General features: G+C 67.1%; 96 protein-coding genes and 2 tRNA genes (2 of these 98 cut by a window edge). 49 read left to right on the forward strand and 49 right to left on the reverse strand.

What is annotated here, in order from left to right; genetic code table 11:
• Window positions 1–88, forward strand: the 3' portion of a protein-coding gene (locus CK625_RS04955) for a very short patch repair endonuclease (RefSeq protein WP_275250547.1). The gene continues 311 nt to the left of window position 1, outside the view; the window shows 88 of its 399 coding nt (coding positions 312–399); the start codon falls outside the window, past its left edge; it ends in the stop codon at window positions 86–88.
• A 63-nt stretch (window positions 89–151) separates the two neighbouring features.
• Here the strand turns inward: CK625_RS04955 and CK625_RS04960 are convergent, their stop codons facing one another.
• From CK625_RS04960 to CK625_RS04975, 4 genes are all read right to left on the reverse strand, one after another.
• Window positions 152–1534 (reverse strand): DNA cytosine methyltransferase, encoded by a 1383-nt coding sequence (locus CK625_RS04960; RefSeq protein WP_095539198.1) that lies wholly within the window; start codon window positions 1532–1534, stop codon window positions 152–154.
• The gene (locus tag CK625_RS04965; protein ID WP_095539199.1) at window positions 1531–3633 is read right to left on the reverse strand and encodes an ATP-binding protein; all 2103 of its coding nucleotides are present in this window, start codon (window positions 3631–3633) and stop codon (window positions 1531–1533) included. The genes CK625_RS04960 and CK625_RS04965 overlap by 4 nt, the downstream gene beginning before the upstream one ends.
• Before the next feature lie 174 nt (window positions 3634–3807).
• Window positions 3808–4011, reverse strand: coding sequence for a hypothetical protein (locus CK625_RS04970; RefSeq protein WP_095539200.1), 204 nt, complete (start codon window positions 4009–4011; stop codon window positions 3808–3810).
• Window positions 4012–4140: 129 nt separating this feature from the next.
• On the reverse strand, window positions 4141–10791 hold the full coding sequence (locus CK625_RS04975) for a DUF3320 domain-containing protein (protein WP_095539201.1): 6651 nt from the start codon (window positions 10789–10791) through the stop codon (window positions 4141–4143).
• A gap of 215 nt (window positions 10792–11006) precedes the next feature.
• Between CK625_RS04975 and CK625_RS04980 the strand changes: the two genes are divergently transcribed.
• From CK625_RS04980 to CK625_RS14265, 3 genes are all read left to right on the forward strand, one after another.
• Window positions 11007–11947, forward strand: a protein-coding gene (locus CK625_RS04980) for an IS630 family transposase (protein WP_420894298.1) whose coding sequence is annotated in 2 segments (ribosomal slippage) — window positions 11007–11090 and window positions 11093–11947 — 939 coding nt in all. Because the reading frame shifts where the segments join, the coding sequence is not laid out codon by codon here.
• 95 nt (window positions 11948–12042) lie between these two features.
• Window positions 12043–12336, forward strand: coding sequence for a CopG family ribbon-helix-helix protein (locus tag CK625_RS13620; RefSeq protein ID WP_143326184.1), 294 nt, complete (start codon window positions 12043–12045; stop codon window positions 12334–12336).
• Window positions 12324–12617 (forward strand): type II toxin-antitoxin system RelE/ParE family toxin, encoded by a 294-nt coding sequence (locus tag CK625_RS14265; RefSeq protein ID WP_095539203.1) that lies wholly within the window; start codon window positions 12324–12326, stop codon window positions 12615–12617. Before CK625_RS13620 ends, CK625_RS14265 begins: the two co-directional genes overlap by 13 nt.
• A gap of 58 nt (window positions 12618–12675) precedes the next feature.
• Here CK625_RS14265 and CK625_RS04990 read toward each other — a convergent pair whose 3' ends face one another.
• From CK625_RS04990 to CK625_RS05010, 5 genes are all read right to left on the reverse strand, one after another.
• A complete protein-coding gene (locus tag CK625_RS04990; protein ID WP_095539204.1) occupies window positions 12676–13587 on the reverse strand; it encodes a hypothetical protein in 912 nt (303 codons plus the stop codon).
• Complete coding sequence (locus tag CK625_RS04995) at window positions 13584–14459, reverse strand: hypothetical protein (RefSeq protein ID WP_095539205.1); 876 nt, start codon at window positions 14457–14459, stop codon at window positions 13584–13586. The genes CK625_RS04990 and CK625_RS04995 overlap by 4 nt, the downstream gene beginning before the upstream one ends.
• Window positions 14456–15361 (reverse strand): ATP-binding cassette domain-containing protein, encoded by a 906-nt coding sequence (locus CK625_RS05000; protein WP_238945527.1) that lies wholly within the window; start codon window positions 15359–15361, stop codon window positions 14456–14458. The genes CK625_RS04995 and CK625_RS05000 overlap by 4 nt, the downstream gene beginning before the upstream one ends.
• A 94-nt stretch (window positions 15362–15455) precedes the next feature.
• A complete protein-coding gene (locus CK625_RS05005) occupies window positions 15456–16760 on the reverse strand; it encodes a YbfB/YjiJ family MFS transporter (RefSeq protein WP_095539206.1) in 1305 nt (434 codons plus the stop codon).
• A 36-nt stretch (window positions 16761–16796) separates the two neighbouring features.
• Window positions 16797–20459: an indolepyruvate ferredoxin oxidoreductase family protein gene (locus tag CK625_RS05010; protein WP_095539207.1), complete on the reverse strand. Its 3663-nt coding sequence runs from the start codon at window positions 20457–20459 to the stop codon at window positions 16797–16799.
• Window positions 20460–20713: 254 nt separating this feature from the next.
• On the opposite strand from CK625_RS05010, the gene argB reads away from it, so the two are divergent.
• Both argB and CK625_RS05020 read left to right on the forward strand, forming a co-directional pair.
• Window positions 20714–21604, forward strand: a complete 891-nt coding sequence (gene argB, locus CK625_RS05015; protein WP_095539208.1) for an acetylglutamate kinase — start codon at window positions 20714–20716, stop codon at window positions 21602–21604.
• Between the two features lie 84 nt (window positions 21605–21688).
• A complete protein-coding gene (locus CK625_RS05020) occupies window positions 21689–21946 on the forward strand; it encodes a DUF2789 family protein (RefSeq protein ID WP_095539410.1) in 258 nt (85 codons plus the stop codon).
• Between the two features lie 34 nt (window positions 21947–21980).
• Here the strand turns inward: CK625_RS05020 and CK625_RS05025 are convergent, their stop codons facing one another.
• Genes CK625_RS05025 through CK625_RS05035 form a run of 3 tightly spaced genes read right to left on the reverse strand, consistent with a single transcriptional unit; the run spans window position 21981 to window position 26723 of the window.
• Complete coding sequence (locus CK625_RS05025) at window positions 21981–23417, reverse strand: efflux transporter outer membrane subunit (RefSeq protein WP_095539209.1); 1437 nt, start codon at window positions 23415–23417, stop codon at window positions 21981–21983.
• Window positions 23418–23472: 55 nt separating this feature from the next.
• Window positions 23473–25509: a MacB family efflux pump subunit gene (locus CK625_RS05030; protein ID WP_238945528.1), complete on the reverse strand. Its 2037-nt coding sequence runs from the start codon at window positions 25507–25509 to the stop codon at window positions 23473–23475.
• Between the two features lie 14 nt (window positions 25510–25523).
• A complete protein-coding gene (locus CK625_RS05035; RefSeq protein ID WP_095539412.1) occupies window positions 25524–26723 on the reverse strand; it encodes an efflux RND transporter periplasmic adaptor subunit in 1200 nt (399 codons plus the stop codon).
• A 346-nt stretch (window positions 26724–27069) separates the two neighbouring features.
• On the opposite strand from CK625_RS05035, the gene CK625_RS05040 reads away from it, so the two are divergent.
• Window positions 27070–27567, forward strand: coding sequence for a universal stress protein (locus tag CK625_RS05040; protein WP_095539413.1), 498 nt, complete (start codon window positions 27070–27072; stop codon window positions 27565–27567).
• Between the two features lie 265 nt (window positions 27568–27832).
• On the opposite strand, the gene CK625_RS05045 is transcribed toward CK625_RS05040, so the two are convergent.
• Window positions 27833–28774 carry a DUF808 domain-containing protein gene (locus tag CK625_RS05045; protein WP_095539210.1) on the reverse strand — a complete coding sequence of 314 codons (942 nt, stop codon included), beginning with the start codon at window positions 28772–28774 and terminating at the stop codon, window positions 27833–27835.
• Between the two features lie 85 nt (window positions 28775–28859).
• Between CK625_RS05045 and CK625_RS05050 the strand changes: the two genes are divergently transcribed.
• Window positions 28860–29423, forward strand: a complete 564-nt coding sequence (locus tag CK625_RS05050) for a cob(I)yrinic acid a,c-diamide adenosyltransferase (protein ID WP_095539211.1) — start codon at window positions 28860–28862, stop codon at window positions 29421–29423.
• A gap of 46 nt (window positions 29424–29469) precedes the next feature.
• On the opposite strand, the gene CK625_RS05055 is transcribed toward CK625_RS05050, so the two are convergent.
• The 3 genes from CK625_RS05055 to metK form a co-directional block, all read right to left on the reverse strand.
• Entirely contained in the window at window positions 29470–29889 is a 420-nt protein-coding gene (locus CK625_RS05055; protein WP_095539212.1) for a hotdog fold thioesterase, read from the reverse strand.
• Window positions 29890–30013: 124 nt separating this feature from the next.
• Window positions 30014–30781, reverse strand: a complete 768-nt coding sequence (locus CK625_RS05060) for a DUF6683 family protein (protein ID WP_095539213.1) — start codon at window positions 30779–30781, stop codon at window positions 30014–30016.
• A 431-nt stretch (window positions 30782–31212) separates the two neighbouring features.
• Complete coding sequence (gene metK, locus CK625_RS05065) at window positions 31213–32400, reverse strand: methionine adenosyltransferase (protein WP_095539214.1); 1188 nt, start codon at window positions 32398–32400, stop codon at window positions 31213–31215.
• 178 nt (window positions 32401–32578) lie between these two features.
• On the opposite strand from metK, the gene CK625_RS05070 reads away from it, so the two are divergent.
• Window positions 32579–33469 (forward strand): lysophospholipid acyltransferase family protein, encoded by an 891-nt coding sequence (locus tag CK625_RS05070; protein ID WP_095539215.1) that lies wholly within the window; start codon window positions 32579–32581, stop codon window positions 33467–33469.
• Between the two features lie 31 nt (window positions 33470–33500).
• Window positions 33501–34385, forward strand: coding sequence for a lysophospholipid acyltransferase family protein (locus CK625_RS05075; protein ID WP_172424664.1), 885 nt, complete (start codon window positions 33501–33503; stop codon window positions 34383–34385).
• Window positions 34386–34421: 36 nt separating this feature from the next.
• On the opposite strand, the gene thiL is transcribed toward CK625_RS05075, so the two are convergent.
• On the reverse strand, window positions 34422–35432 hold the full coding sequence (gene thiL, locus CK625_RS05080) for a thiamine-phosphate kinase (RefSeq protein WP_095539216.1): 1011 nt from the start codon (window positions 35430–35432) through the stop codon (window positions 34422–34424).
• 26 nt (window positions 35433–35458) lie between these two features.
• On the reverse strand, window positions 35459–35890 hold the full coding sequence (apaG, locus tag CK625_RS05085; RefSeq protein ID WP_095539217.1) for a Co2+/Mg2+ efflux protein ApaG: 432 nt from the start codon (window positions 35888–35890) through the stop codon (window positions 35459–35461).
• A gap of 92 nt (window positions 35891–35982) precedes the next feature.
• On the opposite strand from apaG, the gene rpe reads away from it, so the two are divergent.
• Both rpe and CK625_RS05095 read left to right on the forward strand, forming a co-directional pair.
• Window positions 35983–36675, forward strand: a complete 693-nt coding sequence (gene rpe / locus CK625_RS05090; RefSeq protein ID WP_095539218.1) for a ribulose-phosphate 3-epimerase — start codon at window positions 35983–35985, stop codon at window positions 36673–36675.
• Between the two features lie 63 nt (window positions 36676–36738).
• Window positions 36739–36828: transfer RNA gene (locus CK625_RS05095), tRNA-Ser, on the forward strand.
• Between the two features lie 98 nt (window positions 36829–36926).
• On the opposite strand, the gene trpD is transcribed toward CK625_RS05095, so the two are convergent.
• On the reverse strand, window positions 36927–37967 hold the full coding sequence (gene trpD / locus CK625_RS05100) for an anthranilate phosphoribosyltransferase (RefSeq protein WP_095539219.1): 1041 nt from the start codon (window positions 37965–37967) through the stop codon (window positions 36927–36929).
• Window positions 37968–38070: 103 nt separating this feature from the next.
• Here trpD and CK625_RS05105 point away from each other — a divergent pair, with 103 nt between their 5' ends.
• The 5 genes from CK625_RS05105 (at window position 38071) to trmB (ending at window position 44072) form a co-directional block, all read left to right on the forward strand.
• Window positions 38071–39789 (forward strand): M48 family metalloprotease, encoded by a 1719-nt coding sequence (locus tag CK625_RS05105; RefSeq protein ID WP_095539220.1) that lies wholly within the window; start codon window positions 38071–38073, stop codon window positions 39787–39789.
• Between the two features lie 227 nt (window positions 39790–40016).
• Window positions 40017–41090 (forward strand): glycosyltransferase, encoded by a 1074-nt coding sequence (locus tag CK625_RS05110; RefSeq protein ID WP_095539221.1) that lies wholly within the window; start codon window positions 40017–40019, stop codon window positions 41088–41090.
• A 43-nt stretch (window positions 41091–41133) separates the two neighbouring features.
• A complete protein-coding gene (radA, locus tag CK625_RS05115) occupies window positions 41134–42522 on the forward strand; it encodes a DNA repair protein RadA (protein ID WP_095539222.1) in 1389 nt (462 codons plus the stop codon).
• Window positions 42523–42724: 202 nt separating this feature from the next.
• The gene (locus CK625_RS05120; RefSeq protein ID WP_095539415.1) at window positions 42725–43117 is read left to right on the forward strand and encodes a ComEA family DNA-binding protein; all 393 of its coding nucleotides are present in this window, start codon (window positions 42725–42727) and stop codon (window positions 43115–43117) included.
• 175 nt (window positions 43118–43292) lie between these two features.
• Window positions 43293–44072 (forward strand): tRNA (guanosine(46)-N7)-methyltransferase TrmB, encoded by a 780-nt coding sequence (gene trmB, locus CK625_RS05125; RefSeq protein ID WP_095539223.1) that lies wholly within the window; start codon window positions 43293–43295, stop codon window positions 44070–44072.
• A gap of 37 nt (window positions 44073–44109) precedes the next feature.
• Here the strand turns inward: trmB and CK625_RS05130 are convergent, their stop codons facing one another.
• The 6 genes from CK625_RS05130 to CK625_RS05150 all read right to left on the reverse strand — a co-directional run bounded on the left by CK625_RS05130 (window position 44110) and on the right by CK625_RS05150 (window position 51190).
• Window positions 44110–44523: a hypothetical protein gene (locus CK625_RS05130; protein ID WP_095539224.1), complete on the reverse strand. Its 414-nt coding sequence runs from the start codon at window positions 44521–44523 to the stop codon at window positions 44110–44112.
• Between the two features lie 235 nt (window positions 44524–44758).
• Complete coding sequence (gene lpdA / locus CK625_RS05135) at window positions 44759–46189, reverse strand: dihydrolipoyl dehydrogenase (protein ID WP_095539225.1); 1431 nt, start codon at window positions 46187–46189, stop codon at window positions 44759–44761.
• Complete coding sequence (locus tag CK625_RS13885; RefSeq protein WP_172424460.1) at window positions 46186–46341, reverse strand: hypothetical protein; 156 nt, start codon at window positions 46339–46341, stop codon at window positions 46186–46188. Before CK625_RS13885 ends, lpdA begins: the two co-directional genes overlap by 4 nt.
• Before the next feature lie 56 nt (window positions 46342–46397).
• Entirely contained in the window at window positions 46398–46934 is a 537-nt protein-coding gene (locus CK625_RS05140; RefSeq protein WP_095539226.1) for a zeta toxin family protein, read from the reverse strand.
• A gap of 40 nt (window positions 46935–46974) precedes the next feature.
• Window positions 46975–48201, reverse strand: coding sequence for a 2-oxoglutarate dehydrogenase complex dihydrolipoyllysine-residue succinyltransferase (odhB, locus tag CK625_RS05145; protein WP_095539227.1), 1227 nt, complete (start codon window positions 48199–48201; stop codon window positions 46975–46977).
• Between the two features lie 106 nt (window positions 48202–48307).
• Complete coding sequence (locus CK625_RS05150; RefSeq protein ID WP_095539228.1) at window positions 48308–51190, reverse strand: 2-oxoglutarate dehydrogenase E1 component; 2883 nt, start codon at window positions 51188–51190, stop codon at window positions 48308–48310.
• Between the two features lie 359 nt (window positions 51191–51549).
• Between CK625_RS05150 and CK625_RS05155 the strand changes: the two genes are divergently transcribed.
• Together CK625_RS05155 and CK625_RS05160 are read left to right on the forward strand one after the other, a co-directional pair.
• Window positions 51550–52614: an AI-2E family transporter gene (locus CK625_RS05155; RefSeq protein ID WP_095539229.1), complete on the forward strand. Its 1065-nt coding sequence runs from the start codon at window positions 51550–51552 to the stop codon at window positions 52612–52614.
• A gap of 30 nt (window positions 52615–52644) precedes the next feature.
• Window positions 52645–53136 carry a DUF4304 domain-containing protein gene (locus CK625_RS05160; RefSeq protein ID WP_095539230.1) on the forward strand — a complete coding sequence of 164 codons (492 nt, stop codon included), beginning with the start codon at window positions 52645–52647 and terminating at the stop codon, window positions 53134–53136.
• A 2-nt stretch (window positions 53137–53138) separates the two neighbouring features.
• On the opposite strand, the gene CK625_RS05165 is transcribed toward CK625_RS05160, so the two are convergent.
• Entirely contained in the window at window positions 53139–56159 is a 3021-nt protein-coding gene (locus CK625_RS05165) for a DUF2339 domain-containing protein (RefSeq protein ID WP_095539231.1), read from the reverse strand.
• A 119-nt stretch (window positions 56160–56278) separates the two neighbouring features.
• On the opposite strand from CK625_RS05165, the gene CK625_RS05170 reads away from it, so the two are divergent.
• From CK625_RS05170 to CK625_RS05185, 4 genes are all read left to right on the forward strand, one after another.
• A complete protein-coding gene (locus CK625_RS05170; RefSeq protein ID WP_095539232.1) occupies window positions 56279–57151 on the forward strand; it encodes an alpha/beta hydrolase in 873 nt (290 codons plus the stop codon).
• Window positions 57152–57280: 129 nt separating this feature from the next.
• A tRNA-Gly gene (locus tag CK625_RS05175) sits at window positions 57281–57356 on the forward strand.
• Window positions 57357–57640: 284 nt separating this feature from the next.
• Window positions 57641–60589: a valine--tRNA ligase gene (locus CK625_RS05180; RefSeq protein WP_095539233.1), complete on the forward strand. Its 2949-nt coding sequence runs from the start codon at window positions 57641–57643 to the stop codon at window positions 60587–60589.
• Window positions 60590–60817: 228 nt separating this feature from the next.
• The gene (locus tag CK625_RS05185) at window positions 60818–61258 is read left to right on the forward strand and encodes a putative toxin-antitoxin system toxin component, PIN family (RefSeq protein WP_095539234.1); all 441 of its coding nucleotides are present in this window, start codon (window positions 60818–60820) and stop codon (window positions 61256–61258) included.
• A gap of 13 nt (window positions 61259–61271) precedes the next feature.
• Here CK625_RS05185 and CK625_RS05190 read toward each other — a convergent pair whose 3' ends face one another.
• From CK625_RS05190 to CK625_RS05200, 3 genes are read right to left on the reverse strand one after another with little or no spacing between them, the layout of a single operon-like run.
• Complete coding sequence (locus CK625_RS05190; RefSeq protein WP_095539235.1) at window positions 61272–62807, reverse strand: TIGR04222 domain-containing membrane protein; 1536 nt, start codon at window positions 62805–62807, stop codon at window positions 61272–61274.
• A gap of 50 nt (window positions 62808–62857) precedes the next feature.
• Entirely contained in the window at window positions 62858–63193 is a 336-nt protein-coding gene (locus CK625_RS05195; RefSeq protein WP_095539236.1) for a helix-turn-helix domain-containing protein, read from the reverse strand.
• The gene (locus CK625_RS05200; RefSeq protein WP_095539237.1) at window positions 63144–63560 is read right to left on the reverse strand and encodes a type II toxin-antitoxin system RelE/ParE family toxin; all 417 of its coding nucleotides are present in this window, start codon (window positions 63558–63560) and stop codon (window positions 63144–63146) included. The genes CK625_RS05195 and CK625_RS05200 overlap by 50 nt, the downstream gene beginning before the upstream one ends.
• Before the next feature lie 139 nt (window positions 63561–63699).
• Here CK625_RS05200 and CK625_RS05205 point away from each other — a divergent pair, with 139 nt between their 5' ends.
• The 7 genes from CK625_RS05205 to CK625_RS05235 all read left to right on the forward strand — a co-directional run bounded on the left by CK625_RS05205 (window position 63700) and on the right by CK625_RS05235 (window position 72641).
• Window positions 63700–64191, forward strand: coding sequence for an NUDIX hydrolase (locus CK625_RS05205; protein WP_095539238.1), 492 nt, complete (start codon window positions 63700–63702; stop codon window positions 64189–64191).
• A 59-nt stretch (window positions 64192–64250) separates the two neighbouring features.
• Window positions 64251–65654 carry an aminopeptidase P N-terminal domain-containing protein gene (locus tag CK625_RS05210; protein WP_095539239.1) on the forward strand — a complete coding sequence of 468 codons (1404 nt, stop codon included), beginning with the start codon at window positions 64251–64253 and terminating at the stop codon, window positions 65652–65654.
• A 107-nt stretch (window positions 65655–65761) separates the two neighbouring features.
• Window positions 65762–67069, forward strand: a complete 1308-nt coding sequence (gene hemL, locus CK625_RS05215; RefSeq protein WP_095556062.1) for a glutamate-1-semialdehyde 2,1-aminomutase — start codon at window positions 65762–65764, stop codon at window positions 67067–67069.
• A 177-nt stretch (window positions 67070–67246) separates the two neighbouring features.
• On the forward strand, window positions 67247–67666 hold the full coding sequence (locus CK625_RS05220) for a PaaI family thioesterase (protein WP_095539241.1): 420 nt from the start codon (window positions 67247–67249) through the stop codon (window positions 67664–67666).
• Window positions 67663–68082, forward strand: coding sequence for a PaaI family thioesterase (locus CK625_RS05225; protein WP_095539242.1), 420 nt, complete (start codon window positions 67663–67665; stop codon window positions 68080–68082). The genes CK625_RS05220 and CK625_RS05225 overlap by 4 nt, the downstream gene beginning before the upstream one ends.
• A gap of 217 nt (window positions 68083–68299) precedes the next feature.
• The gene (locus CK625_RS05230) at window positions 68300–68497 is read left to right on the forward strand and encodes a CsbD family protein (RefSeq protein ID WP_095539243.1); all 198 of its coding nucleotides are present in this window, start codon (window positions 68300–68302) and stop codon (window positions 68495–68497) included.
• A 343-nt stretch (window positions 68498–68840) separates the two neighbouring features.
• Entirely contained in the window at window positions 68841–72641 is a 3801-nt protein-coding gene (locus CK625_RS05235) for a hydantoinase B/oxoprolinase family protein (protein WP_095539244.1), read from the forward strand.
• A 21-nt stretch (window positions 72642–72662) separates the two neighbouring features.
• Here the strand turns inward: CK625_RS05235 and CK625_RS05240 are convergent, their stop codons facing one another.
• Window positions 72663–73808, reverse strand: coding sequence for a 2Fe-2S iron-sulfur cluster-binding protein (locus CK625_RS05240; protein WP_095539245.1), 1146 nt, complete (start codon window positions 73806–73808; stop codon window positions 72663–72665).
• Window positions 73809–73967: 159 nt separating this feature from the next.
• On the opposite strand from CK625_RS05240, the gene CK625_RS05245 reads away from it, so the two are divergent.
• Window positions 73968–74726: a hypothetical protein gene (locus CK625_RS05245; RefSeq protein WP_095539246.1), complete on the forward strand. Its 759-nt coding sequence runs from the start codon at window positions 73968–73970 to the stop codon at window positions 74724–74726.
• Between the two features lie 7 nt (window positions 74727–74733).
• Here the strand turns inward: CK625_RS05245 and creC are convergent, their stop codons facing one another.
• The 3 genes from creC to CK625_RS05260 are packed head-to-tail and all read right to left on the reverse strand — an operon-like array spanning window position 74734 to window position 77435.
• Window positions 74734–76215, reverse strand: a complete 1482-nt coding sequence (creC, locus tag CK625_RS05250) for a two-component system sensor histidine kinase CreC (protein WP_095539247.1) — start codon at window positions 76213–76215, stop codon at window positions 74734–74736.
• The gene (gene creB / locus CK625_RS05255; RefSeq protein WP_095539248.1) at window positions 76212–76970 is read right to left on the reverse strand and encodes a two-component system response regulator CreB; all 759 of its coding nucleotides are present in this window, start codon (window positions 76968–76970) and stop codon (window positions 76212–76214) included. Before creB ends, creC begins: the two co-directional genes overlap by 4 nt.
• Before the next feature lie 39 nt (window positions 76971–77009).
• The gene (locus CK625_RS05260; protein WP_238944857.1) at window positions 77010–77435 is read right to left on the reverse strand and encodes a barstar family protein; all 426 of its coding nucleotides are present in this window, start codon (window positions 77433–77435) and stop codon (window positions 77010–77012) included.
• A gap of 304 nt (window positions 77436–77739) precedes the next feature.
• Between CK625_RS05260 and CK625_RS05265 the strand changes: the two genes are divergently transcribed.
• Window positions 77740–78855, forward strand: coding sequence for a homocysteine S-methyltransferase family protein (locus CK625_RS05265; protein ID WP_095539416.1), 1116 nt, complete (start codon window positions 77740–77742; stop codon window positions 78853–78855).
• 100 nt (window positions 78856–78955) lie between these two features.
• On the forward strand, window positions 78956–79390 hold the full coding sequence (locus tag CK625_RS05270; RefSeq protein WP_095539250.1) for a CopD family protein: 435 nt from the start codon (window positions 78956–78958) through the stop codon (window positions 79388–79390).
• A 39-nt stretch (window positions 79391–79429) separates the two neighbouring features.
• On the opposite strand, the gene recD is transcribed toward CK625_RS05270, so the two are convergent.
• The 3 genes from recD to CK625_RS05285 all read right to left on the reverse strand — a co-directional run bounded on the left by recD (window position 79430) and on the right by CK625_RS05285 (window position 83116).
• The gene (gene recD, locus CK625_RS05275; RefSeq protein ID WP_095539251.1) at window positions 79430–81691 is read right to left on the reverse strand and encodes an exodeoxyribonuclease V subunit alpha; all 2262 of its coding nucleotides are present in this window, start codon (window positions 81689–81691) and stop codon (window positions 79430–79432) included.
• A gap of 40 nt (window positions 81692–81731) precedes the next feature.
• The gene (locus CK625_RS05280) at window positions 81732–82253 is read right to left on the reverse strand and encodes an HD domain-containing protein (protein ID WP_238945530.1); all 522 of its coding nucleotides are present in this window, start codon (window positions 82251–82253) and stop codon (window positions 81732–81734) included.
• A gap of 98 nt (window positions 82254–82351) precedes the next feature.
• On the reverse strand, window positions 82352–83116 hold the full coding sequence (locus tag CK625_RS05285) for a GntR family transcriptional regulator (RefSeq protein WP_238945531.1): 765 nt from the start codon (window positions 83114–83116) through the stop codon (window positions 82352–82354).
• 125 nt (window positions 83117–83241) lie between these two features.
• Here CK625_RS05285 and CK625_RS05290 point away from each other — a divergent pair, with 125 nt between their 5' ends.
• The 7 genes from CK625_RS05290 to CK625_RS05320 are packed head-to-tail and all read left to right on the forward strand — an operon-like array spanning window position 83242 to window position 90155.
• Window positions 83242–84003: an SDR family NAD(P)-dependent oxidoreductase gene (locus CK625_RS05290; protein ID WP_095539253.1), complete on the forward strand. Its 762-nt coding sequence runs from the start codon at window positions 83242–83244 to the stop codon at window positions 84001–84003.
• A gap of 2 nt (window positions 84004–84005) precedes the next feature.
• On the forward strand, window positions 84006–84533 hold the full coding sequence (locus CK625_RS05295) for a TRAP transporter small permease (protein ID WP_095539254.1): 528 nt from the start codon (window positions 84006–84008) through the stop codon (window positions 84531–84533).
• Between the two features lie 9 nt (window positions 84534–84542).
• Window positions 84543–85865, forward strand: coding sequence for a TRAP transporter large permease (locus tag CK625_RS05300; RefSeq protein ID WP_238945532.1), 1323 nt, complete (start codon window positions 84543–84545; stop codon window positions 85863–85865).
• Between the two features lie 28 nt (window positions 85866–85893).
• Entirely contained in the window at window positions 85894–87036 is a 1143-nt protein-coding gene (locus CK625_RS05305) for a C4-dicarboxylate TRAP transporter substrate-binding protein (RefSeq protein ID WP_095539256.1), read from the forward strand.
• A 9-nt stretch (window positions 87037–87045) separates the two neighbouring features.
• Complete coding sequence (locus CK625_RS05310) at window positions 87046–87795, forward strand: SDR family NAD(P)-dependent oxidoreductase (RefSeq protein WP_095539257.1); 750 nt, start codon at window positions 87046–87048, stop codon at window positions 87793–87795.
• Window positions 87792–89507 carry an FAD-dependent oxidoreductase gene (locus CK625_RS05315; RefSeq protein WP_095539258.1) on the forward strand — a complete coding sequence of 572 codons (1716 nt, stop codon included), beginning with the start codon at window positions 87792–87794 and terminating at the stop codon, window positions 89505–89507. The genes CK625_RS05310 and CK625_RS05315 overlap by 4 nt, the downstream gene beginning before the upstream one ends.
• 30 nt (window positions 89508–89537) lie before the next feature.
• Window positions 89538–90155, forward strand: a complete 618-nt coding sequence (locus CK625_RS05320) for a glutathione S-transferase family protein (RefSeq protein ID WP_095539259.1) — start codon at window positions 89538–89540, stop codon at window positions 90153–90155.
• Window positions 90156–90172: 17 nt separating this feature from the next.
• On the opposite strand, the gene CK625_RS05325 is transcribed toward CK625_RS05320, so the two are convergent.
• Window positions 90173–90610, reverse strand: coding sequence for an Lrp/AsnC family transcriptional regulator (locus CK625_RS05325; RefSeq protein ID WP_095539260.1), 438 nt, complete (start codon window positions 90608–90610; stop codon window positions 90173–90175).
• A gap of 158 nt (window positions 90611–90768) precedes the next feature.
• On the opposite strand from CK625_RS05325, the gene CK625_RS05330 reads away from it, so the two are divergent.
• Window positions 90769–91716 carry a DMT family transporter gene (locus CK625_RS05330; RefSeq protein ID WP_095539261.1) on the forward strand — a complete coding sequence of 316 codons (948 nt, stop codon included), beginning with the start codon at window positions 90769–90771 and terminating at the stop codon, window positions 91714–91716.
• Here CK625_RS05330 and yjgA read toward each other — a convergent pair.
• Window positions 91689–92354 (reverse strand): ribosome biogenesis factor YjgA, encoded by a 666-nt coding sequence (gene yjgA / locus CK625_RS05335; protein WP_095539262.1) that lies wholly within the window; start codon window positions 92352–92354, stop codon window positions 91689–91691. The genes CK625_RS05330 and yjgA overlap by 28 nt on opposite strands.
• Window positions 92355–92462: 108 nt before the next feature.
• On the opposite strand from yjgA, the gene pmbA reads away from it, so the two are divergent.
• Complete coding sequence (gene pmbA, locus CK625_RS05340; protein ID WP_238945533.1) at window positions 92463–93878, forward strand: metalloprotease PmbA; 1416 nt, start codon at window positions 92463–92465, stop codon at window positions 93876–93878.
• A 39-nt stretch (window positions 93879–93917) separates the two neighbouring features.
• On the opposite strand, the gene lnt is transcribed toward pmbA, so the two are convergent.
• From lnt to CK625_RS05365, 5 genes are all read right to left on the reverse strand, one after another.
• A complete protein-coding gene (gene lnt, locus CK625_RS05345; RefSeq protein ID WP_095539264.1) occupies window positions 93918–95552 on the reverse strand; it encodes an apolipoprotein N-acyltransferase in 1635 nt (544 codons plus the stop codon).
• Between the two features lie 233 nt (window positions 95553–95785).
• Window positions 95786–96655, reverse strand: coding sequence for an HlyC/CorC family transporter (locus CK625_RS05350; protein ID WP_095539265.1), 870 nt, complete (start codon window positions 96653–96655; stop codon window positions 95786–95788).
• Between the two features lie 202 nt (window positions 96656–96857).
• Entirely contained in the window at window positions 96858–97598 is a 741-nt protein-coding gene (locus CK625_RS05355) for a GNAT family N-acetyltransferase (RefSeq protein ID WP_095539266.1), read from the reverse strand.
• 578 nt (window positions 97599–98176) lie between these two features.
• Entirely contained in the window at window positions 98177–99016 is an 840-nt protein-coding gene (locus CK625_RS05360; protein ID WP_095539267.1) for a class I SAM-dependent methyltransferase, read from the reverse strand.
• 132 nt (window positions 99017–99148) lie between these two features.
• A complete protein-coding gene (locus tag CK625_RS05365) occupies window positions 99149–100468 on the reverse strand; it encodes a branched-chain amino acid ABC transporter substrate-binding protein (RefSeq protein ID WP_095539268.1) in 1320 nt (439 codons plus the stop codon).
• A 436-nt stretch (window positions 100469–100904) separates the two neighbouring features.
• On the opposite strand from CK625_RS05365, the gene CK625_RS05370 reads away from it, so the two are divergent.
• The 6 genes from CK625_RS05370 (at window position 100905) to CK625_RS05395 (ending at window position 106914) form a co-directional block, all read left to right on the forward strand.
• Window positions 100905–101126 carry a zinc-finger domain-containing protein gene (locus tag CK625_RS05370; protein ID WP_095539269.1) on the forward strand — a complete coding sequence of 74 codons (222 nt, stop codon included), beginning with the start codon at window positions 100905–100907 and terminating at the stop codon, window positions 101124–101126.
• Window positions 101127–101261: 135 nt separating this feature from the next.
• Window positions 101262–102584, forward strand: coding sequence for an O-antigen ligase family protein (locus tag CK625_RS05375; protein ID WP_095539270.1), 1323 nt, complete (start codon window positions 101262–101264; stop codon window positions 102582–102584).
• Window positions 102581–103720 carry a glycosyltransferase gene (locus CK625_RS05380; protein WP_238945534.1) on the forward strand — a complete coding sequence of 380 codons (1140 nt, stop codon included), beginning with the start codon at window positions 102581–102583 and terminating at the stop codon, window positions 103718–103720. Before CK625_RS05375 ends, CK625_RS05380 begins: the two co-directional genes overlap by 4 nt.
• A complete protein-coding gene (locus CK625_RS05385; RefSeq protein ID WP_095539271.1) occupies window positions 103717–104772 on the forward strand; it encodes a glycosyltransferase family 2 protein in 1056 nt (351 codons plus the stop codon). Before CK625_RS05380 ends, CK625_RS05385 begins: the two co-directional genes overlap by 4 nt.
• Window positions 104769–105845, forward strand: coding sequence for a glycosyltransferase family 32 protein (locus CK625_RS05390; RefSeq protein WP_095539272.1), 1077 nt, complete (start codon window positions 104769–104771; stop codon window positions 105843–105845). Before CK625_RS05385 ends, CK625_RS05390 begins: the two co-directional genes overlap by 4 nt.
• Window positions 105835–106914 carry a glycosyltransferase family 32 protein gene (locus tag CK625_RS05395; RefSeq protein WP_172425093.1) on the forward strand — a complete coding sequence of 360 codons (1080 nt, stop codon included), beginning with the start codon at window positions 105835–105837 and terminating at the stop codon, window positions 106912–106914. Before CK625_RS05390 ends, CK625_RS05395 begins: the two co-directional genes overlap by 11 nt.
• Window positions 106915–107102: 188 nt before the next feature.
• Here CK625_RS05395 and CK625_RS05400 read toward each other — a convergent pair whose 3' ends face one another.
• Window positions 107103–107993, reverse strand: coding sequence for a fructose bisphosphate aldolase (locus CK625_RS05400; protein WP_095539274.1), 891 nt, complete (start codon window positions 107991–107993; stop codon window positions 107103–107105).
• Between the two features lie 282 nt (window positions 107994–108275).
• Window positions 108276–109166, reverse strand: coding sequence for an META and DUF4377 domain-containing protein (locus tag CK625_RS05405; RefSeq protein ID WP_172425094.1), 891 nt, complete (start codon window positions 109164–109166; stop codon window positions 108276–108278).
• Between the two features lie 202 nt (window positions 109167–109368).
• Here CK625_RS05405 and trpC point away from each other — a divergent pair, with 202 nt between their 5' ends.
• Window positions 109369–110175 carry an indole-3-glycerol phosphate synthase TrpC gene (gene trpC, locus CK625_RS05410; RefSeq protein WP_095539276.1) on the forward strand — a complete coding sequence of 269 codons (807 nt, stop codon included), beginning with the start codon at window positions 109369–109371 and terminating at the stop codon, window positions 110173–110175.
• A gap of 36 nt (window positions 110176–110211) precedes the next feature.
• Here trpC and hprK read toward each other — a convergent pair whose 3' ends face one another.
• The 4 genes from hprK to CK625_RS05430 form a co-directional block, all read right to left on the reverse strand.
• On the reverse strand, window positions 110212–111198 hold the full coding sequence (gene hprK / locus CK625_RS05415; protein ID WP_095539277.1) for an HPr(Ser) kinase/phosphatase: 987 nt from the start codon (window positions 111196–111198) through the stop codon (window positions 110212–110214).
• Between the two features lie 15 nt (window positions 111199–111213).
• Window positions 111214–111693, reverse strand: a complete 480-nt coding sequence (locus CK625_RS05420; protein ID WP_095539278.1) for a PTS sugar transporter subunit IIA — start codon at window positions 111691–111693, stop codon at window positions 111214–111216.
• 231 nt (window positions 111694–111924) lie between these two features.
• Window positions 111925–112260, reverse strand: a complete 336-nt coding sequence (gene hpf, locus CK625_RS05425; RefSeq protein WP_095539279.1) for a ribosome hibernation-promoting factor, HPF/YfiA family — start codon at window positions 112258–112260, stop codon at window positions 111925–111927.
• 300 nt (window positions 112261–112560) lie between these two features.
• Window positions 112561–113715: the 3' portion of an acyl-CoA dehydrogenase gene (locus CK625_RS05430; protein WP_095539280.1), read on the reverse strand. 636 nt of this gene lie beyond the right edge of the window; the window shows 1155 of its 1791 coding nt (coding positions 637–1791); the start codon falls outside the window, past its right edge; it ends in the stop codon at window positions 112561–112563.

Consider the following 113715-nt stretch of genomic DNA (forward strand, 5'->3'; position numbering starts at 1 on the left):
CTGGGAAGTTCTAATTATTTGGGAGTGTGAGACACGGGACCCCCTTTGTCTTGAAGCACTTTTAAGGGATTTTTTTGATAATCATTAAACGAACACCCGGAAGTTAAATCAACAAGCCATTCAATCTTATACCTTTACTCGAGAATTTACTTTACCTTATCACTTTCCTTGAGTAGTCAAAATATTTTCTTGGGTCTTTACGCCCGTCTTTTTGGGCTGCTAGAGAAAGCTTTGCCCATCCCTTGATGATGCGATCGTCACTGAAGGCCATGGAAGCACGATTCCACTTGCGTTTCAAGATGCCACACAGCACTTCGCCATGCAACTTAGTAAATGCGGGTGGAACAGCTTCGCCTATCATTTCACGCACATTCGTGTGGCCAAGTTTCTTGAGAGTATCACCCCACTTAAAATCGATCGGGAAAGTTTGCAGGAGCGCGCATTCCAGCGGGCTGAGCAACCGGTTTTGCGTTGGATGGATCGTGTAGTCGCTGCCGATGTGCCCGCTCGCCGTAGTAACGGTAGCTGCCGGACGATCGGCATGCATGCGACGGTAGCTGCTCTTGAATCCTTTGACCAATCTGTAACTACCATCATTCTCTTGCACGATGGGACGAAGAAGTGGCTCCGAACATTTCGGACAGGTGACGGACTCAGGCAAGACCTTGACCGGCCCACAGTGACGGCAGATGTCGTTGTCCCATGCGCTGCGGCCCGATCCACTGGGAATAGCCGCCACCATGGCATAGGTGCGCTTATCCCAAACAGGCACGGAGTGAAAGCCTCCATACTCCTGCGCATTGGCGGTTTCAGGCTTTGCCGCATCCAAAGCTGGTAGCGCGAAAGCTGCGAGTGCATCTGCCAGTGAAATCGGGGAGGCATTACCGACATCGGGAGCATGCGTAGCACATGGAAATGGCGCCCGACCAATGCTCAATAGGGATTTCAGATCTGGCAGATCCTTACGCACGAAAGTTAGGAATGCTCTGTGCCGCGACTGCGGTACGCCAAAGTCGCATAAGTCCGCAACCAACGGGAACGCAACATAATGCTTAGCCAGCGAAGAGATGAGGTAGTTTGCTGCCGAGACTGGCTTCTTGTCTTTTGGGTGATGCACCTTGCGCGTGAAAAATGCCGGAACGTTCTCGACCACTATGAGAGACGGCATCAGCTTCAGTGCAACCTTGGCGATTATCGTCACCAGAAGGTTGCGCGCGTCCTTCGAGCCTGCGTCAGCGTCATCGTGACTGCCCTTCCCCGAGCGGGCAGAACTCATGCCCTGGCAAGGTGGACAAGCGCAAAGCAGGGCCGGATGCACTTGTCCTGCACGTGCGCGGTATTTCTTAATAACAGTCTGCCACGTTTTGCGCAGGTCACCTGGGACGCCTTCAGCACCAGGGTGATTGAGTAGGCAGACATCAAGACGGCGGGGGTCCAGTTCGGCCATCACGTCAAAGCGAAAGCCCGCCTCACGATAGCCGATGTCGCCGGCACCGCAGTTGGAAAACAGGCTCACGGCGCGCAATTTGCTCATGCCTGCTTCCCCTGCCGCTTCTCAGCGCCAAGGTCATGCACCTCCAAGAACTGCTCGTGCACTTTCTTTGCACGGCTCAAGAAGTCCTGCCAAGACATGCGATTGATCTTTTTCTCCTTCGTTAAACCGAGATACGCGTGTCGTTTGCTACTGTCCTTCAAGCTCTCGCCGTCGGCGACCAAGTCAATTTGCCAGCCCCTGTAAAACTCTGCCACCGTTTCCCTGTTTTCCTGAAAGAATGCGTCGAATGCGTCAACGTAGTTGACCAATCGAGCAAAGTCGGAGTCGTCAAATTTGTGGTCCGCTTTCTTGATTTCGACTATGTGCAAGAGGCCGTCAATGCTTACCAGCGTGAAGTCAGGGCGCTTGGCCTCTTGGTCAATTGCCAGAACTACGTCAGTTTTGTGAGTGCGCTTCCAGAATTGCTCGAACGCATGCTTGAAATTCTTCAAACTCTGGTTCTTCGTGATCACGATCCACGACGGCTCAATGAGCCAGGGTGCCTGCGCGATGAGTTTCTGGAATTGGTTTTCGTCCGTCGACTCGTCGATGATCTGTTGCAGGTCCTGGATCACCCGCACGCGCTGGGCTGCGATCTGAGCATAGGAGGCCAGCTCAGCGATCTGAGCTTTGTCGAAGATGTCCAGCATCTGCTCAATCGACGCTTCGCCCTTAGTCACATGATTAGTGAAGTCGTGGAATGCCTCCATCAGTGCCTGATGCGGAGCGACCGACAGGATGATCTGAGAAAGGTCTTCGACGTACACATCGTCGCTCAATTCATCCTCGGCGGCGAAGCCGCCGAACTTCTTCGCCAAGTCAACGGCAACGCGAGCGACCTGCTTGTCCCCAAATCGCTGACGCGCTTTGTCTTCAATGCCAGACTTGCGAAGGAACTCGTCGCGTACACGCACTCGGCGCGGTTCACGCGAGATGCGGGCGATCTTTTTGATGAGCTCCGCACCCCAGCGTCGCAGCAATTCGCCGTAGTCGGATGACCACAATATGTCTTGGCGGTCGGTCCTTACGAGGTCGTCACCGTTGTCGAGATCCAGCCACTCCGCTTCAACTTGACCGACCAAGTAGGAGCGCATCGCGAACTCTCCGGTGAAACCGGCAGGCTGATTGAAGTCCCGTGTTACGCCCACAATCTTGCCACGGGCATAGATACGAACTCCCATCATCTCTTCGTTCTTGTAGGCCTCCTTGGCCATGCCTAACCAGCCCGACACTGGTAATGTGGTGCCGTCGTCAGCGATGACGGGGTCTTCCTTGGTTAGGTCGACTCTCGAGCCCGGCAATAACGGTATGTCCAAGGGGGTTACCTCAAGCGGCTTGGCTTCATTGGCAGTCGTGTCGACAACCATGATTTTGAAGTCCGGCTTAGCAAACGTGAATCGTACCGCTAATTGGCGCAAGAAAGTCTCCTTGTCGGGAACACGCTTGGCCAGAAAGGAGGTTAATCTGATACGAGTCCCTGACGTTGGGCTCCAGCCACGGTCTTCGCTGCCAACCTCAAGGGGTACGGCCTCGTCGTCGTCGGTGACGATCTTGTCGAAGTCCATGAAGAAGTGCGTGATGGCGTAGCCGTCCTTGGTCTTGGGGCCCCCGGCAGACCAAACTTCAATGCGGCGGCAAATCCCAAAAGGCGCCAACTTGCCGATGCCCTTGCGACCCATTACTGGCCGCTTTTTCTCGCGCGACCTGCTCCCGTCCTCGTTTTTGCGCGTACGGCGGTCGGCTCCGACGCGCAGGTAAAAATCAATCGCCTCCTCTGGTGTCATGCCGTGACCGTCGTCCTCAACATCAATCACGTAACCGAGGTCTCGCAGCTTTCCGCCGGCCTGAGAGGCTAATTGAAGGTTGAGCGGAAGACGCACGGTGACAGCTTCTGCGTCGGCGTCGTATCCATTGGCGATTAGCTCAGCGACCACCGCACTCACTTTGTCGTATAGCTTGACACCCAGCTTGTCAACAGTGAGACGCGAGATGCGCAAATGGTAGGGAGATGTTCTGGAGTCTGTTTTATCTTCGGTGACAGCTTGTTCATTAAGCTTGTTGTTTCTTACTGCTTCTGCATTTTGCAAGGTTGCAGCCATAGCATCTCCAATTTGAAGTAGTCTGAATGAAGGCCGTAATTTTCTCATTTGCCACGCACGTGTGTGGGCCGCGAGGTACTGTCTCATCCTCTTCAATGGGACAGGAAGATGTCCTGTGAGGAGAGTGAGCGTCTTTTCTGTAAACAAGCCATTGAATTTTTATTTAACAGTGATTCATTCATAACCGTTTCCAAGCTCCACCACCGACAACGGCGCACTCCCCTCCGCCTTGTTATTGATGGTCACGTAAGCGTTTTGCCCCGCGCCGCAGGTGCCGGTGATGATACGGGCGAGGTGGGCGCGGGTTTTGGGGTCGGGGTCTTGCAGGCGGTTGAGCGGGGCGTATTGCGCCTTGGTGTTGTCGGGTCGGGATGCCACTGAAACTGCTGCTTGGCTGCGTCGAGATTGGCTGTGGCGAGAAGCAATCCAGGGCGCAGCGATACGAAGCGGTTTTTCCACACCGACGCGGTGAAACAGATCAGCGATCTGGACGGGGCTGGCATCACCTCACGGCTTGGGCGATACGGCCTGCAAGGCCAGCGTCAAGCGTGCTCGGCTGGCGGCGCCCAGCTTTTGCAGGCCCAGTGCGTGCGCCATTGCGGTGTATCTCGATTCGCCTTGGGCGCCGCGTGCGATCACGGCGCGGGCCAGTGAAGCCAGTTCTTGCAGGCTGATCTCGTCGGCTGCGCGCACGCTGTCTTCTTCGGCGGGCGCCCGGAAAGGCGCTTCCGCTGCGGGGTCCAGATGGTCGGGCCAGTAGAAGGTGCCGACTTCTTCATCGCTTGTCCGGTGGCGGGCGCGCGCGATTTGGAAAACGCGCTCCCGGATGCGGCCGCCGGTGCGCAGCCAGCCGTGGGCGCGGGCGATGCGGCGAGCCAGCAGGGTGTCGAGCACCGGCCCTTCATGCTCGATGACGTGGGCGATCATGGCCGACAGGGTGTCGTTGTATTCACTGTCGAAAAAGCGTTCGGGATCGGCACCAGCGACGGCTTCAGCGGGATGAGTGACCCGATAACGCGCGGTTTGCGCTGGCGTTATTGATTCGGCCTCGGCATTGGCTTCGGCTGCTGCTGCTGCGCCGATCTGGCGGGCAAAGACTTCCTCGGCCTGCGGTGCGGTCACGGTGGCGGGGGCTTGCGCTGCGTTCGGGGTCGCCTCGGTTGGGAGCGGCGCTTTCTCGTCTGGCGTCGCCACCGGGGCCATGGCCTGTGCGATGGCCGCTTGCGCCAGGCGTTCGGCTTCGGCTTCGCGTTCGGCCTGTTGGGCGCGCCGCTCGCGCTGGGCCGCGAGCACGGCTTGCAGCCGGGCATCCAGTCTGTCGAGGGTGCCAGCGGGGTCGATCCACCAGTCGGTGGACCAGACGCGCAGGATTTCCCAGCCCAAACCGCGCAGGACCTGCTCACGCAGTTTGTCGCGATCGCGCGCCGTGGCGCTGCGGTGGTAAGTGGCGCCGTCGCATTCCACGCCGGCCAGGTAACGGCCAGGTGCGTCGGGATCGACGATGCCCAGATCAATGCGGAACGAAGATGCGCCAATCTGCGGCTGGACTTGCCAGCCGCGCTGGGCCAGGGCCGTGGCTACGGCCTGTTCAAAGGGGCTGTCGAAGCCGCCAAGGCTGCCGCTGTTTGCGGTCGCCAGCGCACGAGCGCCGTATTCGGCGAATTCCAGGAAGTGCTTGAGATCGCGTACGCCGATGGCCTGGGTGCGTGCCAGATCCATCTGCTCGGCGCGGAAGCTGGCGAACACGCGCAGCTCGTGCCGTGCGCGGGTGATGGCGACGTTGAGCCGCCGCTCGCCGCCCTGGCGGTTGAGTGGGCCGAAGTGCATGGCCAGTTGGCCGGCGGGGTCCGGGCCATAGGTGATGGAGAAGTAGATGAGGTCGCGCTCATCGCCTTGCACGCTTTCCAGGTTCTTGACGAACAGGGGTTCCAGTTCGCTCTCGGCGAAGTAGGGCTCCAGTCGCGGGTCTTTCCGCCGGGCTTCGTCGAGCATGTCCTCGATCAGTTTCTGCTGTTCGGCGTTGAACGTGACCACCCCGATCGTGAGGCCGCTTTCGCGGAATCCGGGCGTGGTCAGGCGGGCGACGATGTCCGCAACCAGCGCCTTGGCTTCGGCCGGGTTGGTTCGCGCGCCGCCTTTTTGGTAGGCGCCGGTGACCCGTTGCAGGCTGACAGCGCGATCATGGGTGACGGGGGAAGGAAAGGTGACCAGCTCCCCCCCGTAGTAGGCGTGGTTGGAGAACGCGATCAGGCTTTCATGGCGGCTGCGGTAGTGCCAGTTCAGGTCGCGGGTTGGCAGGTTGGCGCCAATGCACTCGTCGAGGATGCTCTCCAGATCCGCCTCGACGTCGCCGTCGTCAAGGCCGGATTCGGCGCGGTCGAAGAACGAGGTGGGCGGCAACTGTTTGGGGTCGCCGACCATCACCACCTGACGGCCGCGGGCGATGGCGCCGATCGCGTCCCAGACCGGGATCTGCGAGGCTTCGTCGAAGATCACCAGATCGAAGGCGTTGGCCCCTGCCTGGAGGTACTGGGCAATGGACAGCGGGCTCATCAGCAAGCAGGGCGTGAGTCTGGTCAGGGCTTCGGGAATCTGGGCCAGCAACTCCCGCAAAGGCAGATGCGCGCGCTTCTTGCCAATCTCGCGCCGCAAAACGCCCCATTCGGAGTTGCGGCTGACGTTGTCCGGCGAGGGCAGTTCGGCGCACAGGCGGGCGCGCAGCCAGTCCCGGGTCAGGGCGGTGAAGCGCTCGTCGAGCGCGCGGAAGTCACGGATGCGCTGTTCGTGTTCGGCGCTGACGAACCCGCGGATGACCGGCTCGTGATCGACCACGGCGTTGAGCCACCAGCGGGCGTAGTTGGTTTCAAAGGTGCGGCGGGCCTGGCCGGGCTGGACATGGCCTTGTTCGATCCCCTGCACCAGCGCGGCCAGTCCCAATGCCAGTGCTTCACTGCGCGCCTGACGCCAGGCGCACCAGCTGCGCAGGCTGTGTTCTGCGCGCAGGATGGATTGGCTTTGCTCGATAAGTCCGTCGAATGACAGGGCGTGCCAGCGTATCTGGGCGGTCTCGGCAAGGCCGCCGATGGCCGCGAACGCCTCCTGCCGGGCAAGCAGCTGCGTCCGGCACTCCACATACCGCGCACCAGCCAGCGCGATGCGCCCGCCTGGCGCCAGCAAGGCATTGGCATCGCCCAACAGGGCATGCAGCGGCGCCTTGCAGGCGGCAATCTGTTCGGGCGTGGCGGCCAGGCGCGCCAGCGCGGCGGCCAGATCCTCGTGGAGCTGGCTGGCCTGTGCAAGTTCGTCCAGATGGGTGCCCAGCCCTTTCCACAGGCCGGCGGTGGATTCACGCAAGTCGTCCAGGGCAGCCAGTGCCTGTTCGGTTTCGGCGCGTTGGCAAAGCGTCTGGTGATCGCGCGCGAGGGTGGAGCCGCAAGCGCCTTCTTCGACCCAGGCATGGGTTGCATCCAGAGGGCCTTGCTGGAGGTGTTTGCGCCGGTCGCTCAAGAAATCCAATGCGGCGCGCAGGTGATCGGTTTGCGTGGCGTGGCCGGCCCACAGGCCGTCGGTCGCCGTTTCCAGCGCGGCATGGGCGGCAATGGCCTGCTCTAATTGGCGCAGTCGGCGCGCCCGCTGCAAATCGGCTTGCAGGGCTGCCCCGCATTGGCCGTCCGCGATGGCGTCGAAGCCGTCGTCTTCCCACGCTCGGCCTTCGCGCACGGCGGCCAGGGCGATCTGCCAGCGCAGGGCCGTGCGCATCTTGTCTTGCTGGGTATCCAGCCCGGCCCAAACGCAGGCGCATTCCTGCGCGGGGGTCATGGCTTGCACCTGTTGGCGCAAGGCGCGGATGGCGTTCCAATGCTGTAGATCGTTGCGGACGTCGGGCTGCGCTTGCCCCTTGATGGCGCCAGACAGTTGCGCCGTGACCTTGCGTTTGCCCAGCCAGGACTTGGGCCAGAACGCCTGCTCGGCCTGCTCCCAGCGGCGCTGTAGCTCGGCGACGTCGAGCTGTTCGATCGATGCCTCATACGGAGCCGACAGCGCTGCGTGGTGTTGCGTGATCCGGGCCAGCAGCTCCAGCCCCTGTTGCATTTGCACGACCGTGCGAGCTGCCCAAGGCTCGCCGAGCTGGGCATGGATCTGCCGGTGCTCGGTAAGCGCTGCCAGGCCGTCGGTGCAGGCGGCCACGACGGAGGCGGGCCACAGCTCAGAGAGCTGTGCATTCAGCTCGGCATGGCGGCGCAGCAGTGCGGCGCCCTTTTGCAGACCTTGGCACAGCGCATGTGCATCGGGGCGCAGGACGAAGCGCCAGTCGTGCCCGGCTGCCGATGGCAGGCGTTGGGCCAGGATCAGCAGCGCTTCGCAGGTCTGGGCCGTCAGCGCTGGCGCAGGCAGCCCGATGGCCTGGACGAATGCCTCGGCGGATTCGATCGTCGCCTGGGCGGCGGGAAGAACCTCGCGCGCGGCGGTGAGCAGTTGTTGCTGCCAGGTGGGCGACCAGTCGCCCTGGCCGATGAGGGCCAAGGGGTGTTGCGCCAGCGTGGCATGGCCGATGGCTTGCGCATTGACTTCCAGCCGGTCCACGGCGTGGCACAACTGCTCGATGCCGGCATGATCGTGCTGATCGGCCGTGGGCCAAGCCATTTCGAGCGCCGGGACATCGTGTCCGGTGCTGACCGTGCCGATCGCGTCGAACAGGCTCAAACCATTTCGGCGGCGCCGATGCAGGCATTCGACGTAGATGTTCAGCGCATCGCGCAACTGCTTGAGCTTGTCGGCTTCTGCGCGCCACTGTTCGGCGTCGGCCTGGCCGCTGCTGGACCAGGCTGATTGCAGCTGGGCCAGCACGTCGCGCTTGCGGGCCTTGCTGGAATGCAGCTCCAGGCAGAACTCGCCCAGGCCGATTTCGCGCAAGCGCCGGTAGACCACGTCCAGCGCCGCAATCTTTTCGGACACGAAGAGCACGCGCCGTCCCTGCGCCAGGGATTGGGCGATCAGGTTGGCGATGGTCTGGCTTTTGCCGGTGCCGGGCGGGCCGATCAGGACGAAGTCCTTGCCCTGCGAGGCCGCCAGCACGGCCGACAACTGTGAGGAGTCGGCCGGCAAGGGGCAGAACACCTGCTTGGGGTCGAAGTGCCGGTCCAGTTCGCGCACCTGCGGGAACGGCGCGCCAGGCGGGTAAGGGTCGCGCGGGGTGTCCAGCAGGTGGCGCACGACCGGGTTTTCGCGCAACTGCTCGCTGCGCTCGGCCAGGTCTTTCCACATCAGGTACTTGGCAAACGAGAACATGGACAAGACCACGTCCTCGGTCACTTCCCAACCCTTGATGTCCTTGATGGCGTGGCCAACGGCTTTCCAGACCGCAGCGACATCCAGCCCGTTCTCGTCTCGCGGCAACTCGCCTTCGAGGCTACCTAGGTTCAGTTCAAAGTCCTGGCGCAGCATCTCGATCAGGGTCGGATTGAAGCGGGGCTCATCGTCATGCAGGCTGAGCGTGAAGCCCGAGCGGGCGCTTTGGCGTTGCAGGCTGACCGGCACCAAGATCAAGGGGGCGCGATAGCGCTGACCGTCGCGGTCCTCGCGCGTCCAGGACAAAAAGCCCAGGGCGAGATAAAGCGTGTTGGCGCCGCCTTCCTGCAAATTCGTGCGGGCGCTGCGAAATAGCTCGGTCAGCCGTGTGTCGAGTTCGGCTTCGGCAACGCCGATGAAAACCTCGCGTTTTTGCAAGGCTTCCAGCGCATGCGCGCGGCGCAGGTTTTCGCGCTCGCGGGATTCGTAGATGGCCTGATCGCGCGGATCGGCGCCGTCCATCAGATCCGGGCGCGGCCGCAGCTTCAGCGGTTGGCCGCTGGCCAGCAGGTCTTCCAGCGCGCCGGGGTCTGGCGCCTCCAGCTTGAGCGCTTTCTTGCCGCCCTTGAAGTTCAGCAGATTGTTGCGAAGCGAAAGGTCCAGCAGCTTGCGTTGCCAGCGCAGCAGCCGGTCCTGCGGGTCGAGCAGGCTGGCATCTTCCGCATGGGCCGGCGCACTGTCGGGCAGCTCAGGCGCGTCTTCAAACATTGGCAAGGCAGGCGTGGGCGAGGCTGACACTTCAGCGTCCGACGCTGCCGCTGCCGCCGCTTCCGCGCTGGCCAATGGCTTGATGCGCTGTAGCCGCGCCCGGCGAATGTCCACGGCCAGCCGGAACGCCGCATCCTGGGATTCGTCCACCTGCTGCGCGCCGCGTTCGGTGGCATAGCTGAAGGGGACAGCGGGGCGCTGCGTGATCAGGGTGGTTTCAAACAGCACCAGCTCCTTGAGCCTGAGGCGCTTGCGCAAGGCGGTCACGTCGTCAACGACGGTGGTGGAGAATTCCTCGGCTTGCAGCCAGACGCCGGCAAAGGCATGGCCTTCGGTGAAGACCAGCAGCGGATTCAGTCCTGCCTGCTCAAGCGCAGCGCAGAACAGCAGCGCGAGGTCGAAACAGGTGCCAAGGCCGGAGCTTTCGATCTGGCTGGGGCTGCGCACCTTCTGGCCGGACTGTTCGAAACTGGCGGGCGGCAAGGCATAGTCCAACTGCATGCCAGCCGTGGCCCCCCAGAGGGCCGAAGCCAGCTCCCAGGCGCGCTTGGCGCCGCCGGCATAGCCGTCCAGCGCAGGGTTGCGGCCGTGCTGGCGCAGCACCTCGGCGCTGCGCTTGAGCAGCCGATCCACCGCCGGGTCGTTGGGCTGCACAAACGCGGCAACCAGGTCAGGCAGATGCGAGAGGCCGCCCCATTGGTTGCGCGGCAGCAATTCCAGACGGCTCTCGTGCCGTGCAAGAGCCGGGGCGGACGCTTGCGCGCCCACGGCGCACAGTGTCAGCGAAACCGTGGCCGTCTCTGCTTCCGTCAGCCGTGCCAGTAGTCCGCCGTCCAGGCTCAGGTCCAAATCGCGGATTGGATAGCGCGAATGCGCCGCCAGCGCATCGATCCGCCAACGACGTGGCTTCAAAAAGGGCGGCTCGGAAGTCAGGATGAGTTCGATCTGCTCATGCGTCTGGTCGGTTTCGTTGATCAGCGAGAGATCCCGGATCAACGGGACTGCATTCTGAAAATCCGCCAGATTCAATTTGGCGATCAGGGTCACGTCGATCTTCAACTCTGCCGCGATGTCCGAACTTTCCGGTTGTACCTGATCCATGGAATCCCCTTAAGCGCCTGTCGTAACACGAATTACGACATGTTACGTCATTGGCGGGTATTGGCTATGGTTGCCAAAAGCGTCAACGTGCAATGCTCAAACTGAAATGGGTCACTTCACACAAGGAAGACAAATGAAAGGCATGGATCGGTCGTTAGAGCAAATTTGATTGAGAAGATTACATAACGGGTTTTTTCTTTCAGCTGGAGCCTGAAATGCGAGCCTATTCGCAAGACCTTCGAGACCGAGTGCTGGGAGCGCTGGATCGTGGAGAGCGCCCCAGCGCCATTGCCCGTCGACTTATGAAGTCAGCCGCATGTGGGTATATCGGGTGCGTGATCGCTTCGAGAAAGAAGGCGAGCGCAGCAGCAGGCAGCAAGGCGGCAAGCGCATCTCCCGACTGGCGCCAATGGAGGGCACGATCCGCGACTGGATCAAGGCCGAGCCCGATCTGAGCTTGGTGCAAATGTGCGAGCGTTTGGGTGAGCATGGCATCAGCATCAAATGCTCGGCGCTGTGGCACCAGCTCAACAAATGGCGGCTGAGCTTCAAAAAAACGCTGCACGCCAGCGAGCAGGAACGTGAAGACGTGCAGCAAGCACGGGCGAGCTGGATACGGCAGCAGGCCCGGCTCGATGCCCGGCATCTGGTGTTTCTGGACGAGACCTGGAGCAGCACCTGCATGACGCCGCTGCGCGGACGTGCTCCGCGCGGTCAGCGTTGCGTGGCCAGCGCCCCGCATGGGCACTGGAAAACCAGCACCTTCATTGCCGCCCTGCGCTGTGATGCGCTGACGGCCCCTATGGTGACCGATGGCCCCATCAATGGCGCCTTGTTTCTGGAGTGGGTCAAAACCTTTCTGTGCCCGACGCTGCGCCCTGGCGACATCGTCATTGCCGACAACCTCTCCAGTCACAAAGTGGCGGGCGTGCGAGAAGCCATCGAAGGTGTTGGCGCCAGCATTCGCTATCTGCCGCCGTACTCGCCGGATCTGAACCCCATTGAAAAGCTGTTTGCCAAGTTCAAGGCCCTGCTGCGCAGGGCGGGTGAGCGCACGGTGGATGCGCTGTGGCAGCGCATGGGGCAACTGGTTGATCTGTTCTCGGCGCAAGAGTGCGCCAATTACTTCAGATCAGCTGGGTATGTAATGAATTAAATCAAAAACTTTCTGGGAGGCGATTTCGTTATGCAAAATCTTGCTCCTCAGTAGTCTCTAGATATACTGGGCACTACTTTTCTGAAGGTATGCCTATGACTGCAACCACCACACCTATGTCGCTCAAGCTCCCCAGCGACGCCCGCGAACGACTTCGCGCCATTGCCACACAAAAAAAGCGCCCAGCCCATGCGCTGGTACGCGAAGTAGTAATGAAGTACATCGAATTTGAAGAGGAGCAGGCACGGCACAACCGTGAAGCCGATGAGGCGTGGAGGCACTACCAAGACACGGGCATCTACTACGACGGTGAAGACTGCATTGCTTGGCTGCGCTCCCTGTCTACTGCAACCCCGCTCCCTCAGCCTCAAGCCCGATGCGAAAAATAAGACTCACGGAGGCAGCGCAGAAAGATCTTGAGCGGGTCGTGGAATTTCTTGCAACGAGAAGCCCACAAGCCGCAGCGAGGGCACAGCTTGCTCTTGCTGACCAGCTTGAAAAAATTAAGGAGAACCCTACTATCTACCGCCCTGTGCCATCGATGCCGAGACAGCGAGAGGCAGTGCTCGCGTTCGGCTCATACGGCTATGTCATCCGCTACTTGTTCGATAGTGACTCCGACATGGTGTATGTCTTGCGTGTATGGCATCAACTGGAAGACAGGGAGTGATATCACAAGCCTTGTGGTCACCTGGGTCGCCCCAGTCCGCCACAAAGCACAAGCTGTGCTACGGCCCTACCGGCGCAGGCGGGGCGCACAGGGGCAGGCTGTCGCTGACGAAGCAGTCCGGGCAGGGCTGCTGCAGTGCCTGCCGCTGCTCGGGGGTGAGGGGCTGCAGTTGCAGCAGGGGCAGCACGGTACTGAGCTGGTGGCTGTCCAGCCGGCTGTCTTCGCTGGCGTGCAGTTGCAGTTGCTGCAGTTGCCCGCCATGTTGGAGTTCAACGCGGCCGCCGGCGTTGACGATGCACAGCCGCTCGACCTGCTGGGCATTGACCACGACCTCGCCGGAGGCGTCTGCATGCTGGCTGCAGCGGGCCTGGGCTGCGGCGGGCATGGGCGCGGGCTCGGCCGGTTGGGCGGCTTCGGGGGCGGCGCTGGGGGTGGTGTTGGGGGCAGGGTTGGCTGGGCCGGCCTCGGGCTGGGCGTCTTCGGGGCGGCATGGGATGTGCGAGACCAGCTGCAGCTGCCCGACCTGGCCGCGCTGCCAGTGGATGCCCTGGGCCTCGACATGCAGGGCGGGCATTGGCACCTCGGTGCGGAGAGTCAGGTCGGCGCCGCGCAGGCGGCGGATGTGGGCGGGCAGGTGCAGCTTCAGAATGCCGACAGGTTGACCGGCCATGGGGCTGTGCGCCTGCAGATAGAGGCGCTCGCCCTGGCGCCAGCTGCGCAGTTGCACGGCGCGGCCAATGAGGCGGGCGTAGGCGCCAGGCCCTTTGCCGAAGCTGACTTCGGTTTGTCTCGCCCAGGCAGGCTGGGTGTGTGCGCCCAGCAGTACCACTTCATTCGCGCCATCGAGCAGGGCCTCGTCCAGCAATTGCCGCGAGGATTCATGCGCCGCGAACTGGCCCGACAGCAGCATGGCGCCCCAGAACAGGCCCAGCGCCAGCAAAAACAGGCCGATGGAGATGCTGCGCCTCATGCCAGCTCCCGCTCATGCAGCGCGCGCCAGGCCGCCAGCCACAGCAGGGCCGGCGTGCCCAGCCAGAACAGGGCCACAACCAGCTGCTGCAGCGCGCTGGCCTGCTGCGCCTGCAGGCTGCCGGGCAGCAGCTGGGCCAGCTCCAGCCGGCTCAACTGCACGCCGTCGCCCACGGCATCGAGCAGCCCGGTGGCCATGAACAGCGCCAAGCCCAGCAACACCGTCTTGATGGCGGGCGCGCGGCGAAACCACAGGCTGCCCAGCACGGCAAAGCCGCACAGGCCGGCAAACATCAGCGCCACGCCCAGGCGGTCGGCCACGGCGTCGTACAGGCCCGCACGATCCGGGTGGGGCGCCATGCGCAATGGGTGAAACAGCGCCCATTGCTGCGGCCTGGGCATGGTGAGGGAGCCGCGCTGCGCCTCGCTCAGCGACTGAAAGTGCGCCACGGCCAGCTGGTATTCCAGCGCTGCGCCCAGGCCGTTGAGCGCGCCAATGACCAAGGTATAGGCCAGCGGATAGGCCAGCAGCAGCGTCAGCGCCGCCAGCAGCCATTTCTCGAACACCGAGGCCGGTCGCATCAGCAGCAGCAAGGCGGCGCCAGGCTGGCGCAGGCCCTGGAAGTACAGCCCGGCAAACACCGGCCCGGACAGCAGCAACCCGGCGGCGTAAAGCTCAGCCTGGCCACTGGTCTGCAAGGCGTTGTGGCTGTAGCTGTTGCCCACCGCCAGGGCCAGCAGCAGCGCATACAGCAAGGCCCCGGCCAGCGCGAAGCCGGCCCAGCCGCGCCAGCGCTCGGCCCATTGCACACGCGCCAGCCGCACAAAGCGCGGCAGGCTGAAGAAGGGCGATGGCGCAGCAGGCGCGTTCATGGTGCATCCTCCTGGGCGGGGGGCGCTTGCAGCGCCGCCAGCACGCCCGCTTCGTTCAGGCTGATGGCCTTGTAAAGCAGCTCCAGCGGCACGGGCGCGGCCGGCTCGCCAGGCCGGCGCGCGGCCAGCCAGACGGTGTGCCCGCCCATGGCCTCCTGGTGGATGGGCGGCGGCCCCGGCGGCAGCGCCTGCCCTGCCGGCGCCAGGCCCAGACGCAGCCGCTGGCCCAGCTCGGCCATGCTGGCGTCGAGCAGCAAGCGCCCCTGGCCCAGAAACCAGATGTGCTGCAGCACCTGCTCCAGATCGTGCGCCTGGTGGGTGCTGACCAGCACCGTGCGCCCGGCCTGCTCGGGCTGCATCAACAGCTCTTTGAAGCGGCTGCGGCCGAGGATGTCCAGCCCGTTGGTAGGCTCATCCAGCAGCAGCAGCGGTGTGCGCACGGCCAGCGCAAAGGCCAGCGCGGCCTTTTTCTTTTGCCCCAGGCTCATGCCGCCAAAGCGCTGCGCGCCGGGCACCTGCAATGCCTGCAGGCAGTGCGCGAACAGCGCCGCGTCAAACTGCGGGTAAAAGCCGCCGTGCGTGCGCTGCAGCTGCTGCGGCGTGAGATCGGGCAGGTGAAACTCCTCGGGCAGGATGTAGACCTGCTGCAGGAACTGCGGCCGACGCTGGCGCGGCACCTGGCCCAGCACGCGAATCTGACCGGCCTGCGGCCCCAGCAGCCCGGCCAGCAATTTCAGCAGCGTGGATTTGCCACTGCCGTTGTGCCCGAACAACCCATACACGCCGGGCCGGTCGATCTGCGCCTGCAGGCCATCGAACAGCGCGCGCGGCCCATAGCCAAAGCGCAGCCCTTGCATTTGCAGCAAGGCGGCAGCGGCTGGGCGATCCGGGGTGGTAGGCATGGTGGGCACGGCAGGTGTGGCGGGCATGGCAGGCGCATCATAAAGAAAATGGCGCGGGCCCAGCCCCTGCATACCCCAGCCCAAGCCGCAGCCGTCACCGTGGGGCATGCAGGCGGCGGCGCTCCAAGGCCAGCATCAGGCCGTACAGCAGTGCGCCGGCCAGCAGGCCGGCGGCGGCCACCCACAGCGCCAGGGCGAAGCCTTGCTGTTGCGATGCAGCGCCGTGCAGCAGCCGCACCACCAGCGGCGGGCCGGCGATTTGCCCCAGGCCGTACAGGGCCGTCAGGCTGCCCATGAAGGCCGTGGCCTGGGCCGGGCGCAGGCGACGCGCTTCCTGCATGCCAAACAGGGTGATGGCGGTAAAGGGCAGGCCCAGCAGCGCGCTGCCCAGCACGAAGCCCGTGGCGTTGGGCAGCAGCAGGGGCAGTACCACGCCGGCGGCCTGCAGCAGATGGCACAGCAGCAGCAGCCAGCGCCGATCCACCCGCGCCGGGATCAGGCCGGTGCTGGCCGCGCCCAGGGCCACGCAGGCGCCAAAGATGGGCCAGAACCAGGCAATCCAGCGCGAGCCGGGGATCACGCCTTGGGCGATGACGGGCAGGTAGGTGGCGGTGATGATGTAGCCAAAGCCGGCCAGGCCGTAGGCCAGCGCCAGCAGCAGGGGCTGGGCCGTCCACGCGGCGGGCTGGGCCGATGCGCTTGCCGGGGCCGATGGGGCTGTGGATGGGGCGGGCGTAACAGCAGGTGCAGGTGCTGAGGCGGCATCAGCGTCAGCGGCGCTGGCTGCGCGCTGCAAGGCCCCGCTGCGCCAGACCACGCGCAGCACCCAGGCGGCCATGGCCGCAGCCGCCAGGGCCTGCACGGCCCAGGTCAGCAGCGCCGGCCTGGCTTGCAGCGCCCAGGCCATCAGGCCCGAGGCCAGGATGCCGATGCCAGGCCCGCTGTAAACGATGCCGCCGAGCTGCCCGGCCCGGCGCATGGCCAGTTGCTCCAGGCACCAGCCGGAGGTGTGCACGAAGGCCACGGCCGAGGCCGCCCCGGCCAGCAGCCGCACGCCGGGCCAGAGCCAGGCCAGCGGCAGCGCCATGAGCAGCAGCAAGACGGCCGTGGCCGCCAGGCCCGCCAGCAGCAGCCAGGGGCCCCAGGCCCGCAGGCGCTGCGGCTGGCGCAGCAGCCAGGGCAAGGCCATGCAGGCCAGCGCGCCCAGCAGATAGCCCAGGTAGTTCAGGGTCGCCAGCCAGCTGCCCTGGCGCAGATCAATCAGGCCATCGCGCACCATCAGCGGCAGCATGGGGGTGAAGGCAAAGCGCCCCAGGCCCATGGCGATGGCCAGCGCCAACAGGCCGGCCAAGGCCACGGCCAGCGCGCCGGGGCGTGTGGCGGCGGTGTGTTCACTCATCGGTTCATCGGTTCATCGGTTCATCGGTTCATCGGTTCATGCGCGCAGGCGCTCTGGCTCTGCCGCTGCGCCCTGGGCCTGGGCGTCCCACTCGTGCCAGAGCTGCTGCCAGCGCTGGCGCGCCTTGTGCACGGCGGCGTGCTTGACGTGGCCGAAGCCGCGAATCTCCTCGGGCACGCTGGCGATCTGACGCGCCAGCGCCCAGCGCGGCGCATCGGCCGGCAGCCCTTGCAGGCCTTGGCGCAGGCGCTCAAGCATGGCGCGGTACTCCTCGATCAGCGCGCGCTCCATGCGGCGTTCCTCGGTCTTGCCGAAGATGTCCCAGACCGTGCCGCGCAACGCCTTGCCGCGCGCCAGCAGCGCCAGGGCCCAGTGCATCCAGGGGCCGAACTGGGTCTTGATGGGCTGGCCCTGGGCGTTCTTGCGCGCCAGCAGCGGCGGCGCCAGGTGGTATTGCAGGCGGTAGTCGCCTTCGAACTGGGCCTGCAGCTGGGCGCGGAACTGGCCGTCGGTGTACAGCCGCGCCACCTCGTATTCGTCCTTGTAGGCCATGAGCTTGAACAGGTTGCGCGCCACAGCCTCGGCCAGCGCCGTCTGGCCGGTGGCGGCCTCGACGTCCTGCATGTGCTGCACTTGCGCCGCGTAGCGCTGCGCATAGGCGGCATTCTGGTAGGCGATGAGGTGCTGCACGCGCAGCGCCACCAGGCTGGCCAGGTCTTCGGGGCCGGGCCTGGGCTGGCGCACCAGCTCGATGACTTGCGCCGGGGGCGCGGCCAGGGCCTGCATGGCCGCCGGATCGGCCGCGGCGCGGCGGCCCCACTCGAAGGCCTGCTGGTTTTTCTGCACCTGCACGCCGTTGAGCTCGATGGCGCGCAGCAGCGCCGCGCGCGACAGCGGGATGCGCCCTTGCTGCCAGGCAAAGCCCAGCAGCAGCGGGTTGGTGAAGATGCTGTCGCCCAGCAGGCGCGTGGCCAGGGCCTGGGCGTCGAGCGCGCCCAGGCCCTGCGGGCCCACGGCGCGCTGCAGCGCCGCCTCGGCCGAGGCGGCGGGAAAGCGCCAGTTCGGATCGTGCACGAACAGCGCGGTGGGCGTGCCGTGCAGGTTCAGCGCCACGTAGGTGCGGCCCTCTTGCATGGTGGCCAGGGTGGCGGCGCTGGTGGCGACGATGGCGTCGCAGCCGATGACCAGATCGGCCTTGGCGGCATCGACCTTGGTGCTGAACAGCGCCTCGGGCCGCGCGGCGATCTGGATGTGGCTCCAGGTCGAGCCGCCCTTTTGCGCCAGCCCGCCGGCATCCTGGGTGATGACGCCCTTGCCTTCCAGGTGCGCGGCCATGCCCAGCAGCTGGCCGATGGTGATGACGCCGGTGCCGCCCACGCCGGCCACGACGATGCCCCAGGCGCTCTCGATCTGGGGCAGCGCCGGCTCGGGCAGCGGTGGCAGATCCTCAGGCGCAGGCAGGGCCGGCCGGACTGCGCCAGCGGCGTTGGCAGCGGCGGCGGCAGCAGCGCCCGTGGCGCGCTTGAGCTGGCCGCCGTGCACCGTGACCATGCTGGGGCAAAAGCCCTTGAGGCAGGAGAAATCCTTGTTGCAGGTGCTTTGGTTGATGCGGCGCTTGCGCCCCAGCGGCGTGGCCAGCGGCTCGACCGAGAGGCAGTTCGACTGCAGCGAGCAATCGCCGCAGCCCTCGCAGACCAGCTCGTTGATGAACACGCGCTGCGGCGGCTCGGCCAGCTTGCCGCGCTTGCGGCGGCGGCGTTTTTCGGTGGCGCAGGTCTGGTCGTAGATCAGCACCGTCGTGCCCTTGACCTCGCGCAGCGCGCGCTGCACGGCATCGAGCTCGTCGCGGTGGTGCAGCTGCACGCCCGGCGCCAGCGGCGCGCCCTGGTACTTGGCCGGCTCGTCGGTGACGATGACCACCTGGGCCGCGCCCTCGGCGATGACGCTGGCCATGATCTGCAGCACCGAATGGCCCTCGGGGCGCTCGCCCACCTGCTGGCCGCCGGTCATGGCCACGGCGTCGTTGTAGAGGATTTTGTAGGTGATGTTCACCCCGGCGGCAATGCTCTGGCGGATGGCCAGCAGCCCGCTGTGAAAGTAGGTGCCATCGCCCAGGTTGGCAAAGACGTGCGCCTCGTTGGTGAAGGGCTGCTGGCCCACCCAGGTCACGCCCTCGCCGCCCATTTGCGTGAAGGTGGCCGTGCGCCGGTCGGGCATCCAGTTGGCCATGTAGTGGCAGCCGATGCCGGCCAGCGCGCGCGAGCCTTCGGGCACGCGGGTGCTGGTGTTGTGCGGGCAGCCGCTGCAAAACCAGGGGATGCGCTCGCCGGTCTTGACCTCCAGCGCCGCCAGCGCCTGCTCGCGCGCATCCAGCGCGGCCAGGCGCTGCTGCAGGTGCGCGCGCCAGTCCTCGGGCACGCCCAGCGCCAGCAGGCGCCGCGCAATGGCGCGCGCCACCAGCGCCGGGTTCAGGTCGGCATGGGCGCGCAGCAGCGTGCTGCGCGCCGGGTTGGGCTGGGCCCATTCGCCGCCCAGCTCGGCGCTGGCGTCCTCGCCGGCGTCGAACTTGCCCAGCACGCGCGGGCGCTGCGCCGCGCTCCAGTGGTAGAGCTGCTCCTTGAGCTGGTATTCGATGAGCTGGCGCTTTTCCTCGACCACCAGCACCTCCTGCAGGCCGCGCGCAAAATCCTGCGTGGCCTGCGGCTCCAGCGGCCAGACCACGCCCACCTTGTGCACGCGGATGCCCAGGCGCTGGCAGGCGGCCTCGTCCAGGCCCAGGTCCTGCAGCGCCTGGCGCGTGTCGTTGTAGGCCTTGCCGCTGGCGATCAGGCCAAAGCGGTCCTGCGCGCCGGCGATGACGTTGTGGTTCAGGCCGTTGGCGCGGATGTAGGCCAGCGCCGCATACCACTTGGTGTTCATGAGCCGCTCTTCCTGCGCCAGCGGCGCGTCGGGCCAGCGGATGTGCACGCCGCCGGGCGGCATCTCGAAATCGCCGGGCAGCGCAATCTGCACGCGCTGCGCGTCGATGCAGACCGAGGCCGAGGACTCGACCACCTCCTGGATGGTCTTCATGCCCGACCAGAGGCCGGCGTAGCGGCTCAGCGCCAGCGCGTGCAGGCCCATGTCCAGGATGTCCTGCACGCTGCTGGGGAAGAACACCGGCAGGCCGCAGGCCTTGAAGATGTGATCGCTCTGGTGCGCGGCGGTGGAGCTTTTGGCCACGTGGTCGTCGCCCGCCAGCGCCAGCACGCCGCCGTGGCGCGCCGTGCCGGCCATGTTGGCGTGCTTGAACACGTCCGAGCAGCGATCCACGCCCGGGCCCTTGCCGTACCAGATGCCGAATACGCCGTCGTACTTCTTGTGCTCGGGCTGCAAGTCCAGCTGCTGCGTGCCCCAGACGGCGGTGGCGGCCAATTCCTCATTGACGCCGGGCTGGAACACGATGTGCTGGCGCGCCAGGTGCGCGCGCGCGCCCTGCAGCGCCTGGTCGTAACCGCCCAGCGGGCTGCCACGGTAGCCGCTGATGAAACCGGCCGTGTTCAGCCCGGCGGCGGCATCGCGCGCGCGCTGCAGCATCGGCAGGCGCACCAGCGCCTGCACGCCGCTCATGAAGGCCGTGCCGTGCTCCAGCGTGTATTTGTCGTCGATGGAAACCTGCCGCAGCGCAGCCTGCAGCGCCGGGGAAATGGGGGCGTTCATCGTCGTATCTCCTGTTGGTATTGGGCCTGTCATCACCATCCTCGCGCCGCCCTCATCCCCAGGATCGGGCGCTGTTGGCGGCGATTGTGATGACAGGCCCTTGTTGTCGTGATCGCGGGCGCACAGTGTACGGGCCATGGCCCGCAGGCTTGATCCCTTGGGGCACAATGCGGGCAAGGTCTGCGCAGCCCGCTGCCGAGCTTTTCCATGGCGGGGCTGCGCTGCTTTGTGTTCACTTCCCCCCTCTTGCCACCATGACCGACGCCACCGCCATCGCCCCGCACGACAAGGCCCGCATCCTCGCGCAGGCCCTGCCCTACATCCGCAAGTTCCACGGCAAGACCATGGTCATCAAATACGGCGGCAACGCCATGACCGAGCCGCAGCTGCAGGCAGCCTTTGCCGAAGACGTGGTGCTGCTCAAGCTGGTGGGCATCAACCCCGTGGTGGTGCACGGCGGCGGCCCGCAGATCGAGTCGGCCCTCAAGCGCCTGGGCAAGACCGGCCATTTCATCCAGGGCATGCGCGTGACCGATGCCGAGACCATGGAAGTCGTCGAATGGGTGCTGGCCGGCGAGGTGCAGCAAGACATCGTCGGCCTGATCAACCAGGCCGGCGGCAAGGCCGTGGGCCTGACCGGGCGCGACGGCGCCTTCATCCGCGCGCAAAAGCTGCGCATGGCCGACCACAAGGACCCGAGCATCCTGCACGACGTGGGCCAGGTCGGCGAGATCCTCAGCATCGACCCCAGCGTGGTCAAGGCGCTGCAGGACGATGCCTTCATCCCCGTCATCAGCCCCATCGGCTACGGCGACCAGAACGAGAGCTACAACATCAACGCAGACCTGGTGGCCAGCAAGCTGGCCGAGGTGCTCAAGGCCGAGAAGCTGATGCTGCTGACCAATACGCCGGGCGTGCTCGACCAGCAAGGCAAGCTGCTGACCAATCTCTCGGCGCGCGAGATCGACGCGCTGTTTGCCGACGGCACCATCTCCGGCGGCATGCTGCCCAAGATCGCCGGCGCGCTCGATGCAGCCAAGAGCGGCGTGAACTCCGTGCACATCGTCGATGGCCGCGTGCCGCACGCCATGCTGCTGGAGATCCTCACCGACACGCCCTACGGCACCATGATCCGCGCCCATTGAGAGGCGCCCGAGCGAGCGCGGCCCGCGAACGCCAAACGCCGAGTAACTGGCGATCCCCACGCCACACAGAACCAGGAGCCCTTGATGCCCATCCACAGCCCCGAATTCATTGAGCGCTGCGCCAGCTTCAGCGATTTGTTCGAGCAGCTCGGCCTGCCCAGCTCCCCCGTGCAGATCGCCGACTTCATCACCGAGCACCACCCGCTGCCCGATGAGGTGCTGCTGGCCGATGCGCCGTTCTGGAGCACGGCGCAGGCGCAGTTCCTGCGAGAGCAAAAGCAGCTCGACGAGCCGCCCTGGGCGATCCTGATCGACCAATTGAGCGCCGCGCTGCGCGACTAGAGCGTGTTATGCACTTTGCGCTCCCCCGCCCCCATCAAGGCTCGCGCGGCGCGCCGCCCAGAGCCTTGTACAGCGTCAGCAGGTTATTGAGCTGGGCCTGGCGGTTGGCCGAGAGGGCCAGTTCGGCGCTGCGGCGCGCCTCTTGCGCGTCCAGCCAGACTTGCAGCGCCACCGCGCCGTTGCGGTAGCGCGCCTCGCTGAGCGACTCGACCTGCAGCGCCGCATCGCGCTGCTGCTGCAGCCAATGGCGCTGCTGCTGCAACTGCTGGCGCGCGGCCAGCGCGTCCTCCACCTCCTGCAGGGCCTGCAGCAAAGTCTTTTGGAAGCCCACGGCCGCAGCTTCATAGTTGGCGTGCGCCACCTCGCTGTTCAGGCGCATTTCGCGCTGGCGCAAAAACGGCAGCGCCAGGCTGGCGCCCAGCGTGCCCACCGGGTTGGACAGCCACTGGCCCAGCGACTGGGCGCTGCTGCCCAGACCGGCCGTCAGGCTGATGCTGGGGTAGTAGCTGGCGCGCAGCGCGTCGCCATCGGCCAGCGTGGCGCGCAGCCGGGCCTCGGCGGCCTGCACGTCAGGGCGGCGCGCCAGCACCTGGACCGGCAGCTGCAGCGGCAGCTCGGGCAGCTCGCCTGCGGGCAGGGCCTGGGGCTCGCCATCGGGCAGCAGCGCAGCCAGGGCATCGCCCGTGGGCGGCTGGCCCAGCAGCACGGCCAGCGCATGGCGCGTGCTGGCGCGCGCCTGCTGCAAGGCCGCCAGTGCGGCCTGCTGCGCGGCCACGCTGCGCGCGGCCTGCTGGCGCTCCAGGCCGGAGACGCCGCCAGCCTCATACTGCGCCTGCACCAGCGCCTGGGTGCGCCGGGCGTACTCCAGGCTGCGCGCGCTGCTGGCAATCTGCTCGTTCTGGTGCGCCAGCTGCCAGTACAGCGTGGCCACGCTGGCCACCAGCACCAGGGCCGTGCTGCGCCGATCCTGCTGCGTGGCGCTGTGGCGCCACTGCGCCGCATCGCGCTGGCTGGCCAGCTTGCCCCACCAATCCAGCTCATAGCTCAGGTTCAGGCCCAGGCTGTGGCTTTGGCCGCTGCGCGCGGCGTCGAAGTCGCGGCTGGCGCCGACTGAGGCGCTGGCGCCCAGGCTGGGGCGGGCCTTGTCCTGCGCCAGCCCCAGGGCCAGTTGGGCTTGGCGGATGTTCCAGGCCGCCAGCGCCATGTCGGGGCTGTGCTGCAGGGCCTGGGCAATCAAATGGTTGAGCTGCGCATCGCCCAGCGCTGTCCACCACTGTGCGGCCTGGGCCGGCTCGACCGCGGCATCAGCCGGCGCAGCTGCGCGCTGGCCGCTCCAGTTGCCAGGCACGGCCAGCGGCGGCGGGGTGTAGGCCGTTTGCAGATTGGCGCAGCCTGCCAGCGTCAGCGCCAGAGCGCAGGCCGCGCCCAGCACAGCGCGGCGGCGGCGGGGACGAGACAGGGGGAAGTTCATCACACACATGTCCTTGCGATTCACGTTGCGACTCCTTGCACAGTGTGAACAACCCCTAGTTGCGCGACAGCGCGTCGATGGGGTTGAGGCGCGCCGCGCTGCGCGCCGGCAGAAAGCCAAACACGATGCCGATCAGCGATGAGCAGGCAAAGGCCCAGACCATGGCCTGCACCGAGAAGACCAGCTGAAAGTCGCGGATCAAGCGCGCGAACAGCTCGCCAAAGGCCAGCGCGCAGCCAATGCCCAGCAGGCCGCCGAGCACGCACACCAGCACGGCCTCGATCAGGAATTGCTGCTGGATGTCGCTCTGGCGCGCGCCCACGGCCATGCGCACGCCGATCTCGCTGGTGCGCTCGGTGACCGAGACCAGCATGATGTTCATCACGCCGATGCCGCCCACCAGCAACGAGATCACGGCGATCGAGGCCACCAGCAAGGTCATGGTGCGCGTGGTGCTCTCGATGGTCTGGCGGATGGTGTCGGAGTTCATCAGGAAGAAGTCCTGGCGGCCGTGGCGCTGCGTGAGCAGTTGCGTGATGCCGGCCTCGGCCGCCTGCGAGGAGGCATCGTCGCGCACGCGCACGGTGATGGTGTTGACGTGGCTTTGCCCCGAGATGCGCCCCATGACCGTGGTGTAGGGCACGTAGACGGTGACGCTGCCCGAGTCCGGGTTGAAGCCCGCCGCCTGCGGCTGCAGCACGCCCACGATGCGCACCGGCACGCGGCCCAGCAGCAGCACCTGGCCGATGGGGTCGCGACCATCGGCAAAAAAAGTCTTGCGCGTGTTGTCGTCGATCACCGCCTCCTGCGTGCGCGCATGCACGGCCTCGCGCCCAAACCAGCGTCCGGCCGCCAGCCGCAAGCCGCGCACCTGGAAGAACTGCTCGCCCACGCCGCGCACCTGGCCGCTGGACTCGACGTTGCCATGGCGCACGGTGGCCGCGCTGTTGACGCTGGGCGTGACGCTGTCCACATAGCCTTGCTGCGCCAGCGCATCGGCATCGGCCGCCACCAGCGTGCGGATGCGGCTGGCCTGGCGATCGCCAAAGCCGCTGCCAGGGCGGATGTCGATGGTGTTGGTGCCGATGGAGGCGATGTTCTGCAGCACGGCGCGGCGCGAGCCCTCGCCCAGCGCCACCACCGAGACCACCGAGGCAATGCCGATGATGATGCCCAGCATGGTCAAAAAGGTGCGCAGCCGGTGCGCATTCATGGCCCGCAGTGCCATGTGCAGGGCTTCGCCCAGGCGGCCCAGCGCGGCCAGCGGCGCCGGGCGCGCTGCAGCGCGGGCCGTGGCAGGGGCAGCGGGGGCGGCCGCAGCTTCGCCCTCGCCCTCGCCCTGCCCCGCTGCGCCGCTGCGTTGCGGCGCATTGGGCCGGTCGCTGACGATTTGCCCGTCGTGGATTTCGATGATGCGCTGCGCGTGGCGCGCCACCTGCATGTCGTGCGTGACGATGATGATGGTGTGGCCCTCATCGTGCAGCTGCGCCAGGATGCGCATGACCTCCTCGCCCGAGGCCGAGTCCAGCGCGCCGGTGGGCTCGTCGGCCAGGATCACCTGGCCGCCATTCATCAGCGCCCGCGCAATGGACACGCGCTGCTGCTGCCCGCCCGAGAGCTTGCCCGGCGGGTGCGCCGTGCGCTGGCCCAGGCCCAGGCGTTCGAGCAGCTGGTGCGCGCGCGCCTGGCGCTGCGCCGCCGGGGCGCCGGCGTAAATGGCCGGCACCTGCACGTTGTCCAGCGCGTTCAAATCGCCCAGCAGGTGGTAGCGCTGGAAGATGAAGCCGAAGTATTCGCGCCGCAGCTGCGCCAGCGCATCGGCATCGAGCTGCGCCGTCTCGCGCCCGTTGATGCGGTACACGCCGCGCGTGGGCTGGTCCAGGCAGCCCAGGATGTTCATCAGCGTGGACTTGCCCGAGCCGGACTGGCCGACGATGGCCACCATCTCCCCGGCGCGGATGTCCAGGTCGATGTCCTTGAGCACGGCGATCGTGCCCTCCCCGGCGGGGAATTCGCGCCGCAGCTGGCGCAGTTGCAGCAAGGGCGCGCCGGCGCTGGGCGCGGCCTGGGGGCGCGGGTTGGCAGCGTGCACCGGGCCAGCCCTCCTCACAGGCGCATGCCGCGCGGGCCGCTGGGGCGCATGGCCGCCGAGGGGCCCGAGGCATCGGCCACCACCACGCGCTCGCCCTCCTGCAGGCCGGCGGTGATCTCGGCCGTGATCTGGTTGTTCAGCCCGACCTGCACGCGCCGCGGGCTGCTTTTGCCATCGGCGCCGACCACGCGCACCGCATAGCTGCCATCGGCCGCGCGCTCGCCCAGCGCCGCAGCCGGCACGGTCAGCACGTCCTGCACCGCCGCCTGCACGATGTAGACCTGCGCCGTCATGGCAATGCGCAGGCGGTGCTCGGGGTTGGGCACGTCAAACAGGCCGTTGTAGTAGATGGCCGCCGTCGTGCTGGCATTGCTGGCGCTGGCGGCGGTGCTGGCGCTGCTGATCGACTCGGGCGCGGGCTCGACGGTGCGCAGCGTGGCCTCGTAGCGGCGGTCGGGCTCGCCCAGGATGGTGAAGTACACCGGCTGGCCGGGCCGCACGCGCGTGACGTCGGCCTCGGAAATCTCGGCCTTGATGGTCATGGTGTCCAGCTGCGCGAGCACGACGATGGTCGGCGCCGACTGGTTGGCGTTGACGGTCTGCCCCTCCTTGGTGACGATGGCCACGACCTGGCCATCCATGGGCGCGACGATGCGGGTGTAGCCCAGGTTCAGCCGCGCGGTGTCGGCGCTGATCTCGGCCTGGGCCACGCGCGCCTTTTGCGACTCGATGTTGGCCTGCGCCACTTTGTAGGCCAGCTCGGCCGCTTCCAGGTCGGCGTGCGAATTGGCATCGGCCGCGCGCAGGCGGCGCTGGCGCTCGTAGGTGGACTTGGCCTGCACCAGCGTGGCGCGCTGCGCGGCCAGATCGGCGCGCGCCGTGGTCAGGGCCGCCTCGGCATTGCGCAAGGCGTTTTGCTGCGTCAGCGAGTCGATCTCGGCAATCAACTCACCGGCCTTGACGTTCTGCCCCAGCTGCACCGCCAGGTGCTTGACCTGGCCAGAGACCTGCGCGCCCACATTCACCTGCTGCAAGGCTTCGAGCTTGCCCGAGGCCAGCACCGTCTGCTCGATGCTGCCGCGCGCCACCGCCGCGGTGACGTACTGCGGGGCGGCGCTGGCCGCCAGCCGCTGCTGGCGCACGGCCCAGCCCAGCCCTACCAGTAGTAGCAGCATCAGCAGCCACAGCCACCAGCGCCTGTTCTTTTTTTGCATGGTCGTGGTTTCAATCGTGGCAGCGGCGGCCGTGCAGGCGCAGCCGCCGCTGTGTTCTTGGACGTTTTGGGGATTTTTGCTGCTTGCCCTGCGCAGCGGCGCCATTGTGGCGCGCCCACGGCGCACGGCATTTGAGCGCCGGGTAAACCGCAGGTAAAGCGCCCAGGGCGGCTCGGCCCTGCGCGAGAGACTTGTTCAGCGTTGCCCTAACCCCAATGCCGCCCTTGGTCAAAGCGCCACACCATGCCGCGCGCCATTACCATGCCGCAGGCCGGCGCGCCCGTCCGAAGATCCAGGCCAGTGCAGCCTTTTCCATCAACGATTTGTGGAGACCACCGCCATGTCCCTGTACCCCCACATCATGGTGCCCATCGACGGCACGGACACATCGCTGTGCGCCATAGCCCACGCCAAGGCCATTGCCAAGGCCTTCGGCAGCACGGTGCTGGTGCTGTACGTGGTGGACCCTTACCCATTCACCGGCATCGGCACGGATCTGGCCTATGGCCAGGCGCAGTACGTGGCCGAATCCAGCGAGCAAGGCCAGCAGGCCCTGCAGCAGGCGCGCGCCGAACTCGAAGCCGAAGGCCTGGCCGTGCAGACCCTGTCGCTGGAAGGCTCGATCGTGCAAAACACCATCTCCGATGTCGTCAAGGAGCGCGGCATCTCGCTGATCATCATGGCCTCGCACGGGCGCTCCGGGCTGGAGAAATTCCTGCTGGGCAGCACCACCGACCGCGTGCTCGGCTCGGTGCAAGTGCCGGTGATGGTGGTGCGCAAGAGCGCCGATGAGCCAACCGCCCCAGCCAGCGAGGCAGCGCCCGTGCCCATGCCGCCTTGTTAGGAACTTCCCCCCCGCGAGAGCGCAAAGTGCACAACATGCTCTGCTCACCCCGGCAACCGCGCCGGGGCGTTGAGCGGACTTTCAAGGCCATCCCTGTCAAGGTCTGGGCGCGCTGCCCAAATTGCAGGCAGCCCAGCCCCCGCCATAGGGCCATCCCAAAACCGCCGACATCTTGTCCACAGCCTTATCCCCGGTCGATGGGGATGAACTGCAGGCCATTGTCCGGCGCAAGCCAGGCGCAGCCGCCAAGCCTTTGAGCCGGCGCTCAGCGCCCGCGGCCCAGCAGGCGCTTGACGCCCATCACCACCGCCACGATCAGCAGGCCGGCCACCAGGCCCACCAGGCCATTGCCCAGGGTGTTGACCCACAGGCTTTCGGGGTTGCCCGTCCACTGCTGCGCCAGGCGCTCGATGGCGTGGTGCACAGACTTCAGGCCATGCACGAGAATGCCGCCGCCGACCAGGAACATGGCCGCCATGCCGACGGCGGAGAGGGTTTTCATCAGCCAGGGCGCGGCCCAGAGAATGGCCTTGCCCAGCGCCTGGCGCCAGGCTTGGCGCCGGCTGGCCAGCCACAGCCCCAGGTCATCGAGCTTGACGATGCCCGCCACCAGCCCATAGACCAGCACCGTCATGGCCAGCGCCAGCACCGACAGCACCAGGGCCTGCTCGGCAAAGGCCCGGCCTTCGACCACGCCCAGCACGATGGCCACGATCTCGGCCGAGAGAATGAAATCCGTGCGGATCGCGCCCTTGATCTTGGCCGCCTCGTCCAAGGGCGGCTCGGCTTGACCCTGGGCATGCGCGTCGGCGTCGCGGTGCAGCCAGCGGTGCAGGATTTTCTCCGCCCCCTCGAAACACAGAAAAGCGCCGCCGAGCATCAGCAGCGGCGTGATCAGCTGCGGCAAAAAGGCGCTGATGAGCAGCGCCGCCGGCACCAGAATCAGCTTGTTGATCAGCGAGCCCTTGGCCACGGCCCAGACCACTGGCAGCTCGCGCTCGGAGGCCACGCCCGTGACCTGCTGTGCATTCAGCGCCAGATCGTCGCCCAGCACGCCGGCGGACTTCTGCGCCGCCACCTTGGTGAGCACGGCCACGTCATCGGCCATGGCCGCGCCCTTGCGCGCCGCCACCTTGGTCATCACAGCCACGTCGTCCAGCACCGTGGCAATGTCGTCGAGCAAGGCCAGCAATCCCGCAAACGCCATGAAACCCCTCCCCAAAAGCCCGCGCGCATTGGCGCAGGCGGCGTGAAAAACCCGTTATGGTAGCGGTTTGATCAGGAGAGAGCGCATGGGCAACCGATTGAGCACCATCACCACCCGCACCGGCGACGACGGCAGCACCGGCCTGGGCGACAACACCCGCCTGTCCAAGGCCAGCGCGCGCATCCATGCCATTGGCGAGGTGGACGAGCTCAACTGCCACATCGGCCTGCTGCTGTGTGAGGAGCTACCCGACGACGTGCGCCAGCTGCTGCAGGCCGTGCAGCATCAGCTGTTCAATCTGGGCGGTGAGCTGTCCATGCCGGGCTACCAGCTGCTGCAGGACGAGGCGCTGGCCGCGCTGGATGCGGCCTTGCCGCAGTACAACGCCCAGCTGCCGCGCCTGAAGGAATTCATCCTGCCAGCAGGCAGCCGCGCTGCTGCCCAGGCCCATGTATGCCGCACCGTGGCGCGCCGCGCCGAACGCGCCGTGGTGGCGCTGGAAGCAGGCGGCGAGACGCTCAACCCCGGCCCGCGGCGCTATCTGAACCGGCTCTCCGATCTGCTGTTCGTGCTGGCTCGCCACCTCAACCACAACCATGGCGCGGGCGAGGTGTATTGGCAAAGCCAGCGCCTGCAACAGCAGTCCTGAAGAACGGTCTGCACGAATCGCAGCGCCTGGCGCTGCGATGCCAAGCTCAGCGATTCAGGATCGCCATGGTCAGGCGTGAGATGCAGGCCATCTTGCCGGCCTCATCGACGATCTCGATGTGCCAGACGTGGGTGCTGCGGCCAATGTGGATGGGTCGCGCCGTGCCGGTGACCCAGCCCGAGGTGACGGCCCGCAGGTGGTTGGCATTGATCTCCAGCCCCACCACGTTGCAGCCCTCGGGCGAGGCGTAGTAAGCGGCCTGCGAGCCCAGGGTCTCAGCCAGCACCACGCTGCAGCCGCCATGCAGCAGGCCAAAGGGCTGCTTGGTGCGCTCGTCCACGGGCATGCGCGCCTGGATGAAGTCATCGCCCAGCGCCAGCACCTCGATGCCCAGATGGGACACGGCCGTATGGGCGGCGGATTGGTTGAGCAGTTCGACGGAGATGGGCTTTTTCCAGATCGGCATGGCACAGGGTCAGGGCGGGCAAAAAACGGGGCGATTCTAGGGCCTGGCTAAGGCCTGTGATGCGTCTTGCGCCCCGCGCGCAGCCGCCCGCCTGACCGCGCCGTGCGCTTTCATGGCGCTGGCTTCATGGCTGCGTGACAAAGCCCTGATCGCTCAATTTCATCTGCTCGACATCGAGGCCAAAGCTTTTGAGCGCCTGGCGCGCATCGTCGCTCACGGCCTGGACGGAGTAGCCCTGCGCGCCCTGCTTGGCCTGCTCGTAGCCGTGCTGGGCCAGGGTGGCAAACCAGTACAGCGCCTCGGCCACGCGCTGTTTTTGCGCATCGTTCATGCTCTGGATGTCGGCCACGCCTGCCATGCGCTGCTGGATTTGCCGGTGCACGGCGGCGTTTTGCGCATCCGTGGTGTTGGCGCCCTGCACGATGCCGTAGTGCACCATCAGCCAGGTGGTCAGCGCGGTGCCCAGGTCGTGCATGGCGTAGCCCTGCTTTTTCAGCTCGGGCTCCAGCAAGGCCACCAGGTCGATCTTGCCGAAGGCGTCGCGCAGCGCCTGCTCGCCCTGCGCATCCAGTGCGCCACGGCTTTTGCCCAGATTCACCAAATGGCCGATGACCTCATCGCGCACCTGCGCGCTCAATGCCGGCGTGTAGGTGTAGCCCGTGTTGCTGGCCGGTGCCGCCGCCGGCGGGGGCGTGGGCGACGAGAGCGCGCCGCCCACGGCGCGCAAGGCGTCCTGCGCAGCGGCGTCGAATACGCCCGCAAAGCCCCAGCTGGCGGCGGGCTGGGCCAGCCCCACGGCCAGCGCCAGCGCGCCCAGGGCGCGGCGCTTGTTGGCCCAGAAAGAGCGCGCCTGAACGGCCAGGCGCCCCCACGTCGTGCATTGGATCGGCATCAATCAATCTCCCTTGGTGCGGCATGGCGTTGCAATGGTTTGTCCCGAGGCTGCCGCCGCCATGCCCTGGCGCCCCCGGCCCCCGGAAGCCGGGGCCTGCGCAGTATAGGGACGGCGGCCGGCGTCGCCGAAGCGGGCCATGCTTCCAAATGCAACGCGGCCACGGCCGCCTGGCCTTGCCCGGCCCCTGCGCCGCCCCTGGCAGGCACAGGCGCAGCCGCGCCGCAGCAAGAGGGCCGCGCCATGCCCGCCTACAACGCCCCGGCATCGCACTGCGCCAATGCCTGACCAGCAGGCGCGCAACATTTGCTTTCACTTGAACGCTTGAGCGCCTGCGCTGCCATAGCCACGAAAAAGAGCACAGCGCGCATGGACGCCGTGCTCCTGATCAAGTTTGGGCTCAGAGGCCTTGTTCTTCGGTGTGCGCCCGATCAGTCTTTCAGGCCAGCGGCGGCGCGCAGGGCCTGGGCCTTGTCGGTGGCCTCCCAGGTGAACTCCGGCTCGTCGCGGCCGAAGTGGCCGTAGGCGGCGGTTTTCTCGTAGATGGGGCGGCGCAAATCGAGCATTTCGATGATGCCGCGCGGGCGCAGGTCGAAGTGCTCTTGCACCAGACGGGCGATTTGCTCGTCCGGGATCACGCCCGTGCCTTCGGTGTAGACCGTGACGTTGATGGGCTTGGCCACGCCGATGGCGTAAGACACCTGGATTTGCGCCTGGCGCGCCAGCCCGGCGGCAACGATGTTCTTGGCCACGTAGCGCGCGGCGTAGGCGGCAGAGCGGTCCACCTTGGTGGGGTCCTTGCCGCTGAAGGCGCCGCCGCCGTGCGGGCAGGCGCCGCCGTAGGTATCGACGATGATCTTGCGACCCGTCAGCCCGCAATCGCCCTGCGGCCCGCCGATGACAAAGCGGCCCGTGGGGTTGACCAGGTATTTCGTGTCCTTGAGCCACTCCTTGGGCAGCACGGGCTTGATGATTTCCTCGATCACGGCCTCGATGAAGCTGTCCTTGAGCTTGGTGGCCGTCTCGCTCTGGTCGGGGCTGTGCTGGGTGGAGAGCACCACGGTGTCGATGCTGTGGGGCTTGCCGTCCACATAGCGCATGGTCACCTGGCTCTTGGCGTCGGGGCGCAAGAAGGGCAGGCGGCCATCGCGGCGCAGCTGGCTTTGGCGCTCGACCAGGCGGTGCGCGTAGTAGATGGGCGCGGGCATAAGCTCGGGCGTTTCATCGCAGGCGTAGCCAAACATCAGGCCCTGGTCGCCCGCGCCGATGTTGAGTTCGTCGTCGCTGGCCTTGTCCACACCCTGGGCGATTTCCTGGCTTTGCTTGTCGTAGGCCACCAGCACGGCGCAGCCTTTGTAGTCGATGCCGTACTCGGTGTTGTCGTAGCCGATGCGCTTGATGGTGTCGCGCGCGATCTGGATGTAATCGACGCTGGCGCCGGAGGTGATTTCGCCGGCCAGCACCACCAGGCCGGTGTTGGTCAGCGTCTCGGCGGCCACGCGGCTCATGGGATCCTGGGCGAGCAGCGCATCTAAAATAGCGTCCGAAATCTGGTCGGCGACCTTATCGGGATGGCCTTCAGAGACCGATTCCGAAGTAAACAGAAAATCGTTGGCCATAAAAAAACTCCTTTCGTTGGCAGTGGTTCTGATAGGCGTTTGCCTGAAACCACCCTCGGCAAAGGAGTCCGGGCGAACGCTTTAGCAGCATTGTTTTCAGTCGCCCTGCAAGTTGCTCTTTAACTCAGCGACCGATCCCAAAAAGGGATCCAAGCAGGCGATTGTAGCCCCGTCTTTCATGTTCTTTCTCCTGCGCACGCTCTCCTGGCTGCCCGCCCGCCTTTTGCAGGCCCTGGGCTGGCTGCTGGGCTGGCTGGTCTTTCTGGCTTCGCCAACGTACCGGCGGCGTTTCATCGACAACGCCGCGCAGGCTGGCTACCGCTTCGCCCAGGTGCGCGCCGCCGTCGGCCATGCCGGGCGCATGGTGGCCGAGCTGCCCAAGGTCTGGCACGGCCCGCCTGTGCCCGTGGCCCTCGATGCGCAGGCCCAGCGCCTGCTCGACGAGATCTGGCCCATGCCGCAGGGCGTGTTGTTCATCACCCCACACATGGGCTGCTTCGAGCTGTCCTCACAGACCGTGGCGCAATACTGGGCGCAGCGCTGGGGCACGGCGCGCGGGCCGCTGACGGTGCTGTACCGCCCGGCGCGCCAGGCCTTTCTGGCGCGCATGCTGCAGACCGTGCGCAATCGCCACGGCCAGCAGGCCGTGCCCACCGACATGAGTGGCGTGCGCGCGCTGCTGCGCCGCCTGCGCCAGGGCGGTGCCGTCGGCCTGCTGCCCGATCAGGTGCCGCCCTGGGGCATGGGCGAATGGGCCGATGTGTTCGGCAAGCCGGCCTACACCATGACCATGGCCGCGCGCCTGATCCAGCAGACCAGGCCCATCGTGGTCATCGCGCGTTGCGAGCGCCTGCCCTGGGGCGCAGGCTACCGCCTGTACCTGGAGCCGCTGGATTTGGACGCCAGCGCCAGCCAGGCCGCGCTGGTGCAGCAGATCAACCGCGCCGTCGAGGCGCAGATCCGCGCCTGCCCCGAGCAGTACATGTGGGGCTATGCCCGCTACAAGGCCCCGCGCGGCATGCCCGCCGATGCCGTGCAGCCCCAATCGCTGGAGGATTTGCAAGCGTGAGCGCCCGCCCATCTCGCCAGGGGCTGTGCTGATGCGCTGGCTCCATGCCTTGAGCGGCCATGCCGTCATCGCCCTGATGCACGTGCTCTCGCGCCTGCCCCTGCCGGTGCTGCGCGCCATGGGCCATGGCCTGGGCCGCATGCTGTACTGGCTGGCCAGGCCGCGCCGCCGGGTGACGCTGACCAATCTGCGGCTGTGCTTTCCCGAGCAAAGCGAAGCCACCCGGCGCCAGTGGGCCAAGGAGTGCTTCGTGTACTTCTGCCAGACTTGGCTGGACCGCAGCTGGCTGTGGCTGGCCCCGCCCGAGCGGCTGCGCCAGCGCATCCGGCTCGTGGGCGCCGTGCACGAGCTGGACGACCCGCGCCCGCTGATCCTGCTGGCGCCACACTTCTATGGCCTGGATGCGGCGGGCATGGCCGTCGCGCTGGGTAGTACCCGGCTGGCCGCCAGCATCTACACCAAGCAGCCCAATGCCGTGCTCGATGCCTGGATCAAGCAGCGCCGCGCCCGCTTCGGCCAGGTGCTGCTGCTCAACCGCGCGCAAGGGCTGCGCCCCATCGTGCAAACCCTGCGCCAGGGCGGCTGCCTGTTTTTGCTGCCGGACATGAACTTCGGCCCGCGCGAATCCATTTTTGTGCCCTTTTTCGGTGTGCCTGCGGCCACCGTGGCCTCGCTGTCGCGCTTTGCCCGCATCGGGCAATCGCGCGTTGTGCCGCTGCTGGCGCGCGTCACCCCCGGCGGCTATGAGATCGAGATGCTGCCGCACTGGCAGGACTTCCCGACCGATGACGCCGTGGCCGACACCGTGCGCATGAACCGCGAGGTCGAGGCCTGGATACGCACCATGCCCTCGCAGTACTTCTGGGTGCACAAGCGCTTCAAGTCGCGGCCGCCGGGCGAGCCGCCGATCTATTGAATGGAATGCAGGCGCGGCAAATTTCAGGGCAGGCGATCAAGGGCTGCCCGCGAAATGGTCGAACGATGCGGCCGTCACGGCCATGGGCTGGCCCTGGCCGTCGAGCACCTGCAGGGCCGGGCCCGCTTCAGGGCGCGGCGTGATCTGGCCGATGCGCTGCACGCCCATGCCCAGCTCCTGCCCCAGCTCGCTCAGGTAAGAGCGAAACCCCGGGTGGGCGGTGAACAGCAGCTCGTAGTCGTCGCCGCCGGCCAGCGCGAACGCAATCCTTTGCGCCTCGGGCCAGGCGGCCAGCTCCGGCGCGGCCCACAGCCTGGGCGCCGTCTCCAGCAGGCTGGCGCCACGGATGCAGGCGCCAACCCCCGAGGCCGCCAGCAAATGCTGCGCATCGCCGTACAGGCCATCGCTCAAGTCCATCGCGCTGCTGGCCACGCCACGCAAATGCCGCGCCAGCTCCAGCCGCGGGCTGGGGGCCTCCAGGCGCTGCAGCAAATGCGCCCGCAGCGCCGCATTGCCACACTGCCAATGGCCCTGCAGCAGTTGCAGGGCGGCGCGCGCCTCGCCAATGGCGCCGCTGACGTACACATCGTGCCCAACGCGCGCGCCGCTGCGCAGCAAGGCCTGCCCCGGCGGCACCTGGCCAAAGGCGGTGATGGTGATGGACAGGGGCCCACGCGTGGTATCGCCGCCCACCAGCGGGCAATCGCACTGCTGCGCCAGGGCCAGCAGGCCCTGCGCAAAGGCCTGCAGCCAGGCCTCGTCCACAGCCGGCAAGGTCAGCGCCAGCGTAAAGCCCAGCGGCGTGGCCGCACAGGCGGCCAGATCGCTCAGGTTCACGGCCAGGGCCTTGTGCCCCAGCCGCGCGGCATCGGTATCGGCAAAAAAGTGCCGCCCAGCCACCAGCGTATCGCTGGAGACCAGCAGCTGCGCCCCCGCCGCCGGCTGCAGCAGCGCGCAGTCATCGCCAATGCCCGCCAGCACGGCCGGCGTATGCAGCGCCTGCGCCGGCTGCCGGAAATAGCGCGCAATCAGATCGAACTCGCCCATGGCCGCCCCCGCCCGCACGGCCCGCCTCAATGCAGCAGGCGCGACTTGCGCGCCGGCGCCATGATCACCAAATCCTTGGCCACCGCGCCGGCCGGCGCACCGGCATCGAGCGCGAACTCGGCAATCGGGCACTCGAACACCTGGCCTTGCTCGTCCACGCACAGATAGTGGCCTCGCATGCTGCCCTGGGGCGTTGCCAGCTGGCACATGCTGGTGTATTCGAAAGACTGGCCGGGCTCCAGAAACGGCTGGCCGCCGACCACGCCCAGGCCGCGCACCTGCTCGACCTGGCCATGCCCATTGCGAATCCACCAATGCCGGGCAATCAACTGCCCGGCGCGCGCACCATGGTTGTGAATCCGAATCGTGTAGGCAAAGCGGTACACGGCCTGCGCCGGATCGGACTCGCGCGGCAAATACTCGCAGCGCACCTGAACGTCAAAAAAGTTTTCCTGCATGGGCCGCGATGGTAGCGCCTTGGTGCCAAAACGCATCCCCTGCCCCCAATGGCCCGGCCAGGGCGCAGCGCAATCTTTGCGACAATCGGCGCATGAACTGCACCGCCAGCCCCACCCACCGCATTGCCCCCTCCATCCTCTCGGCCGACTTCGCCCGCCTGGGCGAGGAAGTGCGCGACGTCATCGCCGCCGGCGCCGACTGGATCCACTTTGACGTGATGGACAACCATTACGTGCCCAACCTCACCTTCGGCCCAATGATCTGCCAGGCGCTGCGCCCGCACGCCAAGCAGGCCGACGGCACGCCCGTGCCCATCGACGTGCACCTGATGATCGCCCCGGTCGACGCCCTGGCCGCGGAGTTCGCCGCCGCCGGCGCCGACTACATCAGCTTTCACCCCGAGGCCAGCGAGCACGTGCACCGCAGCATCCAGGCCATCCGCGCCAAGGGCTGCAAAGCCGGGCTGGTGTTCAACCCGGCCACGCCGCTGGACGTGCTCGACTGGGTCATCGACGATCTGGACCTGATCCTCATCATGAGCGTCAACCCCGGCTTTGGCGGCCAGAGCTTCATCGACTCGGCCCTGCGCAAGCTCGAACAGGCGCGCCGGCGCATCGACGCCTGCGGCAAGGACATCCGCCTGGAAATCGACGGCGGCGTCAAGCCCGAGAACATCCGCCGCATCGCCGACGCCGGCGCCGACACCTTCGTGGCCGGCAGCGCCATCTTCAATGCCCCCAGCTATGCGGACGTGATCGCACGCATGCGCCAGGCGCTGGCTTGAAAGCCGCTGCAGCGGCATTCCTCTGCTAGAATCGCGCGCTTGCGCCGCATGCAACCAGTTCCAGGAGAGGTGGCAGAGTGGTCGAATGTACCTGACTCGAAATCAGGCGTAGGTGCAAGCCTACCGAGGGTTCGAATCCCTCCCTCTCCGCCAAAAACAAAGCCAAGTGATTGATTTCACTTGGCTTTTTTCTTTGGCGCGCAGCTTGATGGTGACGGGGCGGCCTGCCCAGGCTTGCCCCCACGGGGCGCTCAGGCCGCAGTCTGCGCCAGCTCCTGGGTGGTGCGCACGAACTCCTGCAGCTTGCGCTGGGCGTTGCCGCTGTCGATGGCCTGGCGGGCCAGGTCGATGCCCTGGGCGATGTCGCCGGCCACGTTGGCGGCATACAGCGCTGCGGCGGTGTTGAGCAGCACGATGTCGCGCGCCGGGCCGCTCTGGCCTTGCAGCACCTCGCACAGCATGCGCTGCGATTGCTCGGGGGTGTCGGCGCGCAGGGCGCGGGTGCTGGCCATGGGCAGGCCGAAGTCCTCGGGGTGGATTTCGTATTCGCGCACCTGGCCGTCCTTGAGCTCGCCGACCATGGTGGCCGCGCCCAGGCTGATTTCGTCCAGCCCGTCCTTGCCGTAGACGACCAGCGCGTGCTCGGCGCCCAGGCGCTGCAGCGTGCGCACCTGGATGCCCACCAGGTCGGCGTGGAACACGCCCATCAGGATGTTGGGCGCGCCAGCCGGGTTGGTCAGCGGCCCAAGGATGTTGAAGATGCTGCGCACGCCCATTTCCCGGCGGATCTGGGCCACGTTCTTCATGGCCGGGTGGTGGTTGGGGGCGAACATGAAGCCGATGCCGGTGCGCTCGATCGAGGCGGCGATTTGCGCCGGGCCAAGCTGGATGTTGGCGCCCAGGGCTTCCATCACGTCGGCGCTGCCGCTTTTGCTGGAGACGCTGCGCCCGCCGTGCTTGCTGATCTTGGCGCCGGCGGCGGCGGCCACGAACAGGCTGCAGGTGGAGATGTTGAAGGTGTGCGCCCCATCGCCGCCAGTGCCCACGATGTCCACCAGGTGCCGGGTGTCCTTGACCTGCACCTTGAGCGAGAGCTCGCGCATGACGGAGGCCGCGGCCGTGATCTCGCCAATGGTTTCCTTCTTCACGCGCAGGCCGGTGATGATGGCCGCTGTCATCAGCGGCGAGATCTCGCCCTGCATGATCAGCCGCATCAGGTGCAGCATTTCGTCGTGAAAGATCTCACGGTGCTCGATCGTGCGTTGCAGGGCTTCCTGGGGCGTGATGGGCATGGCTGGGCCTCTGAGACAAAGGCGGCAAATATACACCTGCCCATGGCCGTGGCCCGATGGGCGCGAATGAACCAAAATGCGGCACTTGCTATCGAAGGCCGCCATGAACAGCATCTCCCCCCGCGCGCAGGCGCGCAGCGCCATTTCTCCTCTTCCCGCCGGCAGCGCGCCGGCTGCCCGGCAGCGCCAGCGGCCCGGCCAGGCCGCACGGGCCTTGTTCCTGGCCCCATGCCTGGCCGTGTGCCTGGCGGCGCTGGGCGGCCTGCCCGCCAGCGATGCCAACGCGCAGGCGCTGCCATCGCTGGGCGAGGCCGATGGCTTCAGCGTCGGTGATGAGCGCCGCATCGGCGACCAGATCGCGCGCCAGCTCTACCGCGACCCGGACTACATCGACGACCCAGTGTTGCAGGAGTACGTGCAGGACATCTGGCTGGCCCTGATGCAGGCCGCGCGCAAGAAAGGCGCGCTGGACGATGCGCTGGGCGAGCAGTTTGCCTGGCGCGTGCTGCTGGGCAAGGACCGCAGCGTCAACGCCTTTGCCCTGCCCGGCGGCTACTTCGGCCTACACCTGGGGCTGATCAATGCCGTGGACAGCCGCGACGAGCTGGCCTCGGTCATGGCGCATGAGCTCTCGCACGTCTCGCAGCGCCACATTGCGCGCCTGCACGCGCAGAACGCCCGGCAAACGCCACTGCTGATTGCCAGCATGGTGCTGGGGGCCCTGGCGGCCAGCAAGAATCCGGACGCGGCCCAGGCCGTGGTGGCAGGCGGCCAGGCGCTGGCCATGCAAAACAGCCTGAGTTTCAGCCGCTCGATGGAGCAGGAGGCCGACCGCATCGGCCTGGGCCTGATGGCCCCGGCCGGCTTTGACCCGGCGGGCTTCATCGGCATGTTCGACAAGCTCAGCCAGGCCAACCGCTTCAATGACAACGGCGCCTACCCTTACCTGCGCACCCACCCGCTGACCTCGCAGCGCCAGTCCGACTTGCAGGCGCGCCTGCCCCAAGGCCAGCCACGCCACGCCCGGCCAGCCACGAGCATGGCCCATGCCATGGTGGTGGCGCGCTCGCGCGTGCTGTCGCTGGGCAAGGTGGATTTTCTGCGCTCGGCCGTGCAAAGCGCCCAGCCCCTGGCGCGCACCACAGCGCCCCCGCGCAGCGCGGACGAAGCGGGCGCCGCCGCTGCAGACGCCGGGCGGCTGTACGCCGGCGCGCTGGCCGCCGCGCAGCTGCGCGATGCCGATCAGGCCAAGGCCCTGGCCGATGCGCTGTCCGCACGCAGTGCAGGCGATGCCGCCGCGCACCGGCTGGCGCAGCTGCTGCAGCTGGAGCTGGCGCTGAGCCTGCGCGATGCCGCCTGGGCGCGCGCCGCCCTGGCGGGCATCGACAGCCGCCAACGCAAGCGCCCGGAGCTGTTTTTGCGCACCGCTTATTGGACAGGGGCAGAGACAGGGGCTGGCGCCGAGCAGGCCGGCGCGGCGGCCGCGCCCAGCGCCCAGGCCGCGCAGGCCCGCGACGAGCTGGCCGGGCAATGGCAGGGCTGGCTGCAGGAGCACCCGGACGATGCCGGCGCATGGCAGCAGCTCGCGCGCATCTGGGCCGCGCAGCAGCAGCCCCTGCGCGCCATCCGCGCCGAGGCCGAGGCCCAGGCCGCGCGGCTGGATTACCCCGCCGCCATCGACCGCCTCAAGGCCGGGCAGCACATGGTGCGCCAGCTGGGGGCCCAGGCCGACCACGTCGATGCCTCCATCCTGCAAAGCCGCCTGGCGGCCATCGAGCAACTGCACAAGGCATCGGAAGACGCGCTCAAGCGGCTCAAGTGAGCGCGCGGCGGCCCAGCGCAGCCAGGCTGCGGGCAGGCCCAGTTCCAGTATGATCGCCCGCCGCAGGCGCCACGGCTTGAGCGCCTGTGCCAAGTCTCGGCACGAATGGGCAAGAAGCGGTTTGGGATGGCTGCAAGGCGCAACGCACAGGGCGAGGCTTTGCACGCTGCCACAGACCACGCCAACCCGCTGTGTTGCCAGCCACCCCCAGATCGACGGGCGCCGCCATGTCGCAAGACCTCAATGCCATCTGCCTCATCATCCCCGCCTACAACCCCGACACCAAGCTGTTGGGCTTGATCGACGCCTTGCGGGCCATGGGCTTTGGCCACATCGTGGTGGTCGATGATGGCTCGGGGCCGCAAAGCCAGGGCGTGTTTGCGCAGCTGGGCGCGCCGGTGCAGCTGCTGGCGCACCCGGTCAACCGCGGCAAGGGGGCGGCGCTCAAGACCGCTTTTGCGCACGTGGCGCAAGCGCACGCCCAGGGCGGCGAGGCGGCGGCCTGCCGCTACGTCATCACGCTCGATGCCGATGGCCAGCACCTGCCAGAGGACGTGCTGCGCATGGCCCAGGCCGCGCTGGCGCAAGAGCAGGCCGCCGTGCTGCTGGGCGCGCGCACCATGCCGCCAGACGCGCCGCTGCGCAGCCGCATCGGCAACGCCCTGACGCGCTGGGTGTTCGGCAAGCTGGCCGGGCAGCGGATTTCGGACACGCAAACGGGCCTGCGCGGCTTTCCCATCGGCTTGCTCGCGCAGCTGCAGCAACTGCAGGGCGAGCGCTACGAATACGAAATGCACATGCTGGCCCACCTGGTCAAGCAACAGGTGCCGCTGCGCGAGCTGCCCATTGAGGCGGTGTATATCGAGGACAACGCCAGCTCGCACTTCAACCCGCTGACCGATTCGCTGCGCATTTACTGGGTACTGCTCAAGGATTTGCTGCTCGGGGCCTGCTCCTTCGCGCTGGATGTGTTGCTGTTCATGCTGCTGCTGCGGCTGAGCCAGCAGGTGTTTTTCTCGGTGGTCGTGGCGCGCATCCTCTCGGCGCTGTTCAACTTTGCCGGCAACCGCTTTTTCGTCTTCCGCGGCCAGCACGTGCAGCCGCTGCTGCCGCAGTTGCTGGCCTATGCGGCCCTGGCCGGCGCGCTGATGCTGGCCTCGGCCAGCCTGGTGCACTGGCTGGTGCACGGCTGGCAGCTGCCCCCGCTGCCGGCCAAGCTGGGGGTGGATGCGCTGCTGTACGCCATCTCCTTCACGCTGCGGCGCAGCTGGCTGTTTCGCGTGCAGCGCAACGCGCCGTAGCGGCCCATAGCCCCTGCGCCATCGACACTAATCCCACCTTGCCATGGCCCGCGACAAAACCCTCTACACCTGCAACCAGTGCGGCGGCACCAGCGCCCGCTGGATGGGGCGCTGCCCGGCCTGCAATGCCTGGAACAGCCTGCAGGAGACGGCCGCCCCCGCCACCGCGCCGCGCGCCGAGAGCAAGAACCGCCTCTCGGCGGCGGCGCACTACGCCGGCACGGCCGCCGTGCAGCCCATCACGCCCCTGTCGCAGATCGAGGCGCAGGAGGTGGCGCGCACGCCCAGCGGCATCGGCGAGCTCGACCGGGTGCTGGGCGGCGGCGTGGTCGAGGGCTCGGTGGTGCTCATCGGCGGTGACCCGGGCATCGGCAAATCGACCCTGCTGCTGCAGGCGCTGGACCGGCTGCAGCGCCAGGGCCTGCCGACGCTGTACGTCAGCGGCGAGGAAAGCGGCGCGCAGGTGGCGCTGCGCGCGCGGCGCCTGGGCCTGCCCGACAGCCAGGTGCCCATCCTGACCGAAATCCAGCTGGAGAACATCCTGGCCTCGATCCAGGCGCACCAGCCGGCCGTGGCCGTGATCGACTCCATCCAGACCGTGTACTCCGACCAGCTCAGCTCCGCGCCCGGCTCGGTGGCGCAGGTGCGCGAATGCGCCGCGCACCTCACGCGCCTGGCCAAGAGCACCGGCATCGCGGTGGTGCTGGTCGGCCACGTCACCAAGGAGGGCACGATCGCCGGGCCGCGCGTGCTGGAGCATATGGTCGATACCGTGCTGTACTTCGAGGGCGACACGCACAGCAGCTTTCGCATGGTGCGGGCCATCAAGAACCGCTTTGGCGCCGTCAACGAAATCGGCGTGTTCGCCATGACCGAGACGGGCCTGAAGGGCGTCTCCAACCCCAGCGCGATCTTTCTGAGCCAGCACAGCGAGCCCGTGCCCGGCAGCTGCGTGCTGGTCACGCTGGAGGGCACGCGCCCATTGCTGGTGGAAATCCAGGCCCTGGTGGACACCGCCGGCCCCAGCGCGCGGCGCCTGTCGGTGGGGCTGGACCGCGAGCGCCTGGCCATGCTGCTGGCAGTGCTGCATCGCCACGCCGGCGTGGCCACCTACGACCAGGACGTGTTCGTCAACGCCGTGGGCGGCGTGCGCATCACTGAGCCGGCCGCCGATCTGGCCGTGCTGCTGGCGCTGCACTCCTCGCTGCGCTCGCAGCCGCTGCCCAAGGGCTTTTTTGCCTTTGGCGAGGTCGGTCTGGCCGGCGAGGTGCGACCGGCCGCGCGCGGCCAGGAGCGCCTGCGTGAGGCGGCCAAGCTGGGCTTTGACGTGGCCATCGTGCCCAAGGCCAACGCGCCCAAAAAGCCCATCGCCGGCCTGCAGGTGCATGCCGTCGACCGCATCGAGCAGGCGCTGGACTGCATCCGGCGCTGACCACCGGGCAACGCCAAAGGGGCATATTGGCCCAGGCTGCGGCAAAACGGCATAGGGCATTGCCCCAGTGCCCAAAGGCATGGCGCGGCCTAGCATCGGCCCTGTTGTTCCATGCGCCGCATGCAATGACAGGGCCTGTGCGCGGCGGCATTGCCATGCCGCCACAGGGTTGCAGCACATATCGCTGAAGGAGGAGAAACCCATGTTCAAGAAGCTTTCCATCCTGGCCGCCATCTGGTTCTGGCTGGTCAGCGCAGCCACCGCCGCGGTGGACGTCAACAAGGCCGATGCCCAGGAGCTGACGCAGATCAAGGGCATCGGCGCGGCAACGGCCGAGCGCATCATCGAAGAGCGCGCCAAGGGCCAGTTCAAGGACTGGGACGATTTCATCACCCGCGTCAAGGGCGTTGGCGCAGCCAAGGCGAAAAGCCTCTCCGAAGGCGGCCTGACCATTGGCGGCGCGGGCTACGCCCCGGCGGCAGCGCCCAAGCCCAAGGGCAAGGCCAAGGCGGCGCCAGAGCCCCAAGCCAGCACAGCGCCAGCGGCCAAGCCCGCAGCGCCCGCACCAGCCGCGCCCAACCAGAACAGGAAATGACCCTGCAGGCCTGACCGGCTGGCTCAACCATCCCCGCCGCGCCAAGCAAACCCATGGCGCTGCGGGGTTTTTTGCCGTGCCGGCGCACGAAGTCGGCGCACGAACAGGGCGCACACGGCAGACCTTGCCTTGCGGCACAATCGCGCCTTTTGCCCACGGCCTTCGCACTGCCTTCATGACCCAGCCCGACACCGCCCCGCCCAGCGCCGACGCTGGCGACGACACGCCCCGCCCCGCCGCCGGCGATGCCACCGCACCGCCGGCGCACTTCAAGCGCATTCGCAGCTTTGTGCTGCGCGCCGGGCGCACCACCGTGGCCCAGCAAAAAGCCATCGATGCGCTGGGCGCGCGCTATGTGCTGCCCTACCGGCCCCAGGCGCTGGACTTCGCCCAGGCCTTTGGCCGTCATGCGCCCGTGGTCATGGAAATCGGCTTCGGCATGGGCGATGCCACGGCCGGCATTGCCCAGGCCCGGCCCGAGGAGAACTTTCTGTGCTGCGAAGTGCACACCCCTGGCGTGGGCGCACTGCTCAAGCGCATGCAGGACGGCGGCATCGACAACATCCGCATCGTGCAGCACGACGCCGTGGAGGTGCTGCAGCACATGGTGCCGCCCGCCAGCCTGGCCGGGGTGCACATCTTCTTCCCGGATCCGTGGCACAAGAAGCGCCACCACAAGCGCCGCCTGATCCAGCCCGATTTCGTGGCCGCTCTGGTGCCGCGCCTGGCCCCTGGCGGCTACATCCACTGCGCTACCGACTGGGAGGAATACGCCCACCAGATGCGAGATGTGCTGCAGGCCCATGCCGAGCTGGTCAATCTGGGCCAATTGCCCGAAGGCTTTGCCCAGCGCCCCTGGTACCGCCCGGTGACCAAGTTCGAGCAGCGCGGCCTGCGCCTGGGCCACGGCGTCTGGGATGTGCTGTTCCAGCGCCCCCAGTCAGGGCAGGCTTGACTGCCCTGCGCTCAGGCGGCCCGCGCTGGGCCGCGCATCACCAAACGTCTTCGTTGTACTGGTCATAAATGACCACGCCCGGATAGTTCTCGCGCACGAACTCGCCAATGTGGATGATCTCGTCGGTAAACCGGCGCTCCGGGTCATCGCCAAAGCCAATGGCCAGCTCCTTGTTGTAGGACAGGAAGTTCTCGGGCAAGGCGGTTTTCTTCTTCAGGATTTTTTGCAGCCTGCTCAGGCTGAGCGTCATATCCTCTTGCGCTCTGATATTGAAGCGCACCCGCCAGCCGTCCTTTTCCAGAATGACCCGCGTGATGGCCGGGAACTCCAGTGTTTCTGTGAAAACCCTGTACTCCTTGATCCACGGGAATCTCTGCTTGAGATCGTCAATGAGCGAATCGTTGTCAACGCTGCCTGTTGGGTCGTACAAAAGGGCGAACAGATTGAACATGGTGCGCTTTCAAGGTTTCAGCCATTGAGCCAGTGACATCGGGCAGGCGACCGCCATGTGCGCAGCCTGCACGAGGCTGGCATTGTCCAGAATCCGGGCAAGGCCTGCAAACACCTTGATGCGCACCCCGGCCCGAGGATGGCAGACCACACAACGCAAACCGCCCGCCATGACGGGCCGGGCATCGGCACAATCATGGCGGGCGGCAAAGCCAAGACCCTTGCAGGGCAAGCTCTTAGAAGTTGAGCGCGCGCTTGTCCACGGCCAGCGCCGCTTCCTTGGTCACCTCGGACAGCGTGGGGTGGGCATGGCAGATGCGGGCGATGTCCTCGGCGCTGGCCTTGAACTCCATGGCCATCACGGCCTCGGCAATCAGCTCGCTGGCCTGCGGGCCGACGATGTGCACGCCCAGGATCTCGTCGCTCTTGGCGTCGGCGATGATCTTCACCAGGCCGGTGGTATCGCCCAGCGCGCGGGCGCGGCCATTGGCCAGGAACGGGAAGCTGCCAGCCTTGTAGGCCACGCCATCGGCCTTGAGCTGCTGCTCGGTCTTGCCCACCCAGGAGATTTCCGGGCTGGTGTAGATCACGTAGGGGATGGTGTCGAAGTTCACATGGCCGTGCTGACCGGCGATGCGCTCGGCCACGGCCACGCCTTCTTCCTCGGCCTTGTGCGCCAGCATGGGGCCGCGCACCACGTCGCCCACGGCCCAGATGCCGGGCACGCTGGTGCGGCAATCGCCATCGACGACGATGGCGCCGCGCTCATCGAGCTGCACACCCACGGCCTCGGGCTTGAGCCCCTCGGTGTGGGGCACGCGGCCGATGGAGACGATGAGTTTGTCCACTTTCAGACTCTGGGCCAGGCCTTTGGCGTCGGTGTATTGGATGGTCGCGCCGCTCTTGCTGGTTTTGACTTCTTCGACTTTCACGCCCAGTTCGATCTTCAGACCTTGCTTGTCGAAGGCCTTTTTGGCTTCTTTGGCGATGGCTTCGTCGGCGGCGGGCAAGAAGGCGGGCATGCCTTCGAGCACGGTGACGTCCGCGCCCAGGCGACGCCAGACGCTGCCCAGCTCCAGACCGATGACGCCCGAGCCGATCACGCCGAGCTTTTTGGGCACGCTGGCAATGTCCAGCGCGCCATCGTTGGAGAGCACGATGTTTTCGTCAAACGGCACGCCAGGCAGCGCGCGCGGGCTGGAGCCGGTGGCGATGATGATTTGCTTGCCCGTCAGGGCTTCGGGCTTGTCGCCGCTGACCTGGATTTCAAAGCCGCCTTCAACGGCTTTGGTGAAGGAGGCCAGACCGTTGAAGAAGCTGACCTTGTTTTTCTTGAACAGGTAGAGGATGCCCTCGTTGTTCTGCTTCACAACCTCGGCCTTGCGCGCCAGCATGCGCGCCACGTCCATGCTCAGCTTGCCGGTGCTGATGCCGTGCTCGGCAAAGTGCTCGCGCGCGTGCTCGAAATGCTCGCTGGACTGCAGCAGCGCCTTGGAGGGGATGCAGCCGACGTTGGTGCAGGTGCCGCCAGGGGCGGGCTTGCCGTCCTGGGTTTTCCAGGCATCGACGCAGGCCACGCTCATGCCCAGCTGGGCAGCGCGAATGGCCGCGATGTAGCCGCCGGGGCCGGCGCCGATGACGATGAGATCAAAAGAGGTGGTGCTCATGGTGTGAATTTGGGGGGGATGGGCTCGGGGAAGTGGATTTTGACGATCTGGCCGTTTTTCTCAAACACCATCGCCGTGTTGGTTTGCCAGGCAATGCGGCAGGCGTTTTCGTAGGCACGTTGCAGGGCGCGCTCAATGCCAGCACGATCCATGGGCGGGGATGTGCGGGTCACTTCAGACGTCGCTTGGGCAGAATCGAAAGTCATGGCTAGCCGCTTGAATCTAGAACGGTGTATGGCGTCTGGGAAGTATCAATCAGCATCCAGTGATCGACCAGCGATTTGTAGATGCGCTCGAAATGCTCCTTGCCTGCATGAAAGCGGCGCTCGATGGTATCGGCAGGAATGCTGTGCCCGCCTTGCTTCACACGTTGCGCCACACGTTCAATGGCCAGGGCAGCCGATGGCAGTTGCAAAAAAACCAGCTCTACGCGATAGCCCATGGCTTGCCATTGGGGAATCAGGCGCGCATACATTCTGCCGCTGAGCGTGGTTTCCACCGCAAAGCCTTCGCGCTTTTGCACGCATTGCTGGATGTGTTGCAGCATCAATTTACCGGCTGCAACGGCTGCTAGTTCAGGCGCAAAAGGCGACAGGCCTGCCGCGATCAAGTCGGCATTGATGTAGGTGGGGCAAGACGCTTCCGCGGGCAGATATTCTTTGGCAAACGTCGTTTTCCCAGCCCCATTGGGGCCAGCCAGGATGATGATCTTGGGTGTGTTGCCTGCCACAACTGAACCGGGCATCCAGAGCCGGCACCAAGGCCTGGCTCTGGATGCAGTGCCATCACAGATCGAACAGCAAGCGTGCCGGGTCTTCCAGCGCGTCCTTCATGGCCACCAGCGACAGCACAGCTTCGCGGCCGTCGATGATGCGGTGGTCGTAGGACAGGGCCAGGTAGTTCATCGGGCGCACCACGACCTGGCCGTTTTCGACCACGGCGCGCTCCTTGGTGGCATGGATACCCAGGATGGCCGATTGCGGCGGGTTGATGATGGGGGTGGACATCATCGAGCCGAACACGCCGCCATTGCTGATGGAGAAGGTGCCGCCGGTCATTTCCTCAATGCTGAGCTTGCCTTCCTTGGCCTTGGCGCCGAACTCGGCGATCTTCTTCTCGATGTCGGCAAAGGAGAGCTGGTCGGCGTCGCGCAGGATGGGCACGACCAGGCCGCGCGGCGATCCCACGGCGATACCGATATCGAAGTAGCCGTGGTAGATGATGTCGTTGCCATCCACGCTGGCGTTGACGATGGGGTATTGCTTGAGCGCATGCACCGCAGCCTTGACGAAGAAGCTCATGAAGCCCAGGCGCACACCGTGCTGCTTCTCAAACTTGTCCTGGTACTTCTTGCGCAGCTCCATGACCGGGGCCATGTTCACTTCGTTGAAGGTGGTCAGGATGGCGTTGGTGGCCTGCGATTGCAGCAGGCGCTCGGCCACGCGGGCGCGCAGGCGGCTCATGGGCACGCGCTGTTCGGGGCGCTCGCCAGCGACGGCCTGGGCCACGGGCGCGGCGGCGGGCTTGGCCGCTGCCTTGGCAGCAGGGCTGGCGGCCAGCGCGTCGCCCTTGGTGACGCGGCCATCCTTGCCGGTGCCGGTCACGCTGGCGGCGTTGATGCCTTTTTCCGACAGGATCTTGGCAGCGGCGGGCATGGCCACGCCGGCCTTGCTGGCCGAAGCTGGCGCTGCGGCCGCAGCAGCAGGCGCCGGGGCTGCCGCTGCAGGTGCAGAGGCCTCTTGAGCAGCAGCGGGCGCAGCGGCGGCCTGGGCAGCGGTGTCGATGCGGGCGATGAGTTGGTCGGAGGTGACGGTGGCGCCGTCGCCTTCGACGATTTCGGTCAGCACGCCGGCCGAGGGCGCAGGCACTTCGAGCACGACTTTGTCGGTTTCGATTTCGATCAGGATTTCATCGGCGGCGACGGCCTCGCCGGCCTTTTTCTTCCATTGCAGCAGCGTGGCCTCGGAGACGGACTCGGACAACTGCGGGACTTTGACTTCGATGACGGCCATGGGAATGTCTCTTGTGGGGTTCGGAGGCGAAAGGGGATGGGGAGATGAGAAGCGAAGAATAAGCCAAGGCTGCCGGCCTGTGCAGGGCGGCAGCCTTGGCTGTGTGTCATTTGGTCAGCACGAAGCCCTTGAGCTTGGCAAACGCGGCGTTGACCAGGGCCTTTTGCTGCTCCTGGTGCAGGTGGGCGTAGCCCACGGCCGGCGAGGCCGAGGCGGCGCGGCCGGCGTAGCCGAGCTTCTGGCCATCGAGCATGTTCTCGTGGATGTAGTGCTGCACGAAGAACCAGGCGCCCTGGTTCTGCGGCTCGTCCTGGCACCAGACGATTTCCTTGGCGTTGGGAAAGCGCTTGACCTCGGCGCCAAAGGCCTTGTGCGGGAAGGGGTAGAGCTGCTCGACACGGATGATGGCCACGTCGTCGCTGCCCAGTTCCTCGCGCTTTTTCACCAGGTCGTAGTACACCTTGCCCGAGCAGGCAATCAGGCGCTTGACCTTGGCGGCCTTGGCCAGCACGGCCTCGCTCTGCTCGCCGATGACGGTGCGGAAGCTGCCGTCGGTGAACTCGGAGATCGGCGAGGTCGCGTCCTTGTTGCGCAGCAGGCTCTTGGGCGTGAAGATCACCAGCGGGATGCGCAGCGGGCGCAGGATCTGGCGGCGCAGCAGGTGGAAGATCTGGCTGGCCGTGGTGGGCTGCACGATCTGCATGTTGGTGTCGGCCGAGAGCTGCATGAAGCGCTCAATGCGCGCCGAGCTGTGCTCGGGGCCCTGGCCCTCGTAGCCGTGCGGCAGCATCAGCGTCAGGCCGTTCAGGCGCCCCCACTTGACCTCGCCCGAAGCGATGAACTGGTCCACCACCACCTGCGCGCCGTTGAGGAAGTCGCCAAACTGCGCCTCCCAGATCACCAGCGAATGCGGGTCGTTGGAGGCATAGCCGTACTCGAAGCCCAGCACGGCCTCTTCCGAGAGGATGGAGTCGATGACCACGAACGGCGCCTGGTTCTCGGCGATGTGCTGCAGCGGGATGTACACGCCCTCGTGGTAGTTCTCGCGCTGCTGGTCGTGAATCACCGAGTGGCGATGGCTGAAGGTGCCGCGGCCGCTGTCCTCGCCCGAGAGGCGGATCGGGTAGCCGCTGGCCACCAGCGAGGCAAAGGCCATGGCCTCGCCCATGCCCCAGTCCACGGGCATTTCGCCCCGGCCCATGGCGGCGCGGTCGTTGTAGACCTTTTTCACCAGCTGGTGCGGGTTGACGTGCTCGGGCAGCGTGGTCAGGCGCTCGGCCAGGCGCTTCCATTCAGCCAGCGGGATGGCGGTGTCGGCCTCGTCGGTCCACTTGCGGTTCAGGTAGGGCGACCAATCCACGGCGTACTGGCGCTTGAAGTTGGTCAGCACCGGGTCGATGGTGTGCTTGCCCGCATCCATGGCGGCGCGGTAGGCCTTGACCATCTCGTCCGGGCCCTCGGCAGGCAGCACGCCCTGGGCGATCAGGCGCTCGCCATAGAGCTTGCGCGTGCCCGGGTGCTCGGCGATCTTGCGGTACATCAGCGGCTGGGTGAGCATGGGGGTGTCCTGCTCGTTGTGGCCCAGCTTGCGAAAGCAGATGATGTCCACCACCACGTCGCGGCCGAAGGTCATGCGGTATTCCAGCGCCAGCTGCGTGGCCAGCACCACGGCCTCGGGGTCGTCGGCGTTGACGTGCAGCACCGGGGCCTCGACCATCTTCACCACGTCGGTGCAGTAAAAGGTCGAGCGCGTGTCGCGCGGGTCGCTGGTGGTAAAGCCGATCTGGTTGTTGATGACGAAGTGCACCGTGCCGCCGGTGGTGTAGCCGCGCGTTTGCGACATGGCCAGCGTCTCCTGCACCACGCCCTGGCCGGCGATGGCCGCATCGCCGTGCACCAGCACGGGCAGCACCTGCTTGCCCTGCGGGTCGCCGCGGCGGTCCATGCGCGAGCGCACCGAGCCCTCCACCACGGGGTTGACGATCTCCAGGTGCGAGGGGTTGAAGGCCAGCGTCAGGTGGATCGGGCCGCCGGAGGTGGGCACGTCCGAGCTGAAGCCCTGGTGGTACTTCACGTCACCGGCGGGCAGGTCCTCGGGGGCGGTGTGCTCGAACTCGGCGAACAAGTCCTTGGGCATCTTGCCCAGGGTGTTGACCAGCACGTTCAGGCGGCCGCGGTGGGCCATGCCGATGACCACCTCCTGCACGCCAGCCACGCCGGCGGCGTCGATCAGCGCATCCATGGCGACGATGAAGCTCTCGCCGCCTTCAAGTGAGAAGCGCTTCTGGCCAACGTACTTGGTGTGCAGGTAGCGCTCCAGGCCCTCGGCAGCCGTCAGGCGGCCGAGCACGTGGATTTTTTCCTCGGCGCTCAGCTGCGGGTTGGTGCGCGCGCTTTCGAGCTTTTCCTGCCACCAGCGCTTTTGCGCCTGGTCGGTCAGGTACATGTACTCGGCGCCAATGGTGGTGGTGTAAGTCTCGCGCAGCGCGTTGAGCAACTCGCGCAGCGTCATGGTGTCCTTGCCGAAGAAGGTGTTGCTGGTGTTGAACACCGTCTCCAGGTCGGCGTCGCTCAGGTCGTAGAAGGCCGGGTCGAGCTCGGGGATGTGCGGGCGCGGGTTGCGCTTGAGCGGGTCCAGATCGGCCCAGCGCTGGCCGACGTTGCGGTAGGCGGCGATGAGCTGCTGCACGGCCGTGCGCTTGCGGCCCAGCTCGGTGTCGGCGCCGCTGGCCACCACCACCTGGGTGTGGCCCTGGCGGGCGCGCTCGGCAAAGGCGTTGATGACCGGCAGGTGCGGCACGTCGCGGGTGAGCGAGCCGTCGGCGGCCGGCTGGTTCTGCAGCGACTCGAAATAGCTGCGCCAGCCATCGGGAACGCTGGTCGGGTCGGCCAGGTAGTTCTCGTACATCTCCTCGACGTAAGGAGCATTGCTGCCAAACAAGTGGGTATTGCCCTGATATTGGGTGTACAGGGTCGATGAATCGCTCATGATCCGCAGGACCTCCGCACTTCTGCGAAGTGCATTAGCTGGTTTGAGAAACCTTCCGCGACACGGCTTGACCGGTTGGCGGATGCGACAGTGGCGTTGGAAGGCGCCGAAAAAAACCCCGACATTGTGCCACTGCTGCCCGCCGCAGGGCGCAGCCGTGCGACTTTTGCCCCCGCCGGCGGACATGCCAAGCCGCCCGGGCGCAGCCAAACCACAACAGGCAGCGGCTGGCGCCAGGCTTTTGCCCACTGCCTGCACAGGGCGCGGCGGGTGCGTATACAGTGGCGCTCTTCTTTTCCTGTGCATTGGCGTGCGTGTGCGCGCCGCATGCGCATCGATACCTGCCCTCCTGCCCCGCCATGGACAAGCCCACCCTGCACAGCCGCGCCTTTCTGGCCATTCTGATCGCCGTGACGATTGCCTTTTTCGTGCTGCTGCGGCCGTTCTACAGCGCGATCTTCTGGGCCGCCACGCTGGCCGTGCTGTTCTGGCCCGTGCACCAGCGCATCCTGGGGCGCATGCCCACGCGGCGCAACCTGGCCTCGCTGCTGACGCTGCTGGTGTGCCTGCTGGTGGTCATCCTGCCGCTGCTGGGGGTGCTGACCTCGCTGGTGCAGGAGGTGCTGGCCTTCTACGGGCGCATCAACCGCGAGGGCAACGACTTCCAGCATTACTACCAGCAGATCGTCGCCGCCGTGCCCCAGCGCGTCTGGGATCTGCTCTCTCGGCTGGGGCTGGACAGCTTTGCCGACATCCAGCCCAAGCTGATGGCGGCAGCCAACCAGCTCGCGCGCGTGCTCTCGGCCCAGGCCGTGAACTTCGGCCAGAACACCCTGCAGTTCGGCCTGGCCTTCACGCTGATGCTGTACCTGCTGTTCTTCTTCTTCCGCGATGGCGCGGGGCTGATGGCGCTGGTGCGCCACGCCATCCCGATGGACAAGCGCTACTCCCGCCAGCTGAGCAGCAAGTTCAGCGCCGTGGTCAAGGCCACCATCAAGGGCAACATCGTCGTGGCGGCCGTGCAGGGCGTGCTCGGCGGGCTGCTGTTCTGGGCCATGGGCATCCAGGGCCCCATCCTCTGGGGCGTGGTCATGGGCGTGCTCTCGCTGCTGCCGGCCGTGGGCGCGGGCCTGGTCTGGGGGCCGGTGGCCATCTACCTGCTGGCCACGGGCGCGCTGCTCAAGGGCGGCATCATGATTGCCGTGGGCGTGGGCGTCATCGGCCTGGTGGACAACCTGCTGCGCCCCATCCTGGTGGGCAAGGAGACCAAGATGCCCGACTACCTGGTGCTGCTCTCGACGCTGGGGGGCATCTCGCTGTTTGGCATCACCGGCTTCGTTGCCGGCCCGGTCATCGCCGCGCTGTTCATGTCCATCTGGGCCATCTTCATCACCAAGAAGGAAGAAGGCAGCCTGGGGCGCTGAGCCCTGGTTCAAACAATCGGGAGAGCCGCCATGAGCGCCATCAGTCAACGCATCGACGCCATTGTTCGTCAGGCCCTGGCCCAGCCCCTGAAAGAGCGGGGCTTCGAGCGCCAGGGGCGCAGCTTTCGCCGCGCCGAAGGCGGGGGGCGCATCGCCGTGCTGCAGGTGCAGGGCAGCAAATGGAACTACGGCGACAGAGGCCGCTTCACCGTCAACCTGGGCATCTGGCAGCCCATGCTGGGCCAGCCGCTGCTGCAGCGGCCCAAGGAATACGAATGCCAAACGCGCCAGCGCATCGGCTTCTTGCTGCCCGAATACCGCCAGGACCATTGGTGGCGGCTGGACGCACATACCGACGACGCAGCCATAGCCCAGACACTGCGCCAGGCCGTGCTGGAGCATGGCCTGCCCTGGTTCGAAGCCCAACGGCCGCCCGCAGTGACGCAGCTGGCCGAAGGCTGGCTCACCCGGCTGCGCCGCTGGCTGCAGCAGCGCATGCAGCGCGGCCAGCGCGGCGACTGAAATCAAGCATCTGCGGCCTCTTCATTGGCCGCGCTGGCGCGCTCGCGCGGCGGCGCCGGGGCCAGGTAGCCCACCACCACGCACAGCAGGCCATAGCCCATGAACGAGGCAATGCCCCACAGATTGCCCAGGTGCTGGCGATCGAGCAGCACCAGCTTGAGCAGCACCGCGCCCATGACCAGCAGGCCCAGCGTCCACAGCGGCCGCGAGCGCCGGCGCGAGCCCTGCACCCAGGCGGCCACCGCCAGCGCCCCCCACAGCAGCGTCAGCACCGTCTGCGCCAGCGCGCTGTGCAGCAGGGCCGGCAGCGCCCAGGGCACGCCGGCCCAGTGGTGCACAGCCGCCAGGGCGGACTTGCTCAGCCACAGCAGCGCCAGCAAAGCCGCCAGCCCATAGGGCTGCCCGCTGCCCTGCCCTGCCAACCAAGGCCAGGGCGGCGCGGTCTTGGCACCCTGCAGCGGCCACCACAGCCGCAGCGCCAGGCCCAGGCTGGCCAGCAGCGCCAAATCCTGCGGATTGAGCACCGGCAACCACGGCAGCGGCGCGGGCCGGCCCGGCAGCAGCAGGCCGGGCAAGGCCACCAGGCCCAGCGCCCACAGCGTGCAGCGCGCCAGCACCCGCGGCCAGTGGCGCGCCGCATCTGAGGCCGCACCTGGCGCGGCAGCGGCCCTGGCGGGCGCGGCGGATACAGCAAGCGCCTCAGGCGCAGCGCCATAGCCCAGCCATTGCGGCGCGCGCATTTGCAGCAGCGCCAGGCCCAGCGCCGGCGCCGCCAGCAGCGGCAGCGCCCAGCCCTGCAGCAGCGCAGCGTCCGGCCCCAGCCAGTCCTCGCAGGCCTGCCACAGCCACAGCGTGGCCGCCAGCAGGGCATGCAGCCACCAGGCGGTATTGGCCTGTGCGTGCCAGGCCCGCACCGCGCGCCCCTGGGCTGGCTCGCCCATGCGGGCCGGGCGCGCGGGCCCCAGCCAGTGCAGCACGGCGCGGCTGCTGGCCAGGTACATCGCCAGCGCCAGAGCCATCCACAACGAATGCGGGTGGTACCAATGGCCCGGATCCAGCAGCCAATGCAGCATGGGCCCGGCCAGGCCCAGCAGCAGCGCCGTGCGCGCCAGCACTGGCAACGGCAGGCTCCAGCGGTACACAGCCGCCGCCGCGCAACCCAGCAGGGCCAACAGCATCAGGCGCCAGGCCTCGGCCGCGGCCCCGCTGCTGTGCAGCGCAATCTCGCGCAGGCCCGCGCCCAGCAGCTCCAGCACGCCCAGGATCAGCAGGCCCAGCGCCCAGCGGTCGTGCAGGGGGCGCTGACGCCAGCGGGCCAGGCACCAGGCCGCGGCCAGCAGCGTCAGCGCCAGGAACGCCGTGGTCGCAAACCAGGGGTTGAGCACTGGCCAGGCCGGTTGAACAACGGCCGTGGCTTGCCCGTTGCCGATCCCACCATTGCGCGCCTGCTGCAGCACCAGCCAGGCCAGCACGTGCAGCGTCAGGCCCAGGCCTTGCAGCAGCGGTTGGCGCTGGCGCAGGCCCTGCCAGAGCAAGGCCAGCGCCAGGCTGGCCCAGGCCACGCTGGTGGCCTGGGCCGAGAACGCCAGCGGCACGGTGAGCGCGGCAAAACCCGCGCCCAGCACGGCCCAGTCGCGCACCAGCGGCCGCAGCCGCGCCTGGTGGCGCAGGCCATAGGCCAGCGCGCCGTACAACAGGCTGGCGGCCAGCGCCACCGCAGCCAGCGGGCGGCGCTGGCCTTCGAGCAGCACCGCCTGCAGCGCCAAGGCCGCCAGCGGCGCGCCGTACACCAGCACGGCGTCGATCCAGCGCCAGCGCTGCTGCGCCGGGCCGTGGCCCCGCCAGGCAGACCAGGCCGGCAAAAGCAGGTACAGCGCGAAGAACAGCGCCAAAAACGCCTGCGCGCTGGCCTGATGAGGCAAGGGCCAAGGCTGCGCCCTCAGCCACAAACCAAAGAAACCGAACGTGAAGCCCAAGCCCAGCAATTGCAGCGGCTGCCAGGCGCGCCCCAGGCAGATGGCAAAAATCGCCGCATTCAAGGCCGCGTAGTAGCTGAACAAGGCCACGTGGCCGCCGCCGCTGCCAAGCCACAGCGGCGCCAGAAAACCGCCAAGCACGCCAAACATCGCCAGCGCCAGCGCGTCCTGGCGCAAGGCCAGCCAGACCGTCAGCGCCAGCGTGGCCAGCGTGCCCGCCAGCGCCGCGCCGGCAGGCAGCAGGCCATAGAGGCGGTAGGCTGCAAACCAGGTCAGCAGCAAGATGCCCAAAGCGCCGCCTTGCACGCTCAGCGCAAAACCGCGCCGCGCTTGACGCTGGCGCCAACCAAACCACAGGCCGGCCACCGCCGCCGCCTGCACGCCCAGCAAACGGGCCCACATCGGCAGCTGCACCCATTGCTGCTCATGGGCGTAGCGCAGCAGCGCGGCCACGCCGGCAAACAGCACCAGCATGCCCACCTTGACGGGGACATTGCCCGTGCTGAACCAGTGCCTTAGCCAGGCCATGACCCCGCCGGTCGCCGTGCCGCCGGGCGGCTGACTGTGCTCGCGCCGATGGCGGGGCGGCAAATCGCTCCACAGCGCCTCTTCGGCCTGCGCATCGCGCAGCGGGGCCGCATCGGCGCTGGCCTGCCCCAACGGCGCAGCCGCCGGGGGCGAAGGCTCGCGAGCAACCGCTGCCGCCCACAGCCTGGCCTGAGCGGCCAGGCTGCCTTGCTGTTCGTCCCCTGCCTGCTGCGCCGTGGCGCTGGCTGCCGGCGGGGCTGCGGCGTGGGCCATCGGGGCGGCAACGGTGACAGTGGCTGTGGCTGGCTCACGCGTCGCCACAGGCGCAGCAGCCACGGGGCCAGCGCCTGCGGCCAAGGATTGCTGCAGCTGCTGGATCTGGCGCTGCTGCTGCTGGCTGCGCTGCTCCAGCGCACGCACCTGGCGGCGCAGCCTGTGCAGGCTCAGGCCGATGAACAACAGCACCAGGGGCAAGGCCATGAGCAAGCCCCCGAAAAACAGCTCTATCCATGGATCCATCGGGCCTCCCCCCTGATCGACTGCTTTGTGATTGGCGCCCGCCAGTGTAGGGCCTGCATGCGCAGCCCCGGCCAACGCGGCATACTCGGCAACCTTGCCCTCTTGAGCACACCCACGCCATGAACGACTCCAACACCATGCCCAGCCTGTACCGCGACCTGCCCACGCAGGAGGCCATCGACCAGGCCTACAACCCCTCGCTGGGGCTGGATCTGGGGGCCATCGTGCAGCATTTCGAGACGCAGTCCGAGCGCGCGCGCCAGCGCTGGCGCTACATCCCGGACGTGCCCTACGGCCCCACGCGCGAGGAAAAGCTCGACATCTTCCCCGCCGACCGCCCCGATGCGCCCGTGCTGCTGTTCATCCACGGCGGCTACTGGCGCTCGCGCTGCGCCCGCGACTTCAGCGCCATCGCCCAGGGCCCGCGCGAGCTGGGCATGACGGTGGTGCTGATCGACTACGCCCTGTGCCCCAAGGTCACGCTCGATGAAATCAGCCGCCAGGCGCGCGCCAGCCTGGTCTGGGTGCGGCGCCACATCGCGCAGTACAACGGCGACCCAGGGCGCATCACGCTGGCCGGCCATTCGGCCGGCGCGCACCTGGCCGCCATGTGCCTGCAAACGCCCTGGCAGCGCGACTACGGCCTACCCCAGGACCTGGCGCGCGCCGCGCTGCTCATCAGCGGCATCTACGACATTGCCCCGCTGCGCTACAGCTACCTGCAGCCGGCCATCCAGCTCGACAGCGGCATCATCGCGCGCAACTCGCCCATGTTTGGCGTGCAGCCCAGCCAGGCCCAGGCCCTGCTGACCTGGGGCGCAGACGAAAGCAGCGAGTTCGCCCGCCAGTCGCAGGACTTCCTGGCCCAATGGCACGGCGCTGGCAACCAAGGCAGCGCACTGGCCCTGCCCGGCGCCAACCACTACACCGCGCTCGACGGGCTGGGCCGCGCCGACAGCGCCCTGTGCCAATGGCTGGCGCAGCATGGGTGAGAACCAGTTTTGAGAACCCGTTCCAGGCCGGCGCAAAAAAATTTTCACATTTCGCCAGACGGGCCAAAAAACACCCCTATAATCTCGGCTTTCGCTGATGCGCTCTCAAGCCGAGAGGCGTTGGCCAATGCGGGAATAGCTCAGTTGGTAGAGCGCAACCTTGCCAAGGTTGAGGTCGCCGGTTCGAGACCGGTTTCCCGCTCCAGATTCAAGCAGTCGCCAGCGGCGGCTGCCCAATGAAAAGGGCCTGCAAAGGCCCTTTTTTCATGCGCGCGCCAATGCACAGGCTCTGCGCCCGCCCTGACCTGCCCAGGCACGGACGCCCTCCCCCAACACCCCATAGAATCGCGCCTTTGGCTGTCAGAACTTGCAAGTTTGGCTGTCAGATCTGGCACTTTTGGTTGTCAGATCTGGCGCTAACAGATTCTCAGTGCCAGCACGCCGCCGCAGCGTCAGGCGGCGCCATGCCCCCATTCCCGCCCCATTGCCATGAGTCCATCGACCCCCGCCCAACCCGGCCTCGCCTCCCTGTCCAAATCCTTTGAACCCGCCGCCATCGAGGCCCAATGGGGCCCCGCGTGGGAGGCCGCAGGCTTAGGCGCGGCGGGCTTTCGCGGCACGGGCGCGCCCAGCGCCGAGGCCGCGGCCAAGGGCGAGAACTTCGCCATCCAGTTGCCGCCGCCCAATGTGACGGGCACGCTGCACATGGGCCATGCCTTCAACCAGACCATCATGGACAGCCTCACGCGCTACCACCGCATGCGGGGCTTCAACACGGCCTGGATTCCGGGCACCGACCACGCCGGCATTGCCACGCAAATCGTGGTGGAGCGCCAATTGCAGGCGCAAGGCATCAGCCGCTACGACATGGGCGCGACGCTGCCCGAGGCGCGCAAGAACTTCGTCGCCAAGGTGTGGGAGTGGAAAGAGCAGTCGGGCAACACCATCACCGAGCAAATGCGCCGCATGGGCGACACGGTGGACTGGAGCCGCGAGTACTTCACGATGGATGACAAGCTCTCCAAAGTGGTGACGGAAACCTTTGTGCGCCTGTACGAGCAAGGCCTGATCTACCGTGGCAAGCGCCTGGTGAACTGGGACCCGGTGCTCAAAAGCGCGGTGAGCGACCTGGAGGTGGAAAGCGTCGAATCCGACGGCAAGATGCACTACATCTGCTACCCCTTCGTCGATGGGCCACAGATGATTAACGGCCAGCTTGAGCGCGGCATGACCATTGCCACCACGCGCCCCGAGACCATGATGGCCGATGGCGCGCTGGCCGTGCACCCCGAGGACGAGCGCTACAAGCACCTGGTGGGCAAGTGGGTGGAGCTGCCGCTGAACAACCGCAACATCCCCATCATTGCCGATGATTTCGTCGATCGCGAGTTCGGCTCGGGCTGCGTGAAGATCACTGGCGCGCACGACTTCAACGACTACGCCTGCGCCTTGCGGCACGACCTGCCGCTGATCACCATCTTCACGCTGGATGCGCACATCAACGACAACGGCCCTGCACCCTATCGCGGGCTGGACCGCTACGAAGCGCGCAAGCAGTTCCTGGCCGACTTGCAGGCCGGCGGCTACGTGATCGACATCAAGCCGCACAAATACATGCTGCCCATTTGCGCGCGCACCGGCTCGGTGGTGGAGCCCATGCTCACCGACCAATGGTTCATCGCCATGACCAAGGTGGGCGAGGGCGAGACCAAATCCATCGCGCAAAAGGCCATCGACGCCGTGCAAAGCGGCCAGGTGCGCTTTGTGCCCGAGAACTGGGTCAACACCTACAACCAGTGGATGAACAACATCCAGGACTGGACCATCAGCCGCCAGCTCTGGTGGGGCCACCAAATCCCCGCATGGTACGGCGAGGACGGCAGCGTGTACGTGGCCCGCAACGAGCAGGAGGCCCGCGACAAGGCCGCTGCCGCAGGCTACACCGGCGCATTGGAGCGCGACCCCGACGTGCTGGACACCTGGTACTCGTCAGCGCTCGTGCCCTTCTCGACCATGGGCTGGCCCGAGGCCCAGAGCACGGACGGCAGCAGCAATGCCACCGCCGACTACAACCTCTACCTGCCCAGCAGCGTGCTGGTCACCGGCTACGACATCATCTTCTTCTGGGTCGCGCGCATGATCATGATGACGACCCACTTCACCGGCCGCGTGCCCTTCAAAGACGTGTACATCCACGGCCTGGTGCGCGACGCGCAGGGCAAGAAGATGAGCAAATCGGAAGGCAACGTGCTCGACCCCGTGGACTTGATCGACGGCATCGCACTCGAACCGCTGCTCAAAAAACGCACCACCGGCCTGCGCAAGCCCGAAACCGCGCCGCAGGTGGAAAAAGCCACGCGCAAAGAATTCCCCGATGGCATCCCTGCCTACGGCGCGGACGCGCTGCGCTTCACCTTCGCGGCGCTGGCGAGCCTGGGCCGCAACATCAACTTCGACAGCAAGCGCTGCGAGGGCTACCGCAACTTCTGCAACAAGCTCTGGAACGCCAGCCGCTTCGTGCTGATGAACTGCGAAGGCTTTGATTGCAGCGACGAGGGCACGGCCCAGCACCGCAGCGCCGCCGATCGCTGGATCGTCAGCCGCCTGCAAAAGACCGAGGCCGCCGTGGCCCAAGGCTTTGCCGACTACCGCCTGGACAACGTCGCCACCGCCATTTACGACTTCGTCTGGAACGAGTACTGCGACTGGTACCTGGAAATCGCCAAAGTGCAAATCCAGACCGGCAGCCCCGATCAGCAACGCGCCACGCGCCGCACCCTGCTGCGCGTGCTCGAAGCCGTGCTGCGCCTGGCGCACCCCGTCATCCCGTTCGTGACCGAGGCGCTGTGGCAAGTCGTGGCCCCGCTGGCGGGCAAGACCGTGCCGCCCGGCGGCAGCATCGCCACCGCGCCCTACCCACAGGCGCAGGCCGAAAACATCGACGAAGCGGCAGAAAGCCAAGTCGCCCAGCTCAAAGCCCTGGTGGACGCCTGCCGCACCCTGCGCGGCGAAATGAACATCTCCCCCGCCCAGCGCCTGCCGCTGTATGCCGTGGCCGATTCGGCTGCCGCCAGCCAGCAACTGCACGCCGTGGCGCCCGTGCTCAAAGCCCTGGCCAAGCTCAGCGAAGTCAAGGTCTTTGCCAGCGAGGCCGAGTGGGCGCAAGCCGCTGCCGCCGCGCCCGTGGCCGTGGTGGGCGATGCGCGCCTGTGCCTGTTCGTCGAAATCGACGTGGCCGCCGAAAAAGCCCGCCTGAACAAGGAAATCGCCCGCCTTGAAGGCGAGGTGAAAAAAGCCGAAGGCAAGCTCGCCAACGAAGCCTTCGTCGCCAAGGCCCCGCCTGCCGTCATCGAGCAGGAAAAGCAGCGCGTGGCCGACTTCGGCGCCACGTTGGCGCGCCTGCGCGAGCAGTTACAGAAGCTGGAGAAGCTGGCGTAACTTGGCTGACGCCCCAACGCCATGCCCCTGCACATTGCCACCCCTTGCAGGCCTGGCCCGCGCTGAGCGCGGCTGCGGGCCGCAAGGCCTGGCACGCCGATCTGCATGCATCGCCACAATGAAGGCCCACTGCCGCTTGCACTGCCAACGCAGCAGCTTCAAGGCCTGCGTGGCGCAGCCTCAAACTGCCATGCGGCTGGCACGCGCCCAGCAAACCAACCCGTAGAGATGACACCGCCGCGCGCCCTGGTGCTGGACACCAACATCGTGCTGGACATGCTGCTGTTTGGCGACCCGAGAGCGACCGCCGCGCAGGCGCAGCTGTGGGCTGCGCTGGCCCAACCCACGCCGCGCCTGCACTGGATCGCCACCACGGCCATGCGCGCCGAGCTCGCGCACGTGCTGACCTATGCCCACCTGCAGCCGCGCATGGCCCATTACCAGCGAACGGCGGCAGACATCCTGGCGCAATTCGACGCTGCGGTCACCCTGGTCAATGCCGCCGCCGAAACCGCCGTGCGCTGCCGCGATGGGGACGACCAGAAATTCATCGACCTGGCCATTGCCCACCGCGCCGTGCTGCTGAGCAAGGACCGCCAAGTGCTCAAGCTGCGCAACCGCCTGGCGCGGCTGGACGTGCTGGCCGCAGCGGCACTGCCGCAGCTTTGATAGCCTGCCCACATCAACCGCCACAGCCCCCACAACCGCCGCCGCAGCCACCGCCATCGCTGCCTGAGGAGCCACTGCCGGCAATGCCGCCGCAGCCCGCGCCGCCTTGCCCGCCCTGGGCTGCGGGCGGCTGCATGAATGCCCCTTGCAGCGGCGCTGCCGCCGCCATGCCCTCCAGCGCCACCCCGCCCAGCAGGGCCAGCGCCCATGGCAGATGCGCTTGCCGCGCCTGCTCTGGATCGTCGCTGCGCTCCAACTGCGCCAGGCGTTCGCGCTGGGCTTGCAGCACGGCCTGGCCTTCGAGGGTCAAGCGCGAGGGGCGCAAATGCCGCCACCACAGCAGCGGCGCCACCAGCAGCAACAGCAGCAGCGCCAACAAGAAGCCCACCGGGCGCTGCAGCTGCCAGCCGCTGAACACCCGCAGTGCGCCCACCAGCGCCAGGGCCGCGTAGCCCAGCGCCAGCAGCTTGGCATCCCAAGGCCGATACCACTGCCGGCGCTGCGGCGCCTGCAACCAGCCCTGCTGCCACAGGCGCTGTTGCAGATCGCGAATTTCCGGCTTGAGCTGCAGCACGGCCTGCGCCCCGCTCTCGCCGTTGAGCAGCGCGGCATCCACCTTGCGCTGCAGCGCATCGGGCGCCACCAGCGGCGCGCCGCGCTGCCAGGCGCCCTCGTGCCAATGCACATGGCCAGCCTGCCACAGCTCGGCGGCCACAGTGTGCGCCACCCGGTACGGCCCGCCGGCCAGAAAGGCCAGCTCATACAGCTGCGGCGCACGCGCCGGCAAGGCCTTGTGCCGCGCCGGGCGCAGCCGCCAATGCAAATGCCGTGCATACCAGAGCAAGGCCAGCATGGCCAGGCCATACAGCAACAAAAACAGCGCACCGGGCATGCGCTGCTGCGGCTGCGCCACCGTCAGCTGTGCGCAGCCAGCCATCCAGGCAGCCAGGCCCAGCGCCCATGCGGCGCGCCCACTCCAGCCATCTCCCCAGCCGCTGCCGCCGCTCTCGTACTCCTGCTGTTGCCTGGGCTGGCTGCGTGTGGGCCACCAGCGCGGTTTGGGGATGCGCCAATGAGGTCGCTGCGCCGCTGTGGGCCCAGGCTGCCAGCGCTGCGCGGGCGCGGGCCAGATGTCCGGCGGCGGGGCAGCGCCAAAGGCCTGGGCATAGGCCTGCAGCGTGCGCGCGTAGTTGCCCCGATGGCGCTGGCTCTCGCACGCGCCGCCTCGGTTGGGCACATGGTGCATGGTGACCTGCAGCACCTGCGGGCAGAACTGCTCGAAATAGGTCTGGCTGTCGAGCAGGTGCTCATGCCAGACGGCATCGACGACCTCGCTGGGGCATTGCGCGCCCTGGTGCGTGACCAGCAGCCACATGAAGCGCCGGTACTCCTGCACCGCACGCGCGGTATAGGCCGCATCCCAGCCATGGCGCTGGCGCAGCCGCAGCTCCAGATGGCGCGCAAAGCCCTCGTCCTGCGGCCGCCAGCCCTGCAGCCGCTGCCACAGGGCATCTGCCGGCCCGGCCTGGGCCTTGGTGTGATCGTTCATGCCTGCTCCTTTGCTGAGCTTTTGTGCAAAAAAACCGCTGGCGCGGCAAGTCACAGCACGGCTTCCAGCCCCTTGCGATCGAGCAGATTGAGCAGCTTGAGCGATGGGCCACTGGGCTGTTTATCGCCTTGTTCCCATTTCCTCACGGTTGAGACACTGGTGTTGAGCACACTGGCCAGCACCGCCTGGCTGAGCTTGAGCTGAGCGCGCAGCGCGCGAATCTGGGCGCTGTCGTAAGTCGGCACGGGCTCGATGCAAAGTGCCTCGAACTGGCCCATCTTGCGCTTGTCAATGAAGCCCAGGCGATGCAGATCGGCTGCTGTCTCATGCACTGCATCAAGGATCGGACTCTTGGCGCGAGGTTTGGTGGGGGTCTTGACGTTCATGGCAAATCTCCTGCAAGAAACCGTCCTCGACGGCTTTGTTCAACTGCGCGGGCGTGCGCGCCAGCAACTGGCTGGCCAGAGCCTGCAAGGCCTCCAGCTCCACAGCGGAAATGTTGGCACGCGCACTCTTCTCGAAGCCGAACACGAAGAACCAACGATTGCCCAGCCGAGTCGCCACGAGTGTTCTGGCGCCACCGCTTTTGCCACGGCCGGGCAGGGCCACGCGCTTTTTGACCACACCGCCACCCAGATCGGCATCCACCAGACCACAGCGCATTTCTTCGACAGCCGCGCAAAGCGCCGGGTCGGTCAATGCCGTTTTACGCATCCAACGGCTGAAATAGCGGGTCTTAAAGACTCGTGACATTGAAATATTGTGCCACCTAGTGGCATATTTTCCGAAAACTCCCATGCACTCATGACCGGACGGCCTTTGAATGCTCGCGCCTGCTCCTTGACTGTTCTATTGCCCGATGGGGGCTGACGGCAGTCCCATAATATGGCGCATGCCACAGCGCTGGAAACCCAATGTCACCGTCGCGGCCGTGATCGAGCGGCAAGGGCGCTTTCTGCTGGTCGAAGAGCACACTGCCGAGGGCCTGCGTCTGAATACGCCTGCCGGCCACCTGGACCCGGGCGAGAGCCTGCCGGCTGCCTGCCGCCGTGAAGTCCTTGAAGAGACGGCCTACGATTTCGAGCCCACCGCGCTGGTGGGCATTTATCTGCACCGCACCGCGCCAGATGCGCCGCAGGACATCACCTACCTGCGCTTTTGCTTTTGCGGCACGCTGGGCGCGCACCATGCCGCTCAGCCGCTGGACCAAGGCATCGTGCGCGCGCTGTGGCTGAGCCCACAGGAAATCCGAGCCAGCCGCGCGCTGCACCGCTCGGCGCTGGTGCTGCAAAGCATCGACGACTACCTGGCCGGCCAGCGCGGCGCGCTGGATTTGCTGCACGCCCACGTCCATCACCACCACTTGGAGGGGGGAGGGCAATAGCCCGCCCCCTGGCCTGCCAGCCATTGCGGCTGGCCTTTTGCTTTTTTCACCCCATCGCTATGCACCACCGCCCCGATTTCGATGCCACGCCCTACATCCAGCGCCGCCAGCGCCTGGCCGCCAGCCTGCCGCCGGGCAGCGTTGCGCTGATCCCCACGGCCCGGGAGTGCATTCGCAACCGCGACTCGCATTTCCCATACCGGCACGACAGCTACTTTTATTACCTGAGCGGCTTCACCGAGCCCGATGCCCTGCTGGTGCTGCACGCCGATGGCCAGAGCCTGCTGCTGTGCCAGCCCAAGGATCTGGAGCGCGAAATCTGGGACGGCTACCGCCTGGGCCCAGAGGCTGCCATCTCCACCCTGGGCGTGGATGAGGCCGACAGCATCGAGCAGCTGGACGCGCGCCTGCCCGCGCTGCTGGAAAACAAAAGCGCCATTTACTACCCCTTTGCCACACATGCAGGGCTGGCCGCGCAGGTCGAGCGCTGGCTCGAGCGCGTGCGCGCCCGCGCCCGTTATGGCGCGCAAGTGCCCACGGCGCAGCACGACCTGTGCGAACTGCTCGATGAGATGCGCTTGGTCAAGGACGCGCACGAAATCGCCACCATCGGCCGCGCCTGCCAAATCAGCGCCCAGGCCCACATCCGCGCCATGCAATGCTCGGCCCGGCTGCTGGCCGCTGGCGCCGATGCGCGCGAATACCACCTGGAGGCCGAGCTGCTGCACAGCTTCCGCCACCATGGCGCGCAAGGCCCAGCCTACAGCAGCATCGTCGCCGCTGGCTCCAACGCCTGCGTGCTGCACTACCGCGCCAGCGATGCGCCGCTGCGCCCGGGCGAGCTGGTGCTGATCGACGCCGGCTGCGAACTCGACGGCTACGCCAGCGACATCACCCGCACCTTCCCGGCCAATGGCCGCTTCAGCGGCGCGCAGCGCGCGCTGTACGAGCTGGTGCTGGCCAGTGAAGAAGCCGCCATCGCCGCGGCCCGCCCTGGCGCGCGCTTTACCGACCCGCACGACGCCGCTGTGCGCGTGCTCACCCAGGGCATGCTGGATCTGGGCCTGCTCGACGCTCAGCGCGTGGGCAGCCTGGACGATGCCATCGAGCAGCGCGCCTACTTCCAGTTCTACATGCACCGTACCGGCCACTGGATGGGCATGGACGTGCACGACTGTGGCAGCTACAACGAGCCCAGCGAGCGCGGTCAGCTGCACGAGCGGCGCGATGCGCTCTCGGGCGAGCTCATCCGCGAGCGCCCCTCCCGCATCCTGCGCCCCGGCATGGTGCTGACCATCGAGCCGGGCATCTACGTGCGCCCCGCCCCCGGCGTGCCCGAAGCCTTCCACCACATCGGCATCCGCATCGAGGACGACGCCCTCATCACTGCCGAGGGCAACACCCTGCTGACGCGCGATGCGCCGGTGCAGCCCGACGAGATCGAAGCGCTAATGCGCGCCTGATGTGCCGCTGTTGCACGCCCGATGCAGAAGAGCCCGTACAAGACCATGAAGCATGCCTGCCCGGGCGCTGCGCCCCCTGAACTGAAACCGACCCCATCCCCCCTGCCATGAACGCCAACCAAACCCTGTTCGAACGCGCCCAACGCAGCATCCCCGGCGGCGTCAACTCACCCGTGCGCGCCTTCAAGGCCGTCGGCGGCACACCCGCCTTCATCGAACGCGCCCAGGGCGCTTACCTCTGGGATGCTGGCGGCCAGCGCTACATCGACTACATCGGCTCCTGGGGGCCGATGATCCTGGGCCACGGCCACCCCGAGGTGCTGGAGGCCGTGGCCCGCGCCGCGCGCGAAGGCCTGTCCTTCGGCGCGCCGACCGAGCGCGAGATCGAGCTGGCCGAGCAAATCCTGCAGCTCATGCCCAGCATGGAGATGGTGCGCCTGGTCAACTCCGGCACCGAGGCCAGCATGAGCGCCATCCGCCTGGCGCGCGGGGCCACCGGGCGCCACAAAATCATCAAGTTCGAGGGCTGCTACCACGGCCACGCCGACGCCCTGCTGGTCAAGGCCGGCTCGGGCCTGGCCACCTTCGGCCACGCCACCAGCGCCGGCGTGCCGCCGGAGGTGGTGCGCGACACCCTGGTGCTGGAGTACAACAACGTCGCCCAGCTCGAAGAAGCCTTTGCCCGCTTTGGCACCGAGATCGCCTGCGTCATCATGGAGCCCATTGCCGGCAACATGAACTTCGTGCGCGCCAGCCTGCCCTTCATGCAGGCCGCGCGCCAACTCACGCGCCAGGCCGGCGCGCTGCTCATCATCGACGAGGTCATGACCGGCTTTCGCGTCGCGCTGGGCGGCGCGCAAAGCCTGTATGCCGCGCAGCTGCCGGGCTTTGCGCCCGATCTGACGGTGCTGGGCAAAGTCATCGGCGGCGGCATGCCGCTGGCCGCATTTGGCGGGCCGCGCGCCATCATGGAGCAGCTCGCGCCGCTGGGCCCGGTCTACCAGGCCGGCACGCTCTCGGGCAACCCCGTGGCCACCGCCTGCGGCCTGGCCACGCTGCGTCTGATCCAGCAGCCGGGCTTTCACGCCGCGCTGGGCGCGCGCGCGCGCGCCCTGGTCGATGGCCTGCAACAGGCCGCCAGCGCCGCCGGCATCGCCTTGAGCGTGGACAGCGAAGGCGGCCTGTTTGGCTTCTTCCTGCTGCCGCAGCTGCCGCAGAACTACCAGCAGGTCATGCGCAGCGACGGCGCACGCTTCAACCAGCTGTTCCACGGCCTGCTGGCGCGCGGCGTGTACCTGGCCCCAGCCCTGTATGAGGCCGGCTTCGTCAGCGCCGCGCACAGCGCCCAGGACATCGAAGACACCTTGGCCGCCGCGCGCGAGGTCTTTCAGGAAATGGCGCGAACTGCCGCATAGGCCAAGGGCAGCAACGCATCGTGGGCGTTGAGCGAAACTTGTCAGCCATGACCGCAGGGAATGCAAACAGGGCAAGCCCCTATTGCCCAAATCCCAGCGATTGGGCTGCAAGTGTGTCAAAGGCTGGGTTTCGTGCTCAATGCATCGAAAGGCCATCAACCCCTACAGGAGTTTTCCATGACCAATGAAGAAATGAAGGCCTACTTGCAGTCCATCATCGCCCAAACGCCCTTTGCCGCACATCTACAGGCAGAGGTTGTATCCATCGAACCCGGCAAGGTGGAGTTGAGCGTGCCCATCGTTCCAGAAAGGACAAGCCAGCATCATGGTTTTGTGCATGGCGCCGTGATCGGGTTTGTTGCAGACAGTGCTTGCGCCTGGGCCGCAGGTGCGGTGGCTGGCGATGTGGTGACTTCGGAATACAAACTCAATCTCCTGGCTCCCGCGATCGGCGAGCGACTCATTGGCGTTAGCTCAGTCATCAAGGCCTCCTCGCGCACAGTGGTCACGCAGGCCGAGGTATTTGCCGAACGGGGCAATGAGCGCAAGCTTGTTGCATTCGCCCTGGCCACCATTGCCAAGGTGGACGGAAAATGAATCCGCCCGATTGCCCAGAAGGCTTCAAGCCGCTGTTTCGCACCAGCCCGTTCCTGGACGCAAGCGGCCCCTATTTCTACAAGCCTCTCGAAGAAGGCTTCATTGTTGGACTGCGCGTGGGTGCAAAGCACCTCAACACATCAGGCACAGCACATGGCGGGCTATTGGCCACCTTGGCAGACGTGGCGCTTGGATATGTGACGGCCATGTCGCAGCAGCCTCCCGTCCGCATGACGACGACCAATCTGGGGTTGGATTATGTCGGGGTGGCCCATGAAGGCGACTGGCTGCAGGCCCATGTCTCGGTGGTCAAGCTCGGCAGCCGTTTGGCCTTTGCCAATGCGCTGATCGCCGCCAACGAGGCGCCGGTCGCCACGGCCAGAGCCACGTTCCTGGTAATCGGCAGCGCCCCATGAAAGACCATTTCCCAAACCACGCCGCCAAGCCCCGTAATGGTTGAAAATCACAGCATTAACCGTTTCAGTCTTTATGGCGCCAACCCTGCTGCAATTAGCGTTCAAGTTCGTGAGACACCACTCACAGCGCCACGGAATTTGAAAAATTAGAAAATGACGTCATACTGAAAGCAAGATTTGATTTCCAAATCGAATTCAACTCCAGAAAGGAAATGCCATGAACATGGACATCATCGAAGGCAAGTGGGAGCAACTCAAAGGCAAGGCCAAGGAAAAATGGGGCAAGCTGACCAATGACGACTGGACCGTCATCGAAGGCAAGCGAGATCAAATGGCCGGCCTGATCCAGGAGCGCTACGGTCGCACCAAGGAAGAAGCAGAAAAAGAAGTCGAAGACTGGTTCAACAGCAATTGATCGGCCGATCATCATCGGATTAATCGCCCGTCATCGCCAAAACCCACGACATGAAAAATCCACCCGATCGGGTGGATTTTTCATGGGCGACCCATTCATTTTGAGCGCCAAGGCATATTTTGGCATTTCAGAACCGAAAATCGTACAGGATTTTCCAGGGAAAGGCCCCCTCTGCCGAGCGCCAAAATTCGCCACACTGTCACCCCCGCGAAAGCGCCAGGCCCGCGCAGCCCGCCGCCAACGCCCATTGCATGCACACTGCATGTTTGCGCCCCGCGCGGGCGAGGCCCTTACCCCGCCCGCGCGATGCGGCCTTGTTGCGTTCACCATCTTTCTTCCAAGCATGACCTCTGCCCTTCCCCCCGCAGCCCGCTGGCAATTCTGGATCGACCGCGGCGGCACTTTCACCGACATCGTGGCCAAGCGCCCCGACGGCAGCCTCATCACCCACAAGCTGCTGAGCGAAAACCCCGAGCAGTACCGGGACGCCGCCGTGGCCGGCATCCGCCAGCTGCTGGGCCTGGCCCCTGGCGAGCCCATCACGCCCGAGCGGGTCGAGTGCGTGAAGATGGGCACCACCGTGGCCACCAATGCGCTGCTGGAGCGCAAGGGCGAGCCCACGCTGCTGGTGACCACGCGCGGCTTTCGCGACGGCCTGCGCATTGCCTATCAGAACCGCCCGCGCCTGTTTGATCGCCACATCGTGCTGCCCGAGCTGCTCTACAGCGCCGTGGTCGAGGCCGACGAGCGCGTCAGCGCCCAAGGCGAAATCGTCACGCCGCTGGACGAGGCGCAGCTGCGCCAGGCCCTGCAGGCGCAGGCCAGCCAGGGGCTGCGCTCGGTGGCCATCGTGTTCATGCACGGCTGGCGCTTCACCGCCCACGAGCAGGCCGCCGCGCGCATCGCCCGCGAAGTGGGCTTTGCACAAATCAGCGCCAGCCATGCCACCAGCCCGATGATGAAGTACGTCAGCCGGGGCGACACCACGGTGGTCGATGCCTACCTCTCACCCATCCTGCGCCGTTACGTGGATCAGGTGGCCGGCGAGATGCCGGGCGTGAAGCTGTTTTTCATGCAGTCGAGCGGCGGCCTGACCGATGCGCGCGCCTTCCAGGGCAAGGACGCCATCCTCAGCGGCCCGGCCGGCGGCATCGTGGGCATGGCGCGCACTGCGCAGCTGGCCTTTGCGCACGAGCGAGCCAATCCGCCGCCCGAAGCCGCAGCAGAGGCGCCCAGCGAGGCAATGCGCGCCGATCACCCCCGGGTCATCGGCTTCGACATGGGCGGCACCAGCACCGACGTGAGCCACTACGCCGGCCAGTTCGAGCGCGAGTTTGAAACCCAGGTGGCCGGCGTGCGCATGCGCGCGCCCATGATGAGCATCCACACCGTGGCCGCTGGCGGCGGCTCCATCCTGCAGTTTGACGGCACGCGCTTTCGCGTCGGCCCGCAAAGCGCCGGCGCCAACCCCGGCCCGGCCAGCTACCGGCGCGGCGGCCCGCTGGCCGTGACCGACGCCAACGTCATGGTCGGCAAGCTGCAGCCGGCCTATTTCCCCAAAGTGTTCGGCCCCGACGCCAGCCAGGCGCTCGATGGCGAGGTGGTGCGTGCGCGCTTTGCCGACATTGCCCAGCAAGTCGGCGCTGGCGCTGCGGGCGAGCAGCGCAGCCCCGAGGACGTGGCGCACGGCTTCATCCAGATCGCCGTGCAGCAAATGGCCGGCGCCATCAAGAAAATCAGCGTGGTGCGCGGCTACGACGTGACGCACTACACCCTGCAATGCTTTGGCGGCGCAGGCGGCCAGCACGCCTGCCTGGTGGCCGATGCGCTGGGCATGTCGCGCGTGCTCGTGCACCCGCTGGCCGGCGTGCTCTCGGCCTACGGCATGGGCCTGGCCGACCAGAGCGTGATGCGCGAGACCGCTGTAGAACTGCCACTTTCCGCTGCGGCCCTGCCCCAGGTGCGCCAGCGCCTGGCCGAGCTGACCCAGGCCGCCAGGGATGAGCTGCTGCGACAAGGCGTGGGCCAGGGCGCCATCGGCGTGCACCACCGGCTGCACCTGCGCTACGAGGGCACGGACTCGGCCCTGATCGTGCCCTTTGGATCCGATGACGGCTCCAATGACGACGCCGATGAAGCCGCCGATGACGGCGCGGCGCTGGCGGCCATCGGGCAGGCCTTCGATGCCGCCTACCTGCAGCGCTTTGGCTTTTTGATGCATGGCAAGGCGCTGGTGGTGGAGGCCGTCTCGGTCGAGGCCGTGGCCGCCGGCGACGCCCCGGCCGAGCGCGCCCAGCCCCTGCACCCCGCGCGCGAGGCGCCCCGGCGCGAGACCGTGCGCATCTACACCACCGGCCTGGACGGCCAGCCCAGCTGGCACGAGGCCGCCCTGGTCGTGCGCGAGGACATGCGCGCCGGCGACGTGCTGCAAGGCCCGGCCATCATTGCCGAGCAAAACGCCACCACTGTGCTGGAACCCGGCTGGCGCGCCCGCCTGACGGCGCTGGATCACCTGGTGCTGGAGCGCACTGCGCCGCGCGCCGCGCAGTTTGCCGCCGGCACGCAGGTTGACCCCGTGCTGCTGGAAGTGTTCAACCACCTGTTCATGAACATTGCCGAGCAAATGGGCCTGCAGCTGCAGAACACGGCCTACTCCGTCAACATCAAGGAGCGCCTGGACTTCAGTTGCGCACTGTTCGATGCGCAAGGCCAGCTCATCGCCAACGCCCCGCACATGCCCGTGCATCTGGGCTCCATGGGCGAGAGCATCAAGACCGTCATCCGCGACAACGCCGGCCGCATGCGCCCTGGCGACGTCTACGCGCTCAACGACCCCTACCACGGCGGCACGCACCTGCCGGACGTGACCGTCATCACCCCCGTGTACCTCGATGGCGCCAGCCAGCCGCTGTTCTACGTGGGCAGCCGCGGCCACCATGCCGACATCGGCGGCATCTCGCCGGGCTCCATGCCGCCGTTTTCCACCCGCATCGAAGAAGAAGGCGTGCAGATCAGCAACTTCAAGCTGGTCGATGCCGGCCGGCTGCGCGAGGCCGAGCTGATCGCGCTGCTGCAAAGCGGCCCCTACCCCAGCCGCAACCCGCAGCAAAACCTGGCCGACCTGAAAGCGCAGATCGCCGCCAACGAAAAAGGCGTGCAGGAGCTGCGCAAGATGGTCGAGCAATTCGGCCTGGACGTGGTGCGCGCCTACATGGGCCACGTGCAGGACAACGCCGAAGAAAGCGTGCGCCGCGCCATCGCGCGCCTGGCCGCGCGCATGCAGGGCGGGCAATTCACCCTGCCGCTGGACAACGGCGCGCACATCCAGGTGGACGTGCGCATCGATGGCGCCGCCCGCAGCGCCCGCGTGGACTTCAGCGGCACCAGCGCCCAGCAAAGCAACAACTTCAACGCCCCCACGGCCGTGTGCATGGCCGCCGTGCTGTACGTGTTCCGCATGCTGGTGGACGACGACATCCCGCTCAATGCCGGCTGCCTCAAGCCCATCGAGGTCATCATTCCCGAAGGCTCGATGCTCAGGCCCGCGCCGCCTGCCAGCGTCGTGGCCGGCAACGTGGAAACCTCCACCTGCATCACCAACGCCCTGATCGGCGCCCTGGGGCTGATGGGCGCCAGCCAGTGCACGATCAACAACTTCACCTTCGGCAACGCACAGCACCAGTATTACGAAACCATCTCCGGCGGCTCCGGCGCAGGCGGCGTGTTCGATGAGCGCGGCCAGCTGGTGGGCGGCTTTGACGGCGCCAGCGTGGTGCAAACGCACATGACCAATTCGCGCATGACCGATCCCGAGGTGCTGGAGTGGCGCTTTCCCGTGCGGCTGGAGAGCTACGCCATCCGCCCCGATTCAGGCGGCGCGGGCCGCTGGCGCGGCGGCAATGGCGGCGTGCGCCGCCTGCGCTTCTTGCAACCCATGACGGCCAGCATCCTCAGCAACGGCCGCGTGCACGGCGCCTTCGGCATGGCCGGCGGCGCAGCGGGCGCCGTGGGCATCAACCGCATCGTGCGCGCGGATGGCCAGGTGCAGGAGCTGGGCCACATCGGCAGCGCCGACATGCAGCCCGGCGACGTCTTCGAGATCCACACCCCAGGCGGCGGCGGCTTCGGCAGCAGCCCAGGGTGAGGGCAGGCAGCCAGAACCTGCTCAGGCCTGCGCCTCTTGCTGGGTGGCGCAGGCCGGGCAGCTGATCTGGCCGGTGCGCTTGTGGTAGAGCACGGTCACGCCGGCGGCCACTTCGGCGCCGCACTGGTCGCACAGCGTGGCCTCGGAGAGCGTCTCGTGGTCAAAGCCCTCGATCGAGAAGATCTGGTCGCCGATGCGCTTGGGCCACTCCTTGTCCTTGACGATGTCCCAGCGGTAGTACTCCTCAAAGCGCGTCCAGCGCTCGATCTGTGACTCGCTCAGGCCGTGCTCGCGCAGGGTTTCGACCATCAGACGCTGGCGGTGGTCGAACAGCGAGTGCGGGATGATCATCCAGTGGTGCATGTTGCGCGGGTTCTCGCCCCAATAGACCTTCTGGCCGGTCATCAGCTGCTGGATGAAGCTGTATTGCTTGCTGGCGGCGCGGTCCATGGTCACGCCGTGAAAGAACGGCGAGAGCAGCGGATCGGCATAGACCTTGGCATAGAAGGCGTCGAAGATCTTGCGCGCCAGCTTGCCGTTGTCCAGCTCCTGCCACAGCTGCGGGTCGGTCGGCGGCGGGGTGACCAGCTCGGGCAAGTCCTTGTAGTCCAGGTTGAAGGGGCCGCGCACCTCGAACTCCAGGCCGAACTCGGCGCCGGGCGCAAAGTAATCGGGCACCACATCGCCCTGCTGCAGCACCCAGCGCGCCTCGGGCACGGGCGTTTGCTGCGGGTCGCTGGTGAGCATGAGCACCGGCTCGTCCTCCGGCGCCGCGCCATTGACCAGGCGCAGGCTTTGGCCGGCGCGGTAGTCCAGCCCCGTCATGGGCTCGAACTGGATGCGCAGCGAGCCCGTGCCGTGGCCATCGACCTCCACCAGCATGCAGCGCGTGACCATGTCCTGCGCCTGCTTGCGCTCGAGCTGCATGGAGCCGGTGGCCACGCACTTGCAGGGCAGGAAGTAGCCGCGCTCACGCAGGCGGTCGGGCAGGCCGCGCTGGGCTTTCTCGGGGATCTCCCCGGTCACGCAGCGCGTCATGCAGGTGTGGCAGGAGCCACCCTTGCAGGAAAACGGCGTGGCAATGCCAACGCGCAGCATGGCGTCGAGCACGGTTTCATGCTCGAAAGGGCGGATGGTCTGGCCCTCGAATTGGATTTCTATGGTCATGGTCTCGTGGGAAGGGTTCAGGGCGTAGGGGTTGTCGGCAATGCAACGAATTGTTGCACGCCCGCCTGCGCCTGCCAAGCCACTGTGCGGCCTCGGCAGGGGCCCCGCCTACAATGCGCGGCTTGGCCTGTCGCATCTTGCCCCACAAGGAAAACCCACGTGCCCCCCGTTTCTGCCAGCGCGCCCGGCGTGCGCAGCGCTGCCCTGCCCCCCCCACGCGTCAGCCGGCTGCTGCAAGGCATGCAGCTGCTCACCGGGCTGGTGTTCGCCCCGGTGCTGTTCCTGCTGTGCCAGCGCCTGCCCGTGCAACTGGGCTGGGAGAACGGCCCGCTGGAGATGGCGCAGAACGTGCTTTTGGGCCTGGCGGCGCTGCTCTCGGCCGGCATGGCCTGGCGGCGCCGTGCGCACGCGCAGCGCTTTGTCTGGTGGGCGCTGGCCCTGCTCTGGCTGGTGCTGCTGGGGCGCGAGATGTCCTGGGGCGGCGTGTTCTGGCCGCCAGTGCGCGTGGAGACCATCATCGGCCCGTACTACAGCTCCCAGGTGCTGCCCTACAAGGGCTGGCTCAAGCTGCTGGATCTGGCGGCCGTGCTGGCGCTGGCGCTGCTGCTCTACCGCGCCCAGCCCCGGCAGCTGCTGCGCCAGGCCTGGCAGCAGCGCGTCTGGGCGCCCTGGGCCTTTGGCCTGTGCTGCCTGCTCTACACCGTCATCGCCACCATGGCCGATGGCAAGCCCGGCACCGTGGGCCACAGCTGGACGAATGCGCAAGTCATCGAGGAAGGCTTCGAGACCGTGGCCTATTATTTTTTGCTGCGCGCGCAGTTGTGGACGTTCTGGCGCTGGCTCAAGCCGCCCGCGCCACCTTCGCCACCTTCGCCACCTTCGCCACCTGCACAGCCTGCGCCGCCCGCACAGGCCTGAGCCTTCGTCAATCGGCCGCCATGGCAGAGGCCGGCAAAATCAGTCTGGCCTGCGCGCCCGGCCCGTCTGCGGCATTGGCAATCTCGATCTCGCCCTGGTGGATGCGCATGACTTCGCGCACGAAGGCCAGGCCCAGGCCGGTGCTTTTCTGCCCCGTGTCCGGGCGCGGCAGCGAATAAAACCGCTCGAACAAATGCCCCAGCGCGTAGTCGGGGATGCCCGCGCCCTGGTCGCGCACGGTGATGGCCTGCATGCGCGGCTGCGGCTGTGGCTGACCGGGCCCAGGCGGCCAGGGCTCGATGGCGATGGCGATGCGCCCGCCGGGCGGGGAGAACGCCAGCGCGTTGTCCAGCACATTGCCCAGCGCCTGCTGCAGCAGAAACTGATCGCCATGCACCGCCAGCGCCTGCGCCGCGCCCTGGCAATGCACGTGCACATCCAGCCCCTTGTGCTGCAGGCGCGTGGCGCGCGAGGCCACGACCTGCTGCACCCATTGGCGCGTGGGCACGGTGCGGGCGCTGGCCGGGGCCTGCAACTGCTCCACGCGGGCCAGCGCCAGCAGGCGGTCGATGATGCGCTGCAGGCGCTCGGACTGCTCCAGGATGGTCTGGGCAAACTGGCGCTGGTCAGGCTCCGGCGCGCCCGGCAGCAGCTCAGCGGCGGCGCGAATGGCCGTCAGCGGGCTTTTCATCTCGTGCGTCAGGCTTTGCACGTAGTGCTCCACATACTGCTTGCCATCGAGCTTGTGGCGCATGTGTTCCAGCGCCCGGGCCAGCTCCGTCAGATGTCGCCCGCCCGAGGTGGGCAGCTGGGCGCGCTGGCCTTCGGCCACGCGGCGCGCGTAGTCGCGCAGCCGGTGGATGGAGTGCGACAGCCAGGCCGTGAACAGCACGCCGATCGCCCCCGAGGCCAGCAGCAGCAGCAGGCCCAGCTGGCGCACCCGCTGGCGAGCGTTGTGCGCGTACTGGGCCACGCTGTGCGAGGGCTTACCCAGGCTGAGCACCCCCACCAGGTTGCCCTGGTCGATGATGGGCGCGGCCACGTACATGACGGAGCTGTTTTCATCGCCGGGCCTGTCGCGCGTGCTGCGCGCGCCGTAGTGCCCGCGCAGCGCCAGGTACACGTCGCGCCAGCGGCTGAAGTCGCGCCCCACGGCTTCGGACTCTGAGTCGAACAGCACGATGCCGCGCGTGTCCGTGATGTACAGGCGCAGGTCCATGTGGTTCTTGAGGTTGCCGTGGATGTTGGCCTCAGGCTGGCGCGACTTGGCAGCCTGCAGCGCGCGCTGCAGCTGCTCGTGCTGCAGGCGGCCCTGCGCCAGCTGCGGCGCGAGGATTTCGGCCAATAGATTGGCGCTGTCCACCAGCGTATCCTCCGTGCCCTGGCGCACGCCGGGCTCGACCTCGCGGCTGAAAAAGCCCAGGATGAACCAGGCCGCCAGGCCGACGATCAGGAAGTAGCCGATGAACAGCCGGATCGCAAAGCTCATGCGCGCAGGCTGTAGCCCAGGCCACGGTGGGTTTCGATGGGGTCGGCGTCGGCCTGCACGGCGCGCAGCTTGGCGCGCAGCGTCTTGATGTGGGCATCGACGGTGCGCTCCAGGCTTTCCTGCGCATCGCTCCAGACCTGCTCCATCAGCACGGCGCGGCTGAACACGCGCCCGGGCCGGGCCAGCAGCAGGGCCAGCAGGCGGTATTCATAGCGCGTCAGGCTCAGCCACTGGCCATGAAAGGCAATGCGCAGCCCAGGCTCGTCGTGCAGGAATGGCCCGCGCGCCTGGCCCTGCTGGCCCTGATGCGCTGCGTCCCCAGCCTGGGACTGCTGCGGCTGGGCCGCCGCGCCCGCGCCGCCCTTGCGCGTGCGCCGCAGGATGGCGCGCACCCGCGAGGCCACCTCGCGCGGGCTGAAGGGCTTGGAGACGTAATCATCCGCGCCGATCTCCAGGCCCACGATGCGATCGACCTCATCGCTGCGCGCCGTGAGAAACAGCACCGGCAGCTCGCCATGCTGGCGGATCGTGCGGCACAGGTCAAAGCCGCTCATGTCCGGCAGGCCCACGTCCAGCACTGCCAGCGCAAACGGTGGCGGCTGTGACGGTTGTGGCGCAGTCCCCAGTTGCAAGGCCTGCAGCGCCGCCGCGCCCAGCGCCACCCACTCGGTGGCAAAGCCCTCGGCCTGCAGCGCATAGGCCAGCGTCTGCGCAATGGCCGGCTCGTCCTCCACGATCAGAATGCGCTCGCTCATGGCTCAAGGATGTTCAAGATTGCCCCAAAAGCGCTGTACTCAGAAAAAGGAATAAAAGCAGCGAAACGGCACCTTGCGCTCGGCCCAGAACTCCGCCGCATCGCGAAACACGTCCAGCAGCTGCTCGCGCATTTCCTTGTCGAACTTGCTGCTGATGGGGATGTGCTCAAGCACGACGACAAAGCCCGGCTGGGCGCCGGCCTGCCGCAGCGTGTCGGTCAGGCAATCGAACAGGGCATCCAGGTTGCGCCCGAAATAACCCGGCAGCAGAAACTGCTCGCCCAACTCTTGCAGGATGCGCTGCTTGGTGGTGGCTTCGCTGAGCTGCGCATAAAGAAAATGCTGCCCCCAGCACTGGGCCACGGCCTGCAAATCCGTGGGCTGATAGGCGCGGATGGACTGCACGATGTTGGCCGGTACGGTTTTCTCAATGTGTGCGGCCAAGTCGCGCAGCTGCGCATCCACCTGGGGCCTGGCCGACGGGGGGCAGGATGAGGGCAACACAGACTCGTTGGAAGGCATAGGCAAAGGGGTGATGCATGGCGCAAGCCAGCGGGCCTGTCATTGGGGCCACTGGCTTTTGGCTGGCGTGCATTGTGGCGGAGAAAACTGCCCGGATGTGTAAAAAACACCCCGCCGATGGCGCAAAGCCAAGGCAGGGTTTGCACGCACGCCCATGTGCGGCCCTCTCTACAATACGGCCCCTTTTGCCAGCGTGCGCCGCACAGCGCACCGCCTGCGTGTTGCCGCCAACGTGTCGTTCTGCGCCATGCCTGCTTCTCACACCCCCGCCCATCCAGCCTACACCCGCGCCCAGGCCCTGCCCGCGCTGCTGCAGCAGCGCATCGTCATCCTCGATGGCGCCATGGGCACCATGATTCAGCGCTTCAAGCTGGAAGAGGCGCAATACCGCGGCCAAGGCTATGACGGTCCGGGCGCCGCTGGCGCGCGCTTTGCCGACTTCCCGCGCGACGTCAAGGGCAACAACGAGCTGCTCTCGCTGACGCGGCCAGACGTCATCTCCAGCATTCACGAAAGCTACCTGGCCGCCGGCGCCGACCTGATCGAAACCAACACCTTCGGCGCCACCGCCGTGGCCCAGGAGGACTACGGCATGGCCGATCTGGCGCGGGAGATGAACCTGCGTTCGGCCCAGTTGGCGCGCGCGGCCTGCGACAAGTTCAGCACCCCCCAACGGCCGCGCTACGTGGCCGGCGCGCTCGGCCCCACGCCCAAGACCGCCAGCATCAGCCCGGACGTGAACGACCCCGGCGCGCGCAACGTCGATTTCGAGACCCTGCGCCAGAGCTACCTGGAGCAGACCCTGGCGCTGATCGAGGGCGGCGCCGACGTCATCCTGGTAGAGACCATCTTCGACACCCTCAACGCCAAGGCCGCGCTGTTTGCCGTGCAACAGGCCTTCGAGCAAAGCGGCCAATGCCTGCCCATCCTCATCAGCGGCACCGTCACCGATGCCTCCGGGCGCATCCTCTCCGGGCAGACCGTCACCGCCTTCTGGCACAGCGTGCGCCACGCCCAGCCGCTGGCCGTAGGGCTGAACTGCGCGCTGGGCGCGGCGCTGATGCGGCCCTACATCCAAGAGCTGGCCAGCGTCGCCAAGGACACTTTCATCAGCTGCTACCCCAACGCCGGCCTGCCCAACCCCATGAGCGAAACCGGCTTTGACGAAACCCCCGAAGTCACCAGCCGCCTGGTGCACGAATTCGCTGCCGAAGGCCTGGTCAACATCGTCGGCGGCTGCTGCGGCACCACCCCCGACCACATCGCCGCCATCGCCCAGGCTGTGGCCCAGGAGCCCAGCCGCGCCTTGCAATCCGCCGGCCGCTTCGTCCGCTATCGGGAAGAGGGCAACGATCCCGCCTGACTGAATCTGAATCGCACGGCGCGCTGAATACCCCTATCCCGCTTGGCCAGGCACAGAAGCTGCGCCCGGCCGCCTTGCCCCACAACTGCCCCGCCCCACCATGTCATACCTCTGGACCAAAGCCTTTCACATCGTCTTCGTCAGCGCCTGGTTTGCCGGCCTGTTCTACCTGCCGCGCATCCTCGTGAATCTGGCGCAGGTGCCGCCGGAATCACACGCCGAGCGCCAGCGCCTCATCGGCATGGCGCAGCGCCTGCTGCGTTTTGCCGCGCTGCTGGCCATCCCCGCCATCGCCCTGGGCCTGTGGCTGTGGCTGGCCGAGGGCATAGGCCGCGGCCCAGGCAACGGCTGGCTGCACGCCAAGCTGGCGCTGGTCGCCCTGGCCCTGGGCTACCACCATGGCTGCGGCGTGCTGCTGCGCAAGATGGTGCAGGGCCAAAGCCGGCGCTCGCACACCTGGTACCGCTGGTTCAACGAAGTCTCTGTGCTGCTGTTTGCCGCCATCGTGGTGCTGGTGGTGGTCAAGCCATTCTGAGAGCCTGGGCACAATCTCTGCACGGTCGGCAACTAGGGCCTAACGCACCACCGCGCCGCGCGCATCTGCGGATTGGGGCGGGCCATCGTGCAGCAAGGCCGCCAGCCCGCTGGTGCGGCGGGTGCGCTGTGCCATGGCCTGCTGCCAGATGCCTTTGCCGGGGCTGAGGTAGCTCAGCCGCTGGCGCGCGCGCGTCAGGCCGGTGTAGAGCAGCTCGCGCGTCAGCAGCGGGCTGGCATGGCCAGGCAGGGCCAGCAGCACGTGCTCGAACTCCGAGCCCTGGCTTTTGTGCACCGTCATGGCAAATGCCGTCTGCACATGCTGCAGGCGGCTGGTGGCCACGGATCGGATGGCCGCCGCGCCGGCGCTGGCTCGCGCGGCCTGCACGCCGGCCTGGGGCGGCATCGCCTGACCGTCGGCCAGGTACACGCGCAGCGCCGCGCCCGGCTGCGGCCCTGGCAGCGCCATGCCAATGTCGCCATTGAAGACGCCCAGATGGGCATCGTTGCGCGTGACCATGACGACGCGCCCGGCAAACCAGCCCTGCGCCTTGACCGGCAGGCCGGCGCTGCGCAGCAGCTCCAGCACCAGCGCGTTCATGCCGTCCACGCCCCAGGCGCCGGCGCGCGTGGCGCACAGGATGCGAAAACGCCCCAGCGCCTGCAGGAGCTGGGCCACCCAGCGCTGGTGCGCGGCCTCATCGCCCACGGGGGGCGCGGCGTGCAGCAGCCTGGCCAGTGCCGCGTAGCCGGGCGCGGCTTCGGCCTGCTCCTGCTCGGGCCAGATCACGCGCCGGGCATCGGCCAGTGCGGCCTCTTCCTGCCAGTGCACGCTGCGCTGCGCCTCGGGCTGGGCCTGTAGTGCGGCCATGACCTGCGCCATGGCTTGCGCATCGCCTTGCTGCACGGCCTGCGCCAGCTGGCCAATGCTGCCGCCAAAGCGGCGGCTCTCGCGCAGCATGGCAATGGTTTGCGCCAGCGGCGGCGCAGCCGCTGTGGCCAGCAGCATCGGCGGCAACGCCTGGCCCGTGGTGCGGGCGATGTGTTCGGCCGTGGCCTGGCTGTAGCGGCCGCTGGCCGCATCGCGGCACAGGTCGCCCAGCACGGCCCCGGCCTCCACCGAGTCGAGCTGGTCCTTGTCGCCCAGCAGCACCAGATGGGCCTGCTCGGGCAGGGCCTGCAGCAAGGCGGCCATCATCTGCAAGTCCACCATCGAGGCTTCATCGACGATCAGCCAATCGAGCGCCAGCCGGTTGGCCGCATGGTGGCGCAACCGGCGCGTGCCCGGCTGCGCGCCCAGCAGGGAGTGCAGCGTGCGCGCTGCCGGAATGGCCGCCAGCGCCTGGCGCAGCGGCGCAGCGACCTGCGCATCGCTGAACACGGTGTGCAAGGCCGCCTGCAGGGATTCGCTCAGCCGCGCAGCGGCCTTGCCCGTGGGGGCGGCCAGCCGGATGCGCAGCGCCGCCGGCTGCGGCGCCATGGCCAGCACTGCGGCCATCAGCCGCGCGGCGGTGTAGGTCTTGCCCGTGCCCGGGCCGCCGGTGATGACGCTCACGCGCTGGCGCAAAGCCAGGGCGCAGGCGATCTGCTGCCAGTCCAACCCCGGCGCAGCCGCAGCGCCCGGAAACAAGCGCCCTAGCACCTGCGCCAGCTGCGCCTGCCAGGCCGCGTGGGCCGGGCCATCCTCAGCCACCGCCGCGCCGCCCGCACCCCCCCCATCCGCATGCCTAAGGGCCAGCGGCCAAGGCCAGGGGCGCGCCCGCGCCAGCAATGCGCTGGCCACGCCGCATTCGTAGTCGTGGTAGCGGCGCAGGTACAGGCGCAGCGGCCGCTGGCCCTGCATGTGCAGCACCAGCGGCGGCGCGGTGTCGGCAGCGGCCTTCGATTCGCTGGCTGCGGCGGCCTGCACCAGCGCATCGGCCTGCACGCGCTCGATCAAGGGGCTGTCCAGCACCGCCAGCCAATGGGCGGCATCGGCGGGCAGCTGCGCGCGCAGCTGCTGCAGCGCCTGGTGGGCCGCCTGGGCCTGGGCTTCATCGCCTGCTGCGGCAGACCAATCCAGCCAGCCCGGCACGGCCTGGGCCAGGCCGTCGAGCTGCAGGCAGCTGTGGCCGCGCCCTTCCAGCGCGCACAACAGGGCCACGACGTAGGGCAGGCTGGCATGGCAGGCGCTGTCCTGCTCCAACACCCATTGCGCAAACGCCGCGTCCAGCCGGCGCAGCCAGCCGGCCTCGGCCCATTGCCACAACTGGGCCAGGCTGGCGGGGTGGGCGGGGCGGGGCAAATCACTGGGGCTGGACATGGCGCGGCATCGGGCAAAAGAGGGGGCGGCGGAAACGGGCTCAGGCATCGCGCTCATGCGCGTCCAGCCAGGCCAGCGCCTGGCGGTATTCGGCCATGCGGGCATGGTCCGCGGGCTGGGGATCGGGAATGCGCGCCCAGTCCATGTTGTCCAGAATGTCGGCGCGCTTGACGGCGCACGCAATCGGATCGGCCGCAGCGCGCTGCGTCGCCGCCAGGCGCGACTCCCACTCAGGCCGCGTGAGCACGCGCACGGCCTGCACCACCTGCGGCGCAAACCCTCGCTGCAGCAAATCCTGCTCCGTCAGCGACGTCTGCTCCAGCACGTCGTGCAACACCGCCGCCATGCGCTGCTCGGCGCTGGCGCCAGCGCCCAGCCGCGCCATCACCCGCAGCGGGTGCAGCACATAGGGCGAGCCATCGCTGTCGCACTGCCCGGCATGGGCCTGCACAGCCAGGACAATGGCCTGCTCCAGGGGGCCCAGAGAACTCAGGGGCGCCACGTCATCAAGAACACCATGGGGCTCTTCGCCGTGGCCCCCACCACTGTTGCAATCACTCATCAATGCCCAGCCACTTGAGATAAAGAGGCCTGCGACATTCAGGCCAGCGCGCATTGTGCGTCAAGGCCGTGGCACCAAAGCGCATGCAAAACCTTGCCTCACCGACGGAGTTGGGGCGACTTTTTCTGCCCCTGCTGCGCCGCGTGTTGCGCCGCCTGTTGCAGGTAGCTTTGTCTGAACAGCAGGCCGGCAAAGTAGACATGCTCTTCCATCAACTGTTGTGCGCGGTGCGCATCGCGCTCCAACACTGCGGCCACGATGCGGTGATGGTCGTCATGTGAACGGCGCAGGATGCCCAAATCCAGCTCCCAGCGCATGACCCGCGACGAGGCCTGCGGCACCGCATTGTTGATGTGCTCAATGTATTTCTGCACCTGGGGGCTGCGCGCTGCCTTTGCCAACAGGCGATGCAAGTCCATGTTCATCTGCTGGTAACTCAGCTCCTGCTGCGGCGTCAAACGGCCTTTGGCAAGCAAGCCATCGCCCACAACCAAGCATTGCCGAAGCTGCTGCGCCATCTCCGTGCTGACCCCGTTGAGCGCCGCTTTTCTGCATGCCGCAGCCTCCAGCGCAGCGCGCGCCTCATAGGCGCTCATGATCTCCTCCAGGTTGAATTCCTTGATCGTATAGCCCCGGTTGGGCCGGTGCTCTATCAGACCTTCTGCGCTGAGCATTTGCAGGGCACTGCGCACAGGAGTGCGCGACACCCCGAGCTGCTGCGCCACGGGAATTTCTTCAAGCCGTGCGCCCGGCGGGAGCTTGCCCTGTGAAATCCAGTCACGCAGCTGCTGGGTGATTTGTTCCGATAAGGTGGGCATATGTATACAAAATTGGATTATCAATGGAAATTCAAGGGTATTCACTAAGGTGAGATGGTGACTATGTATACACAATTGCCATCGAAACATTGATCCGGCATGGTGCCGCAGTCTTTCTGAAACCCGGCAAACGGGCCATTGACGCCCAATGCCAGCCTAGTTGCAATCGCATGAGCATGTCCCGTCTTTTCATTGTGGCCGGAGGTGCCAAAGGCATTGGCGCTGCCATTGGCACGCTACTGGCGGCGCGAGGCCATCGCGTGGCCATTGCTGACATTGACACAGACAATGCCGCCCGCACCGCCCAGTCAATGGGCACCGACCATGCGGCCTACCACGTCGATGTCAGCGATGAAGCCAGCGTCACCCGCTTGTTCGACGCCGTACAAAAGCAGCAAGGCCGTATCAGCGGGCTGATTTGTGCGGCCGGCCTGCTCATCTTGCCCAATGGGCAAAGATCCCCCATTGAAGAACTTGAGTTGGAAGATTGGGAACGTTCCTTTGCTGTGAACACACGCGGGGCATTTCTGTGCAGCCGGGAATTCTTGCGCCGCTTCAGTGCCATGCCTACGGCGCACGGCCGAGTCGTCTTTCTAGGCTCTGTCGCAGCCCAGCTTGGCGGTTACCGCTCCAGCGCGGCATACATCGCCGCCAAGGCCGGGCTGATGGGCTACGCCAAGGCCTATGCCCGCGAAGTCGCCCATCTGGGCATTACCGCCAATTGCATCGCCCCTGGCCTGATCGACACCGACATGCTGCGCAACACCATCGCCAGCAGTGGCGATCTTGACAAAGCCGCCAACAGCATTCCGCTGGGCCGCATCGGCAGCGTTGAGGACGTGGCCGCCGCCGCAGCCTATTTGGTATCGGAAGAGGCCAGCTATCTCACCGGCAGCGTCATCGACGTCAACGGCGGCTACAGGATGCAATGACAATGAACAAGCTGATTCACTGCCTGGCCAGGCTGCTCATGGCCTTGGCCGGCCTGGCACTCATGCTGATGATGCTTCATGTCACGCTGGATGTTGCCGGAAAGTATCTCTACAAGCGCCCCGTGCCTGGCACGGCCGAGGTCGTGGCCGCCTACTACATGATCTCGGTGGTTTTTCTGCCGCTGGCCTGCATTGAGCTGGATGGGCGCTCCATCGTCGTGGAAATGTTGTACGACCGCTTGCCTGGCCAATGGCAGAAGCCCTTGGATTTCATTGCCAGTGTCATTTCGCTGGCGTTCTTCGCATTTTTGACCTGGCTGGGCATTGGCTTGGCGCAAGAGGCCTGGCAGGTGCAAGAGTACGTCGATGGCCTGTGGCGCATCGTCGTCTGGCCCAGCCGTTTTCTCATCCCCATCGGCATGGGCGCTGCCACGCTGGCCCTGCTGCTGCGCCTGGTGCAACAACTGCGCCCAGGCCATGGCAGCCAAGCCTGTGCCAGTCAGCCCTCCGGCCGAAAAACCGCGCAGTGAGGCCCAACCATGGACTTGGATCGCTCAACCGTTGGCCTGATTGGCGTCGTGGTGACGCTGCTGCTGGTATTTGTCCGGGTGCCTATTGGCGTGGCCATGGGCGCGGTGGGCGTGTGCGGCATTGCGGCCTTGACGTCCTGGAATGCCGCCATAGGCATCTCCAAAGCCATCCCCTACGAAATCATTGGCGACTGGAACCTATCGGCCGTGCCCATGTTTTTGCTGATGGGCTACATCGCCACCGCCGCGGGCCTGACCCAGGGCCTGTTTGCCGCCACGCGCATCTTCTTTGGCAGGGTGCCTGGCGCGATGGCCTCTTCCACGGTGATTGCCAGTGCCTTGTTTTCATCTGCGGCAGGATCGAGTGTGGCCACTGCAGCGGCCTTCTCGCGCATTTCCGTACCGGAAATGCTCAATGCCCGTTACGACCCGGCGCTGGCCACTGGCACCGTGGCTGCTGCCGGCACACTGGGTTCGATGATTCCGCCCAGCGTGCTGATGATCGTCTACGGCATCCTTGCCGACGTTTCGATTGCGCAGATGTTCATGGCCGGCTTGGTGCCCGGTTTGCTCACGGCGTTCATGTTCATTGCCTACGTGACGCTGCGCGTGCTGCGAAATCCATCCCTGGCGCCACCGGATCCAACACGCTACGACGCAGCGGCCAAACGCCGGGCATTGCTGGACGTCTGGCCATTGCCAGTGCTCATTCTCGGCGTGCTTGGCGGCATCTTCAGCGGCTTATTCACCGCTACTGAAGCCGGCGCCATCGGTGCGGCTCTGGCCTGCGTGATTGCGGCTCTTAAGCGAGCCATGCACTGGCATGTGATGCGACAGGCACTGCGCGATACGGCTGAGGGCACGGCATCGATTTTCATCATCGTGGTCGGCGCGGCCATCTTCTCGCGCTTCATGTCCTTCAGCCAATTGCCTGGCGCCATGGCGCAATGGATGCTGTCCATGACGGACAGCACGCTGGCCATGATTTTGGCCATCAGCCTGATCTATCTGCTGCTGGGCACCGTGCTGGAAGGCATTTCATTGATGCTGCTGACCATCCCCTTGCTGCTGCCACTGCTGGAAGCCGCAGACGTGCACATGGTCTGGTTTGGCATCCTGGTCATCAAATTGCTGGAAATCGGCCTATGCACCCCGCCTGTGGGCATGAACGTCTACGTCATCAAGAGCGCCCTGGGCCAGCGCGTGCCGCTGGGCACGATTTTCCGTGGCGTTGGCGGATTCATTCTTGTGGATTTGTGCACGCTAGGCCTGCTCATTGCCTTCCCGCAGATTGCATTGTGGCTGCCCACCAGCCTGGGCACTGCAACTTGACTTTGCCAACCCACTCAGGAGAACGTCCATGCCACCACGCCGCGCTCGCCACACCTTGCTGACATTGGCCATTGCCCTCTGGGCCACCACCAACAGCCATGCGCAACAGGTCCAAAACATCACCGCCACCAACTGGATGGCCACCAGTCATGTGCTCAATCGGGAGAACTACCAGAAGTGGGCACAGGACGTCGCCAAGGCATCGGGCGAGCGCATGAAGATCGAAGTGCATTCCTCAGGATCCCTGGTGCCTGCACGCACGACCATGCAAGGCGTGCGCGACGGCGTGGCGGCCGTAGGCATCGTCTACCCGCCCTACACGCCTTCGGAGTTCCCGCTCAACAACGTCCTTAACGATTTGGTGTTCGTCTCCGACGACGACATGGCCGCAGCCTTTGCCTATACCGAGCTCAACCTCAAGAACGCTGCATTGCAAGCCGAATGGCGCAAGAACGGCGGGCTGTTTCTCGGCGGTTACTCCACTCCCGTCTACAACCTGCTGTGCAGCCGCAAAACCATCCGCGACGTCAACGATGCCCAGGGGCTGAAAATCCGCACTGCAGGCGGCGCGCAAAACGCCTGGATCAAAGCGCTGGGCGCAATTCCGGTGTCCGTTCCTTCATCGGACATCTACACAGGCCTGGAGCGCGGCTCCATCGATTGCACGATGAGCGATCCATCCAATCTGGGCACGAGCTACAGGTTCTGGGAAGTGGCCAAAACCGTCACACGCCTGCCCATGGGCGTCGTGGTTGGCGCCAACTACGTCTTCAACACCAAGGACTGGAAGTCCTATAGCGACGAGCAGCGGCGCATTTTGATCGACACCATTGCCTGGGGGATTGCGCGCTCCCAGGTGGGATACCACAACGAAGTGGAAATTGCGCTGAAGGGCGCGCGCGAGCGCGGCCTGGACATGGTCGAACCGTCTGCGGCCCTCAACGAAAAGCTGGCGCAATTCAAACGCGATCTGGCCAAGAATTTGCCGCAGCAGGCCATGCAGGAGCGAAAGGTCGCAGACCCCACGGCGCTGATCCAGGACTACTTGAGTGCAGAGCAGAAATGGAAGCAGCTGTTGCAAGGCATCGACCGAAGCAGCGCAGAAGCCGTGCACAAGGTACTGAGCGACAACCTGTACCAGCAACTCGACCCCGCCAGCTACGGTCTGTGAGCCCTCGCCATGCCTGAGCAGCACAACTCGCCCGGCGCGGCGCCGATCGCTCTTGTGACGGGAGGGGCCCGCGGCATGGGGCTGGCCACGGTCGAGCGGCTTTGCGACGATGGTTTTCACGTCATTTGGCTGGATCGTGATCCTCAAGCCGTGGCCGCTGCAAAGGCACAGCTGGCGCATCACAAGCGCCATAGCCCTTGCGTGCTCGACCTGGGCGATGAAGCTGCCATGCGCGCATGGGTGCGCTCCCTGCCGCCCATCCAGGCCCTGGTCAACAATGCGGGCCTGTTCACCGAACGCAGCTTCGAGCAGGTCAGCGCCCAAGACTTCGAGCAAGCCTATCGCATCAACCTGATGGCCGCAGCCATATTGACTCAGGAAGTCGCCCGGCGCATGCCCGATGGCGGACGCATCGTGAACATTGCCTCGCGGGCCTATCTCGGGGCGCGCCACCACCCACACTACGTCGCCGCCAAGGCCGCACTGGTGGGATACACGCGCGCCTGTGCCATGGAGCTGGCGCACCGCGACATTCTGGTCAATGCCATCGCCCCTGGCCTGATCGACACCCCTATGCTGCGTGCGCTATCACCCGAGCGTTTGGCCCAGCAATTGGCCCTTCAGCCCACGGGAAAGGCAGGCCGCCCGCAGGACATCGCACAGGCCGTTGCATTTTTGGTCTCGCCACGCACTCGCTTCATCACTGGCCAGGTGCTGATCGTTGACGGCGGCAAGTCGCTGGGCGGGAGCCTGGCATGAAGGGTGCAATCTCGCCAAGCGACTGGGATGTCATCGTTGTTGGCTCGGGTGCAGGCGGCATGGCCGCAGCCATTGCCGCCAAGCGGCATGGGCTCTCGGTACTGCTGCTGGAGAAACACCACCAGATTGGCGGCAGCACTGCTTTGTCGGGCGGCGCCATCTGGGCTCCGCTGAACGATCACAGCGCCCAGGCCGGCCACCCCGATGACCCACAAGCGGTGCGCCAATACCTGGATCAGGTCGTGCAGCGCGCGGCCGAGCCCGCCTTGCGCGAAGCATTTCTGCAGGCCGCGCCCCAGGCCATGCGTGCCCTGCAACAAGCCGGCCTGCGATTGAAGGCCCGCACTTATTGCCCCGATTACTACCCAGACCTGCCAGGCGCCGGAATGGGCGGTCGCACGCTGGACCCAGCCGAATTCGACGCAAGGCAGCTGGGCCGACGATTCACCGAGCTGCGCGACCCATTGGCCCAGTTCATGGTGCTCGGCGGCATGATGGTCACCCTGGCGGACGCCAAAAACCTGCTGTCCGCAACCCGCTCATGGACGGCGTTCAAGGCCTGCCTGCCCTTGCTGCTGCGCTATGCCAAAGACCGTCTGCAAGGCCACCATCGCGGCACTCGCCTGGTGCTGGGCAATGCCCTGGCCGGACAGCTGTTTGCCATGCTTCTCAAACACCAGGTCGACTATCGCTTGAATACCAAGGTGCTGGAGTTGCAGCGCAGCCCGGACAGCACCCGCATTGACCACGTCCTGGCGCAATGTGATGGCCAAGCCATCGCACTGCATGCCCGTCGCGGTATTGTTCTGGCCACTGGCGGCTTTGCTTGGCACGGCGCTTTGCGCACCGAGCACTACCCACAGCCCAATGGGCCTTATTCCATGGCGCCGGAGCAAAACACGGGCGATGGCATCACCATGGCATTGGCCAGTGGCGCAGCCTGGGGCCGCTGCGCCGCCGGGCCCGCCCTGTGGGCGCCCGTGTCGCTCTGGCAGCTGGCCGATGGCCAGGTCATTCGCTACCCACATCTGGTCTGGGACCGCGCCAAACCGGGCCTGATGGCCGTCAACAGTGCGGGCAGGCGCTTCGTCAACGAAGCGACAAGCTACCATGAGTTCGTCCGCGCCATGTATGCCAGCCCTGAGCCTGCCATCCCCGCCTACCTGATTTGCGACCACCACTTCATGGAACGCTGGGGCCTGGGATTGGCGCTGCCTGGCGGACGCCCGCGCCGGCACCTCATCACCCAAGGCTATCTGTACCAAGCGCCATCCCTGGCAGAGCTGGCCCGCATGCTGGGGCTGCCGCCAGCAGCGCTGCAAGCCAGCGCCGCGCGCTTCGATGGCTACGCCCAGTCGGGCCATGACCCAGAGTTCGGCAAAGGCGCCAACGCCTACAACCGCTACCTGGGCGATCCGGCCCAGCAACCCAATGCCTGCCTTGGCCCACTGCGCACAGCACCCTTTTATGCCGTCAAGGTCTTTCCCGGCGACATCGGCACCGCACAGGGCCTGGCCATCAATGGCCAGGCCCAGGTTCTGGACACGCAAGGCCAGCCCCTGCAGGGGCTGTACGCTGCCGGCAACGACGCCGGCTCCGTGTTCGGCGGCGAATATCCCGCCGCAGGCATCACATTGGGGCCCGCCATGACCTTTGGTTGGCTGGCGGCACAGCACATGGCCCGTCACCCCCCTGGCCCAACCCCCGCCTGACTCCACTTCAAGCCCTCAACCATCCAACCCATGCAAATCTTCTTCTCGCCCTATTCGCCCTTTGTGCGCAAATGCCTGATCACGGCCTGGGAGCTGGGCCTGCACGAGCGCGTCGAGCTGCTGCCATCCAATGCCCATCCCGTGCAGCGCTCGCAGGCGCTGGTGGCGATCAACCCCTTGGGCAAGGTGCCGACCTTTTATACCGATGAGCAGCAGGTGCTCTACGACAGCCGCGTGATCTGCGAATACCTCGATGCGCTGGCCCAGGGGGAGATCTTCCCGCGCCAGCTGGGGCCGCGCATGCAGGCCCTGACGCTGCAGGCCCTGGGCGACGGCATGCTCGAAGCCTGCCTGCTGGCCCGTTACGAGGAGGTGGCGCGGCCTGCGGCCTATCAGTGGGCCGACTGGCGCGCCGCGCAGCTGGACAAGGTGCGCAGCGGCCTGGCCCACCTGGAGCCCCAGGTGGCGCAGCTGGCGCAGCGCGTGGACATCGGCACGATCACGCTGGCCTGCGTGCTGTGGTATCTGGATCTGCGGTTTGCCGCATACGGCTGGCGCGAGCAATACCCCGAGCTGGCGGCCTGGTACGCCGCCTTCAGCCAGCGCGGCTCCATGCGCCATGAGTGGGCGCTGGCACCCGGTGGCTGAGCCTGCGCCGCCGGTCATCAAAACGCCGGCAGGCGCCGCGCCACCGGCTGCGATTTGACGATGGCCGAGTGGGTTTCGGCCAGGTGGGCGATGCGCTCGAGGATGTGGTCCAGGTGTTCGATAGAGCGCAGGTGCAGGCGGGCGATGAAGCCGTCTTCGCCGGTGACTTTGTCGCATTCAACCAGCTCGGGGATGGTTTGCAGCAGTTTTTCCACTGCCTTGAGCTGGCCGGGCAAGGGCTTGATGCGCACCATGGCCTGCAGCGTGTAGCCCAGCGCGCGCGGCTCGACCTGCACGGTGAAGGCGCGGATCACGCCGCGCTCTTGCAGCTTGCGCAGCCGCTCGGCTGTGGCCGGGGCGGACAGGCCCACTTGTTCGGCCAGGGTTTTGATGGGCAGGCGCGCATCGGTTTGCAGCAGGTGGAGCAGTTGGCGGTCGGTGTCGTCGAGCATCATCGGTTTTTCTGTGGTTTTGCCTTTTTTTCGAATGATTATCTTGCAATTTGCCTTTGATGATGACTGTTGAATGGGCGGCATGACCGATACATTGCCTGGCTTTGCACAGACGCATTCACACGGCAACAGGCAGAACAGGCAGCAAGGCGGCAAGGCAGATGAACAACGCAGAGACGGGGCAGACGGCGCCATGGCGCGGCGGGCTGGAGATGGCGGCGGCGATGACGATCTCCGGCACCATTGGCTGGATGGTGGTGTCCTCGGGCCGGCCGGTGGCGGAGGTGGTGTTCTGGCGCTGCCTGTTTGGCGCGCTGACGCTGCTGCCGGTGTGCCTGGCGCTGGGGCAGTTGCGCCGCGCGGCCTGGCCGGGGGCGCGGCAGCTGGCGCTGGCGGCCTGCGCTGGCGTGGCCATCGTGCTCAATTGGCTGTTGCTGTTTGGCGCCTATGGGCGCACGTCGATTTCGGTGGCGACGGTGGTCTACAACACGCAGCCGTTCATGCTGGTGGCCCTGGGCGCGCTGCTGCTGGGCGAGCGGCCGGGGCTGGCGCGCTGGCTGTGGCTGCTGCTGTCCTTTGGCGGGGTGGCGCTGGTGGCGCAGGCGCGGCCCGGCGGGGCCGGCGGCGCTTATCTGTCCGGGGTGGGCATGGCACTGGGCGCGGCTTTTTTCTATGCGCTGGCGGCCTTCATCGCCAAGCGGCTGCGCGGCATGCCGCCACAGTTGCTCAGCCTGATGCACACCGTGGTGGGCGTGGCGCTGCTGTGGCCCGCCATGCCGCAGGCCGGGGCCGTGGCGGCAGGCAGCTGGCCCTGGCTGGTGGCCCTGGGCGTGGTGCACACGGGGCTGATGTACATCCTGCTGTATGGGGCCATTCAGCGCCTGCCCACGTATTTGACCGGGGCGCTGTCGTTCCTCTACCCGCTGGTGGCGCTGGCGGTCGATGTCTGGGCCTTTGGCCAGTGGCCCGGCCCTCTGCAGTGGCTGGGCGGGGCGCTGGTTTTGCTGGGGGCGGCGGGCATGGTGCTGGGCTGGCGCTGGCCCTGGCGACGTTGGGCTGCACGCCAAGGTCCAATCACTAATCAGGCCTCGCCCTCGTCCTCGCGGTAGTGGCGCTGGTCTTGGGCCTGCTCGGCCTGGGCGCGGCGGGCGCGGTCGATCCACTGGAACAGCTCGCGGTAGGCCTTGCCTTTGCGCGGCGCCTTGCCCTGAGAGGTCTCGGCGGCGGTGGCCGCTGGGCTTTCCTTGCGGGCCTGGCGGATCAGGCTGCGCAGTTGCTGCACGTCACCGGCCGGGTAGTGCTGCAGCCATTGGGTGAGGGCCTGGTCGTCGGCCAGCAGGCGCTCGCGCCATTGCTCGGCTTCGTGCAGGGCTTGCTTTTCTTCGGCGCTGCCGCTTTTCTGGATGTCCAGCGCGGCGCGGATGGCGTCGATCTCGGCGCCCTCCAGCCGGCGCATGAGCTTGCCCACGTACTGCATCTGGCGACGCCGGCCTTCGAAGTCGCTGATGCGCCGCGCCTGCTGCAGGGCCTCGCTCAGCGCATCGGGCAGCGCCAGCCGGGTAAACAGCTCGCTGCGCAGCCCCAGCAGGGCTTCGCCCAGGGCCTGCAGCTCATGGCTTTCGCGCTTTTTGTCGCTTTTGCTGACTTCGCGGCCTTTGAGTTCGGCCTTGAATTGCTGGTCTTCTTCGCTGCCGGCGGCAACGAATTGGCCGCGCACGAAGTAGCCGCGGGGGGATTTTCTCTGCATGGGTCGGGATGGGCGCCAGGCCCTTGTTTTTGGTTTCTAGGGCTTGGGCGCGGTGGGGAAATGGAATCGGCCGCCTCCTGGGCGGCCGCAAGTATCATACCGGCCATCATGAAGCCAGTCTCCCGAAACCGCTCTTCCCGCGCGCGCGCCGCGGCCCGCCAGGCGCAGCCCGCGCAGCTTTTTTCCTACACCCGCGAGCAATTCCAGGCCTTGGCGCACCAGGCGCTGGCCGAGGCCAAGAAGATCGGCGCCACGGCCGCGGCGGCCGAGGTCTCCGAGGGCGCTGGCCTGTCGGTCAGCGTGCGCCAGGGCGAGCTGGAGACGGTGGAGCGCAACCGCGACAAGTCGCTGGGCATCACGGTGTTCATCGGCCAGCGCCGCGGCAATGCCAGCACCTGCGATTTCTCCCCCGCGGCCGTGGCGCAGACGGTGCAGGCCGCCTACGACATTGCCCGCCACACGGCCGAAGACCCGCACGCGGGCCTGGCCGATGCGGCCGACATTGCCGCGCCGGGCACGCACCTGGAGCTGGATCTGTGCCACCCCTGGATGATCGACAGCGAGGCCGCCGCCGCGCTGGCGCTGCGCTGCGAGCAGGCCGCTTTCCAGACCAGCCGCCAAATCACCAACAGCGAGGGCGCCAGCGTCTCGGCCCAGCATGGGCATTTTTATGCCGCGCACACCAATGGCTTCGAGGGCGGCTACGCCAGCTCGCGCCACAGCCTGTCGGTGGCGCCGATTGCGGGCAAGGGCGCGAACATGCAGCGCGATTACTGGTACAGCTCGATGCGCGATGCGCGGCGCCTGGCCTCGCCCGAGCGCATTGGCCGCTATGCGGCCGAGCGCGCGCTCTCGCGCCTGGGCAGCCGCCGCATTGCCACGCGGCAATGCCCGGTGCTGTTCGAGGCGCCGCTGGCTGCCGGCCTGCTGGGGGCCTTCACGCAGGCCATCAGCGGCGCGGCGCTGTACCGCCAGAGCAGTTTCTTGCCCGATTCGCTGGGCCAGCAGGTCTTCCCCGAGCACATCGAGATCGAGGAAAACCCCTTTCTGCTCGGCGGCAAGGGCAGCGCGCCCTTCGATGCCGAGGGCGTGCGCGTGGCGCCGCGCCACGTGGTGCGCGATGGCCGCGTGCAGGGCTATTTCCTCAGCAGCTACACGGCGCGCAAGCTGGGCATGCGCAGCACCGGCAATGCCGGCGGCTCGCACAATCTGTGGCTGAACTCGACGCAGACGCAGTCCTGCGACGATCTGCCGGCCATGCTGCAAAAGCTGGGCACCGGGCTGTTCGTCATCGAGCTGATGGGCCAGGGCGTCAACGGCGTGACTGGCGATTATTCGCGCGGCGCCAGCGGCTTCTGGGTCGAGAACGGCCAGATCGCCTTCCCCGTGCAGGAAATCACCATCGCGGGCAACCTCAAGGACATGTTCATGGGCATCGAGGCTGTGGGCGCCGATGCCTACACCTACGGGGCCAAGACTTGCGGCTCGGTGCTGATCAACCGCATGACGGTGGCCGGCGGCTGAGCGCCCCTGAAATGCCCCAAACGCCAGCGCCGCGCCGCATCAAGCCATGCGCGGCAGGCGTCGCATCACGATGGGCACCAGCAGCAGCGTGCACAGCGCCAAGCCCCACAGCGGCCACAGGCCGGCGCGGCCGGCCCAGCGCGCGTAAGGGGTGATGCTGGCGGCCTCGCCGGCCTGGCCCACGCCGCGCACCTGGCCGCTGAGCACCTGCACGCTGGCGCGCTCGACCCTGGCCTGCACCTGGCCGCGGTGGTCGATGATGGCCGTGGCGCCGGTATTGGTGGCGCGCACCATGGGGCGTTCGAGCTCCAGCGCGCGCATGCGGCTGATGTGCAGGTGCTGGTCGATCACCACGCCATCGCCAAACCAGCCGATGTTGCTGAAGTTGACCAGCACGGTGGGGGCCTGGGCGGGCTCGGCAAAGCGCCGCGCCAGCTCCTCGCCGAACAAGTCCTCATAGCAGATGTTGGGCGCGAAGCGCTCGCCCTGCCAGGCAAACGAGGACTGCACCGGCAGGCCGCGGCTGAAGCTGTCCAGCGGGATGTCCATCAAGTCGTTGAACCACTGGAACATCGGCGGCACGAACTCGCCAAACGGCACCAGGTGCGACTTGCTGTAGACGTAATCGGGCTCGCCAGGGCGGATGCCCGCCACCGAGTTGGTGTAGCCCGAGGCCGCATCGCCCAGCGGCAGCCCGGTGAGCAAGGCCTGCTGGCCGCTGCGGTAGGGCGCGGTGACGACCTCCAGGTAGCTGCTGGGCAAATCCCGCTCCAGCACCGGGATGGCGGTCTCCGGCGCGATGACCAGCGACTCCTTGCGCTCCAGAAACTGGCGCCCGTACCAGTTGAGCGAATCCATGACGCCGGTGCTGGGGTCGAATTTCTCGGCAATCGGGATATTGCCCTGCAGCAGCGCCAGCGTCACCGGCGGGCGCTGGGCCAGCGCCGCATCGGCCTGGGCCCATCGCGCCGCCTGCCACTGGCCGCCGTAATGCAGGCCCGCGGCCAGCGCCCCCAGCCACAGCAGCGGCGAGAGCAGCCGCGGCGCAGACACCGGCAGGCGCGCCACATGGATGAAGCGCCCGAAGATGTAGCCGGGCACGGCCGCCAGCGCCAGGCCCAGCAGGGCCGCGGCCAGCGCCGCCACGGCGCCGATGCCGTACACGCCCACCCAGCGCGCCAGCGGCGCCAGCGGGCCATCGACATGGGCATAGCCGATGGCCCCCCAGGGAAAGCCCGTCAGCCACTGGCCGCGGGCCAGCTCGGCCAGCGTCCAGCAGGCGGCAAACACCACGGCGCTGCCCAGATAGCCATGCACGCGCGCATACCAATACAGCACGGCGGCCGCGCCGTAATACAGCGCCAGCGCCCCGGCCAGCGCCGCCACGCCGGCCACGGCCAGCGGCGCAGGCAGGCCGCCGAAGACGTGCATCGAGGTGTACAGCCAGGCGAACACCGCCGCCAGCCAGCAGCCGGCAAACCACCAGCCGCGCCAGGCGGCCTGCCAGGGACTGCGGCTGCCATCGAGAAACAGAAAGAAGCCGCCCAGGGCCAGCAGCTGGGCCCACCAATTGGGCTGGCCTTGGGCATCGGCCAGGGCCCAGGCCTGCAAAGCGCCCAGCGGGGGCAGGAAGAAAAAGGCCGCCAGGCGGTCGGGTCGGAGCAGGCGCAGCATGGAGGGTGCAAAAGAAGATGGGGAGTGCCACTGCGGCAGGATGCGATGCGCGCAATGGTAGCGGGCCCGGCGGGGCCGCCATTACATATCGTCACAATACTGCAAACCGCGCGCTGGGCAAGCGCAGGGCTGTTGCAGGGCGGCGTGCGATCGACGCCGTGCGCGGGCCTTTGCCCTGCTGGGCCGTGCCGGGCTGGCCAGGCCACAGCGCCGCAGCGCCGGTGTAGCGGCGCTCAGCCTTGCGCCGCCGGGCGCGTGACGCGGAACCAGCGGATCGCGCCGCCCTTGGCGTGCAGCACGTCGAAATGCAGGCCGGCCAGCGTCACGCTCTCGCCGCGCGCCGGCACATGACCCAGCACGTGCGCCACCAGCCCGCCGATGGTTTCGAGCTCGTCCTGCGTGTCGGCCTCGGGCAGCGTGACTTCGAAGTACTCCTGCACCTTGCCGATGGGCGTGTCGCCGCGCACGCGCCAGCTGCCGTTGGCCAGCGCGTAGATTTCGCCCAGGTCTTCGGGCTCGTCGAACTCGTCCTCGATCTCGCCGACGATTTCTTCGAGCACGTCCTCGATGGTGATCAGCCCGGAGGTGCGGCCGAACTCATCGACCAGGATGGCCATGTGGTTGCGGTGCAGGCGGAACTCGCGCAGCAGGTCGTTGAGGCGCTTGGTCTCGGGCAGCAGCAGCGGCGCGCGCAACAGCGAGCGGATGTTCAGCTCGGGCGCGCGCTGCAGCTTGAGCAGGTTCTTGGCCAGCAGCACGCCGATGATGTTCTCGCGCGAGCCTTCGTAGACCGGAAAGCGCGAGTGCGCGGTGCGGATCACCGTGGCCAGCAGCTCTTCATAGGGCGCATCCACGTCCAGCATGTCCATGCGCGAGGCAGCAACCATGGCATCGGCGGCGGTCATGGACTCCATGCGGATGACGCGCTCGAGCATGATGCGCACCTCGGGCTTGATGGTGTCCTGCTCCTCTGCAGCGGCGATGGTGTCGATCAGGGCCTGCGGCGTGGCCGGCGGCGGATAGAGCAATTGGGCGATGCGCTGGCGCAAGCTGCGCTTTTCTTCTTTTTCGTTGGCGCGCGCGGGGGCGTGGTCGGACGTCACGAAAGCAATGCGCCCGCAAGGGGCGATGGTTGGACACGGGCGCAAGCATAGCCGAAGTCGCCCAGGCACTGCCTGGCTTGGCCGGGCTGGGCCAGGCTGCTGCCCCCGCACCCGGCAGCGCCGCAGTTCAGGCCAATGCAAAACGGCCCCGGCTGTGCCATGGGCTGCCGGGGCCGTCGCGCTTGCTGCGGCTGATGCGCCGTCAATCCTGCTTCTGCGCTGGCGGGGCGTCTGGCTGCTGCTCAGGCGGCGCTGGCCTGGCCTCGGGCTTGCGGTGCATGCCCATGCCCCAGAGGTTGTCCAAAAAGGACTGGAACTGATAGGCCTGCACCTTCATGCGGTAGTCGATCTCGCCGATCTGGTCCTCGAACGCCTCCGTCAGGCGCGAGTTCAGATTGGGCTTGGGCAGCTTCAGATAGGCCTCCGATTCGCTGCCTTCGCGGTGCACCGTGGCGCCGGCATTGCGCGCGATCTTCAGCATGGGCGCGTTTTCACTGAGCGCATGGATGTACATGGTCTCCACCCCCTCATTGCGCGCATGCATCATGGCGCGGTCGTAGAGCTTGGCGCCCAGGCTGCGCCCGCGGTACTTGCTCAGCACCGACACGCCAAATTCCGCCGCGCGCGGCTTGCCCGGCGTGGGCGGGTCAAACGCCAGGTGGGCCATGGCGATCAGCTCCAGCTTGCGGTTGTGGATGCCGTAGATCTCATCGCGCTGGAAGTCCAACCCCTCCACATAGCGGCGAACCTGCGCATCCGAGGCCGGATAGCCAAAGCGCAAATAGCGGTCGCGCTCGGTCAGGCTCAGCAAATGCTCCAGGATTTGCTCGCGGTGCGTCGGCCCCAGCGCGCGAATCGGAATGTGCAGGGGCTGCAGCGCACGCCGCTCCTTGGCATCGCCAGGCGCCGCCGAAGAAGGGGGGGACTGTTTCGTGTCGATCATGGGCTGGTACACAAAGGTCGGTGGGTGAATGGATGAGGCGGCGCAGTTCTGAAAACCTGTTCACGCCGTCTTTCCCAAGGAGCCTTTTGCAACACATTGCAAAGAATGACCGGGAAAACCCTCTATACAAAGAACATCGAATGCACTATATGGCGCATGCCCAATCAATGCAACGAAGCGCTTTTTGGTTGACAGGGCAACGCGGTTGCTTGCGCCGCCCGCTGCCGACATGGGCCAAATGGCATATCAGGCCGCAGCCGAGCGCAAAAGGGCGGCAAGGCTGGCACACATTGCCGCGGCGTATGCCTCTGCAGATTGGGGCGGTCTGTTTCGTTACAAACCCTCGCGCTGCCGCTTGACACCACTTGGCATTGCCTGGCATCGCTGCGGTTTGCGCCTTGCAGCCCATCCCGGGCCGCAGTGCGCACTTTGTCGCTGAATTCGTGCAGGCCTTTCCCGAGCAGCCAGTCTGCACGAACCCTGTGGCTGGCGATAGCGCTGCGCCTGGCGCGGCAGCAAAAAAGTGTCACGCAGCAGACTGCCCGGGCCGTGCAGCCAGGGCCGCGCTGCTGCGGCGTCTATGGCTGCAGCGTCACATGCACCATGCCCGGCATATTGTCCCGGGCCCAGGGCCAGGCCCGCAGCCATTGCAGGTACCAGGCAGGCCAGGCGCGGTAGTGGCTGTAGCCGATCCAGCGCACTTCCGCCCCAGGGCCCAGCCATTGCCTGATCTGCGCCGGCACGGCGCTGGCCCCTATGCCCCAGCGCATGGCCGGCACCCGATAATGGCTGGTTTTCCAAAGCCCGCCGGGGCTTTGCGTGAGGGCTGCCACCCAGGGCGGCACCACGTCGAACATGAGCTGCAGGGGCGCGGCGCCGCCGCCAAAGCGCGCGGCCACGGCCTGCAGCAGGTGCTGCACCTGCTGCTCGCTGAAGTACATCAGCATGCCCTGGGCGCTGATGAAGACGGGCCGCTGCGCATCGACCTGCTCCATCCAGGCTGGGTCGCGGGCGTCGCCGCGCCAGTGCTGCAGGCGCGGCGCAGCCGGCGAGCCGGGGACGATGAAATGCTCGCGCAGGGCAATGGCCTCGGGCGTGTCGATGGCCAGCCAGCGCGCCTGGCCGTTGTCCAGCCGCAGGCACTGCGTCTCCAGGCCGCAGCCGAGCTCGACCACCGTGCCTGCCGGGTGCTCGTCCAGCCAGTCGCCGATGACGGCGTCAAAAGCCTGGGCCCGCGCCGCGTGTGAGGAATCGGGCGGGCCGAAGTGCCGCTCGAACGGGTAGTCGATGGCCGCATAGATGCGCTCGGCGTGCGGATCGCGGAAAAAGGCATCGCCGCGCAACGATTCGCTGGCACGGTTGTGCAGCGTCCACAGCATGGTTTCGGGCACGGCCTTGAGGTGAACGCGCATGGGCATCGTGGGGCTACTCTCGCAAATGACAAGCCAGCCGCGCTGGCGACGCAATGCGCCAGCGCGGCTGGCTTGCGCCGCAGCATACCCAGGGCCGCGCCAGCCGGGCAATGCGGCCTTACCCGCAGATGCGCGCCATCACTGCGGCCTTTGCATGCTGCAGCGGTGCGGCATCTGGGCCTGCTCGGGCGTGAGGGTGCGCACGACCTCGAAGCCATAGCCCGAGCCCTCGACGTCGAACGGCACGGCCTCGCTGCCGGCCTTCTGCATGCGCCCGACCACCAGCGGCTGCTGGAACTGGTGATCGGCCGCGCGCATTTGGCCGGCCTGGCCGGCCAGCTCCACCTGCAGGCCTTCCAGGGCCTGGGCCACGGCCGCTGGCTCGGTGCTGCCGGCCTTTTCCATCGCGGCGGCCAGCGCCTCGATCAGCAGCTGCATGCGCATGTGCACGTAGTCGTCGGCGGGCTTGGGGAAGCGCTCGCGGAAGGACTGATAGAACGCGCGGCTGGCCTGGCCCGGCTTGTTGGGCAGCCAGTCGGCCACGGCAATGACCTTGCCGATGCCGGCATCGCCAATGGCCGCTGGCGCGCCCAGCGCATTGCCGTAGAAGGTGTAGAAGCTGCCGTCAAAGCCCACCTCGCCGGCGGCCTTGATGAACAGCGTCAAGTCGTTGCCCCAGTTGCCGGTGATCACGGCCTGCGCGCCGCTGGCCTTGATCTTGGCGCCGTAGGGTGCGAAGTCCTTGATGCGGCCCACGGGGTGGTATTCCTCGGCGACGATCTCGATGTCCGGGCGGCGCTGGCCCAGCTGGCGGCGCGCCTCGCGCAGCACGGCGTGGCCAAAGCTGTAGTCCTGGCCGAACAGATAGACCTTCTTGATGGCGGTGTCGGCCTGCAGCACCTCCATCAGCGCATTCATGCGCATGTCGGCATGGGCATCGAAGCGAAAGTGCCAGAAGCTGCACTTCTCATTGGTCAGCGCCGGATCGACGGCCGAGTAATTGAGAAACAGCATGCGCTGCTGCGGGGTGCGCTGGTTGTTTTTTTCCACCGCGTTGAGGATGGCCTCGGCCGTGGCCGAGGAGTTGCCCTGCAGCACGTACTGCGCGCCGGCATCGCGCGCCGATTGCAGCGCCGCCAGCGCCTCGTCGCTCTGGCCCTTGCTGTCAAAGCGCAGCAACTGCAGCGGGCGCTGGCCGCCTTGCGCCGCGGGCAAGGCCACGCCGCCGCGGGCATTGACGCGCTCGACCGCCCAGGCCAGGTTGCGGAACACCGCCTCGCCGGTATTGGCAAACGGGCCCGAGAGGCTTTCGACCAGGGCCAGGCGGATGGGCTCGCCCTTGGGCTCGGCGGCAGTGGCCGCCTGCGCCCAGGCAGGCCATGCCGCACAGGCCGCCAGCAGGCCGCCCAGCAGCCAGCGGCGGGAGGGGGTTTTCGGGGTGGGAGTCGGGTGTGTCATTGCGTGTCCTTTGGCAAAGCATTCGTCGGGATAAGGCATTATCCTTGGGCGTTTTTGCTCATTTGAAAGCATTCAATGTGCATTGTCGCAATAAAGAAGAGGTGCATTTGCCAACTTTTTCAATGAGTTAAAGAAATTTGCTGCAATCAGCGCCTTCTTGCGCTGAAATCCCCAGCTTAGGCCAGCCTTCCCAACCATGCCGCCACGCATTGGCAAAACTGCAGATGCACTGGGCCGATCCGCGGCGCCTTGAGCAGATTCTTAGAACCTGTCCTCAAAATCGCCTCGCACAGCGCTCGCCCCAGGTTGGGATGGGCTGCAAGGCGCAGCGGCACGCGGCGCTGCGATTCATGGAGACCTTCCCAAGGGCGCGGCATAAAATCCGGCCCGTGCCCGGCGCCGCCCAGGCTTTTTTTGTTTCGTCTGACCACCCACTATGAGCCACGCATCCTCCCCCGCCGCTGCCAGCATCGAATTGCTGGCCAAGGACCTCAATGAAAACGGCGGTGTGTTCTGCCCCAGCCCGGTGGCCGGCATGCCGCTGTGGAACCACCACCCGCGCGTTTTTCTGGACATCGCCCACACCGGCCAGGCGCGCTGCCCGTACTGCGGCACGCACTACCACCTCAAGGCGGGCGAAGTGTTTCGCGGCCATTGAGCCGCGCCCCGCAGGCCCGAAGCGGCCCAAGGCCCGCTTCGGGCGGCGGCTTGTCGAGCCCGCCCGGGCGCTTGCCCGCCGCCATCGCGCCCTGCCCCGCCCCTATCCTATCCAGGCCTTGCCGTGTCCACCCGCATGCCCCCCTTTTGGCCCCAGCGCCTGAGCAGTGCATCGGCGCTGCTGATCCCTGCGCTGGCGCTGTGGCTGCCCTCGGGCTATTCCTGGGGCGCGGCGCTTTTGCTGCTGGGCGCGCTGTGCAGCCTGCGGCATTGGCCGCGCATGCCGGTCGATGCGCCCACGCGCTGGCTGGCCGCAGCCGTGGTGCTGATGGGCCTGGTGTGGATCTTTCTCTCCGACCCGGCCGAGGGCCTGGGCCGCTGGGATCGGCCGATCAAATTCCTGCTGGCCCTGCCCTGCCTGTTGTTTGCCGCCGCCTACCCGGCCAGTCCGCGCGCCTTGTTCTGGGGCGTGCTGCTGGGCTGCCTGGGCGCGGGCGGCATTGCCCTCTGGCAAGTGTTCGTGCTCGATTACTGGCGCGCCACAGGCACGACCAATGCCATCCAATACGGCAATCTGGCCTTGCAGCTGGCGGTGATGCTGGCGGCGCTGAGCTGCGGCACGCTGTTCACGCGCGGCCGCTGGGCCAGGCCGCAGCAGCGCGGCCTGATGGCATTGGCCCTGCTGGCGATGTTGGCCGGTTGCATGGCCTCGGTGCTGTCGCTCTCGCGCGGCGGCTGGCTGGCCTTGCTGCTGGCGCTGCCGCTGGCCCTGGCGCTGGCCAAAAATGCCCGCCCGGCGCTGGCGCTGGGCCTGGGCGGCGCCTTTCTGGCGTCGATGACCATGGTGGCAGTGGCCAAGCCGCAGATGCTCAACGAGCGCTGGCAGCGCACCGTGGGCGAGGTGGCCCAATTCGAGGCCCAGCACGGGGCCGACAGCTCCATCGGCCAGCGCCTGGAGCACTGGCGCCTGGCCTGGGACATGGGCCTGGAAAAACCCCTGCTGGGCTGGTCGGTGCCCGGCTACATGCAGGAGAAGCTGCTGCGCGTGCAGGCCGGGCAATACCGCCCCGCCATCCTGCAATACCAGCATGTGCACAACGAAGTGCTGGACGTGTTCGTCAAGACCGGGCTGGTGGGCGTGGCGGTGCTGGGCTTTTTCTATCTGGTGCCGCTGTGCGTGTTCTGGCCGCGGCGCAGCCACCGGCCGCGCCATGACGGCGGCTGCGGGCCACGCCTGCAGGCGCTGCAGGCCCAGCAGCGGGCCCTGGAGCTGGCCGGGCTGAGCCTGCCGGTGATGTTTGCCGGCTACGGCATCACGCAGGTGTTTTATGCCCACAACAGCGGCATCATGTTCTACCTGTTCATGACCATCGCGGTCTGGAGCTGTCTGCGCGGCGTGCGCCAGCAGATCGCCCAGCTCACCGCCAGCGCGCCGGCCGCACCGGCTGTCACGCCGTGACCGCGCCGCGCCGCCCCAGCCCTGGCGAGCGCCCGCGCGTGCTGCATTTCGTCACCGGCGGCTTTTCCGGCGCCACGCAGGTGGCCATCGACCTGGTGCGCGCGCACCTGCACAGCGGCCAGTTCGAGCCCCGGCTGGTGCTGCGCCGCAAGCGCCAGACGCCGCCGGACAAGGTGGCCGCGCTGCGCGCGCAAGGCCTGCCGGTGGACGTGGTCAGCGGCTGGAGCCACTGGGCCACGATCTGGCAGCTGCGGCGCATCTGCCTGCAGTGGCAGCCCGACATCCTGGTGGCGCACGGCTTCAGCGAACACCTGTGGGGCCGCTACGCCGGGCTGTGGGCCCAGGTGCCGCTGCTGGTGCACGTGGAGCACAACAGCCGCGAGCGCTACACCCCCTGGCGGCTGGCCCAGGCGCGCTGGCTGGCGCGGCGCACGGCCTGCATCATCGGCTGCTCCCAAGGGGTGCGCGACAGCCTGCTGGCGCTGGGCTTCGCGCCGGAGAAAACCATCGCCATCCCCAACGGCATTGCGCTGCAGCCCTATGCCCAGGCCGATGCCCTGCCGCTGGCGCAGCGCAGCCCCGGGCTGGTGATGGTGGCGCGCTTTGCCCGGCAAAAAGACCACGCCACCTTGCTGCACGCCCTGGCCGTGCTGCGCCAGCGCGGCCTGCAGCCCACACTGTGGCTGGCCGGCGGCGGCAGCCAGCGCCTGCAGCGCCGCGCCCGGGCCCTGGTGCAACAACTGGGCCTGGGCGGGCAGGTGCAGCTGCTGGGCCGCTGCGACGACGTGCCCGGCCTGCTGATGGGCCAGCGCATTTGCGTGCTTTCCAGCCACTACGAAGGCATGCCGCTGGCGCTGATCGAAGGCATGGCCGCCGGCTGCGCCGTGGTTGGCTCGCGCGTGCCGGGCATTCAGGAAGTCATCGCGCACGAGCGCAATGGCCTGCTGGCCGCCCCCGGCGACCCGCAGGCGCTGGCCGATGCGCTCGAGCGCCTGCTGCGCGAGCCGGCCTGGGCCGCCAATCTGGCCGCGCAAGGCCGCCGCGATGCCCAGGCGCTCTACAGCCAGCAGCGCATGCAGGCCGCCTACGAGGCGCAGTTCCTGCAGCTGCTCACCCAAGGCAGGCCCGCACCATGAGAGAGCGCCCCTGGCTGAGTGTGCTGGTGCCTGTCTACAACGTGCAGGACTACCTGGGCGAGTGCATCGCATCGCTGATGCAGCAGCTCAAGGGCGTGCCCGGCGTGCAGGTGCTGCTGCTCGACGATGCCTCCAGCGACGGCTCGGCCGCGCTGGCCCGGCAGCTGCAGGCGCGCTGGCCCGGCGCGCTGCAACTGCTGCACCACCCGCACAACCAGGGTCTGAGCGCGGCGCGCAACAGCCTGCTGGCCGCCAGCAGCGGCGCCTACATCTGGTTTCTCGACTCCGACGACTTCCTGCAGCCCGGCGCCATCGCCAGCCTGCGCCAGACCATCCAAAGCCACGCCCCGGATCTGGTGCTGTGCGACTTCAGCCTGTGGCGCGCCCAGCCGCGCCTGAAGCACCGCCTGCGCGGCGAAGCGCACCGGCGCAGCTTCCACGGCCCGGCGCGCACCCTGCTGCGCGATCGCACGGCCTTGCTGCAAGGCATGCTGCTGGGCAGGCAAATGCACGCCTGGTCCAAGATCGCCCGCCGCGAGCTGTGGCAGGGCCTGCAGTTCCCGCCCGGGGCCTATTTCGAGGACATGGCCACCATGCCCCGGCTGCTGCTGCGCGCGCGCAGCGCCATCCACCTGCCCGAGCCCTGGGTCGCCTACCGCCAGCGCGCCGGCAGCATCCTCTCGGGCATGAATGCCGCCAAGGCCGCCGACTTGTCGCGCGCGCTGCGCCCCTTTGTGCAGGACTGGCGCCACTGCGCCCAGGCCGAGCCGCAGCTGGCCAGCGACGCCATGCGCTTTGCCATCGCCCACCTGGCGGCGCGCAACTACCTGGGCGCGCTGCGCGCCCTGCAGCACGCCGCTCTGCCGCCTGCCCAGGCCCAGGCGCTGGCTGGGCAATTCGCGCAGGACTACCTGGCCTGCAGCCCGCTGCCGCCTGCTGCCCTGCTGCGCGGCTACCTGCGCCGCGGCTGGCTGCTGCGCTACGCGCGCACACGCCAGGCCGCGCTGGCCGCTGCTGCCGCGGCACAAGACAACGCACAGACTGCCGCATGAGCGCCCCTGCCCCCGCCACGCCGCCCATCGGCCCGTCAACCAACCCGCCGGCCAACCCGCCAGCCCTGGGCTGGCGCGTGCGCGGCGAGCTGCTGCTGGCGCGCCTGCTCAAGCGCTGGTACGGCTGGCGCCGCCCGGCGCTGCCGCCCTGGCAGGCGCCGCCGGCCCAGCTCTGGCAGATCGGCGCGCCCGCACCGGCAGCGCCAACGCCAGCGCCGATCCCGCGCATCCTCTGGACCTATTGGGACAGCGCCGCCCCGCCGCCCTTGATCGAGTGCTGCCTGGCCAGCTGGCGCCAGCACCACCCGCACTGGCGCATCGAAGTGCTGGACCTGGCCCGCGCGCGCGCGCTGCTGCCCCATTTGCCTGCGGCGCTGCTGGCCGACTCGCCCCAGAAACTGGCCGACTGGCTGCGCCTGGCGCTGCTGCAGCGCCATGGCGGCATCTGGCTGGACGCCAGCACCATCCTCACCGCGCCGCTGGACTGGGTGCTGCAGGCCCAGCAGGCGCACGGCAGCGAATACCTGGGCTTTTACCTGCAGCGCTTTACCACCTCGGCCCAATACCCGGTGGTGGAAAACTGGTTCATGGCCGCCGCGCCGGGCAGCGCCTTCGTTCATGCCTGGCAGCGCGAGTTCGACGCCGAAGTCGTGCCGCGCGGCAACAGCGGCTACCTGCAGCACCTGCAGGCCCTGGGCCTGCTGCAGGCGCTGCAGCAAGCCATCGACGCGCCAGAGTACCTGAGCATGCACCTGGCCGCGCAGCGCGTACTGCAGCGCGGCGATGCCCGCTACCGCCTGACGCTGTGGCCGGCCGAGGCCAGCGCCTTCGCCTACCACGTGCAGGCCGGCTGGCAGCGCGCGCGCCTGAAAAAGCGCCTGTTCTTCATGCAGGCCGGCGCGGCCGTGGCGCCGCTGATCAAGCTGCGAGGGCCCGACCGGCGCAAGCTCGACCACTACCTGGCCGCCGGCCTGTACCTGCCAGGCAGCCTGGCCGGCCGCTATTTGATGGGCCAGCCTGCCAGCCCCAGGCCCGATGGCCCCACGCCCGACGACGACGCCCATGCCCGCTGACGCCCTGACCGCACTGCCCTCTGCCGCCCCAGGCGCTACCGCTGCCGCTGCCGCCGATACCCTCTGGGCCAGCGCACTGCTGCCGGGCCTGATCGGCTGCGCCCTGCTGCTGGCGCTGGGCGCGGCGGCGCTGGCGCTGTGGCTGCACCGCCATGCCCGCCTCCAGCCCCTGCCGACGCCGGCCGTGCGGCGCTGGCAGGCCGGCCCCGAGTCGACGGCCGATGCTGCGACCCGGGGCCTGCCAGCGCCCATCCCGCGCGTGATCTGGACCTACTGGCACGACGCCCAGCCCCCGCTGGTGGTGCAGCGCTGCATCGACGGCTGGCGCCGCCTGAACCCGCAGCACACCGTGCACCTGCTGCATGCCGGCAATGTGCGCCAGTTCCTGCCCGATCTGCCCCAGGCGCTGGCGCAGCTGAACATTGCCAAGCAGACCGACTGGATGCGCCTGGCGCTGCTGCAGCGCCACGGCGGCATCTGGCTGGATGCCTCCATCATCCTCACGCGCCCGCTGGACGACTGGCTGCCGGCGCTGCAACAGGCGCAGCGCGCCGATTTCGTCGGCTTTTACCTGGACGGCTACACCACCGCGCAGCACTTCCCGGTGATCGAAAGCTGGTTTCTGGCCGCTGCGGCCGGCAACCCCTTCATCGCGCAGTGGCTGGCGCGCTTTCATGCCGCCGTGGTCGAGCAGGGCACGGCCAACTACCTGCAGGCGCTGCGCCAGCAGGGGTGCTTTGCCCAGTACACGCAAAACATTGGCGAGCCCAGCTACCACACCATCCACGTGGTGGCGCAAGAGGTGCTGCACCAGGGCGTGGCCCAGCCCCCGGCGCAGCCCTGGCGGCTGGCGCTGCTGCGCGCCGAGGACAGCGCCTACTGGCTGCACCTGCAGGCGCGCTGGAAGCGCCGCCCGCTCTACGCCCGCCTGCTGTGGGCGCGCGGCGATGCCAGCTGCTGGCCCGCGCTGGTCAAGCTGCGCGGCGGCGAGCGCAGCAAGCTCGAGCCCTGGCTGCGCCGCAGGCGCTGGCGCGCCGGCAGCCTGGCCGGGCGCTTCCTGGCCGATTGAAAGCCCGCGCCGAGGCAACGGGCGTGGGGCCTGCACGTGGTGCCTGGGGCCGCCGCAGGCACAAAAAAACACTGCCGCAGCGCGCGCCCTGTGCAAAGGGCTTGCGCGCTGCGGCAGTGCTGGCGGGCCAGCTGCGGGCCTGGCAAGGCGGCCCGCAGTGCATGGCGCGGCACAGCGCAAATGGCCGATCAGGCGATCGAAGCCTGGTAGATGGATTCGATCGAATCCTCCAGCGCCTGGTTGAACTGGTCATCGCTTTGCTGCGCCGACAGGCCTTCGGTCAGTGCGCGGCTGAAGCTGGCGATCACGCCGGGGTTGCGCGCCAGCTTGGCATTGGCCTCCTGGCGGCTGTAACCGCCCGAGAGCGCCACGACCTTGAGCACGCTGGGGTGCGCCACCAGCTCGTCGAAGAAGCCGTCCACCGTGGGCAGCGTCAGCTTGAGCATCACCGGCGTGGCAGCGGGGATCTTGTCCAGGCGCTGCAGCAGGCCTTGCTTGAGCTCGACCTCGATGGCCTGCTTGTCGGCCGCCTTGATGTCCACCTCCGGCTCGATGATGGGCACCAGGCCCGCGGCCAGCACCTGCTGGGCCAGCTCGAACTGCTGGTCCAGCACTGCGGCAATGCCCGCCGGGTTGTTGGCCTTGATGACCGAGCGCTCCTTGGTGCCGAAGACGCCCTTGGCCTTGGCGCGCGCCAGCAGCTCGGCCAGGCCGGGGATGGGCTTCATCAGCTGCACGCCATCGGCCTCATCCTGCAGGCCCTTGTCGATCTTCAGAAAGGGCACAACGCGCTTGTCTTCCCACAGGTAGCTGGCTGCATTCTTGCCGTTGAAGTCGCGCTCGAGCGTCATCTCGAACAGGATCGCGCCCAGCACACGCTGGCCATCGAAGGCCGGGCTGCTGACGATGCGGGTGCGCATCTGGTGGACCAGATCGAACATCTGCGCCTCGCCGCTGTAGGCCGACTCCTCGATGCCGTAGAGCTTGAGCGCCTTGGGCGTGCTGCCGCCGCTTTGATCCAGAGCGGCGATGAAGCCCTGGCCGCTGGCGATGCGCTGCTGTTGTTCGGCTGTGGACATGGGTGCGTTTCTCCTTTGGTGCGAATGAATGACGACGGGGCAGGCCCTGGGCGACTCATCCAGCCATGACGCTGCGTTGTGCTCGCGCAATGTGTGCTGGCGCCTGCGGCCGACCACTGCAAAATCCAGCGCGCATTCTACCGGCCAGGCTGCACCGGCCAGCGCCTGTGCCCAGCCAGGGCGCGTGCTGGCCGTGGGGTAAAAAAAGCCGCCCTGGCGGGCGGCGTCTGTCGGCTCGGCTCAGGCGGCGGCGCTGCAAGGCCTGCGCGCCTGCTCACGGCCTCAAGGGCGCTGCGGTTGCACCCACTCGGTGCCCACGGTCTCGTCCAGCACGTACACATACGGGCTGGCAACCCCCGGGCGGCCGCCCCTGGCCGGATAGCGGTGGATGCGCAGCAGGCTGCGTACGCCTGGCTCATGGGTGAAGCCTTCGATGGGCTCATGAAACAGTTCCCACGGCCCGGACGACTGGCGCAGGCCCTGGGCGTCGAACTCGACGCGGCGCACCTCCAGGCACTGGCGCGTGCGGCCGGCCTCGCTGCAAGGCCGGGTGCGCGGGGCCACTTCCAGGAAGATGGTCTGCGGGGCTGCGCCATGGCGCGTGGCATGGGTGGGCGCGCCCTCGAGCTGCCACTGGCTGCCATTGGCAAACTCCAGCCGCAGCTGCGGCGCGTACGCCGGGCCGCTGATGCGCCAGCTGCGCACCTGCGGCAAGGCTGCCCCCAGCTGCTGCTCCAGCGTCATCAAGCGCTGGTCGGCGCAGGCCTTCTTGGTCTGCATGGGCACATCCACACGCAGCTGATCGGGCCCTGCCAAATAGGTGGCGCTCAGCAGATTGCACAGGCCGCTGACGCCCAGGTATTGGCCGTCAAAGCGCAGTTGCACCGGCGCGCGCAAGGCGCGCTGGCCCCGGCTGAACCAGGCGCCATCACGCCCGGTGACCGTGCGCAGCTGCCAGTGGAACGCCGTCAGCGCGTCCATGGCCTGCGCTGGCGCTGCGCCATGCGCCAGCGGCGCGCCAACATGGCCTGATGAACCGGCCTGGGCGAACAGATCGCGCTGCGGCGGCTGGGCCGGCTGGGCTGGCCCATTGCCGGGCGCGCCGGGCGCGCCAGCGACCCCGGCGCCAGTGGCGCAGGCAGTCAACATGCCGCAGCACAGTGCGGCCAACATGGCATGGAATCCGTATCGCATCCAACAGCCCTTTCCTCGTTCAAGCTTGCTCGTGATGGGCGGGCATGTACGCCAGCGCGCCCTGCGCGCCAGCGCCGCCGCCACAAAGGGTTGGCATCATAGCAAGGCCCCGGGCGCTGGCTGTGCCCGCCTGCGCATACACTGCGGCCTTTGCCTAATCTGCCCATACACCGCTGCCGCCATGTCCGACATCCTGGAAAAAATCATTGCCGTCAAGCATGAAGAGATCGCCGCCGCGCAAAAGCGCATGCCCTTGAGCGCCGTGCGCGCCGATGCCGAAAGCCGCGTGCTGACGCGCGACTTCGAGGGCGCGCTGCGCGCCAAGATCGCCCAGGGCCAGGCCGGCGTCATTGCCGAGATCAAGAAGGCCAGCCCCAGCAAGGGCCTGCTGCGCGCCGATGCGCAGTTCATCCCTGCGGACATCGCGCAAAGCTACGCCCAGGGCGATGGGCGCACCAGCGCCGCCTGCCTGTCGGTGCTGACCGATCGGCAGTTCTTCCAGGGCAGCGTGGACTATCTGAAACAGGCCCGCGCCAGCGTCGATCTGCCGGTGCTGCGCAAGGATTTCATGGTCGCGCCCTACCACATCTACGAATCGCGGGCCATGGGCGCCGATGCCGTGCTGCTCATCGCCGCGGCGCTGGACGATAGATTGATGGCCGAGCTCGAAGCCATTGCGCTGTCGCTGGACATGGCGGTGCTGGTGGAGGTGCACGACGCCCATGAGCTCGAGCGCGCGCTGCGCCTGAAAACCCCGCTGCTGGGCATCAACAACCGCAATCTGCGCACTTTCGAGACCCGCCTGCAGACCACGCTGGAGCTGCAAAAGCACCTCCCGCCCGAGCGCCTGCTGGTGACCGAATCGGGCATTGCCACGGCGGCGGATGTGCAGCTGCTGCGCGAGGCCGGGGTGCACGCCTTCCTGGTGGGCGAGGCCTTCATGCGCGCGCCCGAGCCCGGCCTGGCCCTGGCGCAGTTGTTTGATTGAAGGGGCCGCAGGCGGGGCCGGGCGTTTCAGACGCTTTCAGTCGGAGGTTGGCCGCTGCGGATCGCCGGGCTCGGGCAGCGCATCGGCCTGCATGGCCAGGCGCTGGCGGCGGGTGAACTCCTGGTAGGTGTCGATGCCGCGCAGCTGCAGGATGTAGTTGCGCACCGCCGCCTCGACCAGCACGGCGATGTTGCGCCCGGCCATGACCTGGATGATGGCCTTGCGCACCGGCACGCCCAGGATGGATTCGGTCAGCGGCTCGTGCGGCAGGCGCTCGTAGTCGCGCTCCATGGTTTCGCGGCGCACCAGATGCACGATCAGCCGCAGCCGCATGCGGCGGCGCACCGCGGTTTCGCCAAAGATGGCGCGAATGTCGAGCAGGCCGATGCCGCGTACTTCCAGCAGGTTCTGCAGCAGCTGCGGGCACTTGCCCTCCAGCGCGTTCTGGTTGATCTGCACCACGTCGACGATGTCGTCGGCCACCAGGCCGTGGCCGCGTGTGATCAGCTCCAGCCCCAGCTCGCTCTTGCCCAGGCCGGATTCGCCAGTAATGAGCACGCCCACGCCCAGGATGTCCATGAACACGCCGTGCAAGGTGGTGCTGGCCGCAAACAGCTTGAAGAGGTAGCTGCGCAGCACGTCGATGACGTAGGCCGAGGATTCGGCCGTGGCGAACATGGGGATTTGCGCCGTCTCGCACATCTCCAGCAGGGCCTGCGGCGCCTGCTGGCCATCGGCCAGGATCAGCACGGGCGGCTCCAGCTGCGTGATGCGCGCCACGCGGCGCACGCAATCGGCCTCGGTGGCATTGGTCAGATAGCGCACCTCGGACTCGCCCAGCACCTGGGCGCGAAACGGATGGATGTAGTTCAGATAGCCGACCAGGTCGGCACTGGCGCGCGCCGAGCGCAGCGCGCGCTCATCGAAGCGCCGCGCATAGGCGCTGCGCCCCGCAATCCAGCGCCATTGCAAGGCCTGCGCGAATTCATCGAACAGGGCCTGGGCGCTGACGGTGTTGAGCATGTGGGCGCGGGCCTCTTATTGCACCTCGGCCGGCAGCTGGCTGGAGTGCCAGTTGGCCACCAGGCTGTGCAGCTGCTGCGCATCGCTGGCATGGATCATGGCCTCGCGCAGATCCACATCGCTGAGCAACTCGGCAATTTCCGAGAGGATTTCCAGGTGCTTTTCGGTGGCCGCCTCGGGCACCAGCAAGAAGATCAGCAGGCTGACCGGTTGCTCGTCGGGCGCGTCAAAACCGATGGGCTGCGCCAACTGGAAAATGGCCGCCATCGGCGCATGCAAGCCCTTGATGCGGCCATGCGGAATGGCCACGCGGTGCCCAAGGCCAGTGGAGCCCAGGCGCTCGCGCGCGAACAGGCTGTCGGTGACGACGGCGCGCGAGAGGCCATGCAGGGTTTCAAACAGCAGGCCAGCTTCTTCGAAAGCACGTTTCTTGCTCGTGACTTCGACATGCACCAGCACGCGCTCGAGAGGCAGGATGGAGGCTAGACGGTTCATAAGTGGGGGGGGATTATGCCTATACAGCCCAGCGGCCCTTCAATCTCTCGGTATTTCCCCTAATTGGACTTGACATTCACCATGCATTGACAGTCAAGCCCAGTGTTTGATATTGGGGGGCAGCCAACATGCCCCACCAACACGCCCCATCAAACACCAAGCCCGCCAGGGCAAAGCGCCAGGGCGGGTTTGTCGTTGGATCAGTTCTGCTCAAGTGCTTTCAAAGTGCCTTCAAGCAGAAATGGTCTTCTTGTGGGCCTGATGGTCATGCTCCTTGAGCTTGTCCTTGAAGCGCACCACTTGGCGGTCGAGCTTGTCCACCATTTCATCGACGGCTGCGTACAAATCCTCATGCGCGGTCTTGATGTGGATGTCGCCGCCCTTGAGCAGCATGGTGCATTCGGCCGTCTGGCGCCCTTGCTTTTCCTTGGTGTTCTCCAGCCCCAGCACCACCCTCACATCGATCAACTGGTCGAAGCGCTTGGCCACGCGCGCGAGCTTGCTTGTGACGAATTCACGCAATGCAGGCGTGACTTCCAGATGGTGTCCGCTAATGGTCAGGTTCATAAGACTTGCTCCTTTCGTGATGATCGGCGCCAGCGCATTTTGCCCACTGAGCGTCAATGCACCGGCAGGCAAAAGCCCAAGCTGGCTTTTTGCTCAGCGCCTCGCGCGGGCTGGGCGCCCGGCCCGCACAAAAGCCTGAAGATGCACTATGCGCCGCCGCTGCGTTTTCCGCAATAGAGGCTCACCCGCAGAGTCTGCCAAACCGCACCATGCAGGGTGCATCACTGCAGCGCGCGCGCAGTGCCTGGCAGGCCAGGCGCTGTGGCGCAACTGCGTAATGCCCTTCATCGCGCCATGCGATCAAAAGCCATCGAGCGGCAGCTCGGTGACGCTGTGCGCACCATTGACGATGGCGTCGCGCAAGGCCTTGGTGCGCGGCAGGATGTGCTCGGCGTAGAAGTGCGCGGTGGTGATCTTGGCGTCGCAGAAGGCCTGATCCTGGCCCTTGGCGCGCTCGGCCTGCGCGGCCAGCAGGGCGCGGCCCAGGTTCCAGCCTGCCACCAGGTTGCCAGCCAACATCAGGTAGGGCACGGAGCCGGCGTAGGCGGCGTTGGGGTTTTCGCGGCTGTTGGCAACGATGAAGTCCACCACGTCCAGATAGGCTTGGCGGGCAGCGGCCAGCTCACGCGCCACGGCCTGGGCTGGCTCCGTGCCCAGCGCAGCGAGCTCCTGCTCGGTCTTGGCAATGCGCTCGGCAATGGCTTTGGCGACCTGGCCGCCGTCACGGCCGGTCTTGCGCCCAACCAGGTCGTTGGCCTGGATGGCGGTCGTGCCTTCGTAGATGGTCAGGATCTTGCAGTCGCGGTAGTGCTGGGCCGCGCCCGTTTCCTCGATGAAGCCCATGCCGCCGTGCACCTGCACGCCCAGCGCCGTGACTTCCTGGCTGATCTCAGTGCTGTAACCCTTGACCAGCGGCACCATGAATTCGTAGAAGGCCTGGTTTTCCTGGCGCACCTGGGCGTCCGGGTGGCGGTGCGCAGCGTCGTAGGCGGCCGCGGCCGTCAGCGCCGTGGCGCGCGTGCCTTCGGTCAGGGCGCGCATGGTCATCAGCATGCGGCGCACATCCGGGTGGTGGATGATGGGCGCGCTGCCCTTGACCGAGCCATCGACCGGGCGGCTTTGCACGCGCTCGCGCGCATAGGCCACCGCCTGCTGGTAGGCGCGCTCGGAGACGGCAATGCCCTGCACGCCCACGGCATAGCGGGCGGCGTTCATCATGATGAACATGTACTCCAGGCCGCGGTTTTCCTCGCCCACCAGGTAGCCGATGGCCCCGCCGTGGTCGCCAAATTGCAGCACGGCCGTGGGGCTGGCCTTGATGCCCAGCTTGTGCTCGATGCTCACGCAGTGCACGTCGTTGCGCTCACCCAGCGAGCCATCGGCATTGACCAGGAACTTGGGCACCACGAACAGGCTGATGCCCTTGACGCCCTCGGGCGCGCCGGCCACGCGGGC

The sequence above is a fragment of the Vandammella animalimorsus genome, from assembly GCF_002285265.1.
Taxonomy (GTDB): Bacteria; Pseudomonadota; Gammaproteobacteria; order Burkholderiales; family Burkholderiaceae_C; genus Lampropedia.

Bases quoted from the DNA above. Each gene is read 5' to 3' on its own strand.
- CK625_RS04960 (WP_095539198.1), bottom strand. From the start codon at position 1,534: ATGAGCAAATTGCGCGCCGTGAGCCTGTTTTCCAACTGCGGTGCCGGC.
- CK625_RS04965 (WP_095539199.1), bottom strand. From the start codon at position 3,633: ATGGCTGCAACCTTGCAAAATGCAGAAGCAGTAAGAAACAACAAGCTT.
- CK625_RS04975 (WP_095539201.1), bottom strand. From the start codon at position 10,791: ATGGATCAGGTACAACCGGAAAGTTCGGACATCGCGGCAGAGTTGAAG.
- CK625_RS13620 (WP_143326184.1), top strand. From the start codon at position 12,043: ATGACTGCAACCACCACACCTATGTCGCTCAAGCTCCCCAGCGACGCC.
- CK625_RS14265 (WP_095539203.1), top strand. From the start codon at position 12,324: ATGCGAAAAATAAGACTCACGGAGGCAGCGCAGAAAGATCTTGAGCGG.
- CK625_RS04990 (WP_095539204.1), bottom strand. From the start codon at position 13,587: ATGAGGCGCAGCATCTCCATCGGCCTGTTTTTGCTGGCGCTGGGCCTG.
- CK625_RS04995 (WP_095539205.1), bottom strand. From the start codon at position 14,459: ATGAACGCGCCTGCTGCGCCATCGCCCTTCTTCAGCCTGCCGCGCTTT.
- CK625_RS05000 (WP_238945527.1), bottom strand. From the start codon at position 15,361: ATGCCTACCACCCCGGATCGCCCAGCCGCTGCCGCCTTGCTGCAAATG.
- CK625_RS05005 (WP_095539206.1), bottom strand. From the start codon at position 16,760: ATGAGTGAACACACCGCCGCCACACGCCCCGGCGCGCTGGCCGTGGCC.
- CK625_RS05010 (WP_095539207.1), bottom strand. From the start codon at position 20,459: ATGAACGCCCCCATTTCCCCGGCGCTGCAGGCTGCGCTGCGGCAGGTT.
- argB (WP_095539208.1), top strand. From the start codon at position 20,714: ATGACCGACGCCACCGCCATCGCCCCGCACGACAAGGCCCGCATCCTC.
- CK625_RS05020 (WP_095539410.1), top strand. From the start codon at position 21,689: ATGCCCATCCACAGCCCCGAATTCATTGAGCGCTGCGCCAGCTTCAGC.
- CK625_RS05025 (WP_095539209.1), bottom strand. From the start codon at position 23,417: ATGAACTTCCCCCTGTCTCGTCCCCGCCGCCGCCGCGCTGTGCTGGGC.
- CK625_RS05035 (WP_095539412.1), bottom strand. From the start codon at position 26,723: ATGCAAAAAAAGAACAGGCGCTGGTGGCTGTGGCTGCTGATGCTGCTA.
- CK625_RS05045 (WP_095539210.1), bottom strand. From the start codon at position 28,774: ATGGCGTTTGCGGGATTGCTGGCCTTGCTCGACGACATTGCCACGGTG.
- CK625_RS05050 (WP_095539211.1), top strand. From the start codon at position 28,860: ATGGGCAACCGATTGAGCACCATCACCACCCGCACCGGCGACGACGGC.
- CK625_RS05055 (WP_095539212.1), bottom strand. From the start codon at position 29,889: ATGCCGATCTGGAAAAAGCCCATCTCCGTCGAACTGCTCAACCAATCC.
- CK625_RS05060 (WP_095539213.1), bottom strand. From the start codon at position 30,781: ATGCCGATCCAATGCACGACGTGGGGGCGCCTGGCCGTTCAGGCGCGC.
- metK (WP_095539214.1), bottom strand. From the start codon at position 32,400: ATGGCCAACGATTTTCTGTTTACTTCGGAATCGGTCTCTGAAGGCCAT.
- CK625_RS05070 (WP_095539215.1), top strand. From the start codon at position 32,579: ATGTTCTTTCTCCTGCGCACGCTCTCCTGGCTGCCCGCCCGCCTTTTG.
- CK625_RS05075 (WP_172424664.1), top strand. From the start codon at position 33,501: ATGCGCTGGCTCCATGCCTTGAGCGGCCATGCCGTCATCGCCCTGATG.
- thiL (WP_095539216.1), bottom strand. From the start codon at position 35,432: ATGGGCGAGTTCGATCTGATTGCGCGCTATTTCCGGCAGCCGGCGCAG.
- apaG (WP_095539217.1), bottom strand. From the start codon at position 35,890: ATGCAGGAAAACTTTTTTGACGTTCAGGTGCGCTGCGAGTATTTGCCG.
- rpe (WP_095539218.1), top strand. From the start codon at position 35,983: ATGAACTGCACCGCCAGCCCCACCCACCGCATTGCCCCCTCCATCCTC.
- trpD (WP_095539219.1), bottom strand. From the start codon at position 37,967: ATGCCCATCACGCCCCAGGAAGCCCTGCAACGCACGATCGAGCACCGT.
- CK625_RS05105 (WP_095539220.1), top strand. From the start codon at position 38,071: ATGAACAGCATCTCCCCCCGCGCGCAGGCGCGCAGCGCCATTTCTCCT.
- CK625_RS05110 (WP_095539221.1), top strand. From the start codon at position 40,017: ATGTCGCAAGACCTCAATGCCATCTGCCTCATCATCCCCGCCTACAAC.
- radA (WP_095539222.1), top strand. From the start codon at position 41,134: ATGGCCCGCGACAAAACCCTCTACACCTGCAACCAGTGCGGCGGCACC.
- CK625_RS05120 (WP_095539415.1), top strand. From the start codon at position 42,725: ATGTTCAAGAAGCTTTCCATCCTGGCCGCCATCTGGTTCTGGCTGGTC.
- trmB (WP_095539223.1), top strand. From the start codon at position 43,293: ATGACCCAGCCCGACACCGCCCCGCCCAGCGCCGACGCTGGCGACGAC.
- CK625_RS05130 (WP_095539224.1), bottom strand. From the start codon at position 44,523: ATGTTCAATCTGTTCGCCCTTTTGTACGACCCAACAGGCAGCGTTGAC.
- lpdA (WP_095539225.1), bottom strand. From the start codon at position 46,189: ATGAGCACCACCTCTTTTGATCTCATCGTCATCGGCGCCGGCCCCGGC.
- CK625_RS13885 (WP_172424460.1), bottom strand. From the start codon at position 46,341: ATGGATCGTGCTGGCATTGAGCGCGCCCTGCAACGTGCCTACGAAAAC.
- CK625_RS05140 (WP_095539226.1), bottom strand. From the start codon at position 46,934: ATGCCCGGTTCAGTTGTGGCAGGCAACACACCCAAGATCATCATCCTG.
- odhB (WP_095539227.1), bottom strand. From the start codon at position 48,201: ATGGCCGTCATCGAAGTCAAAGTCCCGCAGTTGTCCGAGTCCGTCTCC.
- CK625_RS05150 (WP_095539228.1), bottom strand. From the start codon at position 51,190: ATGAGCGATTCATCGACCCTGTACACCCAATATCAGGGCAATACCCAC.
- CK625_RS05155 (WP_095539229.1), top strand. From the start codon at position 51,550: ATGGACAAGCCCACCCTGCACAGCCGCGCCTTTCTGGCCATTCTGATC.
- CK625_RS05160 (WP_095539230.1), top strand. From the start codon at position 52,645: ATGAGCGCCATCAGTCAACGCATCGACGCCATTGTTCGTCAGGCCCTG.
- CK625_RS05165 (WP_095539231.1), bottom strand. From the start codon at position 56,159: ATGGATCCATGGATAGAGCTGTTTTTCGGGGGCTTGCTCATGGCCTTG.
- CK625_RS05170 (WP_095539232.1), top strand. From the start codon at position 56,279: ATGAACGACTCCAACACCATGCCCAGCCTGTACCGCGACCTGCCCACG.
- CK625_RS05180 (WP_095539233.1), top strand. From the start codon at position 57,641: ATGAGTCCATCGACCCCCGCCCAACCCGGCCTCGCCTCCCTGTCCAAA.
- CK625_RS05185 (WP_095539234.1), top strand. From the start codon at position 60,818: ATGACACCGCCGCGCGCCCTGGTGCTGGACACCAACATCGTGCTGGAC.
- CK625_RS05190 (WP_095539235.1), bottom strand. From the start codon at position 62,807: ATGAACGATCACACCAAGGCCCAGGCCGGGCCGGCAGATGCCCTGTGG.
- CK625_RS05195 (WP_095539236.1), bottom strand. From the start codon at position 63,193: ATGAACGTCAAGACCCCCACCAAACCTCGCGCCAAGAGTCCGATCCTT.
- CK625_RS05200 (WP_095539237.1), bottom strand. From the start codon at position 63,560: ATGTCACGAGTCTTTAAGACCCGCTATTTCAGCCGTTGGATGCGTAAA.
- CK625_RS05205 (WP_095539238.1), top strand. From the start codon at position 63,700: ATGCCACAGCGCTGGAAACCCAATGTCACCGTCGCGGCCGTGATCGAG.
- CK625_RS05210 (WP_095539239.1), top strand. From the start codon at position 64,251: ATGCACCACCGCCCCGATTTCGATGCCACGCCCTACATCCAGCGCCGC.
- hemL (WP_095556062.1), top strand. From the start codon at position 65,762: ATGAACGCCAACCAAACCCTGTTCGAACGCGCCCAACGCAGCATCCCC.
- CK625_RS05220 (WP_095539241.1), top strand. From the start codon at position 67,247: ATGACCAATGAAGAAATGAAGGCCTACTTGCAGTCCATCATCGCCCAA.
- CK625_RS05225 (WP_095539242.1), top strand. From the start codon at position 67,663: ATGAATCCGCCCGATTGCCCAGAAGGCTTCAAGCCGCTGTTTCGCACC.
- CK625_RS05230 (WP_095539243.1), top strand. From the start codon at position 68,300: ATGAACATGGACATCATCGAAGGCAAGTGGGAGCAACTCAAAGGCAAG.
- CK625_RS05235 (WP_095539244.1), top strand. From the start codon at position 68,841: ATGACCTCTGCCCTTCCCCCCGCAGCCCGCTGGCAATTCTGGATCGAC.
- CK625_RS05240 (WP_095539245.1), bottom strand. From the start codon at position 73,808: ATGACCATAGAAATCCAATTCGAGGGCCAGACCATCCGCCCTTTCGAG.
- creC (WP_095539247.1), bottom strand. From the start codon at position 76,215: ATGAGCTTTGCGATCCGGCTGTTCATCGGCTACTTCCTGATCGTCGGC.
- creB (WP_095539248.1), bottom strand. From the start codon at position 76,970: ATGAGCGAGCGCATTCTGATCGTGGAGGACGAGCCGGCCATTGCGCAG.
- CK625_RS05265 (WP_095539416.1), top strand. From the start codon at position 77,740: ATGCCTGCTTCTCACACCCCCGCCCATCCAGCCTACACCCGCGCCCAG.
- CK625_RS05270 (WP_095539250.1), top strand. From the start codon at position 78,956: ATGTCATACCTCTGGACCAAAGCCTTTCACATCGTCTTCGTCAGCGCC.
- recD (WP_095539251.1), bottom strand. From the start codon at position 81,691: ATGTCCAGCCCCAGTGATTTGCCCCGCCCCGCCCACCCCGCCAGCCTG.
- CK625_RS05280 (WP_238945530.1), bottom strand. From the start codon at position 82,253: ATGAGTGATTGCAACAGTGGTGGGGGCCACGGCGAAGAGCCCCATGGT.
- CK625_RS05290 (WP_095539253.1), top strand. From the start codon at position 83,242: ATGAGCATGTCCCGTCTTTTCATTGTGGCCGGAGGTGCCAAAGGCATT.
- CK625_RS05295 (WP_095539254.1), top strand. From the start codon at position 84,006: ATGAACAAGCTGATTCACTGCCTGGCCAGGCTGCTCATGGCCTTGGCC.
- CK625_RS05300 (WP_238945532.1), top strand. From the start codon at position 84,543: ATGGACTTGGATCGCTCAACCGTTGGCCTGATTGGCGTCGTGGTGACG.
- CK625_RS05305 (WP_095539256.1), top strand. From the start codon at position 85,894: ATGCCACCACGCCGCGCTCGCCACACCTTGCTGACATTGGCCATTGCC.
- CK625_RS05310 (WP_095539257.1), top strand. From the start codon at position 87,046: ATGCCTGAGCAGCACAACTCGCCCGGCGCGGCGCCGATCGCTCTTGTG.
- CK625_RS05315 (WP_095539258.1), top strand. From the start codon at position 87,792: ATGAAGGGTGCAATCTCGCCAAGCGACTGGGATGTCATCGTTGTTGGC.
- CK625_RS05320 (WP_095539259.1), top strand. From the start codon at position 89,538: ATGCAAATCTTCTTCTCGCCCTATTCGCCCTTTGTGCGCAAATGCCTG.
- CK625_RS05325 (WP_095539260.1), bottom strand. From the start codon at position 90,610: ATGATGCTCGACGACACCGACCGCCAACTGCTCCACCTGCTGCAAACC.
- CK625_RS05330 (WP_095539261.1), top strand. From the start codon at position 90,769: ATGAACAACGCAGAGACGGGGCAGACGGCGCCATGGCGCGGCGGGCTG.
- yjgA (WP_095539262.1), bottom strand. From the start codon at position 92,354: ATGCAGAGAAAATCCCCCCGCGGCTACTTCGTGCGCGGCCAATTCGTT.
- pmbA (WP_238945533.1), top strand. From the start codon at position 92,463: ATGAAGCCAGTCTCCCGAAACCGCTCTTCCCGCGCGCGCGCCGCGGCC.
- lnt (WP_095539264.1), bottom strand. From the start codon at position 95,552: ATGCTGCGCCTGCTCCGACCCGACCGCCTGGCGGCCTTTTTCTTCCTG.
- CK625_RS05355 (WP_095539266.1), bottom strand. From the start codon at position 97,598: ATGATCGACACGAAACAGTCCCCCCCTTCTTCGGCGGCGCCTGGCGAT.
- CK625_RS05360 (WP_095539267.1), bottom strand. From the start codon at position 99,016: ATGCCCATGCGCGTTCACCTCAAGGCCGTGCCCGAAACCATGCTGTGG.
- CK625_RS05365 (WP_095539268.1), bottom strand. From the start codon at position 100,468: ATGACACACCCGACTCCCACCCCGAAAACCCCCTCCCGCCGCTGGCTG.
- CK625_RS05370 (WP_095539269.1), top strand. From the start codon at position 100,905: ATGAGCCACGCATCCTCCCCCGCCGCTGCCAGCATCGAATTGCTGGCC.
- CK625_RS05375 (WP_095539270.1), top strand. From the start codon at position 101,262: ATGCCCCCCTTTTGGCCCCAGCGCCTGAGCAGTGCATCGGCGCTGCTG.
- CK625_RS05385 (WP_095539271.1), top strand. From the start codon at position 103,717: ATGAGAGAGCGCCCCTGGCTGAGTGTGCTGGTGCCTGTCTACAACGTG.
- CK625_RS05390 (WP_095539272.1), top strand. From the start codon at position 104,769: ATGAGCGCCCCTGCCCCCGCCACGCCGCCCATCGGCCCGTCAACCAAC.
- CK625_RS05395 (WP_172425093.1), top strand. From the start codon at position 105,835: ATGCCCGCTGACGCCCTGACCGCACTGCCCTCTGCCGCCCCAGGCGCT.
- CK625_RS05400 (WP_095539274.1), bottom strand. From the start codon at position 107,993: ATGTCCACAGCCGAACAACAGCAGCGCATCGCCAGCGGCCAGGGCTTC.
- CK625_RS05405 (WP_172425094.1), bottom strand. From the start codon at position 109,166: ATGTTGGCCGCACTGTGCTGCGGCATGTTGACTGCCTGCGCCACTGGC.
- trpC (WP_095539276.1), top strand. From the start codon at position 109,369: ATGTCCGACATCCTGGAAAAAATCATTGCCGTCAAGCATGAAGAGATC.
- hprK (WP_095539277.1), bottom strand. From the start codon at position 111,198: ATGCTCAACACCGTCAGCGCCCAGGCCCTGTTCGATGAATTCGCGCAG.
- CK625_RS05420 (WP_095539278.1), bottom strand. From the start codon at position 111,693: ATGAACCGTCTAGCCTCCATCCTGCCTCTCGAGCGCGTGCTGGTGCAT.
- hpf (WP_095539279.1), bottom strand. From the start codon at position 112,260: ATGAACCTGACCATTAGCGGACACCATCTGGAAGTCACGCCTGCATTG.